The 85,751-nt window shown below is 68.5% G+C and carries 84 protein-coding genes and 1 pseudogene; 37 read left to right on the forward strand and 48 right to left on the reverse strand.

Annotation, left to right across the window (positions count from 1 at the left end; translation table 11 throughout):
* Positions 1-389: 389 nt before the first annotated feature.
* Positions 390-1,514, reverse strand: a complete 1,125-nt coding sequence (locus ABZV44_RS16925) for an FAD-dependent monooxygenase (RefSeq protein WP_354836904.1) — start codon at positions 1,512-1,514, stop codon at positions 390-392.
* Between the two features lie 95 nt (positions 1,515-1,609).
* On the opposite strand from ABZV44_RS16925, the gene ABZV44_RS16930 reads away from it, so the two are divergent.
* A complete protein-coding gene (locus tag ABZV44_RS16930) occupies positions 1,610-2,335 on the forward strand; it encodes a TetR/AcrR family transcriptional regulator (protein ID WP_354836906.1) in 726 nt (241 codons plus the stop codon).
* Positions 2,336-2,658: 323 nt separating this feature from the next.
* Here ABZV44_RS16930 and ABZV44_RS16935 read toward each other — a convergent pair whose 3' ends face one another.
* Positions 2,659-3,201, reverse strand: coding sequence for a helix-turn-helix domain-containing protein (locus tag ABZV44_RS16935; protein WP_354836908.1), 543 nt, complete (start codon positions 3,199-3,201; stop codon positions 2,659-2,661).
* Positions 3,202-3,264: 63 nt separating this feature from the next.
* On the opposite strand from ABZV44_RS16935, the gene ABZV44_RS16940 reads away from it, so the two are divergent.
* Positions 3,265-4,113, forward strand: a complete 849-nt coding sequence (locus ABZV44_RS16940; protein WP_354836910.1) for an alpha/beta hydrolase — start codon at positions 3,265-3,267, stop codon at positions 4,111-4,113.
* A gap of 151 nt (positions 4,114-4,264) precedes the next feature.
* On the opposite strand, the gene ABZV44_RS16945 is transcribed toward ABZV44_RS16940, so the two are convergent.
* The 6 genes from ABZV44_RS16945 to ABZV44_RS16970 all read right to left on the reverse strand — a co-directional run bounded on the left by ABZV44_RS16945 (position 4,265) and on the right by ABZV44_RS16970 (position 9,487).
* Positions 4,265-5,236, reverse strand: coding sequence for a glycine betaine ABC transporter substrate-binding protein (locus tag ABZV44_RS16945; RefSeq protein ID WP_354836912.1), 972 nt, complete (start codon positions 5,234-5,236; stop codon positions 4,265-4,267).
* Positions 5,233-5,985, reverse strand: a complete 753-nt coding sequence (locus ABZV44_RS16950) for an ABC transporter permease subunit (protein ID WP_354836914.1) — start codon at positions 5,983-5,985, stop codon at positions 5,233-5,235. The genes ABZV44_RS16945 and ABZV44_RS16950 overlap by 4 nt, the downstream gene beginning before the upstream one ends.
* A complete protein-coding gene (locus tag ABZV44_RS16955) occupies positions 5,982-7,217 on the reverse strand; it encodes an ATP-binding cassette domain-containing protein (RefSeq protein WP_354836916.1) in 1,236 nt (411 codons plus the stop codon). The genes ABZV44_RS16950 and ABZV44_RS16955 overlap by 4 nt, the downstream gene beginning before the upstream one ends.
* Complete coding sequence (locus tag ABZV44_RS16960; protein WP_354837086.1) at positions 7,210-7,860, reverse strand: ABC transporter permease; 651 nt, start codon at positions 7,858-7,860, stop codon at positions 7,210-7,212. Before ABZV44_RS16960 ends, ABZV44_RS16955 begins: the two co-directional genes overlap by 8 nt.
* A 121-nt stretch (positions 7,861-7,981) precedes the next feature.
* On the reverse strand, positions 7,982-8,533 hold the full coding sequence (locus ABZV44_RS16965) for a dihydrofolate reductase family protein (protein ID WP_354836918.1): 552 nt from the start codon (positions 8,531-8,533) through the stop codon (positions 7,982-7,984).
* Between the two features lie 300 nt (positions 8,534-8,833).
* Complete coding sequence (locus tag ABZV44_RS16970) at positions 8,834-9,487, reverse strand: hypothetical protein (RefSeq protein ID WP_354836921.1); 654 nt, start codon at positions 9,485-9,487, stop codon at positions 8,834-8,836.
* A 422-nt stretch (positions 9,488-9,909) separates the two neighbouring features.
* On the opposite strand from ABZV44_RS16970, the gene ABZV44_RS16975 reads away from it, so the two are divergent.
* A complete protein-coding gene (locus tag ABZV44_RS16975) occupies positions 9,910-10,458 on the forward strand; it encodes a chorismate mutase (RefSeq protein WP_354836923.1) in 549 nt (182 codons plus the stop codon).
* Positions 10,459-10,550: 92 nt separating this feature from the next.
* On the opposite strand, the gene ABZV44_RS16980 is transcribed toward ABZV44_RS16975, so the two are convergent.
* The 3 genes from ABZV44_RS16980 to ABZV44_RS16990 form a co-directional block, all read right to left on the reverse strand.
* The gene (locus tag ABZV44_RS16980) at positions 10,551-10,985 is read right to left on the reverse strand and encodes a VOC family protein (protein WP_354836925.1); all 435 of its coding nucleotides are present in this window, start codon (positions 10,983-10,985) and stop codon (positions 10,551-10,553) included.
* A 94-nt stretch (positions 10,986-11,079) separates the two neighbouring features.
* Positions 11,080-11,280 carry a hypothetical protein gene (locus ABZV44_RS16985; RefSeq protein ID WP_354836927.1) on the reverse strand — a complete coding sequence of 67 codons (201 nt, stop codon included), beginning with the start codon at positions 11,278-11,280 and terminating at the stop codon, positions 11,080-11,082.
* On the reverse strand, positions 11,277-11,630 hold the full coding sequence (locus ABZV44_RS16990; RefSeq protein ID WP_354836929.1) for a VOC family protein: 354 nt from the start codon (positions 11,628-11,630) through the stop codon (positions 11,277-11,279). The genes ABZV44_RS16985 and ABZV44_RS16990 overlap by 4 nt, the downstream gene beginning before the upstream one ends.
* Positions 11,631-11,836: 206 nt before the next feature.
* Here ABZV44_RS16990 and ABZV44_RS16995 point away from each other — a divergent pair, with 206 nt between their 5' ends.
* The 4 genes from ABZV44_RS16995 (at position 11,837) to ABZV44_RS17010 (ending at position 16,611) form a co-directional block, all read left to right on the forward strand.
* The gene (locus ABZV44_RS16995) at positions 11,837-12,322 is read left to right on the forward strand and encodes a MarR family transcriptional regulator (protein WP_354836932.1); all 486 of its coding nucleotides are present in this window, start codon (positions 11,837-11,839) and stop codon (positions 12,320-12,322) included.
* A 22-nt stretch (positions 12,323-12,344) separates the two neighbouring features.
* Positions 12,345-13,643, forward strand: a complete 1,299-nt coding sequence (locus tag ABZV44_RS17000; RefSeq protein WP_354836935.1) for an FAD-dependent monooxygenase — start codon at positions 12,345-12,347, stop codon at positions 13,641-13,643.
* A 250-nt stretch (positions 13,644-13,893) separates the two neighbouring features.
* On the forward strand, positions 13,894-14,904 hold the full coding sequence (locus ABZV44_RS17005) for an MHYT domain-containing protein (RefSeq protein WP_354836937.1): 1,011 nt from the start codon (positions 13,894-13,896) through the stop codon (positions 14,902-14,904).
* A 126-nt stretch (positions 14,905-15,030) separates the two neighbouring features.
* The gene (locus ABZV44_RS17010; protein WP_354836939.1) at positions 15,031-16,611 is read left to right on the forward strand and encodes a Na+/H+ antiporter; all 1,581 of its coding nucleotides are present in this window, start codon (positions 15,031-15,033) and stop codon (positions 16,609-16,611) included.
* Here ABZV44_RS17010 and ABZV44_RS17015 read toward each other — a convergent pair.
* The 3 genes from ABZV44_RS17015 to ABZV44_RS17025 form a co-directional block, all read right to left on the reverse strand.
* The gene (locus ABZV44_RS17015) at positions 16,583-17,215 is read right to left on the reverse strand and encodes a YdcF family protein (protein WP_354836941.1); all 633 of its coding nucleotides are present in this window, start codon (positions 17,213-17,215) and stop codon (positions 16,583-16,585) included. The two genes, ABZV44_RS17010 and ABZV44_RS17015, sit on opposite strands and share 29 nt — an antisense overlap.
* A 149-nt stretch (positions 17,216-17,364) precedes the next feature.
* On the reverse strand, positions 17,365-18,216 hold the full coding sequence (gene eutC, locus ABZV44_RS17020) for an ethanolamine ammonia-lyase subunit EutC (protein WP_354836943.1): 852 nt from the start codon (positions 18,214-18,216) through the stop codon (positions 17,365-17,367).
* Positions 18,217-18,355: 139 nt separating this feature from the next.
* Positions 18,356-19,771 carry an ethanolamine ammonia-lyase subunit EutB gene (locus ABZV44_RS17025; RefSeq protein WP_354836945.1) on the reverse strand — a complete coding sequence of 472 codons (1,416 nt, stop codon included), beginning with the start codon at positions 19,769-19,771 and terminating at the stop codon, positions 18,356-18,358.
* Between the two features lie 148 nt (positions 19,772-19,919).
* Between ABZV44_RS17025 and ABZV44_RS17030 the strand changes: the two genes are divergently transcribed.
* Positions 19,920-20,798, forward strand: a complete 879-nt coding sequence (locus tag ABZV44_RS17030) for a rhomboid-like protein (RefSeq protein WP_354836947.1) — start codon at positions 19,920-19,922, stop codon at positions 20,796-20,798.
* On the opposite strand, the gene ABZV44_RS17035 is transcribed toward ABZV44_RS17030, so the two are convergent.
* From ABZV44_RS17035 to ABZV44_RS17045, 3 genes are all read right to left on the reverse strand, one after another.
* The gene (locus ABZV44_RS17035; RefSeq protein WP_354836950.1) at positions 20,697-21,884 is read right to left on the reverse strand and encodes a cation:proton antiporter; all 1,188 of its coding nucleotides are present in this window, start codon (positions 21,882-21,884) and stop codon (positions 20,697-20,699) included. The genes ABZV44_RS17030 and ABZV44_RS17035 overlap by 102 nt on opposite strands.
* 4 nt (positions 21,885-21,888) lie before the next feature.
* Entirely contained in the window at positions 21,889-22,371 is a 483-nt protein-coding gene (locus ABZV44_RS17040) for a cation:proton antiporter regulatory subunit (RefSeq protein WP_354836952.1), read from the reverse strand.
* A gap of 92 nt (positions 22,372-22,463) precedes the next feature.
* Positions 22,464-22,838 (reverse strand): DUF952 domain-containing protein, encoded by a 375-nt coding sequence (locus ABZV44_RS17045; RefSeq protein ID WP_354836954.1) that lies wholly within the window; start codon positions 22,836-22,838, stop codon positions 22,464-22,466.
* Positions 22,839-22,957: 119 nt separating this feature from the next.
* On the opposite strand from ABZV44_RS17045, the gene ABZV44_RS17050 reads away from it, so the two are divergent.
* From ABZV44_RS17050 to ABZV44_RS17065, 4 genes are all read left to right on the forward strand, one after another.
* Positions 22,958-24,784: an acyl-CoA dehydrogenase gene (locus ABZV44_RS17050; RefSeq protein ID WP_354836956.1), complete on the forward strand. Its 1,827-nt coding sequence runs from the start codon at positions 22,958-22,960 to the stop codon at positions 24,782-24,784.
* Between the two features lie 464 nt (positions 24,785-25,248).
* Complete coding sequence (locus ABZV44_RS17055) at positions 25,249-25,443, forward strand: hypothetical protein (protein WP_033087939.1); 195 nt, start codon at positions 25,249-25,251, stop codon at positions 25,441-25,443.
* Between the two features lie 301 nt (positions 25,444-25,744).
* Entirely contained in the window at positions 25,745-27,478 is a 1,734-nt protein-coding gene (locus tag ABZV44_RS17060) for a DEAD/DEAH box helicase (RefSeq protein WP_354837088.1), read from the forward strand.
* A 1-nt stretch (position 27,479) separates the two neighbouring features.
* The gene (locus ABZV44_RS17065; protein WP_354836959.1) at positions 27,480-28,028 is read left to right on the forward strand and encodes a hypothetical protein; all 549 of its coding nucleotides are present in this window, start codon (positions 27,480-27,482) and stop codon (positions 28,026-28,028) included.
* Positions 28,029-28,182: 154 nt separating this feature from the next.
* Here ABZV44_RS17065 and ABZV44_RS17070 read toward each other — a convergent pair whose 3' ends face one another.
* Positions 28,183-28,752 carry a class I SAM-dependent methyltransferase gene (locus tag ABZV44_RS17070; protein ID WP_354836961.1) on the reverse strand — a complete coding sequence of 190 codons (570 nt, stop codon included), beginning with the start codon at positions 28,750-28,752 and terminating at the stop codon, positions 28,183-28,185.
* 55 nt (positions 28,753-28,807) lie between these two features.
* On the opposite strand from ABZV44_RS17070, the gene ABZV44_RS17075 reads away from it, so the two are divergent.
* Positions 28,808-29,575, forward strand: coding sequence for a helix-turn-helix transcriptional regulator (locus ABZV44_RS17075; protein WP_354836963.1), 768 nt, complete (start codon positions 28,808-28,810; stop codon positions 29,573-29,575).
* 37 nt (positions 29,576-29,612) lie between these two features.
* Complete coding sequence (locus ABZV44_RS17080) at positions 29,613-29,912, forward strand: DUF1905 domain-containing protein (protein WP_354836966.1); 300 nt, start codon at positions 29,613-29,615, stop codon at positions 29,910-29,912.
* An 11-nt stretch (positions 29,913-29,923) separates the two neighbouring features.
* Here ABZV44_RS17080 and ABZV44_RS17085 read toward each other — a convergent pair whose 3' ends face one another.
* Positions 29,924-31,636: a DEAD/DEAH box helicase gene (locus ABZV44_RS17085; protein WP_354836968.1), complete on the reverse strand. Its 1,713-nt coding sequence runs from the start codon at positions 31,634-31,636 to the stop codon at positions 29,924-29,926.
* Positions 31,637-31,758: 122 nt separating this feature from the next.
* On the opposite strand from ABZV44_RS17085, the gene ABZV44_RS17090 reads away from it, so the two are divergent.
* A complete protein-coding gene (locus tag ABZV44_RS17090) occupies positions 31,759-32,814 on the forward strand; it encodes a YihY/virulence factor BrkB family protein (RefSeq protein WP_354836971.1) in 1,056 nt (351 codons plus the stop codon).
* 16 nt (positions 32,815-32,830) lie between these two features.
* Here ABZV44_RS17090 and ABZV44_RS17095 read toward each other — a convergent pair whose 3' ends face one another.
* Positions 32,831-32,965, reverse strand: a complete 135-nt coding sequence (locus ABZV44_RS17095) for a hypothetical protein (protein WP_354836973.1) — start codon at positions 32,963-32,965, stop codon at positions 32,831-32,833.
* Between the two features lie 34 nt (positions 32,966-32,999).
* On the opposite strand from ABZV44_RS17095, the gene ABZV44_RS17100 reads away from it, so the two are divergent.
* The 4 genes from ABZV44_RS17100 (at position 33,000) to ABZV44_RS17115 (ending at position 36,205) form a co-directional block, all read left to right on the forward strand.
* Entirely contained in the window at positions 33,000-33,134 is a 135-nt protein-coding gene (locus ABZV44_RS17100) for a hypothetical protein (protein WP_354836976.1), read from the forward strand.
* A gap of 239 nt (positions 33,135-33,373) precedes the next feature.
* On the forward strand, positions 33,374-33,805 hold the full coding sequence (locus ABZV44_RS17105) for an SRPBCC family protein (RefSeq protein WP_354836979.1): 432 nt from the start codon (positions 33,374-33,376) through the stop codon (positions 33,803-33,805).
* Positions 33,806-34,062: 257 nt separating this feature from the next.
* Positions 34,063-35,253, forward strand: coding sequence for an FAD-dependent oxidoreductase (locus ABZV44_RS17110; RefSeq protein ID WP_354836981.1), 1,191 nt, complete (start codon positions 34,063-34,065; stop codon positions 35,251-35,253).
* Positions 35,254-35,263: 10 nt separating this feature from the next.
* Entirely contained in the window at positions 35,264-36,205 is a 942-nt protein-coding gene (locus ABZV44_RS17115) for a sigma-70 family RNA polymerase sigma factor (RefSeq protein ID WP_354836983.1), read from the forward strand.
* Between the two features lie 222 nt (positions 36,206-36,427).
* Here ABZV44_RS17115 and ABZV44_RS17120 read toward each other — a convergent pair whose 3' ends face one another.
* Both ABZV44_RS17120 and ABZV44_RS17125 read right to left on the reverse strand, forming a co-directional pair.
* Positions 36,428-37,822 carry an FAD-dependent oxidoreductase gene (locus ABZV44_RS17120; protein ID WP_354836986.1) on the reverse strand — a complete coding sequence of 465 codons (1,395 nt, stop codon included), beginning with the start codon at positions 37,820-37,822 and terminating at the stop codon, positions 36,428-36,430.
* A 144-nt stretch (positions 37,823-37,966) separates the two neighbouring features.
* Positions 37,967-38,578, reverse strand: a complete 612-nt coding sequence (locus ABZV44_RS17125) for a helix-turn-helix domain-containing protein (protein WP_354836989.1) — start codon at positions 38,576-38,578, stop codon at positions 37,967-37,969.
* Between the two features lie 109 nt (positions 38,579-38,687).
* On the opposite strand from ABZV44_RS17125, the gene ABZV44_RS17130 reads away from it, so the two are divergent.
* Together ABZV44_RS17130 and ABZV44_RS17135 are read left to right on the forward strand one after the other, a co-directional pair.
* The gene (locus tag ABZV44_RS17130; RefSeq protein ID WP_354836991.1) at positions 38,688-40,391 is read left to right on the forward strand and encodes an FAD-dependent monooxygenase; all 1,704 of its coding nucleotides are present in this window, start codon (positions 38,688-38,690) and stop codon (positions 40,389-40,391) included.
* 31 nt (positions 40,392-40,422) lie between these two features.
* Positions 40,423-40,911, forward strand: a complete 489-nt coding sequence (locus ABZV44_RS17135) for an EthD domain-containing protein (RefSeq protein WP_354836993.1) — start codon at positions 40,423-40,425, stop codon at positions 40,909-40,911.
* Between the two features lie 11 nt (positions 40,912-40,922).
* Here ABZV44_RS17135 and ABZV44_RS17140 read toward each other — a convergent pair whose 3' ends face one another.
* The 6 genes from ABZV44_RS17140 to ABZV44_RS17165 all read right to left on the reverse strand — a co-directional run bounded on the left by ABZV44_RS17140 (position 40,923) and on the right by ABZV44_RS17165 (position 49,106).
* On the reverse strand, positions 40,923-43,136 hold the full coding sequence (locus ABZV44_RS17140; RefSeq protein ID WP_354836995.1) for an MMPL family transporter: 2,214 nt from the start codon (positions 43,134-43,136) through the stop codon (positions 40,923-40,925).
* Between the two features lie 118 nt (positions 43,137-43,254).
* Positions 43,255-44,775 carry a bifunctional 3-(3-hydroxy-phenyl)propionate/3-hydroxycinnamic acid hydroxylase gene (locus tag ABZV44_RS17145; RefSeq protein WP_354836997.1) on the reverse strand — a complete coding sequence of 507 codons (1,521 nt, stop codon included), beginning with the start codon at positions 44,773-44,775 and terminating at the stop codon, positions 43,255-43,257.
* Positions 44,772-45,128: a DoxX family protein gene (locus ABZV44_RS17150; protein ID WP_354836999.1), complete on the reverse strand. Its 357-nt coding sequence runs from the start codon at positions 45,126-45,128 to the stop codon at positions 44,772-44,774. Before ABZV44_RS17150 ends, ABZV44_RS17145 begins: the two co-directional genes overlap by 4 nt.
* A complete protein-coding gene (locus ABZV44_RS17155; RefSeq protein ID WP_354837001.1) occupies positions 45,125-47,041 on the reverse strand; it encodes an acyl-CoA synthetase in 1,917 nt (638 codons plus the stop codon). Before ABZV44_RS17155 ends, ABZV44_RS17150 begins: the two co-directional genes overlap by 4 nt.
* Entirely contained in the window at positions 47,038-47,976 is a 939-nt protein-coding gene (locus tag ABZV44_RS17160; protein ID WP_354837003.1) for a fumarylacetoacetate hydrolase family protein, read from the reverse strand. The genes ABZV44_RS17155 and ABZV44_RS17160 overlap by 4 nt, the downstream gene beginning before the upstream one ends.
* Positions 47,973-49,106: a VOC family protein gene (locus ABZV44_RS17165; protein ID WP_354837005.1), complete on the reverse strand. Its 1,134-nt coding sequence runs from the start codon at positions 49,104-49,106 to the stop codon at positions 47,973-47,975. Before ABZV44_RS17165 ends, ABZV44_RS17160 begins: the two co-directional genes overlap by 4 nt.
* A gap of 137 nt (positions 49,107-49,243) precedes the next feature.
* Between ABZV44_RS17165 and ABZV44_RS17170 the strand changes: the two genes are divergently transcribed.
* Positions 49,244-49,903 carry a TetR/AcrR family transcriptional regulator gene (locus ABZV44_RS17170; protein ID WP_354837007.1) on the forward strand — a complete coding sequence of 220 codons (660 nt, stop codon included), beginning with the start codon at positions 49,244-49,246 and terminating at the stop codon, positions 49,901-49,903.
* A gap of 73 nt (positions 49,904-49,976) precedes the next feature.
* On the opposite strand, the gene ABZV44_RS17175 is transcribed toward ABZV44_RS17170, so the two are convergent.
* The gene (locus ABZV44_RS17175) at positions 49,977-50,357 is read right to left on the reverse strand and encodes a hypothetical protein (protein ID WP_354837009.1); all 381 of its coding nucleotides are present in this window, start codon (positions 50,355-50,357) and stop codon (positions 49,977-49,979) included.
* A 40-nt stretch (positions 50,358-50,397) separates the two neighbouring features.
* Positions 50,398-50,631: a DUF3039 domain-containing protein gene (locus ABZV44_RS17180; protein ID WP_354837011.1), complete on the reverse strand. Its 234-nt coding sequence runs from the start codon at positions 50,629-50,631 to the stop codon at positions 50,398-50,400.
* Positions 50,632-50,709: 78 nt separating this feature from the next.
* On the opposite strand from ABZV44_RS17180, the gene ABZV44_RS17185 reads away from it, so the two are divergent.
* Complete coding sequence (locus ABZV44_RS17185) at positions 50,710-51,150, forward strand: DUF3099 domain-containing protein (protein WP_354837012.1); 441 nt, start codon at positions 50,710-50,712, stop codon at positions 51,148-51,150.
* A gap of 29 nt (positions 51,151-51,179) precedes the next feature.
* Here the strand turns inward: ABZV44_RS17185 and ABZV44_RS17190 are convergent, their stop codons facing one another.
* Positions 51,180-52,433 carry an MFS transporter gene (locus ABZV44_RS17190; protein WP_354837090.1) on the reverse strand — a complete coding sequence of 418 codons (1,254 nt, stop codon included), beginning with the start codon at positions 52,431-52,433 and terminating at the stop codon, positions 51,180-51,182.
* A 286-nt stretch (positions 52,434-52,719) separates the two neighbouring features.
* Here ABZV44_RS17190 and ABZV44_RS17195 point away from each other — a divergent pair, with 286 nt between their 5' ends.
* Together ABZV44_RS17195 and ABZV44_RS17200 are read left to right on the forward strand one after the other, a co-directional pair.
* The gene (locus ABZV44_RS17195) at positions 52,720-53,703 is read left to right on the forward strand and encodes a helix-turn-helix domain-containing protein (protein WP_354837014.1); all 984 of its coding nucleotides are present in this window, start codon (positions 52,720-52,722) and stop codon (positions 53,701-53,703) included.
* Positions 53,700-54,443 (forward strand): VOC family protein, encoded by a 744-nt coding sequence (locus ABZV44_RS17200; RefSeq protein WP_354837016.1) that lies wholly within the window; start codon positions 53,700-53,702, stop codon positions 54,441-54,443. Before ABZV44_RS17195 ends, ABZV44_RS17200 begins: the two co-directional genes overlap by 4 nt.
* Positions 54,444-54,527: 84 nt before the next feature.
* On the opposite strand, the gene ABZV44_RS17205 is transcribed toward ABZV44_RS17200, so the two are convergent.
* From ABZV44_RS17205 to ABZV44_RS17235, 7 genes are all read right to left on the reverse strand, one after another.
* The gene (locus ABZV44_RS17205; protein ID WP_354837018.1) at positions 54,528-55,103 is read right to left on the reverse strand and encodes a hypothetical protein; all 576 of its coding nucleotides are present in this window, start codon (positions 55,101-55,103) and stop codon (positions 54,528-54,530) included.
* Positions 55,100-55,606, reverse strand: coding sequence for a F0F1 ATP synthase subunit B (locus ABZV44_RS17210; protein ID WP_354837020.1), 507 nt, complete (start codon positions 55,604-55,606; stop codon positions 55,100-55,102). The genes ABZV44_RS17205 and ABZV44_RS17210 overlap by 4 nt, the downstream gene beginning before the upstream one ends.
* Before the next feature lie 8 nt (positions 55,607-55,614).
* Positions 55,615-55,872, reverse strand: coding sequence for a F0F1 ATP synthase subunit C (locus tag ABZV44_RS17215; RefSeq protein ID WP_040810042.1), 258 nt, complete (start codon positions 55,870-55,872; stop codon positions 55,615-55,617).
* Positions 55,873-55,921: 49 nt separating this feature from the next.
* The gene (gene atpB / locus ABZV44_RS17220; RefSeq protein WP_354837092.1) at positions 55,922-56,596 is read right to left on the reverse strand and encodes a F0F1 ATP synthase subunit A; all 675 of its coding nucleotides are present in this window, start codon (positions 56,594-56,596) and stop codon (positions 55,922-55,924) included.
* Between the two features lie 116 nt (positions 56,597-56,712).
* On the reverse strand, positions 56,713-56,982 hold the full coding sequence (locus ABZV44_RS17225; protein ID WP_354837022.1) for a hypothetical protein: 270 nt from the start codon (positions 56,980-56,982) through the stop codon (positions 56,713-56,715).
* Between the two features lie 274 nt (positions 56,983-57,256).
* Positions 57,257-58,870: a cation acetate symporter gene (locus ABZV44_RS17230; protein WP_354837024.1), complete on the reverse strand. Its 1,614-nt coding sequence runs from the start codon at positions 58,868-58,870 to the stop codon at positions 57,257-57,259.
* Positions 58,867-59,217 carry a DUF485 domain-containing protein gene (locus ABZV44_RS17235; protein ID WP_354837026.1) on the reverse strand — a complete coding sequence of 117 codons (351 nt, stop codon included), beginning with the start codon at positions 59,215-59,217 and terminating at the stop codon, positions 58,867-58,869. Before ABZV44_RS17235 ends, ABZV44_RS17230 begins: the two co-directional genes overlap by 4 nt.
* A gap of 213 nt (positions 59,218-59,430) precedes the next feature.
* Between ABZV44_RS17235 and ABZV44_RS17240 the strand changes: the two genes are divergently transcribed.
* Complete coding sequence (locus ABZV44_RS17240) at positions 59,431-60,948, forward strand: methyltransferase (RefSeq protein ID WP_354837028.1); 1,518 nt, start codon at positions 59,431-59,433, stop codon at positions 60,946-60,948.
* 437 nt (positions 60,949-61,385) lie between these two features.
* Positions 61,386-62,354, forward strand: a complete 969-nt coding sequence (locus ABZV44_RS17245; RefSeq protein WP_354837030.1) for a sigma-70 family RNA polymerase sigma factor — start codon at positions 61,386-61,388, stop codon at positions 62,352-62,354.
* Positions 62,355-62,564: 210 nt separating this feature from the next.
* Here ABZV44_RS17245 and ABZV44_RS17250 read toward each other — a convergent pair whose 3' ends face one another.
* Complete coding sequence (locus tag ABZV44_RS17250) at positions 62,565-63,377, reverse strand: helix-turn-helix domain-containing protein (protein WP_354837032.1); 813 nt, start codon at positions 63,375-63,377, stop codon at positions 62,565-62,567.
* A gap of 86 nt (positions 63,378-63,463) precedes the next feature.
* Between ABZV44_RS17250 and ABZV44_RS17255 the strand changes: the two genes are divergently transcribed.
* Positions 63,464-64,315, forward strand: a complete 852-nt coding sequence (locus ABZV44_RS17255) for an SDR family NAD(P)-dependent oxidoreductase (RefSeq protein ID WP_354837034.1) — start codon at positions 63,464-63,466, stop codon at positions 64,313-64,315.
* A 26-nt stretch (positions 64,316-64,341) separates the two neighbouring features.
* Here ABZV44_RS17255 and ABZV44_RS17260 read toward each other — a convergent pair whose 3' ends face one another.
* The 6 genes from ABZV44_RS17260 to ABZV44_RS17285 all read right to left on the reverse strand — a co-directional run bounded on the left by ABZV44_RS17260 (position 64,342) and on the right by ABZV44_RS17285 (position 72,710).
* The gene (locus ABZV44_RS17260; protein WP_354837036.1) at positions 64,342-64,809 is read right to left on the reverse strand and encodes an SRPBCC domain-containing protein; all 468 of its coding nucleotides are present in this window, start codon (positions 64,807-64,809) and stop codon (positions 64,342-64,344) included.
* Entirely contained in the window at positions 64,809-65,165 is a 357-nt protein-coding gene (locus ABZV44_RS17265) for a metalloregulator ArsR/SmtB family transcription factor (RefSeq protein WP_354837038.1), read from the reverse strand. Before ABZV44_RS17265 ends, ABZV44_RS17260 begins: the two co-directional genes overlap by 1 nt.
* A gap of 117 nt (positions 65,166-65,282) precedes the next feature.
* Complete coding sequence (locus tag ABZV44_RS17270; RefSeq protein ID WP_354837040.1) at positions 65,283-65,747, reverse strand: hypothetical protein; 465 nt, start codon at positions 65,745-65,747, stop codon at positions 65,283-65,285.
* Between the two features lie 151 nt (positions 65,748-65,898).
* Positions 65,899-68,661: a phosphoenolpyruvate carboxylase gene (gene ppc / locus ABZV44_RS17275; protein ID WP_354837042.1), complete on the reverse strand. Its 2,763-nt coding sequence runs from the start codon at positions 68,659-68,661 to the stop codon at positions 65,899-65,901.
* 79 nt (positions 68,662-68,740) lie between these two features.
* On the reverse strand, positions 68,741-71,392 hold the full coding sequence (locus tag ABZV44_RS17280) for a GNAT family N-acetyltransferase (protein WP_354837094.1): 2,652 nt from the start codon (positions 71,390-71,392) through the stop codon (positions 68,741-68,743).
* 43 nt (positions 71,393-71,435) lie between these two features.
* Positions 71,436-72,710 (reverse strand): acetoin utilization protein AcuC, encoded by a 1,275-nt coding sequence (locus tag ABZV44_RS17285; RefSeq protein WP_354837044.1) that lies wholly within the window; start codon positions 72,708-72,710, stop codon positions 71,436-71,438.
* A 219-nt stretch (positions 72,711-72,929) separates the two neighbouring features.
* Here ABZV44_RS17285 and ABZV44_RS17290 point away from each other — a divergent pair, with 219 nt between their 5' ends.
* Both ABZV44_RS17290 and galE read left to right on the forward strand, forming a co-directional pair.
* Positions 72,930-73,616 (forward strand): iron dependent repressor, metal binding and dimerization domain protein, encoded by a 687-nt coding sequence (locus tag ABZV44_RS17290; protein ID WP_354837046.1) that lies wholly within the window; start codon positions 72,930-72,932, stop codon positions 73,614-73,616.
* A 3-nt stretch (positions 73,617-73,619) separates the two neighbouring features.
* Positions 73,620-74,600, forward strand: a complete 981-nt coding sequence (gene galE, locus ABZV44_RS17295) for a UDP-glucose 4-epimerase GalE (RefSeq protein ID WP_354837048.1) — start codon at positions 73,620-73,622, stop codon at positions 74,598-74,600.
* Between the two features lie 40 nt (positions 74,601-74,640).
* Here the strand turns inward: galE and ABZV44_RS17300 are convergent, their stop codons facing one another.
* Together ABZV44_RS17300 and ABZV44_RS17305 are read right to left on the reverse strand one after the other, a co-directional pair.
* Positions 74,641-75,804: a DUF4192 domain-containing protein gene (locus ABZV44_RS17300; RefSeq protein ID WP_354837050.1), complete on the reverse strand. Its 1,164-nt coding sequence runs from the start codon at positions 75,802-75,804 to the stop codon at positions 74,641-74,643.
* 311 nt (positions 75,805-76,115) lie between these two features.
* Positions 76,116-76,520 (reverse strand): VOC family protein, encoded by a 405-nt coding sequence (locus ABZV44_RS17305; RefSeq protein ID WP_354837052.1) that lies wholly within the window; start codon positions 76,518-76,520, stop codon positions 76,116-76,118.
* 97 nt (positions 76,521-76,617) lie between these two features.
* Here ABZV44_RS17305 and ABZV44_RS17310 point away from each other — a divergent pair, with 97 nt between their 5' ends.
* Both ABZV44_RS17310 and ABZV44_RS17315 read left to right on the forward strand, forming a co-directional pair.
* Positions 76,618-77,565 (forward strand): YafY family protein, encoded by a 948-nt coding sequence (locus tag ABZV44_RS17310; protein WP_354837054.1) that lies wholly within the window; start codon positions 76,618-76,620, stop codon positions 77,563-77,565.
* Between the two features lie 124 nt (positions 77,566-77,689).
* Positions 77,690-78,262, forward strand: coding sequence for a hypothetical protein (locus ABZV44_RS17315; RefSeq protein ID WP_354837056.1), 573 nt, complete (start codon positions 77,690-77,692; stop codon positions 78,260-78,262).
* Positions 78,263-78,307: 45 nt separating this feature from the next.
* Here the strand turns inward: ABZV44_RS17315 and ABZV44_RS17320 are convergent, their stop codons facing one another.
* Entirely contained in the window at positions 78,308-79,015 is a 708-nt protein-coding gene (locus ABZV44_RS17320) for a sensor domain-containing protein (RefSeq protein WP_354837058.1), read from the reverse strand.
* 182 nt (positions 79,016-79,197) lie between these two features.
* Here ABZV44_RS17320 and ABZV44_RS17325 point away from each other — a divergent pair, with 182 nt between their 5' ends.
* The 5 genes and pseudogenes from ABZV44_RS17325 to ABZV44_RS17345 all read left to right on the forward strand — a co-directional run.
* Positions 79,198-80,151: a PAC2 family protein gene (locus ABZV44_RS17325; protein ID WP_354837060.1), complete on the forward strand. Its 954-nt coding sequence runs from the start codon at positions 79,198-79,200 to the stop codon at positions 80,149-80,151.
* A gap of 46 nt (positions 80,152-80,197) precedes the next feature.
* Entirely contained in the window at positions 80,198-82,708 is a 2,511-nt protein-coding gene (locus ABZV44_RS17330) for a DUF3516 domain-containing protein (protein WP_354837062.1), read from the forward strand.
* Between the two features lie 249 nt (positions 82,709-82,957).
* A complete protein-coding gene (locus ABZV44_RS17335; RefSeq protein ID WP_354837096.1) occupies positions 82,958-84,058 on the forward strand; it encodes a type III PLP-dependent enzyme in 1,101 nt (366 codons plus the stop codon).
* Between the two features lie 12 nt (positions 84,059-84,070).
* On the forward strand, positions 84,071-85,285 hold the full coding sequence (gene speD / locus ABZV44_RS17340) for an adenosylmethionine decarboxylase (protein ID WP_354837098.1): 1,215 nt from the start codon (positions 84,071-84,073) through the stop codon (positions 85,283-85,285).
* Between the two features lie 106 nt (positions 85,286-85,391).
* A pseudogene (locus ABZV44_RS17345) lies at positions 85,392-85,593 on the forward strand (IS30 family transposase); the annotation flags it as partial.
* Positions 85,594-85,751 lie beyond the last annotated feature (158 nt).

Genomic DNA, 85,751 nt, shown 5'->3' on the forward strand with positions numbered 1-85,751 from the left:
GCCCCCCGCCCCCGCCCTAATTTTTGTTTCCCCCCCCCCGCTTGTGGGGCGCGTTGCCCCCCCCCCCCCCCCCCCAAACTCGTATCCGAACCCGAGCGCAGCGCTCTCAGTCCCAGACATCAGCAACAGAATTACCTTCGACAGCCCTGCGGCGTCCACAGCCCGAGCCCGTCGGGTATCGAAACAAGTTGTGTTGCAAGAATTGCGCCGCATTGCGCAGATGGCCGGGTCGGCAGACCGTTTCCGGTCCGACTCGAGGTCAGGACGAGCTTTGGCATTCGCGCCGAACGAATTGTTGTCTCGCCTGGTCGGGTGTCGAGTGTTCCAAACCACGGAATGAACTGCGCGGCAACTGATCCCGTGCCAGATGAGCTTTCCGCGCACCGGCCTCAGGACAGTTTCGCTTCGGGGGCGAAGGCGGGCAGTTTCTCGAGGCTGCTGCGGACGGCCTCAGAGCCGTACTCGAACATCTGCCGCTCGTAGTCGTCGACCGCGTTACGCAGATCGCGGTGGCCTTCGTCGGCCTCGATCAGGCAGCGGCGCAGCAGGTCCGCATCGCGCAGCGCGGTGTTCGCGCCGTTGCCGCCGGTCGGGGAGGTGGCGTGGATCGCGTCGCCGAGCAGCGTGACCGGGCCGGACGCCCAGCGGTCACCGGGCTTGACCACTCGGATCGAAAGCAGTGTGCTGTTGTCCGGGTCGGCCTGCTCGATCAGCGCGCGCAGCGCCGGGTGCCAGCCCTCCATCCTGGACAGCACGACGTCCTGCGCGGTCAGGTCCTCCAGCGGACTGTTCGGCGGCAGGATCATCGCCCAGCGCACGTAGTCGCCGATGTCGGGCAGCGTGACTTCGGGGGCCAATTGCTCGGCGGCCTGCTTCGGCGGGGTACGGAAGCGCATCGCGCCGAGCAGCAGGCTGACGCCGTCACCGGCGATCTTCGAGCCGAAAGCCTCGGACAGGCCGGCGAATTCGTCGGTCAGCGGGGTGCGGCCGATGACGAACCGGACGCCGGTGTCGGTCGGGGCGGTCTGCGGCGACAACACCCCGCGGACCGCGGAGGTGACGCCGTCCGCGCCGACGAGCAGGTCGGCGGTGGCCGGGTCGCGGCCGGCGAACCGGGCTCGGACCTTGCCGTCGGCCAGCACGTCGTAGCCGGTCAGCGCGGCATCGGTGTGCACGGTGAGACCGGTCAGAAACAGGTGTCGCAGCACCTGCCGGTCGACGACGATGCCGGTCCGGCCCGCGCCGAGCCTGCCGATCTCGTTCAGCCACGGGTCCAGAATCAGTTGTTCGGCGGAGGCGTCCATGACGATCTCGTCGAGCAGCGGATGCCAGCGCGTCGGCAGGCAGTTTCGCACCGCCTGGAAACCGATCGGATTCAGCACGAGCCGGTAGCCCTGGAACCGCGCGACGATCCCCGGGTCGCGCTCGAACACGTCGGCCTCGATCCCGGCATCACGCAGACCCTGCGCGAGAGCCAGACCTCCCAGACCGGCTCCGACAACGGAAACTCGCATCACGCACCTCCTGGACATCTACACGAACTTAGTTCGCTTTGACGATCTAAGTTCTACGCAACGAACTAAGTTCGTGTCAAGCTATAGTGGCCGGTATGCCCGCCGATCCCCGCCAACGCCGCGCAGCCCGCCACGCCCAACCCGCAGCGGAGACTGCCGCGCCGGCACCACGCAAGAAGCCCATCACCGTCGAACGGATCACCGACGCCGCCCTGGAGGTCGTCGCCACCGAGGGCTACGACGCGTTGACCATCCGCCGCGTCGCCACCGCGCTGGGCACCGGTCCGTCGTCGCTGTACGCGCACATCGTCAACAAGGACGACATCGATGATCTGCTGATCGGCAGGCTCTACGCCGAAGTCGCACTCCCCGAACCGAATTCGGACGCCTGGCGCGAACAGCTGCTCGAGGTGTACACGCAGATCCGCGACCTGTACCTGAAATACCCCGGAATCTCGCGGGCCGCGCTGGCCATGGTGTCGACCAACCTGGAAACGCTGCGGGTCGGCGAAGGAATCCTGGCGATCCTGCTCGCGGGTGGCATCGAACCGAGGACGGCCGGATGGGCCCGCGACGCGCTGTCGCTCTACGTCAGCGCCTACGCACTGGAACAGTCGCTGGTCCAGCAACGGCGCCGGCACCAGGATCAGGAATGGGTACTCAGCCACGAGGAGTTGCTGGACCGCTTCACCGCACTGCCCGCCGAGAAATTCCCACACACTCGACGCCACGCCGCCGAGCTGATCTCCGGCACCGGGCACGACCGCTTCGAGTTCACCCTCGGCCTGCTCATGAACAATCTGCGGCCCGCATCCAGTTGACCTGCGGCGTGCGGTGGCCATAGGACTCGACCGCCGGGGCGACAGCCCGATCCGGCCGACCGTGCACGAGCGCGCAATCAACACGCACGGGTCCGTCTTCAGTTGTCAGTCAAGGATATTGGGTACGGATACGCTCATGGGTCACCTCGATGACCTCGGACCAGCACACCGCCCAGCTGGTACTGGTGCGCGAGCCTTTGGACTGACGTCACCCGAGTCCACCGCTCTCGATCCTGGATAGTAGCAACAGAATTGAGCTGCATCGATCGGAGGTCCGTTTCCCTGCTGACCATTCCGGGTGCGGCGAACGTGGGGCAGCGCTGTCAGCTCGACGACGCTGGTTGCTCGCCCGGGAAAAGGATCGGGCCGATCAAGTACGGTCTGCGGCCCGGGCCGGGCTGGTTTGCCGCGAGCGGTGCGACGAGGTCGCGAAAGCCGGTGAGCATGCGGCCGAGTTCCTCGGGGCTGAGCCACAGCGTGGCTTGGCGGTAGCCGACCGAGTCGGCGACGGGGTCGGCATCGGGGTGATCGAGGTAGGCGTTGAACTCCGCGATCAGGACGGCCATGGCGGCCGCGAACCCTTGGCGGTGATCGTCCGCGGTCATCGCGCTGCTCGCCTCCGGGGAGACGGTCGGGCGATCGGATCGCAGTCGGTAGGAGCGTTCCACCGCGCCGCGCACGCGTCGCTCATCGCCGATCTCGAGCATTCCCCCCTCGGTGAGCAGGCCGATCTGCCGGTAGACGCTGGTCCGGGGCACATCGGGCATGCGGTCGCACAACTCTCCGGCGGTGCGCAATCGGCCGCCGGACAGTGCGTGGATGATGCGCAATCGCACCGGGTGGAGCAGCAACTCGGTCGGGTCCATTCCTCAACTATCCCATATCTGGTACCGTTCCCAAAGTTGGTACCGGCAGGAAGGGTGACCCTGATGCGGGATGTTCTTGGGCGTCGAATGACATTGAACGGCAACGAGATCTACTTCGAAGAGTCCGGCACCGGGAGCACCTGGGTGGTGTTCGAATCCGGTTCGGGCGCCGGGCGAACGCTCTGGGATCCGGTGGTGCCGCTCCTGGGCGACACCGCGCGCACCGTCGCCTACGACCGAGCCGGTCGTGGCCGTAGTGGCCGTCCCGCGGAACCGCAGACCATCGACGACATGGCGGCGACCCTGGTGGCGTTGGTCCAGGCGCTCGCGCCGGAGCGGGTGATCCTGGTGGGCCACAGCATGGGTGGGCTGATCGTGCGCCGCGCCGCGGAAACGCTGGCGCCGGCCGGGCTCGTCCTCATCGACCCGACACCGGAAAACGCTCCGAACTACGACAATTGGGCGCCGACTGTCCGAAAGACCGACCGTATCCTCGCTGTGCAGCAGGCATTGAGCCACTTCCCGCCGCTCATGCGGCTTTTGACCAGTTCCTACGGCCGCAAGTTCCCCGCCGACAGCTACGCGACCATGCTGGCCGAGGACTTCACGTCCGCCGGGCTCACCACAACCCGCCATGAGATAACAGCCGTCGCGGCGGCGATCGACGAATTCCGCCGCCGCCCACCAGAACCGCCGAAATCCGGCGTCATCGTGATCTCCGCGATCCACGCCGCCCGCTACCAGGCTCGCAATCTCGACCTCATGCGCGAATACCAGCGCCGATATGCCGCACAGGTCGGCGCGCAATACGAGGACGCCGTCTCCGAGCACATCATCCCCGCCGAGCGACCCGAGCAAGTCGCTGCCGCGGTTCGCCGACTGATAGACGCTGAAGCATCGCAGGAACAGTGATGGACAAAACGAAACTCCCCGCCGAGCTACATGGCCGGTCCCTACGCGCCGGTTGCTGACGAGATCAATTCGATCGCACTGGAAGTGAGCGGCGCTTTACCCACCGAGCTGGATGGACGGTACTTCCGCAACCCGAGGTGGCTCGGCGGGCTTATCGAGCCGTGACGAACCCCTGGGAGACCAGCCAGTCGCGGGCGACGGTGGCGGGTTCGGCGCCTTCGAGGTCGACCTTGCGGTTGAGTTCGGTGATCGTCTCATTGGTCAGCAAGCGTGAGATCGGCTCCATTACCGTGGCCACCTGGGGGTGTGCGTCGGCGAAGGATTTTCGCATCACCAGGGCCGCATTGTATTTGGGGAAGAAGCCGAGATCGTCGTCCAGAATGCGGAGGTCGAGGGCTTTGATGCGGCCGTCGGTGGTGGCGACCGAGCCGAACTGGCAGCCGCCGTTCGCGGTGGAGGTGTAGACCAGTGCGTCCTGCATGATCTGTTTGTGCACCTTGGCGGTGTCGATGCCGTACTTGCGGGCCATGCCGGGGAATCCGTCCTGGCGGACACTGAATTCGGTGCCCAGACAGGTGGGTCCGGTGCCGGGGTCGGTGTTCACGGCCCGCGCGTAGTCGGAGAGCGTCTTCGTCCCGGTCCGCTGTGCGCTTGCCGCGTTGGTGACCAGCGCGTAGGTGTTGTTCATCGGGGCGACGTCCGCCCACAGCATGCCGTGCGCGGCCAAGTCGGCGTCGCGTACCGCCTCGAACTGCTGCTGCGAGTCCGGAATCGGCGTCTCGTTGCCCAGATAGTTGATCCAGCCGGTGCCGGTGTAGTCGTAGGCGATGTCGACCTGCCCGTGCAGCTGGGCATCGCGCAAACTGTTGGACCCGGTGATGTTGGTGAGGTCACGCACTCGAGCACCTGCCGCGGTGAGCGCGAATTCGATGACATAGCCGAGAATGTTCTGCTCGGTGAAATCCTTGGACCCCACCGTGATCGCCACGCCCTGCAACCCCGGATCCGGCCGGATGCTGCCCGCTCCGACCTGCAATGGCACCGCCCCGCCGGATTCGAGCCCGCATCCCGCCACCAGCATCAGCCCGAGCGCGGCCAGCACCGCCGTCCATCGCCTCCTCATCGCAGGCCCCGTGGGCCGAGGAACTGTTCGGCGAGCGCTCCCAGCCAATCCACCAGCAGCGCGAGCGCCACCGCCAGCATCGCCCCCACCCACAGCGTCACGTTGTCCCGCAACTTGTATCCGGTATCGATGAGAATTCCCAGCCCACCCGCGCTGACCAGGAACGACAGCGTCGCCGTCCCCACCGCCAGCACCAGCGAGGTCCGCAGACCCGCGAGGATGTACGGCACGGCAAGCGGAAACTCGATGCGCCGCAACACCATAGCCGCGGACATCCCCTGTCCCCGCCCGGCATCCACCAGCGTGGGATCAACCTGCTGATACCCGAGAATGGTGTTCCGCAATACCGGCAGCAACCCGTAGAACGCGATCGGCGCCACCCCGACCCAGAACCCCGTCCGCTGGGTCAGCAGGTAGTACAGCACGATGAGCCCGATGGCCGGTGCGGCCGCACCGATATTGGCCATCCCCACGAAAAGCGGTGCCAGCCTGCGAAATCCGGGCCGGGTGAGCAAGGTCCCCAATGGAACCGCGACAGCGACGACGATGGCCACCACCGTCGCCGTGATCACGACATGCTGTCGGGTGACGGTCACGATATTCGCCGCATTCATACTCGCCTGCTGTGTGGCCGTCAGATCCCGATCGAACGCCCACACCAGCACCGCCACCCCGAGTCCCACCGCCAACGCCGGCTGCGCCACCAGCCGAATCAGCTCCGACCGCCGCTCGGTACTCGGCCCCCTCATGCCCGCTCGCCCGATTCCGCCACGCTGGAATCCTGTACCGCATCAGCGGGTTTCGCGGTGGCCCGGCCGCTCTCGGCGCGGGTGATGGAGAGGTGGGTGACGAGGGTGTCGATCGCGATCAAGCCTGCGTATTCGCCGTGATCGCCAGTGACCACGGCGTGGGCGGTGCTCTCGGTGAGCAGCATTTCCAGCGCCTCCTGCAGGGACGAGCGCAGGGCGACCGTGCCGGTGACCGGGTGTCCGGCTTCGCGCAGTGAGGGGGCGTGGGCCAGCTCCTCGGCCGAAACCCAGCGCAGGGGGCGGTGTTCCGCGTCCAGCACCAGGCCCCAGTGCCATTCCCGCTCGGCGAGGGCGTTGCGCAGGGGTTGCATCTCATCGGTCTCGGTGGCCGTCGGGCACTGCCCGAGTTCGACGTCCTCGACGCGGGTGAGCGTGAGCTGTTTGAGCCCGGCGTCCGCTCCGACGAATCCGGCGACGGTGTCGTCGGCGGGTGCGGCCAGGACGGCGGCCGGGGTGTCGTATTGCAACAGTCGGGAGCCGTTGCCCAGCACCGCGATTCGATCGCCGAGTTTGACGGCTTCGTTGAAATCGTGGGTGACGAAGACGATCGTCTTGTGCAGTTCGGCCTGCAGGCGCAGCAGTTCGTCCTGGAGGAGCCCGCGGGTGATCGGGTCGACCGCGCCGAACGGCTCGTCCATCAACAGGACGGGCGGGTCCGCGGCGAGTGCGCGTGCGACGCCGACGCGCTGCTGCTGACCGCCCGACAGCTGGCGCGGGTAGCGGCGGCGGAAGGTGCCCGGATCCAGGCCGACCAGGTCGAGCATCTCGTCCACGCGGGCGTTGATCTTCGCGCGCTTCCAGCCGAGCAGCGCGGGCACCGTAGCCACGTTGCGCGCCACCGTCTGATGCGGGAACAGCCCGGCCTGCTGGATCGAGTACCCGATCTGTCTGCGCAGCTGGTCCGGATCCTGACGACCGATATCACGCCCGTCGATGGTAATGGTGCCCGAGCTCGGTTCGATGAGCCGGTTGATCATGCGCATGATGGTGGTCTTGCCGCACCCCGACGGGCCGACGAACACCACGATCTCCCCGGCCGGAATGGTGATCGAGAATTCGTCGACCGCCGGATCCCGTTGCCCCGGATAGCGTTTGGTGACCGCGTCGACCACGATCCGCGCGCCATGTGGCACGTGTGCGGAATCTTTTGCCGCAGTGACGGTTTCAGTCACGAATTCCCCTCGGGGTAGTGAACCGGCCGACGCCGGCCAGCAGGGCGTCGAGCAGCAACGCCAGCACGATGATCAGCACCGTGCCGGTGAGGGCCTGCGGCACCGCGGTCGGGCTGCCCAGCCGGGCCAGCCCGGAGAAGATCAGGTTCCCCAGTCCGGGCCCCTTCGCGTAGGCGGCCATGGCCAGAATCCCCATGATCATCTGGGTGCTGACCCGCATCCCGGTGAGGATCGACGGCCACGCCAGCGGCAGTTCGATGCCGACCAGTACCCGCAGCCGGTTCATTCCGACCCCGCGCGCCGCGTCCGACACCGCCGGATCCACCCCGCCCAGCCCGATGATCGTATTGCGCAGGATCGGCAGCAGCGCGTACAGCACCAGCGCGACCACAGTCGGCCGCACGCCCAGCCCCAGTACCGGAATCAGCAAGCCCAGCAACGCGAACGACGGCACGGTGAGAATGATGCTGGCCAGCGCGGTCGCCAGCGCCGACCCCCACGGGCTGCGATGCACCGCGATCCCGATCAGCACCGCCAACGCGGTCGCGATCAGCATCGATTGCACCACCGCGGATACATGCAGATACGAGTCGGTGAGCAGCTGCCTGCGATGATCGACGACGAAATTCCAGAGCGTGCCCAGAAGCCCCCTCCTGCCTAGGAGTTCATCCCACAGTGTATTGATGCGAACCCCGCCTCGAGCCTTTTCGGCGGTCGACGAGACGATCAGTAGCAGTACGAAGGCCGCTGCGGTTGAACGGACTTCACTCGACGCGGTAGCGCAGCATCATCACTGTGTTGAAGTGCCGCGTCTCGGCCAATCGAAGCTGAATGCGCTTGTCCAGTGACGGGAAGAGCGGTGTGCCGCCGCCGAGCACGACGGGCGAGACGAACAGCTGGTACTCGTCGATGAGCCCGTGCGGCATCAGCGCGGCCGCGAGGCTCGCACCACCGACCTCCATGACGCCGTCTCCCGCGGCCTTGAGCCTGCGCACCTCCTCGACCGCGTTGGCACTGACCAGGGTGCTGTTCCAATGGACTTCGGTGAGCGTCCGGGAGAAGACGACCTTGGGCTTCTCCCGCCACAGCCCGCCGAATTCGCGCTCGATGCGTGGCGCGTCCTCTGGCAGGTGCGGCCAGTACGCGGCCATCACCTCGTACAGCCGACGACCGTGCAGCGAGACCTCGATCTCTCGGTACCTGTCGTTGTGGAACTGGTGCAACTCCTCGTCCGGGTCGGTCCAGTCGATGCTGCCGTCGCGGTCGTTGACGTAGCCGTCCACGGACACGCCGAACCCATAGATCAGTTTCCTCATGAAGGGTTAGACCTCCTGCGCGCTCGAAACTCATCGGTAGTCATCGCATCTCACCAAGAACCAAGGACAAGACGATCAGGGACTCTTCAGCCCGCCGCATGCCATTCCTCAGCGACACAGCCGTCCTCGTAATGCCACCACGACAGCCGCGAGCGCCGACGAGGCAATGCTGAGTCCAGCAAACACCCAGGAGATGATCTGTGCCGCCCGCACCGATCCGGGCATCGTCGTCGGATACGGCGGAACCTGACCGTAAGGCTGGTAGTCCTGATCGTTGGCGCCGATCGAACCTGCAGGAAATCAGGGGCGGAGCAGGGGACGTCCTTCGAGCGCGGCCTTCCAGAGGTTTTCCGAGGCATTTTCGGCGTCGCCGTCCAGGAACTCGGGCAATAGGGTGTCAGCCGCATCATCCGCGTCGGAGTGTTCGAGGTAGTCGCCCCCGGACAAGCGCAGCCGACGGGCCTTCAGATCATCGACGAAGATGACTTCGCCCCTGTCCCATGTTTCGAGCCACGCGCGCGCAGAGGCAGCACCGTTTACGACGACCACTCCCATGTCGGAGAGTTCCGTCATCAGCAGGCCCCCGACGGTGAGCGAGCCGCCGATGAACAGATTGCTGTCCATGAGGCACATCAGGTGCTGCGCGGTCACCGAGCCGGTGACAAACAGCGGCGTGTACACATCTGCGTTCAAGAAGCGCATCGGCCCGTCGACCGTCAGGTCGCCATCGATGACGTAAACGGTGTCCGGCGCCAGACCAGGGTCGTTCCCTATCGACAAAGGCCCGTCGATGGTGAGGTCACCCTGGTGAACGAAGAAGCACCCTGGTTCGTCCTCGAAGAGTTCTTCCAGGTCCTCCACGTGGTTGTCGCTGGCTTTGCAGATGTCGTAACGCTCTGCCGCCTCGGACAGCGGTACTGATTCCCAACGTGTGCACCACTGTTCGAAGGACACCTGACTCCTCGCGTTCTGTCCGATCCCGGTTGCTGTGCGGCACAGCAAAACCCATCCAGCGAGTCTTGCACACGACGTCACTCGACCGCATAGCTTCGGTACGTCAGCGGGCCGGCATCACCCAACTCCCGAATTGGGTTCTGAGCTTCAAACCCTGTTTCTGTCCCCAGCGCACAACACTGTCAGTCCGAGACAGCAGCTCACGCATCCTTCGCTACGGCCGGCCCGCCGCTTTCGCATTCAGAGGGAAGCGTTGTGGCATGAATGCTCGAGCATAGGCCATCGACGCCAATCCCTGTATCGCGCAACACGTTTCATACTCGCTGCGCGTCGGGGATGGTCGTTGCCCGAGGGGCGGTAGGGTTCGGGCGGTGGAAGGGATGACATCGATGAGACGACTGGCGGTTGCGGTGGGGGCGGCGATGGTGGTGGCCGCGGGGCAGTTCGGGGTGAGTGCGGCGCAGGACGATTCCGGAGCCTTGGATCGGCTGGTGGAGTTGATGAGCGAGCGGCTCGGTACCGCGGATACCGTCGCGGCGGTCAAATGGGCGGGGGCGGTGCGGGATGGGGGCGAGCCGATGATCGACGATCCGGGTCGTGAACAGGCGATCTATGATGCGATGACTCAGCTGGGGGCGGAGCGGAAGCTGCCTGCGGGGCTGGTCCGGCAGGTGTTCGAAGGTCAGATCGAGGCTAGCAAGATCGTCCAGCGTGGGCTGGTGACCGAGTGGCGGTATGGGCTGGCGACGGCGCCGGCGCCCGCGACGGATCTGGCCGGGGTACGGCCGGTGATCGATGGCCTCAATGTCGCGATCATCGACGAATTGGATAGAGAGCGGACCGAATTGACGCGCTCCGACTGTCCGGCGCGAGTCGCCGCCGGGATGCTCGCTGTCGCCGGGCACGACAATCTCGACGCTCTCCACGCGGCGGCGCTCGTGCGCGCGTCGACTCCACTGTGTGGGAGCTGACATATGCCCCCCAGCACAGAGACGTCACCCCGATAGGGACTGCCCCAACCAGCATCCGAATTCGGCTGCCGAGCAACAGCGTTCGTGGCAACTCAGTCGAGACAGAATTCGTTGCCCTCGATGTCCTGCATCACGAGGCACGACTCGTTGACGCCATCGGCGCGCAGTAGTCGCAGGCGTACCGCGCCGAGCGTGACCAGCCGTGCGCACTCGGCCTCGAGTGCGGCCAAGCGCTCTTCACCCACGAGCCCAGTGCCGACTCGCACGTCGAGATGCACCCGATTCTTGGTGATCTTCCCTTCGGGCACACGCTGAAAGAACAGTCGCGGGCCCACACCTGAGGGATCAACACATGCGAACGCTGAACCCTGATGCTCGGGCGGCAGGGAGGAATTGAAATCGGCCCAACTGGCAAACCCCTCCGGTGGCGGCGGAATGACATACCCCAGCACATCGCACCAGAAACGAGCGACACGCTCAGGCTCTGCGCAGTCGAAGGTGACCTGGATCTGTTTGACCGACGCCATCGGTTCACCATAGCGGCAGGGGCCTTGGCCGCCTCGGCAGCAGCCCTACCCGACGCGGCCCTACCTTCGCCATGCCATCCAACGTGCGTGGCGTTCAACGGATTCCGCGCCGCGACCGCTGCCTACCGCCGCCTCGCCCGTAGCGCACTCCTCGCAGTGGTACCCGCGCCCGAAGGTCGGCGAGAACGTCTGGGGCGACTATGAATTGGGATTCGGCCGAGTCGGTGCCGTCGTCGACCAGGACTCGGTACTCGTGGTCGACGACGGGTTCGACGGTGATTCGGGGGTTGGTCATCGGGACAGGGGGCTATAGAAAACCAAGCCGTTGCCCTTGTTGTCGTAGACGACGGCGCGGCGTTCGTGGGCATCGTCGTAGGGCCCCTTGACGATGCCGCCGCCGCTGGCCTCGATGGCCTTGGCGGCCGCGTCCACGTCCGCGGTTTTGATGCCGACGACTACCTGGCCGTGGATAGGGTGGTCGACCGCGCTGGCGAGGGCGAGGGTGACGGGGCCGCCGTTGAGGGCGGCGAAGTGGGCGCCGTCGCGGAACTTCAGCGGCATGCCGAGGGTTTCGGTGTAGAAATCGATGGATTCATCGAGGTTGTCGGTGGACAGGATGATCATCTTGACTTCGTGATCGCTCATGGCTGCCTCCTGTGGGCGAGGTGGTGGCGCGCCCGGAATGCCCGGGTTCGGTCGCCCACCATGATGGCTGCTCCGCGCCGCCGGAGATCGCCAATACACGCCGCCGCCCACTGAGTGGGCCTCGTACCTCGCTGCCACAGACGTGGCAAATGTCCAATTTCCGCCATGCTCTTTTGTTTCACGAAATCAACTTTTATAGTTGATTCATGGAAGCAAACAAAGATCAGGTTTCGCGATTGGCCCGCAGCACCGCACGATTCGCGGAAGCCATGCGGCAGGGCACTTCTCGCGCCTACGACCCGGTCCGGGTCGGCGTGCTGCAGTGCGCGGCCGAGTCCGGGCCGCTGCGGGCCGGGGAGATCGCCGAATGCCTGGACGCGTTGCCGTCTTCCATCACCCGGCATGTCCAGGCGCTGACCGACTCCGGGCTGGTCAGCACCTCCCCCGATCCGGCGGATCGGCGGGCGGTGCTGGTCGAGGCCACCGAGGCGGGGCGGGCCGAGCTCGCGCAGTTCCTGGAGATCGGCGACCAGGTCTTCGGCGAGGTGATCGCCGACTGGTCCGCCGAGGATGTCGACACGCTCACCCGGCTGCTCGATCGCATGATCGAGGCCTGGGCCGCGGCGGGTGCACACCAGCAGCAGCGGGCGAGCCGCAAACGCCCGGGCCGATTCGGCTGGAGCCGGATCTGACCTCAGGAGAGGACCCATTGCCATGGCCACCAACACACCCCTGCACGTGATCATCGCCGGCGGCGGCATCGGCGGGCTGGCGCTCGCCAACGGCCTGCGCCGCGCCGGCGTGAGCGTCAGCGTGCACGAACGCGAAACCCAGCGCACCGACCGGCTGCAGGGCTTCCGTATCCACATCAACCCGCACGGCAGCAATGCCCTGGCGGAACTGCTGTCGCCGGAGCTGTATTCGACCTTCACCGCATGTGCGGGCAAGGGCGGCAACGGGTTCGGTTTCGTCACGGAACAATTGCGGGAACTGCTCCAGATCGATCCGGAGGAGGGTGCGCACACCGCCGGCGGGCACTACGGCATCAGCCGGATCACCCTGCGGCAGCTGCTGCTCGCCGAGCTGGGCGACGTCGTCCACTACGGCAGCATGTTCGACCGCTATGAGCGGCTGCCCGACGGCCGGATCCGCGCCCATTTCGGCCACGGCGACTCCGAGATCGGTGATGTCCTGGTCGGCGCGGACGGCGGCACCTCCCGGGTACGGGCGCAATACCTCCCACAGGCCGAGCGCGTGGACACCGGAATCGTCACCATCGCAGGCAAATACGGCCTGACACCGGAATCGCGGGCCCGCCTGGACGCCCGGCTGCTGCGCAATCCGCTCAGCGTCATCCCGCCCAGCGGCTGCGGAATGTTCCTCGCCCCACACGAATTCGACATCCCCGCCGGTGCCGAATTCATCGCCGGGAACCAGCCCGGCCTCGAGCCCGGGCTGCTCCTCGACAACACCCAGCCGTACGTGTTCTGGGCCTTCGCCGCCAAACGCGAACGCTACGGCGCCGACGTGGAGGCGCTCTCGCCTGTCGGCCTGCACGATCTAGCCGTGCGCATGACCACGGGGTGGGCACCCGAATTGCGGTCGCTGGTAGCCGATTCCGATCCGGAGACCGCCACCCTGCTGCCGATCAAGACCTCGGTCCCGATCCCGGCCTGGCAGACCACGAATGTCACGCTGCTCGGCGATGCGGTGCACAGCATGACCCCGTTCGCCGGTATCGGCGCGAATACCGCACTGCGCGACGCCCGGGGGCTGTGCCGCGCACTGGTGGCCGCCGAACGTCGTGAGCTCGGACTGCTCGAGGGCATCCACCGCTACGAATCAGACATGATCGACTACGGCTTCGCGGCGGTGCGGACCTCGCTGACCGCGGCCACCCAGTCGGTGTCCGACAGCCGGTTCGCGCGCGGCGCAGGCAAACTCGTCTTCCGCACCGCCAACGCGGTGCCCGCCATGAAGCGAAAGATGTTCGCCGACTTGGGTGCCGAGTGATAGCTGCCGTGCATGTGCCGCCCGCCTGCCGAGCGGGTGGCACATGCGGATCACCACCCTCTAATGTCCAAAGTCCAACGCGCACATGACATTCAGAAGGCTCGCAGATTGCTGAACCAGCGGAGACGTCCCAGCCGGAAGTAATTTGAATGAAACATTCCCTTTCAATTTCCCAATCCGAACCTTGCCCGGTAGTGTGCCGTCGTCGCCTCCGCGATCGCGAAACCCCTGTTCTGGCAATGGAGTTCGAGTGCTGGAAATTCACCACTTCAGCTACGGTTGGATCACCCCCGTACTGGCGTACATCATGTCCGTGACCGGATCCCTGCTCGGTCTGCGGTGTACGGCACGGGCCCGGTCCGGGGACGGACGCAGCGGCTGGCTCATCTCGGCGGCCGTGGCCATCGGCGGCACCGGCATCTGGGTGATGCACTTTGTCGCCATGCTGGGCTTCACCATCCGCGGTGCGGTGGTCAAGTACAACGTGCCGCTCACCCTGCTCAGCGCCGTCATCTCGGTCACCGTGGTGTGGATGGGCCTGTTCATCGTGGCCCGCGAGCCATTCGGCCGCTTGTCGCTGTTCGCGGGCGGCGCGGTCACCGGGCTCGGCGTCGGCGCCATGCACTACTCGGGCATGTACGCCATGCGGTCCGACGCCATGATCGACTACAACGCGGGCATCGTCACGCTGTCCATGGTGATCGCGGTGGTCGCGGCCACCGTGGCGCTGTGGTTCACGCTGGTCATCACCGGCATCTGGGCCACCATCGGCGCGGCCCTGATCATGGGTGTCGCGGTCTGCGGCATGCACTACACGGGCATGGCCTCGATGAGCGCGCACCACATGGACAATCCGGCCACCCCGCGGGGCGCGGGCCCGATGGAATTGCTGGCCCCGCTGATGATCAGCGTCAGCATGGTGACGCTCGTCCTGCTCATTCACGTCGGCCTCACCGAGGTGGACGAACGCTCCATGATGCCCGAACCGGAACGGCCCGAGCCGGCGCGCGCGGGCTGGTCGCTGCGAGCGGTCTCGGCGGTGGCCGACACCCGCGGCTCCGGCCAGGATGAGCCCGGTCCCCGCGACTACCGGACCGCGGGCCTGTACGCACCGGCCACCGACTATCAGGCGCCCGGCCGCCACGAGATGCCCCCGCCCGGCGACTGGCGTTCGGACCAGTTCTACCCGGCGGCCGGCGGCCCGGCGGCGCGCCCCGATCGGAATCCGGTTCCGCCGCAGCGCAGTACCCGCTACTCATAGCCGAACCCGCCCGACTGTGGGCAATCTCCATTCTCAGCCGGGCAGGCTGAGAATTGCCGACCCGGTTCGCTGAGAATCCGGTTCCGGTGTTCGACTTTGGGGCACATCGGCAGCAAACTGACTGCCGTGGAGCACCACCAGCTGGAGTTGATCTTCGCGGTCCTGTTCGCGACCATCCTGGCCCAGCCGCTCGGACGGCGGCTGGGCCAGGCCCCGGCGGTCCTCATGACCGCCTTCGGCGTGGTGCTGGCCCTGATTCCGCAGGTGCCGAATATCGAGATCGATCCCGAACTCATCCTGCCGCTGGTGCTGCCTCCCCTGCTGTATGCGGCCGCGCGGCGCACCTCCTGGCGGCAGTTCGCCGAGAACTGGGTGGCCATCAGCCTGCGCGCGGTGGTGCTGGTCATCGTGACCACGGCGGCCGTGGCCTGGGCCTTTCACCTCTGGTATCCGGCCGTGCCGATCGGTGCCGCGGTGGCGCTCGGCGCCCTGGTCGCGCCACCGGATCCGGTGGCGGTCTCGGCGCTGGCCGGCAAGCTGGGCTTGCCCCGGCGTCTGGTCGCGGTGCTCGAGGGCGAGGGGCTGTTCAACGACGTGACCGCGATCGTCCTCTACACGGCGGCGATTCAGGCCGTGGTGACCGGTTCCTTCTCGGCCTGGGGCGCATTCCGCGATTTCCTGGTGTCGGCGCTGGTCGGGGCGTTGGTCGGGCTGCTGTTCGGCTGGGCCGGAAGCAAACTCATGCAGCGGCTGGACGAGGCCCCGTGGCGGGTGGCGCTGGGGCTGCTGCTGCCGTTCGCCGCCTACGGGCTCTCGGAGTCACGGGGCGGGTCGGCGGTGCTGGCGGTGCTGGTCTGCTCGATGTATCTCACCCATGCCGCAACCGATTTCAGTGACAGCGACTACCGGCTGGTCGGCGACTCCTTCTGGGAGATCACCGAGATGCTGGTCACCGGTTTCGCTTTCGGCCTGATCGGACTCGAGCTGAGCACGGTACTGCGCGACGCCGGACCCGACTGGCCGCGCTTCATCGGCGGGGCGGTGGTGATCATCGCGGTGGTGGTGGGGTTGCGGCTGATCTGGCTGCTGACCACGACCGTGATCTTCCGATCCTGGTGGCGCACCCGCGACAAGGACGAGCCCCACACCTGGCGCGAGACCGTGGTGACCTGGTGGGCGGGCATGCGCGGGGTCGCCACGGTGGCGCTGGCCCTGGCCGTACCGTTCACCACCGACAGCGGACAACCGTTCCCGGGCCGCACCGAAATCCTGTTCACCGCCATCGCGGTCGTGCTGTTCACGCTGCTGCTACAGGGCCCGACCCTGCCCGCCGTGGTGCGGGCGACCGGCGTGCACGCCGACACCGGCACCGAGCGTGCCTTCGAACGCCAGCTCTGGACCCGGGTGCTGGAGGCCGAACTGGCCCGGCTCGAGGAGATCTCGGAGACCGAGCACCTCCCCGCGGAGGTCTACGACCGGCTGCGCACGGGATTCGAACGCCGTCTGGCCCAGGCGGATCCGGAGGCCGCCGGGGACAATCCCCGGACCCACACCGATCGCACGCTGGCCTTCACCACGAAGATGCGCTCCATCACCAATGAGGTGCTGGAGGCGGGCCGGGCCGAGGCGCTGGCAGCGCGCCGCGAACCGGGGATACCGCCCGATGTGGTGGACCGCGTCATGCGCCGGCTCGATCTGCGCCGGTAACCGACCGCTGCCCGGTCCGGCCCAGCTTCACCAGGACGGCGACGAATTCCCGCAGGAAGGATTTCCGGGTCAGCAGCCGGGAGGTACGCGCCCCGGTGACCTGAGCGCGCAGCCCCAGCCGCCGGGCCAGCCCGGCCGTCCGCAACACGTGAAAGTCACTGGTGACCACGGTTATTCGCACCTGCTCCGGATCCATGCCGCGCCCGCGTAGCTCCCGGACGGTGAACCGCAGATTCTCCTCGGTATTGCGGGACCGGTTCTCGCGCATGATGCGGTCGTCCGGAATGCCCTGCGCCACAAGATAATCAGCCATCGCCTCGGCCTCGGCCACGGTTTCGGGCCCGCTCTGCCCGCCCGACACCACCAGCAGCGGTGTACGCCCCCGGCGGCGTTCCTCTCCCACCACCTCGAGCGTCCGGTTCAGCCGTCTGGCAAGCATCGGTGCAACCCGATCGTGGCGCAGCCGGCAACCGAGCACGACCACCACGTCCGCGCCAGGCCGCGGGGAAAGCCGCGCACGACCGACCGTATAGCCGGTGAACCCGAGAAACGGCACCAGCACCACGGTTCCCGCCAGCGCCAGCACCACTCGCCATCGTCGCATCCCGCCTGTACCTCCTGCTCCGCGCCGAGTCGGCACTGTTCGAGCGGCCTGCCACAAGCCCGGGTGAACAGTACTTCCCGCGCCGGCGGCGAGGCCGGGCGGCAGCGGATTCGGCCAGAAAGCGAAGACGTAGGCAGGTCGCGCACCGCTCAGTGTTTCGCGTGGTCACGCTCCGTTCCCGCGACGAGCCGTGGGGCTTCCACCGAGATCGCACCCGCATCGGCGAGCGCGCGGTCGGCCGATGTGTCCTTGAGCTCGACCCCCGACCGGCCGAGCCGACGAGCACCATCGACCAACCCCGCGACGACCTGAGCCGCACGCGCGTACGAGAGCCCTTCGGGGGGATGAATATTCGAGATGCAGTTACGCTCGGAATCGAATCGTCCGGGTCGCGGGCAATGGGTGAGATAGATCCCGAGACTGTCGGCGACCGACAGCCCGGGCCGCTCCCCGATCAACACCAGCACCGTCCGCACATCGAGCGCCGCACCGATGTGATCTCCCAGCGCCACCCGGGCCTGCGTGGCGATCACCGGCGGAGCGAGCGTGTATCGCCCCTCGAACGCCGCGAGCAACGCCGCGAGCATCGGAACCCCGTGATCGGCGAGCGCCTTCGACGAAAGTCCGTCCGCCAGAACGAAACCCACGTCCGCCCCGCTGTGCGGCACCGCCGGGTCATCGGTTTCGGGCAGCCGCCCGAGATCCGGACGCCGCAGGTATTCCGAGCGATCACTCGCCCTGCTGCGCACGTGCACCGGCTCGCCGATCCCGAGACCCCTCACCTCGGCGGCCAGGGCCGCGATATCGAGCGGACTGTGCACGGCATCGCGGGCCGCGGCATGGGCCGCCCGGAACTCGAGCACCTCCGCGGTGGACAGCGCGTCCCCGGTACGCCCGAGCCCGATCCGCGCCTGTGTGCTGCGCCGCAGTCCGTCCCAGAACGCTTGCGCGGCAATATCCTCGGTGCGGCGGATCGGGCGCACGGGTTCGATCGGGCTCACTGGTCTCCCTCCGGGTACGGGCCGGCGTTGTCGGCGACTCCGATCGGCGCCACCGGACGAGCCTCGGCGATCCGAGTTCCAATCCTGTTCGCGCAGAATCGCTTTCTCGTAGGGGTAACCCGCGAGGTGGCGCCGAGGCTCACGCCGCCCCCTTGGCAGCCAGCGCCCGCAGCGGGGAGGACAGGGGCTCGGCGGGCAGAATGCGGCCGGTCGAGTCCATCATGCCGAGACCGTCGAGCCAGGCGGCGAATTCGGGGGCGGGGCGGAGATCGAGGATCTGCCGGGCATAGAGGGCGTCGTGGTAGGCGAGGCTCTGGTAGCCGAGCATGACGTCGTCGGCGCCGGGGACCGCGATGACGAAGGGGCAGCCCGCGGCGGCCAGCAGGGTGAGCAGGGTGTCCATGTCGTCCTGGTCGGCTTCGGCGTGATTGGTGTAGCAGACGTCGACGCCCATGGGGAGGCCGAGAAGCTTGCCGCAGAAGTGGTCCTCGAGGCCGGCGCGGATGATCTGCTTGCCGTCGTAGAGGTATTCGGGGCCGATGAAACCGACCACCGTATTGATCAGGAATGGGTCCAGGTCGCGGGCGATGGCGTAGGCGCGGACCTCGAGGGTCTGCTGGTCGACCGGCTTGCCGCCGGCGCCCAGGTGCGCGCCCGCCGAAAGCGCCGAGCCCTGACCGGTTTCCAGGTACATGACGTTGTCGCCCACGGTCCCGCGACGCAGCGACCGGCCCGACTCGTTGGCCTCGCGCAGCAGCGAGATGGTCACGCCGAAGCCCGAATTCGCGCCCTGGGTGCCCGCGATGGACTGGAACACCAGATCCACCGGCGCTCCCGCCTCGATGAGCCCGAGCGTGGTGGTGACGTGCGACAGCACACACGACTGCGTCGGAATCTCGAAGCGCTGCCGCACCTCCTCGAGCAGGTACAGCAGATCCGCCGTGGCCTGCGGCGAATCGGTGGCCGGATTGATGCCGATCACCGCGTCCCCGCACCCCAGCAGCAGCCCGTCCAGCACCGCCGCGGCGATCCCGCGTGGATCATCGGTCGGATGGTTGGGCTGCAATCGCGTGGCGAGCGTGCCCGGCACCCCGATGCTGGTCCGGAATCCGGAGCGCACCTCGGCCGCCCGCGCGACCGCGATCAGGTCCTGATTGCGCATGAGTTTGCTGACGGCCGCGACCATCTCGGGCGTGAGCCCGGGTGCGACGGCCCGCAGGGTGACCGCGGCATCGGGCCGGGCGGCCACCGCGAGCAGCCAGTCCCGCAGCCCGCCTACCGTCAGATGCGAAATCGCCTGGAACGCACCGCGATCGTGCCCGTCGATGATCAACCGCGTGACCTCGTCGGTCTCGTACGGCACCACCGGCTCCTCCAGGAAGACGCCCAGCGACACCTCGGCCAGCGCCCACTGCGCTGCCGCCCGCTCGGCGTCGGAGTGCGCCGCGCAGCCCGCCAGTTCGTCCCCGCTGCGCCGCGGTGTGGCCTTGGCCAGCAGTTCGACCAGCCCGTCGAAGGTGTAGGTGCTGCCGCCCAGGCGCTGATGGAAGATCACCCTGCCGATGGTCCGGGCCCATATTGCCGGTCGGTAACCACCGCTTTCCCCCGGCATTACTGCGCGTTACGCGTGGCGGACTGCCGCGGGACCGGCCTCCTCCCCGCGGCACGGAGGTCGGCCGGTGGCCCCGGGATACCATGGCGCCATGGCAGGCACCTATCAGTCGCCCTGGCTGCGCACCGTCGATCTCGGCGAGCGGTTCCGCACCCTCGGTGTCTGGTGGCGGCAGCCGCACCGGTTGCGGCGCGCGGTCCGGGCCTATCGGAATCTGCTGGCGGTCACCCCGGCATGCATCGCCTACGCCTTCACCCTGTTCATCACCTGGTGGACGCTGCGCGGAGCCAGTGACATCGTGGGCCGGCGGCTGATCTTCTCCGCCTCCACGAATCTGCGCAATATGCAGAAGGATCCGATCCAGGTGCTGGTGGCCTCGGCCTTCTGGACCGACGGCGGCTTCCCGTGGGGCGACATTCTCATCCTCATCACCCTGATGGCGCTGGCCGAGCGCTGGCTGGGGTCGCTGCGCTGGATCCTGGTGGTGGCCACCGGTCACGTCGGCGCCACCCTGATCACGGTGCTCGGCATCGCCCACAAGCTCGACAAGCAGCTGATCCCGACCCGGGTGGCCTTCGCCTCGGATGTCGGCCCCAGCTACGGCATCTCGGCCATGATGGCCGCGCTGACCTTCCGGCTGCGCGGCCCGGCCCGCTGGCTGTGGGCGCTGGCCATGGTGGTCTGGTACGCCTACGGCGTCTGGCACGGCCGCACCTTCACCGACTACGGCCATTTCTTCGCGCTGCTCATCGGTTTCACGGTGGGCGCGATCGCGGTGGCGCTCTCCCACCGCCTGGTCGCGGTGCAAGCGCGCAGGGCCGCGGCGAAGCCGGTCCGGGCGGCCGCGAATCCGGCCGCGACCGGGGATTCAGCCGGGGACGGGATCGACGCGGCCGCGCCCGCGCTGGGCGAACCGGACGACCGGCTCGACGAGGCGCGCCGCGATCGGGCCGAGCACGGCCATCATTAGCACGTAGGCCGAGGCCAGCGCGGCCAGCCGGCCGCTCACGCCACCCAGCGAAACCGCCAGACCGGCAATGACGATGGAGAATTCGCCGTGCGCCACCAGCGCCGCGCCCGCGCGCGCCCGGCCCATCCGGCGGATGCCCTGCCGCGACGCCGCCCACCAGCCGGTGCCGAGCTTGGTCAGCGTGGTCACGAAGGCCAGCAGGATCGCCCAGCCCAGCACCGGCGGGATCGCATGGGGATCGGTGCTGAGCCCGAAGGCCACGAAGAAGAGGGCCGCGAACAGATCCCGCAGCGGTTCGAGGAGTTTCGCCGCCTCCTGCGCGGTGGACCCGGAGATGGCGATGCCGAGCAGGAACGCGCCCACCGCCGCCGACACGTTCAGCTCCGAGGCCGCGCCCGACACCAGCAGCGCCGCGCCGAGCAGCTTGAGCAGGAACACCTCCCGATCGTTGCTGTCCACGATGGCCGACACGTAGCGGCCGTAGCGCAGCGCCACGATGAGCACCACCGTGATCGCCACCAGCGCGATGGCCAGCGAACGCAGCCCGCTGGCGAAGCTCAGGCCGGCCAGCATCATGGTGAGGATCGGCAGATACACCGCCATGGCCAGATCCTCGAACACCAGGATGGACAGCACCACCGGCGTCTCGCGGTTACCGAGGCGGCCCAGGTCGTTGAGCACCTTGGCGACGATGCCGGAGGACGAGATATAGGTGACGCCGCCCATGGTGACCGCGCCGATCGGGCCCCAGTCCAGGATCAGCGCCACCACCACGCCCGGCGTGGCATTGACGACGATGTCGACCAGGCCGGCCATCCAGGAGCGGCGCAGTCCGGTCACCAATTCGGCTGCGGTGTACTCCAATCCGAGCAGCAGGAGCAGCAGCACCACGCCGATCTCGCCGGCCGTGTGCCCGAATTCGGTGGCGGCGCGCATCTTCACGATGCCGCCCTCGCCGAAGGCCAGGCCGCCGAGCAGGTAGAGGGGAATCGGCGACATGCCGAAGCGGGCGGCCAGTCGCCCCAGCATGCCGAGCGCGAACAAGATCGCGCCGAGTTCGAACAGGGCTAGACCGGTCGAATCCACAGGGTCAGCCGTCGGCCAGAATGCGAGCGGCCGCGTCCAGCCCGTGCGGCGTGCCGACGACGACGAGCACGTCCCCGGAGTCGAGCACCTGATCAGGTCCCGGTGACGGGTGCAGTTGCCCCGCCCGCATGATGGCCACGATGGAGGCCTTGGTCCGGGTCCGCATGGCGGTCTCGCCGAGCATGCGTCCCCGGTAGGGCGAATTGCCGCCGATGGTGAGCTGTCTGGTGGTGATCCCGGGTAGGTCCGAGTGTTCTTCCTTGAGCTGCTGCACCAGCTGGGGCGCGCCCAGCAGATTGGCCAGGACCGCCGCCTCGTCGGTCGTCAGGGGCACCTGGGCCAGGCACGCGTCCGGGTCGTCCCGCTGCGACACGATCAGATCGATGCCGCCGTCCCGGTGCGCCACCACCCCGATCCGCCGTCCCGATCTGACCTCGAAATCCTTCCGCACACCGATACCGGGCAGCGCTGTCACATCGACGTTCACGCAGTCCAGATTAGGACAACCCGTGCGAATCCCGGGGAGCTACGTTGCGGCGCACCCCGCCTGCACGAGTCACACGGTGCGGGCGCGCCGGGTCACTCCGCGGTGAGCGGCGCGAACGATCCGTCGGGGCCCGGCAGGAAATCGGTGACCTCGACGACCGCGGTCAGCGGCAGCGGGCCGTACAGGTGCGGGAAGGTCATGGAGTCCGGGTCGGCGGGCACGCCCGGCTCCCACTTCACCGGGGAACCGAGCCGGGCCGGATCCAGGTGCAGCAGCACGAGATCGGTGCGGCCGGCGAAGAGCCGATTGGCCGGCAGGTGGGCCTGGTAGGGCGCGGAGAGGTGGATGAATCCGGCCTCGGCCAGCGAGGGGGCGCGGTATTCGCCTGCGGCGCGGGCGTTTTCCCATTCCACCCGGGAGCAGATGTGCAGCAGCGTCGGCGGCGTCGTGTCCTGTTCGGTTCCCACCCGTCCAATCTAGGTGAGTGCCCCGGGGTTCAGAACGGCTCGGGCCGGGCCACGGACGGTCCCGCGCCATCTGGTAGACCGGCAGGTACGACTCCCCGTACCCGACCGCTCGAGGAACCATGAATCCGTCCAGCATCATGTCCGCCCGCGACCTCGAGTTCCTGCTCTACGACTGGCTGCGGGTGGAGTCGCTGACGGCGCGCGACCGCTTCGCCGACCACTCCCGCGACACCTTCGACCAGGTGCTGCGGCTGTGCCAGGATCTGGCCACCAGCTACTTCGCGCCGCACAATCGCGAGAACGATCTGCACGAGCCCACCTTCGACGGCGAGCGCGTGCACATCATCCCCGCGGTCGGCAAGGCGCTGCAGGCCTTCGCCGACGCCGGAATGATCGGCGCGGCAATGGATTACGAGATCGGCGGCATGCAGCTGCCGCACTCGGTCTACACCGCGTGCATGTCGTGGTTCCACGCCGCCAATGTCGGCACCGCCGCCTACGTACTGCTCACCACCGGCAATGCGAATCTGCTTGCCGCGCACGGCAGCCCGGAGCAGATCGACGCCTACGTGCGCCCGATGCTGGAGGGCCGCAGCTTCGGCACCATGGCCCTGTCGGAGCCGCAGGCCGGATCCAGCCTGGCCGACATCACCACCCGCGCCGTGCCCGCCGCCGACGGCTCCTACCGTCTGTTCGGGCACAAGATGTGGATCTCCGGCGGCGACCACGACCTCTCGGAGAACATCGTGCACCTGGTGCTGGCCCGCATTCCGGGCGCACCGGAGGGCACCCGCGGCATCTCGCTGTTCGTGGTCCCCAAGTTCCTGCCCGACGCCGAGGGCAACCCGACCGTCCACAACGATGTCGTGCTCTCGGGCATCAACCACAAGATGGGCTGGCGCGGCACCGTCAACACCGCCCCCGTCTTCGGCGACGGCAACTTCACCCCCGGCGGGGAGCCGGGCGCGATCGGCTATCTGGTGGGCACGCCGAATCACGGTCTGGCCCAGATGTTCACGATGATGAACGAGGCCCGCATCGGCGTCGGCCTGGCCTCCACCGCGCTGGGCTACACCGGCTACCTCAAGTCCCTCGACTATGCCCGCACCCGCCCGCAGGGCCGCCCGGTCAGCGCCCGCGGCGGCGCGCAGGTGCCGATCATCGACCACCCGGATGTGCGGCGCATGCTGCTGGCCCAGAAGTCCTATGCCGAAGGCGCACTCGCGCTGCAGCTGTACTGCGGCAAACTGATCGACGAACACCGCACCGCGACAGGCGAATCCGACCGGGCGCGCGCCGCCACCCTGCTGCGCATCCTCACCCCCATCGCCAAGTCCTGGCCCAGCCAGTGGTGCCTGGCCGCCAACGATCTGGCCATCCAGATCCACGGCGGCGCCGGCTACACCCGCGACTACGACGTCGAACAGCACTACCGCGACAACCGCCTCAACCCGATTCACGAAGGCACCCACGGCATTCAGAGCATGGACCTGCTCGGCCGCCAGGTCACCCTGGACGATGGCGCGGCCCTGGCCGCGCTGCTGGAGACCATGGCCGCCACCAGCGCCGCCGCCCGCGCGACCGGTGACGCCGAGCTCGCCGAGTACGCCGCCGCCCTGGAGGCCGCCACCGGCCGCCTGGCCGCCACCACGGCGGGCCTGTGGCGCGCGGGCAATCCTGAGGCGGCCCTGGCCAATTCGGCGGTCTATCTGGAGGCGTTCGGCCACGTGGTGCTGGCCTGGATCTGGCTCGAGCAGGCGATCACCGCCACCGCGCTGTCCGCCCAGGACCGTCCGCACGTGGCCGAGTGGGAGACCTTCCGGCAGGGGAAGCGGCTGGCCGCCCGGTACTTCTTCCGCTGGGAACTTCCGTGCACCACACCGCAATTCGACCTGCTCGACTCCGGCGACCGCACCACCCTGGAACTCGACGAGTCCTGGTTCTGAGCCCCGGGGCGCGAATCCGCCGTTCGCGCTGTGCGAACGGCTCCGTGACCCGAGGCGCCACCGCGCAGCCATGGGCCGAGGTCAGGCCGGTCGCGGACCGGTCTCCAATCCAGCCGCCTTGATTACGGTTTGCTGGCGTCCCAGCCACAGAGACCAATCGGAGTGTGAGTGTCGGTGTGCCCGGGTAGTCTCCGGGTAGACAACTCGATCAGCGTGTTCGAACGGGAGGTTGCGACGTCCCCACGGGCAGTCCTCAGGACCTGTTCGCTTTCAGCGAAATCGCAGGTCGTGTTACAGAAAACACACGGGAAACTGCACGGGAACAAAGTGCTCGCGCCGAACGTCTGACAGAGTAGTCAACAACCACTGCTGGGAAGTAGCGGTAGCGAGGTTCGCGGATTGGACCGCGGGCCCCACACCAGGCGAACGGTGCGTGAGGCACCCAGAGCCAGGACGGAGGAGTCATGCCAGGAACCCTGACAAGCACCCCACTGACCGCGGTCGATCGTTGCGACCGCTGCGGGGCGGCTGCGCGCGTGCGCGCAACCCTTCCTGCCGGTGGAGAGTTGCTCTTCTGCCAGCATCACGCCAACGAGCACATGGATCGCCTTCGTGAGCTCGAGGCCGTGATCGACACGGAGTCGGCACCGGCGCTGTAACAGCTCCTCCACCTCGGAGAGACTCGATCGGGAGTCACCGTTCTCCGAGAGCCCGCTCGACAATTGAATCTTCCCAACAGAAAACCCGGCAGCGGGCGACCAGCAGGTCGCCCGCTGCTGCTGTGTACGGGACCGGTCGGCGCGGAATGTGACCAGCGACACACCAATTGAGCTGTGGCCGGGGACACATGAATTCCGTTGCGCGCAACGCGAGATTCGTCATGTGCGCACGGCGAGAGCGGGCGGGTACAACGGATGGGTGCCGCAGACCTCACAAGCCACCTACCTGCAGGATCGACATATGGTCGCGCTCTGGACGTGGAACGGCCACACCACCGGAAGCGCGCCGCGAGACCTGGGCGAGGTGGAGAACCTCGCCCTCGCCGTTCCGGGCCGGGACGGCATCGGTGTCACGGACGTGGAATGCGCTCTGGTGGAACCGGAACGGTTATGCACTCTTGCTATTGAAAACCCCGGGGAATCGATATGCCTGCTGCGCGAGGCCGTCGAGACGGAGGTCGAGGCGCGGTGGCTGCCCGCGGCCGCGCACGCCGTCCCGAATGCCACCGGGACCGCCGTCGTCTCGGCGGGGCGGACCCTGCGGGCGCTGCGGGACACCGTGGCACTCGGCGCCGAACTGCGGTCCGGGCTGAAGGCCGAGCTGCGGCCCTATCAGGCGCGCGGCATCACCTGGCTGCGCGAGACCACCGCCGCGCACGGCGGCGCGGTGCTGGCCGACGAGATGGGCCTGGGCAAGACGGTGCAGGCCATCGGGTACCTGCTCGGGAAGGCCGGGGAGGGGCCGCAACTCGTAGTGTGTCCAACATCACTCGTGGGCAACTGGGCGCACGAGATCGAGCGATTCGCGCCCGGACTGCGCGCGGTGGCCTGGCGGGGCGGGCCGGCGCCGGAGGCCGAGCCGGAAACGATTGTGGTGACCGGGTATCCGACCCTGCGCGGACACGGTGCCGCGCTGGCCGGGCAGCGGTGGGCCACCGTGATTTTCGACGAGGCGCAGGTGCTGAAGAATCCGCACACGCAGGTGGCGAAGGCGGCGCGGGCGATTCCGGCCGAGGCGCGGATCGCGCTGACCGGTACGCCGGTGGAGAATCACCTCGACGAACTGTGGGCGCTGCTGAATCTGATCGCGCCACAGGAGTTCACGCACCGAGCGCAGTTCCGGCGGCGGTTCGTGCGGCCGATCAGCGAGGGATCGGCGAGCGCGGTGCTGCGGCTGCGGGACGCCGTCGAACCGATCGTGCTGGGCCGCCGCAAATCCCAGGTTGCCGCCGCGTTGCCGGCCAAGATCCACTGCGATCTGGTGTGCGATCTGAGCGCGGAGCAGGAGCAGCTCTACGACCGGCTGCTCGATCGGGCCGAGGCGGCCGGGTTCGGGACCGGGGCGAAGCGGCACACGCGGGTGCTGGCGGTGCTGACCGAGCTCAAACAGGTGTGCAACCACCCGGGGCTGATCACCGGGGAGCTGGACGAATTGGCCGGGCGCTCCGGGAAATTCGACGTCTGCTCCGACATTCTGGCCAACAACCTCGACGTGGACGCGCCCACCCTGGTGTTCACCCAGTACCGCAAGACCGGTGAGCTGCTGGTCCGGCACTGCGCCGAGGAGTTCGGGGTGCGGGCGCCGTTCTTCCACGGCGGGCTGAACCAGCAGCAGCGCGGGGAGATCGTCGCGGACTTCCAATCACCGGACGGCCCACCCGTATTGGTGCTCAGCCTGCGGGCAGCGGGTACCGGGCTGACGCTCACGCGGGCCGCCGATGTCATCCATTTCGACCGCTGGTGGAATCCGGCGGTGGAGGCGCAGGCGTCGGATCGCGCGCATCGCATCGGGCAGACCCGCACCGTCACCGTCACCACGCTGACCTCGGGTACCACCATCGAGGAGCACATCGCGGGCATGCACGACCGCAAGTCGGCGCTCACCGACCTCAGCGATGCGGCCGGAGTCGCGGAGCTGGCGCGACTGGACGACGAACGACTGCTGGAGCTGCTGCGCCGGAAGCGGGGGAACTGAGATGGCGGACAACGAATTCGGGTACACGGCGTGGGGCAAGGACTGGGTGCGGCTGGCGGAACCGCTCAGCCTCACCAAACCCGAGCCGCTGCTCCCCCGCGCGCGCAGCATCGCCCGGAACAACGGCGTCCGGACCGAGGTCGAGGGCACCGTGGTGCGGGCGCACATTCATCGCGGGTCGGAGGCATCGGTGACGCACCTGGAGCTGACGTCGTTCCCGCGCGCCACCATCGACGCCATCGCCGCCGTGGTGCCCGCCGACACGCTCACGCTCGGCGACGAGCTGCACGCCGCGGTCATCGCCGCCGGGATCTCGGTGACGCCCATCCTCGCGAGCACCGACTGCTCCTGCCGCGCCCGCAGCGCCCGCTGCCTCCACATGCTCGCCACCTGCTACGCGGTGGTCCGCCTGATCGACGAAAACCCCTGGCTCGCCTTGGATCTCCAGGGCTATCGGAGCGCTCCGCCCGCCACGGACACCGACGCCCCGGTGTCGGTCCCCCGCTGGACGCCTATCGACGCACTCGATCCGGCGGTCTACTTCGGCTGACAGCCGCTGCGACCGATGCGGATACGGTTGCGTTGGTTCCGAGCGCGTCGGCGCGAGCTACCTCGACGCGCTCGCGCGGGCGGACCCGGTCCGGTTGAAGGTTGTGGATGTCGAGACGTGCTTGCCCGGGTTCGATCGGGCCCGCACGCCCACCTCAGCTCGGGCGCCGGGCTCGGAAGCGGAACATGGTTGCGCCGGTGTCGATCTCGATGTCGGCGAAACCGACGCGGGTGAGGCGGTCCGTCAAGGTGCCGGGCGGGACGGGGACGCAGGTGTCGCCGAGGTGCATGAGGCGGAAGGCGAGGCGGTCCAGGCCGTCGCTGCCGGCGAAGACGCCGCCGGGGCGCAGGACGCGGAACGCCTCGGCGAACAGGTCGTCCTGCTGGGCGGGCGACGGGACGTGATGCAGCATGGTGAAACAGACAACCGAGCTGAACTCGTTGCCGGGCAAGGGCATCGCGGTGCCGTCCCCCTCGATGACGCGCAGTCGACCGGATTGGCGGTCGCGCAGGCGAGCGGCGAGCGCAGCATCGATCTCCAGGCCGGTGAGCGCCGGGACGCGGGCGCGCAGGGTGCGGACGTTCGCGCCGTAGCCGGGGCCGACCTCCAGCGCCTGATCGCCGAGGTCGAGTCCGTGCAGTGCCCACGGGACGATGCGGGTGGCGCTGGTGCGCTCCCACATGCTCGAGCGGCAGAGCAGCTGGTGAAAGTAGTTCATCCCCATGCCTGGAACGCTAGGCCGCCACGGTAGTGACCGCGAGAGACTACAGTGACAGATTGTGTCGCCAGACGGTCAATCTCCGGTACTTACCGCGCCATCCGGTCCGACGGCCATGGTGTTCGGCGCGGGCACGCTGCCGGCCGGGCACTGGTTCGACGAGCACGAGCATCCGCAGCATCAAATCGCCTGGGCGGCACGAGGAGTCCTCACCGTCGAGACCGTGGGCGGCCACTGGGTGCTGCCGCCGACCCGCGCGCTGTGGATTCCGGGCGGGACGACGCATCGCACCGGCACCCTCGACGGCGCGCTCATGCACGGCATCTACCTGGCTCCGGAGCGGACACCGGTCACGTATCCGGCTCCGACCATGCTGCGGGTGGACCGGCTCATGCACGAACTGTTCCTGCACCTGACCGCCGACACCACCACCGGCGCACAACGGGAGCGGGCGGAGGCGGTCGTCTTCGACCTGCTCGACCCGGTCGACGTCATCCCCATCGGCGCGCCGGCCCCCGGCGAGCCACGCACCCGCCGCGTCGCGGACATACTGCGGGCCGACCCGTCCGACCAGCGCACTCTCGCCGAGCTGGCCGCCGCGGTCGCCATCAGTCCGCGCACCCTGGCCCGCGGATTCCTCGCCGAGACGGGAATCACCTTCGGCCAGTGGCGAACCCAGGTCCGCCTGGCCGCCTCGCTCCCACTGCTCGCTTCCGGCCTGCCGGTCGCCCGCATCGCCACCCGCGTCGGCTATGCCACCCCGAGCGCCTATATCGCCGCCTTCCACCGCGAGGTGGGTGTCTCCCCCGCCCGCTATTTCACCCGCTGACCCCGGCCTTGTCGGACCCGGCGGCTACCGTCGGCCCATGGCGATCTCCACGTACGCGTTCACCGCCGAACTCTGGGAATGGGAAGCACAGGCCTCCTGGCATTTCGTGAGTCTGCCCGAGTCGGTCGCCGACGAGATCGAGGAGCGCTTCGGGCACACCGCCTCCGGATTCGGCTCGGTGAAGGTGAAAGTCGCGGTCGGCGGCAGCCGGTGGTCGACCTCGATCTTTCCCGACGGCAAACGCGGAACCTATGTGCTGCCGGTGAAGAAGGCCGTCCGCGTCGCCGAGGGGTTGAACGCCGGCGACCCGGTCGAGGTCGAGCTGCAGGTGGTGTAAGTCCGCGCCGGTCAGATCCGGCGCAGGGCCGCGATGCGCTGGGAGAGCTGGTCGGCGGTGGCGAGAGCGGTTGGGGGGCCGCCGCATTCGCGGCGCAGGTCGCCGTGGATGACGCCGTGCGGTTTACCGGTGCGGTGGTGGTGCATGGCGACCAGGCTGTTCAGTTCGCGGCGCAGCTCGGACAGGCGGTCCGAGGTGGCGGCGCGTTCGACGGCGGCCTCCACGCCGGAGCCCGAGGGGCGAGCCTCGGCGGCGGCGCTGCGTTCCTGGAGCTGACGGGACTGGCGTTCGCGCAGCAGGGCGCGCATCTGGTCGGCGTCGAGCAGGCCGGGGATGCCGAGGTAGTCGGCCTCCTCGTCGCTGCCGGAGAAGGTCGCGGTGCCGAAGGAGTCACCGTCGTAGATGACCTGGTCGAGCTCGGCGTCGGCGGCCAGGGCGACGAACTTCTTCTCCTCCTCGCCCGGCTCGTCCTTCTGCCGGTTGGCGTCGATGAGCAGTTCGTCCTCGAGCGCGTTCGCCTCGCGGTGCGGCTTGCCGATGACATGGTCGCGCTGCAGTTCCAGCTGGGCGGCCAGATCCAGCAGCACCGGTACCGAGGGCAGGAAGACGCTGGCGGTCTCACCGGTCTTGCGGGCACGCACGAAGCGGCCGATGGCCTGCGCGAAGTACAGCGGGGTCGAGGCGCTGGTGGCATACACGCCGACCGCGAGGCGCGGCACGTCGACGCCCTCGGACACCATGCGCACCGCGACCATCCACGGGTCGGTGTTCTCGCTGAACTCGCCGATGCGATCGGAGGAGTCCGGATCGTCGGACAGCACGATGGTCGGCTTGGTGCCCGAAATGTGTTCCAGCAGTTCGGCGTAGTCGCGCGCCTTCTCCTGGTCGGTGGCGATCACCAGGCCGCCCGCGTCGGGCATGCCGGTGGCACGCAGCTGGCGCAGGCGGGTGTCGGCGGCGGTGAGCACCTTCGACATCCAGTCGCCGGCCGGATCGAGGGCGGTGCGCCAGGCGCGGGCGGTCTGCTCGGCATTGAGGGGCTCGCCCAGGCGGGCCGAGTACTCCTCGCCCGCGCTGTCCCGCCAGTGCGCCTCACCGGAGTAGGCGAGAAAGACCACGGGTCTGACCACGCCGTCGGCGAGCGCCTCGGAATAGCCGTAGGTGTGGTCGGCGCGCGACTTCTCGAAACCGGACTCGTCGGCTTCGTAGGTGATGAACGGGATCTTGGAGTCGTCGCTGCGGAACGGGGTACCGGTCAGCGCCAGCCGGCGGGTGGCGTCCCCGAACGCCTCCTCGACCGCATCGCCCCAGCTCTTGGCGTCGCCGGCGTGATGGATCTCGTCCATGATCACCAGCGTGCGGCGGTTCTCGGTGCGCACCCGGTGCTTGAACGGATGCGACGCGATCTGCGCGTAGGTGACCACTACGCCGTGGTAGTCGGAGGAGGTGGAACCGGTCGAGTTGGAGAAGTTCGAATCCAGCTGAATCCCGTTGCGCGCGGCCGACGCAGCCCACTGATGCTTGAGGTGCTCGGTGGGTGCGACCACCGTCACCTGGTCGACCGTGCGGTCGTTGAGCAGCTCGGCCGCCACGCGCAGCGCGAACGTGGTCTTACCCGCGCCGGGGGTGGCGACGGCAAGGAAGTCGCGTGGCTTGGTCGTCAGATACTTCGTGAGTGCCCTGCGCTGCCATGCACGTAACGAACCGCCACCACCCGAAGTCACTCGGTAGAGATTAGCGATCGAACCCGACAGCTTTCCAATCCGACACAGCCCCGCGGAGTGCCGCACGCCACATCGCGGGTCCAGTCCCATTCGAAGCGCTGGTAGGCGATGCTTAGGCCACGATGAACGCGCACGACGAATCTCCGCAACACGCCGACGCGTCGGCGCCGACGGGTTCCGTTGTGCTCGCCGCCACCCGCTGGGGCCGTATCCGGCAACTCGTCGTGCACGTCGCGACGAAGGCGTGGAACGACGCGATCTTCGCCAAATCCGCGGCGGCCGCCTTCTGGCAGACACTCTCGCTGGCCCCGCTGCTACTGGGACTGCTCGGCAGCCTCGGCTATGTCGGGCACTGGTTCGGCCCGAACACGCTGAACATCGTGCAGTCCAAGATCGTCAGCTTCGCGCGGAAGGCGTTCAGCCCCAGCGTGGTCGACAGTCTGGTGCAGCCGACCGTCAACGACGTGCTGCAGCGCGGCCACGGCGGGGTGGTGTCCGTCGGCTTCGTGCTGTCGCTGTGGGCCGGCTCCTCGGCCATGGCCACCTTCGTCGATGCCATCACCGCCGCGCACGGCCAGGCCACCGCGCGCCATCCGGTCTGGCAGCGAATCTTCGCGCTGCTGCTCTACGTCGGCTTCCTCGTGATCGCGGTGCTCATCCTGCCGCTGATCGCCCTGGGGCCCACCCTCATCGGACGGGTCCTCCCGCACAGCTGGCGCGAGCCGGGCCTGCGGCTCATCGACGCCTTCTATTACCCGGGCACCGGCCTGCTGCTGATCGTCGGCCTCACCTTCCTCTACAAGACCGCCCTCCACCGCACCCTCCCCTGGCATCGGCTCTTCGGCGGCGCGCTGGTCGCCGGTGTGTTCTTCATGGCCGCCAGCGAGGGCCTGCGCCGCTACCTGGCATGGGTGACCCGGACCGGCATCTCCTACGGCGCGCTGGCCACTCCCATCGCCTTCCTGCTGTTCACGTTCTTCCTGGGTTTCGCCATCATCCTCGGCGCCGAATTCAATGCCAGCGTCGAGGAATTCTGGCCCGCCCGCGCCACCCGGCTGGCGCAGTTCCGCCACTGGTGGAACGTCCGCAAGCAGCCCCGGCTCACGGACCCGGCGCCCACCGCACCGAAACCGCAGGACCCGCCGCCCGAGTCGCGGTCACTGCGATCCAGCCCGTAGGCCCGGTTCGGCCGACTCACCCCCCGGTGCGACGCGCCGAGCAGTACGCGGCAGCCGTGATCGCGATCGCGACCAGGACGGGCGCGAAGGCGATAGCGGGATTGTCGGGCCGGTCGGCCAGCACCAGCGAGCAAGGACGCCGACTCGACATTGCCTCCGGGGCAGGCACGGGTGACGATCGCTGTATGAAGAACGACCGGTTGGACGAGATCCTGGGGCTGCTCGACAACAACACCTGCATGCTCGAGGCGATCCAGGACGAGCTGCTGGGCGGCGAAGAGCCCGGCGGGTCCGGCGAGAACGAGGCGGCCGGGGGCTAGTTCTTCGTCATCGGCGACATCACCGTGTGCCGACATGCGCCTCGATCGCTGTGACCGCTGCGCCCGCACCGTCTTCTCCACCGGGCTGGTCCCCGTCGGCCGGCGGTGCCACTGGCAGGGGTAGCGACACGGGCAACGCCTGGCAGCTTCCACGCCCGCCCGACCTCGCCCGTCCAATCCACAGGCTTCACAGCGCGCCACCGTTAGAGCTACATCATGTAACAGATACCATCTGCTTCGTGGCTAAGCTGAAGGTCTCCGTAGACGTCCCGATCCCGCCCGAGAAGGCCTGGTCGCACGCCTCCGACCTGCCCGAACTCGACAAGTGGCTCACCCTCCACGAGGGCTGGCGCGGCCCTGTCCCCGACGCGCTCACCCCCGGGACCCGCCTGATCGGCGTAGCCACCGTCAAAGGCTTCCGCAATCGCGTCACCTGGACCGTCGAAACCGCCGAACCCCCGAACCGCCTGGTCCTCAACGGTTCCGGCATCGGCGGCACCACATTCGGCATCGAACTCCGCGTCTCCGCCAGCCCTACCGGCTCCAAGGTCACCGTTGACTTCACCCTCGGCGGCGCACCCCTCTTCGGTCCCATCGGCTCGGTCGTGGCCCGCGCCCTCCGCGGCGATGTCGAACGCTCCCTCGACCGCTTCGTCCAGCTCTACGGCTGACCCGCCTGCGCGGCGAGTCCGATTACGAGAAGTTCGACACCACAGCGAAACTCGTCGCCGCCGACAGCGCCCGAGCCCGCACAGCAGTCTCAGCGAGCAACGGGAACTCGGCGGCCGGCAATTGCGCCATGGCGGCGGTGCCCGCGCCCGAGAGTGGCTGACGCGGCCGGCGAGGTGATCCACGTCACCGATCGATGCTGTCAGGAATTCGAGAGCTGTCTCGTTCAGGGGGCACGCGAACCAGACAGGAGCGAACCATGCAGCACCGAATCGTCGTCCTCGGGGCCGGATACGCCGGGGCTTTCTCCGCCGGATATCTCGCCCGCCAACTCCATTCCGACGACTTCGACATCACCGTCGTCAATGCCGAACCCGATTTCGTCGAGCGGCTGCGCCTGCATCAGCTCGCCGCCGGGCACGATCTCCGCCACCGGCCGCTGGCGGAAGTGTTCGCGGGCACCGGCATCCGGCTGCGAGTGGCACGGGTGACCGACGTCGACGCGGCGCACCGGACCGTCACGGTCGCCGACGGCGAGCGCATCGATCGGCTCGAATACGACACCCTGCTCTACACGCTCGGCAGCACGGCCGCCGACCACGGCGTTCCCGGCGTCGATCAGTACGCCTTCCACGTGGCCGCGCGGCCATCCGCACTGCGCCTGCGGGTACGGCTGGATGAGCTGGGCGAGGACGGAAGGGTGCTGGTCGTCGGCGGCAACTTGACCGCGATCGAGGCCGCCACCGAGATCGCGGAAGCCCGTCCGGGACTTCGGGTCGGCCTCGCAACCAGCAGCGAACTGGGCGGCCGGCTGGGCCCGAAGGCCCGTCGCCATCTGCTGCGCGCCTTCGACCGGTTCGGCATCACGATCCATGAGCACACCACTATCGAGCGCGTCGAGCAGACCGCGGTGGTCGCCGCGGACGGCACCGTTCTCGCCTCCGACGCGACCGTGTGGGCCGCCGGCTTCGCCGTCCACCCGATCGCCGCCGACAGCGGACTCACGGTGGAAGCCAATGGCCAGATCACGGTCGACCGTCAGATGCGGTCGGTCTCGCACCCGGATGTCTACGCCGCCGGCGACAGCGCCTTCGCCATCGGCGAGAACGGTCATCCCCTGCCGATGTCCTGTGCCTCCGCGGGATACACGGCCATACAGGCGACGGCCGCGATCATCGGGGACCGGACAGGGCGCAAGATCAAGGCGACCGCGCTGACCTACTACGGCAACCACATCAGCCTCGGACGCAAAGACGCGATCTACCAACTGGTCGACGGTGAGGCCCGCTCCAAGCCCGGAGCCCTGCGCGGCCGGCCGGCGGCGCGGGTCAAGTCGGCGATCGTTGCGGCCAGCGGCTGGGCCATCAGCCACCCGGCCCTCGGAAAGCCGAGTCACACCTACCGTTCGGCCGCCGCCCGGGAGCTCTTGCCCGAGCTGGTCGCTCGATAAAGTCGCGCCCATGGACACCGCCACCGTGGCGCGATTCGAGGCCAGCCGGAATCGACTGGCCTCGATCGCCTACCGTCTGCTCGGCTCGGCCGCCGACGCCGAGGACACGGTGCAGGACGCGTTCCTGCGGTGGCAGGCCGCCGACCGGGAGTACGTCGAGGTGCCCGAGGCCTGGCTGACCAAGATCGTCACCAACCTCGCCCTCGACCGGCTCCGTTCGGCGCAGGTGCGGCGCGAACGCGCGGTCGGCGCCTGGATGCCCGAACCGCTCCTGGACAGCGACCCGATGCTGGGCCCCGCCGACACCGTCGAGCAGCGCGAATCGGTGACGCTGGCGGTGCTTACGCTCATGGAGCGGCTGTCGCCGGTCGAACGCGCCGTGTACGTTCTGCGCGAGGCGTTTTCATACAGCCACGCCGAGATCGCCGAGATCCTCGGCATCACCGAGTCCGGGAGTCAGCAACACGCCCGCCGAGCCCGGCGGCGAATCACCGCCGCCGGCAATGGAACTCACCTCGACCATGCCACCGCGCGTCGAGTCGTCGAGGCGTTCGTCGATGCCGCCGCCTCGGGCCGGACCGAACAGCTGGTCGCGCTGCTGACCGATGACGCGACCGGCATCTCCGACGGCGCCGGGCTCGGGTTGGCCCGGAAGCTGATCCGGTACGCGAACCCGGAGCGGATCGCCGGCGCGGTGCGGACCGGCTTCACACCGTCTGCGGCCAAGCGCAGGCTCGCCGGCGGCTCACCCTCGATCCACGCCGCCGTGGTCAACCACTGCCCGGCCATGCTCGTCACGCTCGACAACCGGGTCGTGGGCGTCGCGATCCTGGAGATCCGTGACGACAAGATCGCCACTGTGCGTGGCATCGCCGCCCCGGACCGACTCGCTCGCCTCACCGGGGAATGGCATCGGCAGGAGCATGACGCCCCGCTCATCGAATCCTGGTGACCGGAAGAAAGAGCTGGTCCCGCCTGGCCTTCAGCGCACCCATCCGCCGCGGACATCGGAACCTCGACCGTCGGCTCCGCGCTTGCGTATCACCAGGATTCGGTGCGGCGGGCCGCCACAGCCGCTCTGCTGCGAACACCCGACCAGGACATCGACGCCCGCGCAGCGCCCCGGCGCAAGTCACGGTGCGCAAGATCGGGCTGTTTCGATCCGGAGGTCGGTTCACTTCGTGCGATTGCTCTCCATGGCGTCGCGGCGGACCGCCGTGACGGCTTTGCGGGCGGCGACCTGGATGGGGTCCCAGACCGGGGAGAAAGGTGGGGCGTAGCCGAGGTCGAGGGCGACGATCTGGTCGACGGTGAGGCGGGCGGTGAGGGCCACGGCGGCGATGTCGATGCGCTTGCCCGCCCCTTCGCGGCCGACGATCTGGACACCGAGCAGGCGGCCGGTGCGGCGTTCGGCGAGCATTTTCACCGTCATGGGTGCGGTGCCGGGGAAATAGCCGGAGCGGCTGGTGGATTCGATGGTGACGGTGACGAATTGCAGGCCGACCGCGCGGGCGTCGCGTTCACGCAGGCCGGTGCGGGCGACCTCCAGGTCGCACACCTTGCTGACCGCGGTGCCCACCACGCCGGGGAAGGTGGCGTAGTCGCCACCGACGCCGGAACCGATGACCTGGCCGTGCTTGTTGGCGTGCGTACCGAGGGGGATGTGGCGTTCGGAGCCGGAGACGAGGTCGAGCACCTCGACGCAATCGCCTCCGGCCCAGATGTTCTCGTGTCCGCGCACCCGCATGGCGAGATCGGTCAGCAGACCACCGGACTCCCCCAGCGGGAGACCGGCCGCACGGGCGAGGTCGGTGGCGGGTCGGACGCCGATACCGAGAACCACCACATCGGCGGGGTATCGGGCATCAGCCGTGGCGACGCCGGTGACCCGGCCCTGCGCATCGGTGTGGACGGCCGTCAGCTCCGCGTTGTCGATGACCTGAATCCCCATGCCCTGCATGGCCTTCCGGATCAGCACACCCATATCCGGATCGAGGGTGGACATGGGCTCGGCGCTGCGATTGAGCATGGTGACCTGGAATCCCCGCTGGAGTAACGCCTCCGCCATCTCCACACCGATGTACCCCGCACCCACCACCACCGCCCGCCGGCCCGCGATCGACTCGAGGGTGGCGATGAGGGCTTGTCCATCGTCGAGTGTCTGCACCCCGTGCACCCCGGCCGCGTCGATGCCGGGCAGCGCGGGCCGGATCGGCGTCGCACCGGTGGCGATCACGAGTTTGTCGTAGCCGGTCCAGCTCTCCCGGCCGGTGCCGAGCTCGCGAGACCTCACCCGCCGCCCGGCGACATCGATCTCCACGACCTCGGTTCCCAGCCGCAGATCGATGTCCCGCGCCCGATGCTCGGCGGGCGTCCGCGCGATGAGATCGTCCGGGCCGCCGACGTCCCCGCCCACCCAGTACGGGATCCCGCACGCCGAGTACGAGGTGAAGTGCCCCCGCTCGAAAACGACGATCTCGAGCTCCCCCACGCCCTTCAACCTGCGAGCCTGTGACGCCGCCGCCATTCCCGCAGCATCCCCGCCGATGATCACCACGCATTCACCCATGCCTCACACGTTACGAGCGTTACGGCACTGCCGGCCGGTGCCCTGGCATCATGCACGGCGAACTGATAGTCTCATCACATTTGAATGAATAGATCAGGAGATGAGGTGGCATGCCTGTCCGCCACAAGCCATCGAGGGACCCGATCAGACTTCGAAGGCGGTGGCCGGCAACGGACTCGCGGCGATCCGGCGCGCCTCGTCGTGCGGAACCCCCAGGGCGCACAGCATGAGTTCGGCGGCCCCCGCCGCCGCGTCGCGCCATGACTGGTGACCCTCCAGCACCATCCACATGGCGCTGACCACGGTACCCATCAGCATGGAGGCGATACTCAGCTCCATTCCGGGTGCGACGACATAACGGCCGGAGGCGATTCCAGCGGCCACGTCCCGCATCGGCGGGCCGGTCAGCATCTCGCGCAACGACTCGTCGGTCAGCGCGAACCGCACGACGAAGCGGCCCGCCGCGGGGTTCTCGTGCGCCATCCGCACGATCATGCGGGTACCGGTGGACAGCCGCAGCGGCGGGTCGAGGTCACCGTGAGCATCCATCGCCTGCGCGTTGGCACTGTGCAGTTCGAAGGCGAGCTGGGCGCGGACCTGCTCGAAGAGCTGCTCGATGGACTCGACATTGCGGTAGAGCGTGCCCCGGGCGACGCCGGCTTCGGTCGCCAGCTCGCTCATGGTCAGATCCACGCTGCCACGCTCGGCGAACAGCCGCAGTGCCGCCGCGTTGATCCGCCGCCGAGTCGCACTCATCACCCCTCCTTCGCCAGCTCGACAGTACAGAACCGTCCCAGGCGGGCCAAACCCGAAACTCTTGAGACGCTCTTGACTCAAATTGAACACTACTGTTCAATCTACGGCTATGACCGAAACCACATCGGTGCTCGTGGTCGGCGCGGGGCCGGTAGGCCTGACACTGGCCCTGGAGCTCGACTTCCATGGCGTGGAAACCCTTCTGGTAGAGCGCAATTCGACCACCACGCGGCATCCGAAGATGGACATCACCAACAGCCGCAGTATGGAGTTGTACCGGCGGCTCGGCATTGCCGACGACCTGCGCAAGGTGGCGACGCCGCCCGATCATCGGACCACCGTGGTCTGGGCGAGCAATGCGGTCGGATGGGAACTGGCGAAGTTCGAGTACCCGAGTGTCGAGGAGTCCTTCGAGGCGATCGGCCGACGCGTCGACGGCGCTCTCCCACTGGAACCGGCCATGCGCGTGTCCCAGATCATCCTCGAGCCCGCGCTTCGGGACCAGCTGCGGGCCAGGTCCCGGCACGTCGAGGTGCAATACGGTTGGGCGCTGGACAGTTTCACCGAGGACACGGAGGGCGTCACGGCCCAGCTGGTGTCCGGGACCGGCGAACGCCGCACGGTGCGCGCCCGCTACCTGGTGGGATGCGACGGCGCGGGCAGCCGGGTCCGGCGGCACCTCGGGATCGGTCTCGACGAGGTCGATCTGCGCCGGCTGCTGGCGCGGGAGCTCGGAATTCCCCGGCTCGCAAGGACTTTCACGCGGACGTTCCTGGCCGGCGGGCAGCGGCCCCCGGACGGCCGGTTCTACCTGGTGCATTTCACGACTCCCGATCGCGAGATCGCCGCCCGCTTCGGCACCGTGTGGCATCTGCAGTCACCCGAGGGCTGGACCGTCATCTCCCAGAACGACGGCGACACCTGGACCCTGCACGCTCCCCTGAGCATGGGCGCCGACGCGGACAGCATCGACCCGCGTGAATTCGTATTCCGCTGTCTCGGATACCGGTTCGAGATGACCGTCCTGGTCGCCAATGCCTGGACGCCCCGGCTCACCGTCGCCGAGTCGTATGGCCGCGGCCGGGTCTGGCTGGCCGGTGATGCCGCCCACCAGGTGACGCCCGCGGGCGGCTACGGCATGAACACCGGCGTCGGCGATGCCGTCGGGCTGGGCTGGGCGCTGGCCGCCCGGTTGCAGGGATGGGGCGGACCGCGCCTGCTCGAGGCGTACGAGCGGGAACGCCGCCCCGTCGCCCTCCCTAACCGCGAGGCGTCCGCCCGGCACACCGTCGTCCGCGGCGCCATCATGGCCGCGTCCCGCGCCACCATGCACAGCGAACGCTGGTTCGGCGCGCGTACCCGCCGGCGGATCGGCCGCGAGATCAGCGATCTGGGCAATCTCGAAAACGAAGCGCTGGGAATCGAACTCGGCTACCGCTACGACCACTCCCCCATCGTGTGCCGAGACACCGAGGACCGGGCCCCGCGGCAGCGGATGGACGAATACCTGCCCGGCACCTGGCCCGGAGCGCGGCCGCCCAGCCTGCGGCTCGCCGACGGCACCGCGATCTTCGACCTGTTCGGCCGCGGCTTCACCCTGCTGCGCTTCGCGGATCACGACGTCGACGGCTTTCGGATCGCGGCCGCTGAACGAAAGGTGCCGCTCGACATCGTGGATATCCGCGACCCGCACGCCCGCGCCCTCTACCAGCGCGACCTCGTACTCATTCGTCCCGACCAGCACGTGGCCTGGCGCGGCAACGCCGCACCGGCCGGGCCACTGGCGGTCATCGACCGCGTACGCGGCGCGTGAAAGATCCCCGACGACAACGGAGAAGATGACAGTGAACACCCCTGAAAACGCCGGTTCGAGAAGGGCTTTCATGGTCGGCGCGGCGGCGGCGGGCCTCGCGGCCGCCCTGGCCTCCGGCCTCCCCACGGCAGCCGCGGACACCTCGACCGATGCGATCAAGATGACGTGCGCCCTCCGCCGCCGGGCCGACCTGACGCCCGAACAGTTCCACGACTATTGGCTGAATCACCACGGCCCCTTCGCCGCGGAGCAGATCAAGATCCTCGGCGGCTACCGCTACGTGCAGAGCCACATCCTGGATTCTCCGCAGAACGCCCTGCTCGCCAGCACCCGCGGTACCGGCGAGCCCTACGACGGCATCGTGGAAGTGTGGTTCCCCTCGGAACAGGCCATGCTCGCGGGCATCGCGACCCCGGACGGAATCCAGGCCAACCAGCGACTCGCCGATGACGAGAAGAACTTCATCGATCTCGCTCGCTCCTCATACTTCTTGACCACGGAGCACGTCATGCTCGGCTAGCCGCGTCGCGATCAGTTGGTGACTGCCCGCGGCGCTTCGGTTTCGGTGTCGTGCGCGAGGCGGCGTTCGAGTTCGGCGCCTTCGATGTCGAAGTCGGGCACGTAGCGGGCGAACCAGCGCGGGTGGTACCACATGCGATCACCGATCAGGGCCATGACCGCGGGCACCAGGGTCAGCCGGACGATGAAGGCGTCCAGCAGCACACCGACCGCGAGCGTGAACGCCAACGGTTTGACGATCGGGTTGTCGACGGTGGCGAAGGCGACGAAGACGCCGAACATGATCAGCGCCGCGGCCGTGACGACGCGCGCCGAGTGCGCGATGCCGTTGCGCACCGCGGCGGTCGCGTCCGCGGTACGGGTGTGCTCCTCTTTGATGCGGGACACCACGAAGATCTGGTAATCGCTCGACAGCCCGAAGATGATGGCCAGGGTGATGATCGGCAGGAAGCTCAGCGTTTCCGCCTTGGTCACATGCAAAAGGCTTGCGCCCCATCCCCATTGGAAGACCGCGACCTGCGCGCCGAGCGCAGCGAACACCGAGAGGATGAACCCGACGATCGAGGACAGCGGTACCAGGACGGTCCGGAAGGCGATGGTCAGCAGCACCAGCGCCAGACCCACGACGACGACGAGGAAGACCGGCAGCGCCTCGCCCAAGCGGCGTGAGGTATCGATGTTCGCCGCAGTGGCGCCGCCGACCAGATACGTTGCCCCGGAGCCGCTCTCGATGGTCGCGCGGTCATCGCGCAGGCGGGTGACCAGATCGGCGGTCGCGCTGTCGTCGGGACCGGTCTTGGGTACCACCTGGATCAGGACCAGGTTGTCGCCCGTGCCCGCGGGCTGCACCACCGCGACGTCGGGCTCCTGCTGCAACCGGCCCATCACGGTCCGCGCCGCGTCCGGGCCGGTGGCGTGCGAGAGGTCGGTCACCACCAGCAGCGCCCCGTTGAACCCGGGACCGAACGACCGGCTCACCAGGTCATACGCCCTGCGGGCCGTGCTGGACTCCGATTGCGTTGCGCCACTCGGTAATCCGAGATCCATACGGGTGGCGGGAAGCGCGATCACCACCAGCACCGCGATGCCCAGCACCAGCAATGGAATCCGGAAGCGAGTGACGAACCGTCCCCAGGCGTGGCCCGCGGTGCGCTCGGGCTCGTAGGCGGCGATGCGCGCCACCTCCTCCGGCTTTCCCGGGTGCAGCGGCGGCGAGATGAACTTGGCGACCGTGCCACCGGCGAGGCTGAGCAGCGCGGGCAGCAGGGTCAGCGCGACGAGCATGGCCACCACGACCGCACCGGCGGCGGTCAGGCCCATGACGGTGAGGAACGGGATGTTCGCGACCGCCAGCCCGCACAGCGCGATGATCACGGTCACCGCCGCGAATACCACCGAACTGCCCGCGGTCCCGACCGCCAGCGGAATCGACTCCGCCACAGCCATTCCCAGCACCACCTGGTGGCGATGCCGGGAAAGGACGAACAGCGCGTAGTCGATCCCGCAGGACAGGCCCAGCATCAGTGCCAGCGAGGTCGCCGCCGACGGCACGTCGGTGTAGGCCGCGATGCCCAGGATGCCGGTGAGACCGATACCCACGCCGACGGCCGCCGTGATGATCGGCAGTCCCGCCGCCACCACCGCGCCGAAGGTGATGAGCAGAATGACGAAGGCCGCGATGACACCGAGCATTTCGGGCGTGTGCGGGATCTCCGCGGTGAAGCCCGGATAGACCGCACCGGAGAACTCGACCTGCAGACCGGTGTCACGCGCCCGGTCGGCGACCCGGGTCACCTGGTCGAGGGTGGACTGCTCGACCTCGCCGGCCGAGGCGGAGAACTGCACGCTGCCCAGGGCGACGTGTTGATCCGGTGAGACCGCTTCGGCCTGGAACGGGTCGACCACCGCGGCGACCTGCGGCAGCCCCTTCAACTGGGCCATCATCTGCTCGATCTCGCCGGCCACCGGTTGATCGGTCACCTTGGCCAGGTTCGACGTCGCGAACACGACCTGCATCTGCGCACCCGAGAAAGCGGGCATCCGCTGCTGCAGCAAGGAGACCGCGTCCTGCGATTCGGTGCCCGGAACCGTGAAATTGTCGTTGGTCTTTCCGCCCGTCGCGGCGGCGAATCCGATGGCGGCGGCCAGCAGCACGATCCATATCGCCAGCACCCACCAGCGGCGGCGGACGGCGATCTGGCCGAGTGCGTACAGATAGCGGGACATGCGGGTCCTCTCATGGAGACACCATCCGACCAGCAATCACAGACCTATCGGTACGGTAACACGTCAGATGATGATTTCCTCATAAACGTTGCAATGGTCAGCAACCGGCTCGTCACCTTCACGCCGGTGCGCCCGGATGGAAAGCAGGCGACGCCGCGCACAATGACGGCACATCTCCGCAGGACTGGACGGTGCCGTCCGGGCGGACCAGAGCCGCGACGGCACGACCCTGCCTCACCCAACGATGCAGTTCGGTGCCCGGCTCCGCGACGACGATGAACCCGCCGCGCTGCTCGACGACCAGTCGGCACTCCGGCGCGGGCTCGCGCACGGTGATGACGGTGTAGCGCCCGTTCATGGCCTCGTCGAGACGGCGGCCGTCGGCGAGCCGGGCGTTGGGAACCAGCCGGCCCGTCAACCGCCGGCGCAGGCGCGGCCCGCGCCCAGGACCCGAGAGGTGCAGGGGCGGAGATTCGCCGCTGGTGATGATGTGGGTGAGGCCGGGAATCCGGTGCAGACGCGGTGCCAGCAGACCGCGCAGGCGGTTGCCCAGTTCACCACCGTCCGTCATGGTGACGCCGATGAGCTTGGCCAGCCGGATCATGGCCCGTGCGTGTGGTTTCCGCTCCGCCTCGTAGGTATCGAGCACGTCTTCGGGGAGTTCCCCGCGCAGCACGCCCGCCAGTTTCCACGCGAGGTTGGCCGCGTCGCGCAGGCCCGCGCCCATGCCCTGGCCGATGAACGGCGGGGTCAGGTGCGCGGCATCGCCGAGCAGGAACACCCGGCCCCGGCGCCAGCGGTCGGCCAACTGGGCACGGAAGGTGTATTCCGCGACGCGGATCAGTTCGAGATCCGCCGCCGGAACACCGCCGAGCCACGGGTCGAGCAATGGGCGCAGCCGAACGGGGTCGTCGAAGTCGGCGACGGTCTCGCCGAGCCGGAGCCGGAATTCCCAGCGGTAGCGGGTTTTTCCGATCCGCATGAACGTGGCGGCGCGCGCCGGATCGCACACCTGGTGCACGCCTTCCCACTGCCCCAGATCCCGCGGCGTGGCGACGTCCACCACCAGCCAGCGCTGGTCGAATCGCAGATCCCGCATGCGTGTGCCGATCGCGCCGCGGACAACGCCGTTGGCACCGTCGCAGCCCAATACATAACGCGCACACACAGATTCGGCATCGCCGGTCACGCGATCGGTGAAATCAACTCGGACACCGCCTGATTCCTGGGCGACGGCGGTGACTTCGACGTCACCACGCAAGGTCACCCGCGGATACCGCTTCAGATTGACCCGCAGGATCGCCTCCAGTTCCGGCTGGTCGAACAGGTTCGCCTCCGGATACCCGCTGTGCCCACCGGCCAGGTCGCGATCGAACTGGGCCAGCACCCGCCCGCTCGGGTCGATGAGCCGCAGCCCCAGGGCGGGCCGGGAGATCCCGTCGAATTCCCGGCCGACTCCCAGACGTTCCAGGATCCGGCGGATCTCGCCGTCGAGGTGCACTGCCCGCGGTTGCGGATAGACGTCGGTCCACCGCTCCAGCACGAGGGTGTCGATCCCCTGGTGCGCGAGCAATGTGGCCGCGGTGATACCGGCCGGGCCCGCGCCGACGACCACCACCGGGATCATCGCGGTGCTCACGGCGAAACCCCCGCCAGCGCAGCCAGATAGCCGAGCGTGACCAGTCCGGTGACCACCGCGGGCGCGTACTCCGCCATGGCGTCGCCGTTGCGGACATGTGCGACCACGGCACCGGTCATCAACAGTGCCAGGCCGATTCCCGCGGCGATCCCGATCGGCGGCCGGGCCAGACCGATCAGCAGCCCACTCGCGCCGGCGATTTCGAGCGCTCCGATGCCCCGGTAGGCGGCGGTGGAGTAGCCCAGACGCGCGGCGCGTTCCCGCATCGGCCCGAGGGCGAGCGTCTTGGCCGCACCGAAGGACAGGAACTCCATGGTGAGCATCGCGGCCAGCACGGTCGACACGATCGTCATTGGTGCACCTCGACCTTCCAGGTGATCGCGTAGCGACCGAGAATCGCCTCGACGGACCCCTCGGCGGCCCCGGGGCCGAGCTCGACGACGGTCACGATCGCGCCGTCCTCGGCCTGCGCGGTGACATCGAGTACCGCCTCGACTCCGGCCAGCGCATCCAGTACCTCGCGACGAGTGGCGTCGGCGCGCAGGCCGAGCTTGTACGGCTTGCCGACGTCGGTCACCGGCAGGACATCCAGCACCGTCACGGTTTTCGGCGCGGCCGCGCGTTCGGGCACCCGCTCCCCCGCCCAGGCGACGAGCTCCGCCTCGCTCACCTCCGCGCCGGGCACCAGGGTCACATACGCCACGGGTACCTCACCGGCGTGCACGTCCGGGCGGCCGACCGCGCCCGCCGAGGTCACCTGCGGGTGGGACAGGAGCGCGTCCTCGATGACCGCCGGATCGAGATTGTGCCCGCCGCGAATGATGAGATCCTTTGCGCGACCGTGTAGATGAACGAATCCGTCGGCGTCGACATGCGCGAGATCGCCGGTGCTCAGCCACCCGTCGACCACGGCACCGAGCCCGTCCAGCAGGTGCCCGTGCTCGCTGCGGCCGGTCACGTAACCGGCGAAGACCGTGGGCCCGCCGATCACCAATATGCCGATCTCACCGGCGGGAAGTTCGGTCCAGACGCCGTCCTCGGGCGTGCGAACGACCTTGACCTGCTGATAGGGCATGCGCTGTCCGACCGAGCCGGGACGCGGCAGATCCGGGAAGCTGCGGGCGGTCGCGCACGTCGCCTCGGTGAGGCCATAGCCTTCGACCAGTGTGACCCCGGTGTGCGCCTGGAAATTCTCGCGCACGGCGGCCGGCAGCGGGGACGCGCCGACCATCGCGTAGCGCAGGCTCGAGATGTCCGCGCCGATCGGGCACTGCGCCAGCACCGCGTACACCGTCGGCACCGCGCTCATGGCCGCGATCCGGTAGTGCGCCACGATATTCCAGAATTCGCCGTAGAGAGCGAAGTCCCGGTATCCGAGCGGCCCGGCCCAGATCACCGACTGGCCGCGGAACAAGGGCGCGAGCAGCGTCACGACGAGCGCGTTGACATGGAACAGCGGCAGCGCGGCGAAGATCACCGCGTCCTCGTCGAGCAGGGAGTTGGCCGCGATCATCCACGCATTGGCAACCTCACCGGACTGCCGGTGCGCGGCCAGTTTCGGCACACCGGTGGTGCCGCCGGTGTGGAACAGGGCCGCCAGATCCGTTGCGGCGGGCGGCTCCCCGGCGAAAGCGTCCCAATCCTGTTCGGCTGCAAGGGCATCGAGATAGCCGATGCGCACACCGTCGATGACAGGCAGCGGTACGGTCTCCGCCGTGACAGCGGTCGGCCGCAACATCAGCACCGCATCCAGCAGACCCCGGGACGCGAGTTCGTGTGCCGACTCCCAGATGTCGGCGGCGAGTTCGGGGCCGGCGGCGATCAGTACCCGAGCGCCGGAACGGTGCAGGAGCTCCGCGATGTGCGCCTGCGACAGGCCGCCATTGATCGGTGCGGCGATGCCCGCCAGCTGCGCGGCCAGCGTGGCGGGGATCAATTCGGCGCAGTTGGGCGCGATCAGGGCGACCGCGTCGGCGCGGCGCACGCCGAGTGTGTGCAGCAGATTGGCATAGCGGTGCACATCGGCGAGCAACTGGGAGTAGGTGCGCCGCACCGGTTCCCGCCACCTCGAGGCATCGGACAGCACGGTGACGGCCGTACGGTCCGGCCACCGCCTCGCGGCGCGCACCAGCAGTGCGTAGGTCGACTCGGGCAGCCCGCGCTCGGCCAGGGCCACCGATTCGATGACGCTCAGGTCCTCCGGACCGGTGTAGCGCGGCCACAGCAGGGCTTCGGCGTCGGTCTCGAGGGTCGGGTTTCCGGTCACCGCGCGTACCTCACGACCGTGCGCTGGCGGCCCAGATCGAGGACACCATCGTCGGTCCCGATGGTCGCCTCGACCACATCGCCGTCCTGGAGGTACTTCGGATTCTTGGCCTGGCCCTCGAAGAACAGCTTCCACTTCAGCTTCGGCGGCAGCAGCGACGCGATGATCTCGACCGGCTTCGGCGGAGCGCTGAGCGCGGTGCCGATCGGAGTTCCGGTCAGCAGCAGGTCTCCGGCGTCCATGCGCTGGAACCGGCTCAAGGCCCGCAGCGTCTCGACCGGCCGGTAGATCATGTCGGCGACCGTCATGTCCTGGCGCACACCTCCGTTCACCCACAGCCGGAGGCGCAGATCGGTGAATCGCTTGATTTCATCGGCGTCCAGCAGCACCAGCGCGGGGCCGGCGGGCGTGAAGGTCGGATACGACTTCGCCTCGTAGAACTGAGTTTTCGGCAACTGCACGTCCCGGGCCGACACGTCGTTCGTCACGACCAGTCCCGCGATGTAGTCGCCGAGGGACTCATCGTCGATCTGAGCGCCGACCGGCATCTCGCGGCCGAACACCAGGCCGATCTCCACCTCGTAGTCCAGCAGCTTCACGTGCGCGGGCCGGATCACGTCGTCGTAGGGGCCGCTGATCGATCCGGAGCTCTTGCGGAAGAAGGTCAGCGGCACGGTCTCGGGGTTCATCCCCGAGTCCTTCACGTGGGATGCGAAGTTCGTCATCTGCGCGACGACCCGACACGGTGCGGTCACCGGAGAGATCAGCGAAAGACCTTCGACCGGAACAAGATCCGGGCTCGCGGCGGCCGCGGCGATCGCTGCCCGATCCGCCAGCAGTTCGCGCGTGGTGGTCGCGACGGTATCGACGCGCGCCGCACCGGCGAGTGTCCGGACCCACCAGGCGTCCGCGGTACGGAGAACGGAAATGCTCATGAGCTGGCTACTTTCAGCAGGCCGCGCAGGCGGCGGAGATCGAATTCGTTGTCCTCGCGCAGCGCGACGAGGATCGAGCGCACTTCCCTGAGCGATTCCCGCCCAGGGGAGAGACCCAGGAAATCCTTGGTGGCGGGCGGCCCCCACTGCGCCAGACCCGACGCGCTCATCGGCGCCCAGCCCGGTTCGAGGGTGCAGTCGAACATGTCGCCGTCACTGAAATGCTCGACCATGAAACCGTCGGGATCCCGCCAGTAGTCGAAGATCTGGCTGCCCTGAATGTGGCGACCGATTCCCCACGACCGCTGATAACCGTGGTCGAGGAGATACTCGCCGCCGGCGGCGAGCGCATCCAGATCGGCGACCTGATAGGCGGAGTGCACATATCGGTTGGACGGCCCGAGGGTGAGCGCCAGCGTGTGATGGTCGGCCGGAGTCGCGCCGCGATCGCAGCGAATGAAGCTCATCACCGGCCCGCGTTCCCGCTGTCCCGGATAGAAGAGGAAGTCGCTGACGATCAGGCCCAGAGAGCGCAGGTACCAGTCGAGAGTCTCCCGGTACCTGGTGGTCTGCACGACGACATGGCCGAGGCGCTGCACCTGCGCCGGAACCCGGGGCGGCCGCCGGGTGGCATTGACACGCAGTATCTCGTGCCCGCTGTTGAACACCTGCGTCTGCTGCGCGGGCAGCCCGGGCAGTTCGTGGGTGTCGGCGACGACTCGGACCCGCAGCCCGCTCGGATCCACCAGATCGAGACCCAGCCCGCCGATAGACTCCGGCAGCGGCTGCGGCCGCCGACCGGTTTCCTCGCCCAGGCGCAGCAGATCGCCGGTCTCGGCGGCCCGGAAAGCCGGGCCGACGAAGCGGGAACGATTACCGCGCCGCACCAGCACACAGGGCGACCCGGCGTCGGTTCCGCGCAGGTGCAATTCCTCGGCTGTCCGCGCCGCGATGGTGAAACCGAAAGCGCGAGAAAAGATCTCGGCATGTTCCAGGTCGGGCTTCTGGAATTCCAGCCAGGCCAGATCGAGCACCTTCACCACCGGATTGCGGGCGCGGCCGGGGTGCTCACCCCGCACTGCGCCCTGCTCACTGTGCAGGCCGTTGTGCACGTCGTGCTGTCCGCTCATCGACCGCTCCCTTCAGGTTCTGACGATATCGTCACTCGCGAACCGATAGTCAGTCAAGACCTTCTGAAAATTTCGTCAGAACTGACCCCGAGCGCTATGCTGGGCGGCCTACGGTGTCAGGGAAGAGGTGGACAGTGATGGTCACGCAATCCGGGCAACCCAATCGCCTGGAGCGCCGGAAGGCGCGTACCCGCGCGGCGCTCGTGAGGGCGGCGCAATCGTTCCTCGCGGCCGGCAAGCTCAGCGTGCCGATCTTGGAGATCACCCAGGCCGCCGACGTCGGGATGGGGTCGTTCTACAACCATTTCCAAACCCGCGAAGAACTGTTCGAGGCCGCGGTCGAGGAAGCGCTCGATCTGTACGGCGTCGTGCTCGACACGCTCTGCGAAAACCTCGACGATCCGGCGCAGGTCTTCGCCCAGAGCTTCCGGCTCACCGGGCGCCTGCACCGCCGCAACCCGATGCTCAGCAAGGTCCTGATCAACAACGGCCTGCAGCTGGCGCGCTCCGAGAAGGGCCTGGCCCCCCGCGCCCGGCGCGATATCGAGGCCGGTGTCCGCGCCGGACGATTCGACGCCCGCGATACCGAGCTGGCCATGACCATCGTCACCGGCGCCGCCATCTGCCTCGGCCAGCTCCTGCACGAGCGGCCCGAACGCGACGACGCCGAGGCGACCGATCAGGTCGCCGAAGACCTGCTGCGCATGTTCGGACTCTCCGCGGATGACGCGCACGAGATCTGCGGGCGTCCCCTGCCATCCCTCGACGCACTGCCACACACCGACACCGCGGCCTGAACCGCGCGTCGGAATCGCACACCGCGCACGCGACGAAGTGGTGTGTGGATGCCTTACGTGCCGCCCCGGGGGCTCACTGCGGCTTGCGAACCAGGGGCACTCGCCGGCGCCGACGACGGGCCTGCACCGGTTTCGGCCGGCGAGGGCGGCCGTAGCGCAGCAACTCCATCAACAAATCCTCCGCCGCGCGATACCGCGGGATGTCGACCCAGAGCCGCCACACGACCTCCGGATCACCGCGCTCCAGCACTGCCGTGCGCACAGGCAGGACGTAGGCTGCGATTCCCGCGTCGATCAGCGCGAAGAGCACTCGGTACAGCTGTGCCTCGGCCAAGTCGGCGAGGACGGCCCACGAATGTGAGTTCAGCCCATTGGCCAATCCGCGGGCGGGAACCCAGTGCGGAGTGCTGCGCGAGCCTGACCACGGATCGGGAACCTCACGTGCCGTGGTCATCGCGCCCAGCCGTTCACGGGATGCCTGTAGACCGAACCGGTCAGTCCCGCTTCATCATTTCGTAGATTCGCTTGCAGTCCGGGCAGACCGGGGAGCCGGGCTTGGCGGAACGGGTGACCGGGAAGACCTCGCCGCAGAGGGCGACCACGTGGGTGCCCATGACCGCGGATTCGGCGATCTTTTCCTTCTTGACGTAGTGGAAGACCTTGGGAGTGTCGTTGTCGGTCGACTCGTCGGTAGTCTCGTCCGGACGGACCAGGGTGTCTGCGCTCACGGTTCAATCATGCCAGGTCGGCCTGTCGCGGGGCGGGCGGCGTGTGCATCCGACGCGCGGTAGTGGAAGACTCGGGGTATGCAGCGTGACGGCGAATCCCAGGCCGACGGCATGAGCGGTGAGGATCGCCCGGACGTCGAGTTCCATCCCGCCGGTTCCATCCCGAAGCCACCGCGCCAGTCGCAGGGCTACTTCCCGGGCGAGGAGCGACAGCACCCGGCGCTGATCACCGAGGCCGCGCCCTCGCTGGAGCAGCAGCATCGCGACCGGGTGCGGCGGTACATCACCATCATGTCGTTGCGCATCCCATGCCTGATCGGCGCGGCCGTCGCCTACAGCGTGTGGCACAGCTGGTGGCTGTCGCTCCTCATCATCGGCGTTTCCATCCCACTGCCCTGGATCGCGGTCCTCATCGCCAACGACCGCCCGCCCCGCACCAAGGACGAGCCGAGCCGCTGGGACGGACGACGCGATCAGATCGCGCTGGAGTCGAACCCGCACAAGGCAATCGACGGCTGATCCGCCCGTTTCACCACCGGCTCGCGGAATCAGCGGGCCGAGGGGCGAATTCCCGCGGAGAGTAGAGCCGCCAGCCCGCACAGCCCGCCCGCGATGAACCAGGCCATGGTGTAGCTGCCCTGCACGTCGCGGATGACGCCCGCACCGAAAGCGGCCAGGGCGGCGCCGATCTGGTGGGAGGCGAAGACCCAGCCGAAGGCGACGGGTCCGTCCGCGCCGAAGTGGGCGCGGCACAGGGCGACCGTGGGCGGGACGGTGGCGATCCAGTCGAGGCCGTAGAAGATGATGAAGGCCCACATGCTGGGGTGTACGTCGGGTCCGAAGAGGATCGGCAGGAACAGCAGTGAGATGCCGCGCAGCGAGTAGTAGGCGACCAGCAGGTAGCGGGAGTCCACGCGGTCGGTGAGCCAGCCGGAGGCGATGGTGCCGGCGACATCGAAGATGCCCACCGTCGCCAGCAATCCGGCCGCGGTGGTGGCGGGCATGCCGTGATCGTGGGCGGCACTCACGAAGTGGGTGCCGATCAGGCCGTTGGTAGATGCCCCGCAGATGGCGAAACCGCCTGCCAGCAGCCAGAACACGGGCTTGCGAACAATGGTCGCCAGCACCGTCACCGCGCGGGCCGCGCCACCCGGCGCCGAGGTGCGCACTCCGACCCCGCTGCCCGGCTCGGCGCCGTAGGCCCGCACCCCGGTGTCGCTGGGGAAATCGCGGATGAACAGCAGCACCAGCGGCACCACCGCCAGCGCCGTCGCCGACACCACGAGAGATGGTGTGCGCCAACCGTGATCGCGGGCCAGGCTCGCGATCAGCGGCAGGAAGACCAGCTGCCCGGTCGCGCCCGCGGCGGTGAGCACGCCGGTCACCAGGCCGCGATGCTTCACGAACCAGCGCCCGGTGATGGTGGCCACGAACGGCATGGACATCGAGCCCACGCCGACGCCCACCAGCAGGCCCCAGGTCGCCATGAGCTGCCACGGCCGGGTCATGAACACCGTCAGTCCGCTGCCCGCGGCGATCAGCACCAGCGCGCACGCCACCACCCGGCGAATACCGAAGCGATCCATGAGCGCCGCCGCGAACGGCGAGATCAAGCCGTACAGCAGCACATTCACCGACACCGCCGCGCCGATGGTGCCGTGCGACCAGCCGAACTCCTCGTGCAGCGGGTCCATGAGCACACCGGGCACCGAGCGGAAGCCGGCCGCGCCCAGCAGCGCGATGAAGCCCACCACCGCCACGATCCACGCCGGATGCAGTCCCGCCCGCGCCGGCGACTGCACCGCGACGGTGCCGCGCTGCGCAGGACTGCCCGCGTCCGGGCCGGGCTGTGCCGAACCGATCACGCCGGAACCGAGCGATGCCGAATCGCCCCCGTCCTGGCCTGATCCCGGACCACCCGCGGACAGGGCCGCGCCGGCGGCCAATGGGCTTGCGTCGTGGGGTGATTCCCGGCCGAGATCGTCCTTCAGTTCGCTCACCCGATCGAGGGTGACCGAAAAGCCCTTCCGCCACGAGTGGCCAGAATGCCACAATGCGTCAAGATCCAGCCATCACGAGAGGAGCATCGTGCCGACACCCCATCTGGTCGCCGTCCTCGTCCTGGAACCGACCGTCGGCTTCGACATGTCGATCCCGCCCGTGGTGCTCGGCGCCGCCGCCGACGAGGACGGGAACCCGCTCTACGAGGTGCACACCTGCGGCGTCAAGGCCGGCGGTGTGGCCGCCACCGGCGGATACACCGTCATCCCGGAATTCGGCCCCGAGCTGCTGGCCCGGGCCGACACCGTGATCGTGCCCGGCACCCGCATCACCCAGCCGCGGCAGGAGGGCACGCTGCCGCCCCGGGTGGCCGAGGCGCTGGCCACCATCCGGCCGGACGCCCGCATCGTCTCCATCTGCACCGGCGCGTTCGTGCTCGGCGCGGCGGGCCTGCTGGACGGCCGCCGCGCCACCACCCACTGGCAGTTCGCCGACCGGTTCCGCGCCCTCTACCCGAAGGTTCTCCTCGACGAGAACCTGCTGTTCGTGCAGGACGGAAACATCTGGTCCTCAGCGGGATTGGCGGCCGGCATCGACCTGTGCCTGGATCTGATCCGCACCGATCACGGCAGCGCCGCCGCCAATGGCGCGGCCCGCTACTGCGTGGTGCCGCCCTGGCGTGACGGCGGGCAGTCGCAGTTCATCGAGCGGCAGGTCCCGGAGTCGGGCAGCGAGGGCACCGCGCCCACCCGCCGCTGGGCGCTGGACCGCCTGGACCGGGAGCTGGACCTGAACTCCCTTGCCGCGCATGCTCATATGAGCGTGCGCACCTTCACCCGGCGGTTCAAGGCCGAGACCGGCATGGCGCCGGGCGCGTGGATCCTGCAGCAGCGAGTCCGGCACGCCCGGCACCTGCTGGAGACCACCGACCTGACCGTGGACGAGGTGGCGCGCAGCGCGGGCATGGGAACCTCCGCCTCGCTGCGCCACCACATGCGCCTGGAGCTGGGCGTGCCGCCGCTGACCTACCGCAAGACCTTCCGCAAGCGCGAAACCCTGGAGACAGCATGACGATTCGCTGGATGTGGGCCTTCCTGGACCGTCCCGCCGCAGAATTCGACGACAGCGCCCGGTTCTGGACCACGGTCACCGGCACCGAGCTCTCGGCGCCACGGGGCGAACGCGACGAATTCGTCACGCTGCTACCGGATTCCGGGGCCGCGACGGTCAAGATGCAGGCTATCGCGGGCCCCGCGCGCGTGCATCTGGACCTCGACGTCGACGATGTCGGCGCGGCCACCGAGCGCGCCCAGCAGCTGGGCGCCACCCTCGCCGCGGATTACATCCTCACCTCGCGCATCGGGTACGCCGTCCTGCACTCCCCCGCCGGAATGCCCTTCTGCTTCACGCCTTTCCGCGACTCCGCGGGCCCGCTCACCCCGACCGTGACCGGCCCCGCCGGCGACCGCAGCCGGCTCGACCAGATCTGCCTCGACATCGGCGCGAGCGACTACGAGACCGAGGCCCGCTTCTGGACCGACCTGACCGAATGGTCCTGGCGGCCCAGCACCCTGCCGGAATTCGCCCGCCTCTCCGCGCGTCCCGGCCTCCCGATCGACCTGCTGCTGCAACGTCTCGGCGATGACCGCCCCACGTCGGCGCACCCGGATATCGCCTGCACCGACATCGAGGCGACGGCGACCTGGCACGAGCGGCTGGGCGCACACCGCGCCGAACTCGGCAAGCACTGGATCGTCATGACGGACCCCGCCGGCCAGCCCTATTGCCTGACCGGCCGCCGGCCGGCCTGAGGCGCGGGATCGCCGAAACCCCCGCGTGCTTCGAGGCTCCTCGGAGCCGGGAAGCACGCAGGGGCTTCGACGTAGCCGGTCGGGCTACTTGCGCTCGGTCTGCGGCTGGCGGCGGGCCGCTTCGCCGGAGTTGGCCAGCGCCTCGAGATCCTCGAGGAACTTCTCGATGCTGTCGGCCCGAGCCTGGGGCGAACCGATCTGCTCGCGCACCTTCTCCTCGGTGAGGGCGAGCATGGCGGCGGCCAGATCCTGCTCCAGGTCGCGGATCATCTGCCTGCGGTACTGCAGGATCTGATCGCGGCCCTGCTTGCGCACCCGCTCGACCTCGGCCGCGGCGGCCTCGCGCATCTGCAGGATGATGCGGTCGGCGTCGGCCCGGGCCTCTTCGCGCATGCGGTCGAGTTCGGCCTGCGCCTCGGCGACGGCATTGTCGTAGGCAGCCTTGGCGGCGGCCAGTCGCTGCGCCGCCGCCTCGCTCTCCTCGAGTTGCCGCCGGATCTGGTCCTGAGCGTTGTTCATGATCCTCTTCACCGGTGGCACAACGTATTTCACGAAGAACCACACGATGACAGCGAAGCCGAACAGCTGGCTGAAGAAGACGGGCCAATCGAAGGTGATGTTGTAAATACCCTCGGCGAGATGGGTATCGGTGAGGATCATGCGGACCCCCGTCCTCTCTGCTGGCCCGCGCTGGTCCGGGCACGATCGTTCCCGCCCAGGACCCGGCCGGCCAGGTCCTGAGCGAGTGGTTCGACGGCTTCGCGTAGTTCGGCGGCGACCTGGTCGGCCTCGGCGCGGAGGTGCGCCGTGGACTCGGCCACGATCTGGTCGGCCTCTTTCTGTGCCTCGCCGCGCATTTCCTCGAGGATCGCGCGCCCTTGGGCCCGGGCCTGGTTGCGGATGTCGGCCGCTTCCGTACGGGCTTTCTCGAGCGCGGACTCGTAGCGCGCCTCGGCTTCGGCGAAGGTTTCGCTGGCTTCCTTGGCGGTCGCCGTCGTGACCTCGACACGTGCCTCCCGCTCCGCCAGCACCTTTCGTATGGGCGGAACCACGAAGAACCAGATGACTCCGAGCACGATCAGGAAGATCAATAACTCAGCGAAGAAGGTGCCGTTGGGAACCAGGAAGTTCCCCGCGGCCTCCACATCCGTTCTGGGAGACATGATGACGTCTACTTACCGGGAGTAGCGAATACGAACAATGCCATGAACGCTAGATTGATGAAGTATGCCGCTTCGACCAGACCCACGGTCAGGAAGAAGTTCACGCGCAGGCGGCCCTCCGCCTCCGGCTGCCGGGTGACGCCGTTGATCAGAGCGGCACCGGCCAGACCGTCACCGATACCCGCGCCGATGGCACCGCCCGCCAGAATGATGCCGCCGCCGATGAGAGCGCCCTGGACGATACTCGCGGTTGCTGGGTCTGCCATTTTTCACTTCCTTTGACAAAGGGTTATAGCGCTGAACAGCTGAAGCCGCTCAGTGGTTTTCACTCTCCAGCGACATCGACTGGCTGAAGTAGAGGATGGTCAGCAGGGCGAAGATGAATGCCTGAATGGCTCCGACGAACAGGTCGAAGAGCTTCCAGATGGCATTCGGGCCCCAGCTGATCCAGAAGGGGAACAACGTGATCACCGAAACCATGACGCCGCCCGCGAACATGTTGCCGAAAAGTCGCAACGAGAGCGACAGCGGTTTGGCGATTTCCTCGACCACATTGATGAAAACCATCGGGCCCCAGCCGGTGTGGCCCTTCAGCAACTGTTTCACGTGCCCACCCGGGCCGCGCCGCCACGCGCCCGCGGCGTGATAGAGCAGGAACACGAACAACGCGAGTGACAGCGTGAAATTGAAATCGGACGCCGGCGGCGCGATCAATTCCCCCGAACCGTACTGAACGGGCAAGACGGACAACCAGTTCGAGAGCAGGATGAAGGTGAACAGCGTGACCGCCAGCGGCAGCACGAACGGCGCGACCTTCATGCCGATGGCCGTCTCCACCTGGCTGCGCATCTGGACCGTGATGGTCTCGAAGAACAGCTGCACCCCGTTGGGCACCCCGGAGGTGATCTTCACCCGCAGGTAGAAGGCCAGGCCCAGCACGATCAGCGCAGCCACCCCCGTGGACACGATGGTGTCCACATTGAAGGTCATGCCCAGCAGATGCGCCTGGGCGTGGTCGCCGACATGGATCTTGGACTCCCCCGAGGAATCCTCGGCGGCCAACAGCGCCGGCGCCGACGAATGGGCGAGGGAAGCGACGGGAATGCTCATGACTGCTGTCGAAGCCCTTTCACCTCGGGCAGAGCGGTATGGAGTACCAGAATCAGCTGAAAGACCGCCAGCCCGAAGAAGATTCCGACGCCGTAGGGCCGGGTCAGGAATGCCACCACAATCGACAAAGCGGTCAAAATGAGCAGCCGCGACGCCGAGGACAGCGCCAATTTCTGTTTGCTGGGTGTTTCCGCATCCGTGATGCGCACGATGGACATCCAGGTAAGCCGGGCGTTCACCCAGCCGAGTGTCAGACCGGTGGCCATGAAAACACCCAGCAACAATCGATCGAACGCCCCTGTGACCATCAATGCCAGTACGCCGAAAGCGATTGCGATAGCACTCGCTCTACGCATCCGTAGCCTGTTGAGGTCCAATACGACACCGCCTCGCCGTCATCCCACCTCGTAGTGGGGCCGTGCATGATCAATAGCATACACAGCCCAACCTCGTTGCGGGGCAGTATTTTTGATCTTCAAATTGTTGATCTTGAAATTCTGAAACGCTTTTCAGCGAACTTTCCGCCACTTTATTCGGACATCAGTGTTGCACAGCCTTTTCCGCTCCGGTGCCGGTCAGCGACCGCACCTGCATCTCGGCGTACTTGGCGTCGTCACGTTCCTTCGACAGCACGGTCCCCAGCCAGCCCAGAGCGAACGAAACCGGGATGGACACCAGCCCCGGGTTGGCGAGCGGGAACCAGTGGAAGTCATGGGATTTGATCATCGCGGTGGGCGCTCCGGAGACCGCCGGAGAGAACACGATCAAGACGATCGTGACGGCCAATCCGCCATAGATGCTCCACAGTGCGCCGGCGGTGTTGAAGCGCCGCCAGAACAACGAATACAGAATGGTCGGTAGGTTTGCCGAGGCCGCCACCGCGAAGGCCAGCGCCACCAGGAACGCCACATTCTGATTCTTTGCCAGAATGCCGCCGACGATGGCCAGCGCCCCGATCACCACCGCGGTGATCCGCGCGACCCGCACCTCGCCGTCCCGGCTGTCGCCGTTCCCGCGCTTGATGACATTGGCGTACACGTCATGGGCGAAGGACGCCGACGCGGTGATGGTCAGGCCCGCGACCACCGCCAGAATCGTCGCGAACGCCACGGCCGCAACGAATCCCAGCAACACCGGCCCGCCCAGTTCCAGGGCCAGCAGCGGCGCGGCCGCGTTCTCCTTGCCCGGCGCCTTGGCGATCTTCTCCGGCCCCACCAGCGCGCCCGCGCCGTACCCGAGCACCAGCGTGAACAGATAGAAGACCCCGATCAGGCCGATCGCCCACACCACCGACCGGCGCGCCTCCCTGGCCGTCGGCACCGTGTAGAACCGCATCAGCACGTGCGGCAGCCCGGCCGTCCCCAGCACCAGCGCCAGTGCCAGGGAAAGGAAGTCGAGCTTGCTGGTGCCGTTCTTGCCGTACTTGAATCCCGGTTCGAGCAGCTTCGCGCCGGTCTTGCCGCCATGGGTCACCGCGTCGTGCAGCAGGCTCGAGAAGTTGAAGTCGTAGCGCCCCAGCACCCACACCGTCATGGCCGCGGCCGCGCCGATCAGCAGCACCGCCTTGACGATCTGCACCCAGGTGGTGCCCTTCATACCGCCGACGAGCACGTAGACGATCATGATCGCGCCGACGACGGCGATCACCAGATTCTGCCCCGCCGAACCGGATACGCCCAGCAGCAGCGAGATCAGCACACCCGCTCCGGCCATCTGCGCGAGTAGATAGAACAGGCTCACCGCCAGCGTGGAGGTGGCCGCCGCCGCCCGCACCGGCCGCTGCCGCATGCGGAAGGCCAGCACGTCACCGAGGGTGAATTTGCCGGTATTGCGGAGTAATTCGGCCACCAGCAGCAACGCCAGCAGCCAGGCCACCAGGAAACCGATGGAATAGAGGAAGCCGTCGTAGCCGTACACCGCGATGGCCCCGGCGATACCCAGGAAGCTGGCGGCCGACAGATAGTCGCCGGAGATGGCGATGCCGTTCTGTGGCCCGGAGAAGGCGCGCCCGGCGGCGTAATAGTCTGCGGCCGTGCGGTTGTCGCGGCTGGCCCACACCACGATGCCCAGCGTGATGACCACGAAGATCGCGAAGATGGTGATGTTGAGCCCGGGCCTGCTGCCCTCCACGGCCGCTGCCAGATACACGGTCATCGGGTCGGTCCTTCCAGTTCGGCGCGGATCTGCTCGGCCATCGGGTCGAGGGTGCGGTCGGCGTAGCGCACGTAGAGGCCGGTGATGACGAAGGTGGAAAGGAACTGCAGCAGGCCGAAGATCAGCCCGACGGTGATGTTCCCGCCCACCTTGTGCGACATGAAGTCGTGCGCGTAGTCGGCGAGCAGCGCATACAGCGCGTACCAGGTCAGGAACAGAACGGTCATGGGGAAGACGAAGCGCCGGAAGCGATGCCGCAGGCGCTGGAACTCGGGGCTGTCGTAGACCTCGGTCCAGTCAGGATCCGGACTGCCGGTCTGGGATTCGGTCTGGGATTCAGTTGTCAACTGCGATACCTCCTGGTGATCCCGGTCACAGTAGCAACGAAGAGGCTTGCGAGCGGGTCGAATAACCGCAGGTGAGATCGCAAATTCATCGATAAGTGAGCCGAAGTTCATGGCGTCCGGCGGCCAGTTACCAACCGGTTTCCCCGCAATCCGATCGGGTGAACCGGGCCCGCTGCCGGATGCCCATCAGTAGCGGTGGCAGAGTTCGATGTCATGCCGACGAATCAGACGACCACCTCGTCCCTGCTCGCCGACCTCGCGCCCGATCTACGCGCGGCGCTGACCCGCGTCCGCTACGACGCGGACACCCTGCTCGAGGCGCTGGGCGACGCCGCCCACGCCGCCCTCGGCCGCGGCGAACCGGTCCCCGTCCGCCGCGCCGCCGCCGATCTCGGCGAGCTCGGCACCCTGGTGCGCCTGCTGCTGCTCGGCGATCCGGTCCCCGAACGTGAAGCGGCAGCGGCCCTTTCGCCGGTGAGCATCGACCGCGCCACCGCGGCGGGGCTGCTGGAGCGCGACGGCGACGAGGTCCGCGCCGCCCTGGATCTGCGTCCCCTCGATCTCGGCGAGGGCACCCGCTGGGTGCTGTCCGACCTCGACGACTCCATGCGCCGCCGCAGCCTCGACGCCGACCACGTGCTCGGCGTCGGCCACGCCTCGCTGTCGCTGCTGCGCGCCACCCCGACCCGACCGGTCGGCACCGTCCTGGATCTGGGCACCGGCTGCGGCGTGCAGGCCGTGCACGCCGCCGCCTATGGCCGCACCGTCACCGGCACCGACGTGAACAAGCGCGCCCTCTGGCTGGCCGAGGCCACCGCCGCGCTCAACGACCTCGATATCGAACTGCTGGAAGGCTCCTGGTTCGAACCGGTGGCCGGCCGCCGGTTCGACCAGGTGGTGGCCAATCCCCCGTTCGTGGTGGGCCCGGCCCGCGTCGAGCACACCTACCGCGACTCCGGCCTCGCTCTCGACGGCGCGAGCGAACTCGTCATCTCCGGCCTCCCGGACCTGCTGACCCCGGGCGGCACCGCGGCACTGCTCGCCTCCTGGGTGCACCTCGACGGCCAGGACTGGCGCAGCCGCGTCGCGAGCTGGCTGCCCGACCACGGTATCGACGCCTGGATCGTGCAGCGCGACATCGCCGATCCGGCCCTTTATGTCGGTACCTGGCTGCGCGATGCCGGGTTGGATCCGCGGGAGGCCGCCGCCCAGGCCCGCGCCGAACGCTGGCTCGACGCCTTCCGTGAGGCCGACGTCGAGGGCATCGGCTTCGGTTTCGTCTACCTGCGCGCCACCGACGGCCCGACCGAACTGCTCGCCGAGGACCTGACCCACCGCTTCGACGACCCGCTCGGCCCCGAGGCCATCGCCTATTTCGAGCGCTCGGCCTGGCTGCGCGCCGCGGCCGCCGATCCCGACCTCATCCTCGACTCGCGCTACCAGGTCGATCCGGCCACCGCGCTCGAACGCGTCTATCTCCCCGGCGACGCGGGCTGGGCGCAGGCGGTGGCGCGGCTGCACCGCGGCGACGGCCCGCGCTGGCAGCACGAGGTCGACGACACCACCGCCGCACTGCTGGCCGGGATGCGCCCCGACGGTCTCCCCCTGCGCGAACTCCTCGAACTGCTGGCCTTCAGCGAAACCGGCGACGCCGCGACCCCCGACTTCGAGAGCGCGGCGATGACCGTGGTGGCCGGACTGATCCGGCACGGTCTCGTACACCCGCGCTGAGCGTGGGCTCTCCCCCGCGACGGCCGTCGGGCCCGCCCCGGCGGCCGTCGGTATTTCCGCAGGAAACCGGCGCTGACGGGCGGTGAGGTCCGTCACGATCACGTGTCGCCCAGATACCGATCCGGGCGGCCGCGGGAATGCGCCCGAGCCGCGATTCGTTCAACTACGTGCTCGAATCACGACGTGCGGGCAAGGCCCGTACACACGTATTCGCTTGTCGCGTCAGGAAGTTCGGGCGCGGCGGTGGGCAACCACCCGGTCACCGAGGGTCGTCCGCCGGTGGCGCGTGTTCCCGGCGATGCGCGCTTCTCAGGAACTTCTCAGCCGTGCGCCGTAAAAACCGCAGATCAGGCGCGGTTTACCGGTGGTCTGGCGGGGAACTTTCCTGAAGTCGGGTCCGTTGAACGGAGCGAGACACCACCGACAGGAGGCAAGTCATGACAAGCCCCGCCACCACTGACGTGCGCACCAGCGAACAAGACCTCGACGCCCAGAGCCCCGCCGCCGACCTGGTACGTGTGTACCTGAACGGGATCGGTAAGACGGCGCTGCTGACGGCGGCCGACGAGGTCGAGCTGGCCAAGCGCATCGAGGCGGGCCTCTACGCTCAGCACCTGCTGGAGACGAGCAAGCGTCTGTCCGCCGCGAAGAAGAAGGATCTGGCGATCCTGGTTCGCGAGGGTCAGGCCGCCCGCCAGCACCTGCTGGAAGCGAACCTCCGCCTCGTGGTCTCCCTCGCCAAGCGCTACACCGGTCGTGGCATGCCGCTGCTGGACCTGATCCAGGAGGGCAACCTGGGTCTTATCCGCGCCATGGAGAAGTTCGATTACACCAAGGGCTTCAAGTTCTCGACCTACGCCACCTGGTGGATCCGTCAGGCCATCACCCGCGGTATGGCCGACCAGTCCCGCACCATCCGCCTCCCCGTCCACCTGGTCGAGCAGGTGAACAAGCTGGCCCGCATCAAGCGGGAACTGCACCAGCAGCTCGGGCGGGAGGCCACCGACGCGGAACTGGCCAACGAGTCGGGCATCCCGGTCGACAAGATCGCCGACCTGCTCGACCACAGCCGCGACCCGGTATCCCTGGACATGCCGGTCGGCAACGACGAAGAGGCCCCGCTGGGCGACTTCATCGAGGACTCCGAGGCCACCTCCGCCGAGAGCGCCGTCATCGCCGGTCTGCTGCACCGCGACGTGCGCAGCGTGCTGGCCACCCTCGACGAGCGCGAACAGCAGGTCATCCGCCTGCGCTACGGCCTCGACGACGGCCAGCCGCGCACCCTCGACCAGATCGGCAAGCTCTTCGGCCTGTCCCGCGAGCGCGTCCGCCAGATCGAGCGCGAGGTCATGTCCAAGCTCCGCAAGGGCGAGCGCGCCGACCGCCTGCGCGCTTACGCCAGCTAGTTCACACCCGTGGAGCCGGTCCCCCTGCCCGGCTCCGCACCCTCTGATCGTCGGGCCACTTTCGAGGCGCTGGCCCGATTCCGCCGGCCGATTCCGCTGCCCGAACGTCCCCTCCGGGCGGGCAGAGTCGGCCGGCGTTTCCATGTGCCGGGTCCTCCGATGCGAATGCGGTTGCCGGGCCGCGGCTTCCGCATCCCCTGCGGCTCAGGGTCAGAGCCGGGTCAGGGATTGGCAGGGGCTGGGGGCCGGAAGGTCGCCGCGGAAGTAGGCGGTGGGCGGAACGCCCATGAGGGAGCGGAAGTCGGCGGTCATATGGGATTGGTCGTAGTAGCCGGAGGCCGTGGCCACGTGTGACCACGGCGTATTGCCCGCGGCGGCCAGGACCTGACGAACCCGGGCGATGCGGGCATAGTGCTTGGGCGACACGCCGATTCCGGCGGCGAACAGATTGCGCAGCTGGCGTTCGGAGACGGCCAGGTTCGCGGCCAGTGCGGTGACCGGGCCGGCGGTGTCCATGGCGGCGACCGCCGAATCCAGCAACCGGCGGTGGTCGCGGCGAACCGAATCCTCCGAGAGGCGGTGCGGGAGTACGGCTTCCAGGAAGGGGGCGACCTCGTCTGGATCGAGCTCGAGCAGCCGGTCGGCCAGATCGGCGACCGGGCCGGGCAGGTCCGACAGCACGGCGATCCGGTCGGTCAGCTCGGCGGCCGCGATACCCAGCAGGGACCGGGACGCACCGGGAGCCAGCCGGATTCGGGTGCAGCCCGCGGCCGTGTCCGGGCTGGAGTAGGTGGCGCGGGTGCGCGGGCCCAGCACCCACGCGTCCCGGCGACCGGATTCCTCGGTGCGCAGCACAATCGAGGTGACCGCCTGGGGAATGTGGGTGAAGGCGGCGGACCCGGGGTGGACGGTCGGAATGTGGGCGATCTCGGTGATCCACGGACGCAGCGCTGCAGGCGGGGTCAGGCGGCGTTCGAGATCCTCGGCGGTCACGACGGGAGCCAGGGTTTGCGCAGTGGTCACCCGATCAACTCTAGGCAGCTTCGGCGCTCACGGGTGTGCCGGTTTTTCCTATAGCCGGACGGGGGTGGGTCGGCAGGGTGATTCCCATGATCGTTATCACCGGTGCCACGGGCACCATCGGAAGTGAAGTCGTCCGGCAGCTGGCGGCGCGCGGGGTGAAAGTGCGCGCGGTGACCCGGAATCCGGAGAACGCCCAGGTCCCCGACGGCGTCGAGGTGGTGCGCGGCGACTACGCCGACACCGCGTCGATGGCCGCGGCCTTCAGCGGGGCCGAAGCCGCATTCCTGGTCGGGCTGCTCGGACCCGACTATGTCGAACTGGATCGCGCGCTGATCGAGGCGGCCCGCGACGCGGGCGTCCAGCGCCTGGTGAAGCTGTCCGCCATCGGCACCGGCGACCCCGATCTGGGCCGGGTCGGCACCTGGCACGCGCCCGGCGAGCGGGCGGTCCGGGACAGCGGCGTGGCGTGGACCATCCTGCGGCCCAGCAGTTTCGCGTCGAACACCCTGAGCTGGAGCGCAGCGATCAAGGCGGGGCAGCCGGTGCCGAATATGACCGGCACCGGCGCGCAGGGCGTGGTCGATCCGCGTGACGTCGCGGCGGTGGCGGTGGAAGCGCTGCTCTCCGACGCGCATTCGGGCCGGGTGCTCACGCTCACCGGCCCGGCCTGGCTGACCACGCGCGAGCAGGCCGACGTCCTCGCCGCCGCGCTCGGCAGCCCGATCGAGGTCACCGATATTCCGCACGACGCGGCACGCGAGTTCATGCTGGGGGCGGGCATGTCCGAGGAATTCGCGGCCGGCGCGCTGGCCGGTCAGGCCTACGTGGCCGCCGGCGCGAACGCCATCATCACCGGCGATGTCGAGCGGGTGCTCGGCCGCGCGCCGCGCGGCTACGCCGACTGGGTGCGCGACCACACCGACGCCTTCACGGCCTGACGTCCCCGCCCCGGCCGTTCCCGGGCCTACTCCGGGGTCTGCTGGACCGGCTCGGCGTCCTCGAGGACGGACTCCAGCCGGTCCAGCATGCCATTCCAGCCGCCGCCCATGATGCTGCGCGCCCGCTGCACGACCGGATCCTCCGGATCGAAACCACGGTGGCTGAACAGGATTCGAGTGCCGTGCCCCTCCGGCCGCAGAGTCCAGCTGATCACCCAGCCACTGTCCCGATCGGACTTCGCGTCGTTCCAGCTGACGCTGAGCAGCTGTGGCGCAACGACTTCCAGCACCTCGCCGCGAATCTCGCCGGAGAAGTTCTGACCGGGCATCGGCTGGGTCCGCATCTCGAAGACCGTGCCCACCACCGGTTCGAAACCGATGGGCCGCATCATCCACTGCCCCATGAGTTCCGGCGTGGTGAGCGCGCGCCACACCTTCTCCGGCGGATGCGGGTAGTAGTGATCGAGTTCGATCGTGGTGATGTCGTCGGTCATCATCGGTCCTTCTCCTCGGGATCGTCGGGCATGGCGTCCAGCACCGCGCCCAGGTCGCGCAGCCGCGCCCGCCAGAACCGTTCGAACGGATCGAGCCAGGACTGCAAGTCGTGCAACGGTTCGGGTTCCACCCGGTAGAACCGCTGCCTGCCGCGCTTGTCCTCGGCCACCAGCCCGGCATCCCGCAGCACCTTCAAATGCTCCGACACACTGGGCCGCGCCATATCGAAGCGCTCCGCGATCACCTGCACCGACTGCTCCCCCTCGAGCAGCAGCTCGAGAATGTCGCGCCGGGTGGGATTGGCCAGCGCGCCGAACACCCGATCGGCGGTCCCGGACTTCAAGCGGTACGGCATGACCACACAATAGGTAGGAAACTACCTACCCGTCAACCGTAGGATTTCTCCTACCCAATTGACCGAAAGATGGCCACGGAGTCGGGCACCGCGGCCATCGAAACGAAAGGACGGAACTCAGAACCCGAGACTGCCGGTGCCGATGCTGCCGCCGCCACCGCCGCAACCCGTGGTCGAGGGACTCGGGACCGGGGTACCGGCGGGCGCCGGAGCGACCACCACGGTCTGCGTCACCGAATCCGAACCCTGCGAGAGCGTGACCGTGTGAGTGCCCGCGGTCGTCGGCGTCCACTCGGCGCCGAACCCGGCCTCGTCCATCCCGGGGTAGAAGGCATAGAAGCAAACCCCGTTGTCGCGGAAGATCACCCGCGAGCTCGCGGTCGGGAACAGCGAACCACCGGCCATCGCCTGGATACCCGCGGTCGCGCCGACCACGAAGCCACCGGAGGGCGGGATGATCTTCATCTGCAGCAGGCCGTCCGCCGAAGCAGTCGCCGCGGTCATTCCGACCACAGCGGCCCCGGCCATCAAACTCGTTGCGCCCCAGCCGATTCGGCGACGGAGCATGCCACTCGTACTCATTTGAAACTCCTGTTCGTCGACCCCGCCGATGGGGTCGACGAACACTAACGTTCGTAGAGTGTGAAATATCTAGATTCCACTTATCTCGGCTGCCCCAGCTTTCCGGGGCAGCCGAGTCCCTTCGGGGCAGCCGAGCCGGGGCAGAGTGCGGCTAGCCGGAGTTGCGGAGTGCGGTGGCCAGGCCGTTCATGGTGAGCAGGATGCCGCGTTCGACGAGTTCGGAGGTGTCGCCGGCCCGGCGGCGACGCAGCAGTTCGACCTGGAGCTGGTTGAGGGGCTCGAGGTACGGGAAACGGTTGTGGATGGACTCGGCCAGTGCCGGGTTGTCGGCGAGGAGTTCGTCGGTGCCGGTGATGGCGGCGTGCATGCGGGCCGTACGGGTGAACTCGTCGCAGATCATGTGGAAGACGGTGTCGCGCAGGGCTTTATCGGGGACCAGGCCGGCGTAGGAGGCGGCGATGTCCATGTCCGCCTTGGCCATCACCTGGGCCAGGTTGGACAGGACGGTGCGGAAGAAGGGCCAGCGGCGGTAGAGGTCGGAGAGGGCGGCCAGGCGGGCCGGGTCGTCGCCGATCCACTGTTCGAACGCGGTGCCGGTGCCGTACCAGCCGGGGAGCATGACGCGGGACTGGCTCCACGCCATGACCCACGGGATGGCGCGCAGGTCGTAGACGGAGCTGGTGGGCTTGCGGGAGGCGGGGCGGCTGCCCAGGTTCAGGTCGGCGACCTCCGCGATCGGGGTGGAGTCCCGGAAGTAGTCGACGAAGCCGGGGGTCTCGTGGACCAGCTTCGAGTACGCCGCGCGAGCCGATTCGGCCAGCTCGTCCAGCATTTCGTAGGCGGGTTCGGCATCCGCGCCCAGGCCCTCTACATCGAGCAGCGTGGACTCCAGGGTGCCCGCGACGAGCGCCTCCAGATTGCGGTAGGCGGTGCCGGGATCGGCGTACTTGGTGGAGATGACCTCGCCCTGCTCGGTCAGGCGCAGCGCACCGCGCACCGCACCGGCGGGCTGGGCCAGGATGGCGTCGTAGCTGCGGCCACCGCCGCGGCCGACGGTGCCGCCGCGACCGTGGAAGAGCCGCAGGCGGATTCCGGTCTTGCGGGCCACCTCCACCAGGTTCAGCTCGGCGCGATACAGCGCCCAGTTGGCGGCCAGATACCCGCCGTCCTTGTTGGAGTCGGAGTAGCCGAGCATGACCTCCTGCTGCATGCCGCGCGCGGCCACCAGCCGCTGATAGGCGGGCACCTCCAGTGCGGCGCCGAGGATTTCGGCGCCGTCGCGCAGGTCGTCGATGGTCTCGAACAGCGGCACCACCCCGACCGGACTGGACGGCGGAGTGGCCGTGTCACCCGGATCGAGAATGCCCGCCTCCTTCAGGAGCAGGGCGGCTTCGAGCATGTCGCTCACCGAGGTGCACATGCTGATGATGTAGTTGGGCACGGTGTCCGGGCCCAGATCGTCGAGCGCGGCCTTGGCGGCGCGCACCACTGCGAGTTCCTTGGCGGCGAGCTCGCTCAGTCTCGCATTCGGTCCGACCAGCGGCCGACGCGTGGTCAATTCGGCGGCCAGCAGCTCGACCCGCCGCGCCTCGTCGAGGGAGGCGTAGTCGGAATGCACTCCGGCCCAGGCGAACAGCTCGGCCACGACCTGCTCGTGGGTTTCGGAATTCTGGCGCATGTCCAGGCCCTGCAGATGAAACCCGAAGGTCTGCACCGCGGCCCGCAACGTGGCCAGCTGGTCATCGGCCAGCAGCCCGTCACCGGATGCGCGCATGGACGCGTCGACCACGCCCAGATCGGCCAGCAGCTCCGCGGGCCCGGCGTACGGTTGCGCGCCGACATCGATACCGTCCGTGGGGATCTCCCCCAGCGCCCGGCACGCGGTGGCGCTCAGCCGCGCGCGGATACCGCGAACGGCACGGCGGTACGGCTCGTCGGCGCGCTGCGGTGAATCGTCGAATCCGGCATCGGCGAGAGCCGACAGCTCCGGGGTCACCGGCACCAGTCGGGCCGACTGCGACAGCGTCTTCTCCAGTTCCAGCAGCGATTTCAGGTACCGGTCGAACGCGACCGCACCCGCGCGGTGGGTGGCCCGGTGCACCACGTCGGCGGTGACGAAGGGATTGCCGTCCCGGTCGCCGCCGATCCACGAGCCGGGCCGCAGGATCGGGCGCGCCAGCAGTTCGTGTCCGGGCCACCGCGATCGCAGCGCGGCCCGCACCTGATCGTTGATGCGCGGGATGACATCGAACAGCGTCAGGTCGTAGTAGCGCAGCCCGACCTCGATCTCGTCCTGGATCCGCAGGCGCGCCAGCCGGATCAGCGCCGCCCGCCACAGCTGCAGCACCTGCCGGCGGATGTCGACCTCTAGCTCCGCGAACTCCGGCTCGTATTTGTTGTAGCGCTGCCGCTGCCGCATGAGTTCGGTGATCCGGGCCTGCACATCGAAGATGGTGCGGCGCCGGGTCTCGGTCGGATGCGCCGTGATGACCGGCGACACCAGGGCGTCGGCGAGCAGGTCGGCCACCACGTCCCCGTCCGGTCCGGTGGCGTCGAGCTTGCGGTAGGTGGCGGCCAGGCTGGAATCCTGGGGTGGCTCCCCCGCCGCCTCGTGCACCGCACGCCGCCGATCCCGCTGCAGGTCCTCGGCCAGATTGGCCAGCAGCAGGAAGTGGCTGAAGGCGCGGATCACCGGAATGGCGGTGCGGATGTCGACATCGCGCAGCATGTCGGCCACCGCGCTGCGCTCCACCTCGGAGCGGCGAATCCGGAAGGCCTCCACCCGGACCCGCTCGATCAGGTCGAAGATCTCCGCACCCTCGTGGTCACGAATGGTGTCACCGAGGATCCCGCCGAGGAACCGGATGTCGTCGCGCAGTGGCGCGGTCGCTGTCTCGATCTGGTTTGCCTGCACTACGTTCACCTCTCCGAAGCACTGCTTCTGGTGTCCCTGGCCGCTCGTCCTTGTCGTAGCCGGGGGTCGGGGCGGCTGCTCAACCCATCCGGCGCGGACCGATGTCGAACCTGTTGGGTTCCGGCCCGATCCGCACCCGTCCGTACAGCACGGCCGCGCCCTCCGGCGAGGCCAGTACCGGTTCGCACTGCAGCTCCCGCACCTCCGGCAGGTCGTCGCACAGCGCCGAGATCCGTTGCGCCAGTTCGGCCAGCGCGCCCTTGTCCACCGGTTTGCCGATATCGCGGCCGCCCACGGTGCCCGACAGCAGCGGGGCGGCGCGGGGCGCGTCGATGAGTTCGGCCGACTCCGCCTCGGTCAGCGGCAGCGCCCGGTAGACGCGGTCGCCGAGCAGATCGATGATGGTGCCCGAAAGCCCGAAACTGATGACCGAACCGAACGACGGGTCGTCCTGCACCCGGAAGGTGCAGCCCACGCCCTTGGTCGCCATGCGCTGAATGTGCACCGGATTGCCCGAGATCTCGCTCAGGTCCGTGAACGCGCGCCGCACCGCGTCCGGGCGCCACAGATCCAGCCGCACCCCGGTGAGATCCGGCCGATTGCGCCACATTTCGCCGGTCGCCTTGGCCGCCACCGGAAAGCCCAGCTCCTCGGCCGCGTCCACCGCGGCGTCGGCGTCGAGCACCTCGCGGAACTCCACCACGCGAATTCCGTAGCAGCCCAGCAGTTCCGCGGCCTGCAGGTCGGTGAGCCAGTGCGCCGAGTCCGCGTTCATCCACTCCGCCACCAGTTCCCGTGCCCGCGCAGTGTCGACGCCGCCCGGACGGACCACCGGCGACAGCGGTCGGGTACGCCAGTCGGCATAGCGGCGCGCCCGGGCCAGCGCCCGCGCGGCCCGTTCCGGATCCCCGTAGGAGGGAATGGAACCGCGCTCGAGAATTCCGCCCACCCCGCGCGTGGCGAGCAGGTTGGGCATGCCCTGATCGGCGACGAAGGTGGTGAGAACCGGTGTGGCCGGATCGGATTGGGCGCCGGAGCGAATGGCCTCGGCGAAGGAGGCGACCGCCGCCGGCACCGGCGGCGAATAGATGACGATGACCGCGTCCACGGCACGGTCGGTGACCGCCGCGGCGACGGCGGTCAGGTAGTCCGCCGGACTCGCCTGCGGCCCGAGGTCGGTGGGCTCATCGACCTCGAGTCCCTCGCCGCGCGCCGCGTCGACCGCCAGCCAGCTCAGCGCGGCACTGTTGCCGATCACCGCCAGGCGCGGCCCGGCGGGCAGCGGCTGATAGGCCAGCAGCATGGCGCAGTCGAAAAGCTCGGTGATGGAATCGACCTGGATGATCCCGGCCTGCGCGAACAGATTGCGCACCAGCGACCGGTCCAGGTCCCGGTCCCCCTCCACCCGCGCGGCATTGCGGCCGCTGTTCACGGCCACAATGGGTTTGGTGTGCGCGACCCGCCGCGCGATGCGGGAGAACTTGCGCGGATTGCCGAAGGTCTCCAGGTACAGCAGCACCACATCGGTGTCCGGATCGCTGTCCCAGTACTGGAGCAGGTCGTTGCCGGAGACGTCGGCGCGGTTGCCGGCGGACACGAAGGTGGACAGTCCCAGCTGCCGCGCCGCCGCCTCACCGAGAATGGCCGCGCCCAACGGTCCGGACTGACAGAAGAATCCGATGCGCCCGCGCCCGGGCAGCACCGGTGCGAGGGTGGCGTTCAGCGCGATCCGTGGATCGGTATTGGCGATACCGAGCGCGCTCGGCCCCACCACCCGCATACCGTGCGCCCGCGCGGCGTCGACCAGCTCCCGCTCGGCCTGATAGCCGTACGGACCGGTCTCGGAGAATCCGGCGGTCAGCACCACCAGACCCTTGACGCCCTTGGCCATGCAATCGTCGAGCACCGACCCGATCTCGGTGGCGGGCACCGCGATCACCGCCAGATCGACCTCGTCGGGAATGTCGCGCACCGTCGGATACGCCCGCACCCCGCGCACCGCCGTGCGATTGCGGTTCACCGGGAACACCGGCCCCTGGTAGGCCCCCGACAGCAGGTTGGCCAGCACCGCGCCACCCACCCGGCTGGTCGACGGCGTCGCCCCGATCACCGCGATGGACTTGGGCGACAACAGGTTCCCGACACTGCGCGCCTCCGAGGCCCGTTCCCGCGAATCCCGCACCGACAGCAGCGCCTCGGTGGGGTCGATGGCGAACTCCAGATGCAGCACCGACCCGTCGCGGCTGCGCTGCACCTGATATCCGGCATCCCGGAACACCTGCACCATGGCATTGTTCTCGGCCAGCACCTCGGCCACGAAGATCTCGAAATCGTTCTCGGCCGCCGCGCCCGCCAGATGCTCGAGCAGAATCGAACCCAGCCCACGCCCCTGATGGCCGTCGGCGACCACGAAGGCCACCTCGGCCGCACGGGGTCCCGGCCGATCGGCCAGGTACTCGTAGCGGCCCACCGCGATGATCTCGTCGCCGAGCTCGGTCACCAGCCCGACCCGGTCCCGATAGTCGACGTGCGTGGTCCGGTACAGGTCCTTCGGCGTCATGCGCGGGTACGGACCGAAGTACCGCAGATACCGGGTGCGGTCCGACAACCCCTCGTGGAAACGCTCCAGCGCCTCCGCGTCGTCGGGGGTGATCGGCCGCAATCCCACCACGCCACCGTCGGAGGCCAGCACGTCGGCGAACCAATGCTCCGGCGGCGGAGGCGGATTCACGGGTGTGCCGGGCGTGTCCGAGGGCAGGGGCGGGGCGGCGGAATCAGTCACGGGGATCCTCCGGATCCAGGCCGAGCAGGCCGAAACTCGCCCGGCGCGTAGCCAATACGGATATGTCGAGAGCCCGGCGGGCGCGGTCGGCGCGCTCGTCGCCGGTCTCGCGGCCGCCCCCGGGGCCGTCCCAGCGCGCGAAGCCGATATCCCCGCCGTCGCCCATGCTCTCGGGCACGGCGACCATGGGCGCGTAGGCGCCCACCTGCTCACGCCACTGCGGCGGCGTCGGGGTGGCGGGATCGATGGTGCGGTCCAGAGCCGTTGCCAGCAGATGGGTCCAGGCCCGGGGCACCACCCGGATCAGCCCGTACCCGCCGCCGCCGACCGCCAGCCAGCGGCCCTCGGCATACCGGTCGGCCAGATCGCGCATGGCGATGAAGGCCGCCCGCTGACCGTCCACCGTGAGTTCCAGATCCGCCAGCGGATCCTCGCGATGGGTGTCGACCCCGCACTGGCTGATCACGATCTGCGGCCGGAACGCCGCCAGCGCGCCCGGCACCACGGCATGGAAACCGCGCAGCCACAACGGGTCCCGGGTGCCGGGCATGATGGGCAGATTGATGGCTGTCCCCTCGGCCGGACCCGAGCCCGTCTCCTCCGGCCATCCGGTGTTGGGCCACAGCGTCGCCGGGTGTTGATGCACCGAAATGGTCAGCACGCGCGGGTCACCGTAGAACACCCGCTGCACACCGTCACCGTGGTGCACATCCACATCGACATAGGCGATGCGGTCGAACCCGTTGTCCAGCAACCACGAAATCGCCACCGCTACATCGTTGTACACACAGAACCCCGCTGCCGAGGCCGGCATGGCGTGATGCATACCACCACCGATGCTCACCGCCCGCCGGGTGCGCCCGGCCGCGATCTCCTGCGCCGCGGCCAGGGTGCCGCCCACGATCACCGAGGCCGCCTCGTGCATGTGCGGGAAGACCGGATTGTCGGCCGAGCCGAGTCCGTAGGGCGGTGCGGTCGGAGCGGGTCCGGGAGGTTGCTGAGCGTGCTTGACCGCCTCGATGTAGTCGTGGGTGTGCACCCGCAGCAGTTCCGATTCCGCGGCCGCCCCGGGTGTGATCCGCTCCACTCCGTCGAGCAATCCGAGCCCCTCGGCGAGCGCCATGGTGAACTGCAGCCGCACCGGCCGCATGGGATGCTCCGGGGTCCAGGTGTAATCGAGGAACCGATCGGACCAGACGACGGTTCCCTTGCCGGCAACGGTTCCATCGCCAATGGGGGTTCCGTCACCACGAACTCGGCCAGGCATACCTGCCACGCTAATGCGTCGCACGAGTTCGTAGGCTTTGGACACCGCAATGCTGTCGTACCGGGATGGCAGGGTATCGCCGACGCTGTGTGCGCACGGCGAACCCGCAGGGAACACGCTGCCCGTCCTGGGTGTTGACAGTGAGTTCGCGAAATAAGCTGTCGCCCGGTGCAGCCGCCGTGCATGGGTAGAATTCGTGCCGACGAAGGGGTTTAACAGGTGAAGGATCTGGTCGACACCACGGAGATGTATCTCCGTACCATCTACGACCTCGAGGAGGAGGGCGTCACGCCGCTGCGCGCGCGCATCGCCGAACGTCTCGAGCAGAGCGGCCCGACGGTGAGCCAGACGGTCGCGCGGATGGAGCGCGACGGCCTGCTGACCGTCGCCGGTGATCGCCACCTCGAACTGACCGAGAAGGGCCGCGCCATGGCGGTCGCCGTGATGCGCAAGCACCGTCTCGCCGAGCGATTGCTGGTCGACATCATCGGGCTGGAGTGGGAGAACGTGCACGCCGAGGCGTGCCGCTGGGAGCACGTGATGAGCGAGGAGGTCGAGCGCCGCTTGGTCGAGGTGCTCAACCACCCCACCACCTCCCCCTACGGCAATCCGATTCCGGGCCTGGACGAACTGGGCCTGCAGGCCAATGCCTCCGCCGACGAGAAGCTGGTCCGGCTCAGCGATCTGCCGACCGGGCAGGCGCAGGCCGTGGTGGTGCGCCGGCTCTCGGAGCACATCCAGACCGATCCGGAGACCATCAATCAGCTCCGGGAGGCGGGCGTGGTGCCCGATGCCCGCGTGACCGTGGAGACCAAACCGGGTGCGGTGATCATCTCGGTGCCCGGCCATGAGGGATTCGAACTGTCCGACGAGATGGCGCACGCCGTCCAAGTGAAGTTGGTCTGATACGTGAAGCTTCTGGTTACCGGAGGCGCCGGCTACGTCGGTGGCGTCTGCGCGCAGGTTCTGCTCGAGGACGGCCATGAGGTCGTGGTCGTCGACGATCTGTCCACCGGCAATGCCGACGGCGTCCCGGCCGGGGCCAAGTTCGTCGAGGGCGATATCGCCACCGCGGGCGCCGAGCTCATCGCGGCCGAATCCTTCGACGGCGTGCTGCATTTCGCGGCCCAGTCGCTGGTCGGCGAATCGGTGGTGGCGCCGGAGAAGTACTGGCACGGCAATGTGGTGAAGACCCTCGCGCTGCTCGAGGCCATGCGCGACGCGGGCACCCCGCGGCTGGTGTTCTCCTCCACCGCGGCCGTGTACGGCGAGCCGGAGCAGGTGCCTATCGTCGAGGACGCATCCAAGCAGCCGACCAACCCCTACGGCGCGTCGAAGCTGTCCATCGACTACGCCATCACCTCGTACGCGGCGGCGCACGGTCTGGCCGCGACCAGCCTGCGCTACTTCAATGTGGCCGGCGCGTACGCCGGGCTCGGCGAGAACCGTGTGGTGGAAACCCATCTCATCCCCCTGGTGTTGCAGACCGCACTGGGTCATCGTGAGTCGATCTCGGTGTTCGGCACCGACTACCCGACGCCGGACGGCACCGCGGTACGCGACTACATCCACATTCGCGATCTGGCGCAGGCGCACCTGCGGGCGCTGGCGCAGTCGCAGCCGGGCGTGCACCGCATCTTCAATCTGGGCAGCGGCACCGGTTTCTCGGTGCGCGAGGTCATTTCGGCGTGCGCGCGGGTGACGGGCCTGCCGATCAATTCGGTGGACGCGCCGCGCCGCGCCGGTGACCCCGCCGTGCTGATCGCCTCCAGCGCCAAGGCCATCGCCGAACTCGGCTGGCGGCCCGAGCACACCGATCTCGACGAGATCGTCTCCGACGCCTGGGATTTCCTGCGCTCGCTGGGTGACCGCGCGCACAGCGCACGCTGAGTCCGCGGCGCCGGCCGCGGTTTCGTCGTCGACCGCATTGTCATCGCGGCTCCGGCCCGAGGTGGATGCCGAGTTCGGCCGCCGCCTCCCGGCCGGAGTCCGCGAGGCGGCCCAGCCGCTCCGGTCGCAGACCCGTCTGTAAGCCGAGGTCCAGCAGCATCGCCATGCGGTGCTTCGGATCGGCGGCCAGCGCGGCGTCCAGCGCCACGCCCGCGAGCGGGCCGTCCCCGCGCGTATAGGCGCAATAGCCCAGCAGTGCCGCCGCTTCGGCGCGATCCGGATCCGGCAGCGCCCGCGCCAGCTGCAGCCACAACGCCTCCGCACCGGGGGCGCGCGGGCCCGGGGCGAGCCCGAACATGATGTCGCGCAGCGCCGAATCCCGCAGGGCCACGGCAACATCCGCCACCTCGGCCGGCGTGAGCCGGGCACCGGCCTCGACGCGTTCCAGGTAGCGCAGCACCCGGCACACCTCGAGCCGCAGCCGCACGCGCGGATCGCCGTGCTGCACAACCCGGGCCAGCCGCCGTGCCGCGGCGGCCACCGCCACCTCCAGAGCGGCGGCGGTGGCGTCGCGTGCCACCGGGTCGACGGCGAGGATATCGGTCAGCTCCCGCCGGGAACCGCGCAGCGGCCGGCCCTCCAGCACATGCCGCAGCGTCACCATCGAGGCCGCCGGATCCGGTTGCAGTCCCCGCGACCACGGTCCGGACAGCGTCCACCACGGCAGTTCCGCACCGATGGCCTGCACCGCCCAGGCCCCCGCCAGCGGCACGGCGTCGACATCGAGCCGATGTTCCAGCGCCGCAACGAGATCGTGGTGCTTGCGCGCCCGCACGCCCCGATGCTTGCGGGTCGGCACCGTAGCCCGGTCGTCGACGACGAGGGCCAGCGCCGCGACGGCCCGGTGCCGCACGCAGATGCCCGCGACCCGCTCGACCAGCATCCCCATCGCACTCCGCCCGGGATTGTCCAGATCCATCCGGGTCACCACCTCGACCGCCGCGATATCCGGCGACGCCTGATCAGCTCGCAGCACCGTCACCACCAGCGACCGTGCGGGCATGAACCCGAGCATGGCCGGGACGGCCGCGATCAGATCGCCGGGCGCCCGCAGCCGCGCCCCGGGCTCGCCGGGATCTTCGAAGGGATTATCGGCGGCAGGCTCGGGGCGATCGGGTGGCGTGGATTCATCGGGTGCGTTCATGCCGTCGAGAGTGCGCCGCGCCGCAGACCGACCCGGGCGGCCGACCTCGGGTTTCGCTGTGGTTGTGGATGTTTCGGCGCGCCGTGGACTACTCGGCGAGCCCCGGGCGGGTACGGCCGCGAGCTGTCGGTGCCCGCTGCTACCGTGCGCCCGGACCGCCGTACCCGAACGTGAAATGTATTCGTTTCATTTTGACCGAGTGGGCGCGGTCACGCTGCTACAGTCCGCCTCGGCACTGGTCCCGCACAGTGCTGGAAGGAGTGTCCTGCGCAGTGCCGGAAGGAGTATCGCGTCATGCCGAGCATGATTCATCACGGCCGGGACTCACCCAGGATCTCCAGGTAGTGCGGATTGGACATGATGCCCAGGACATTGCCGAACGGGTCCACCACCGAGGCCGTCACGAACCCGGTCCCCTCGCCGCGTTCGATGATCGGCTCGTAGACGGTGGCTCCCATGTCGAGCAGCCGCCCGAAGGTGGCCGCCACATCGTCGACGTGCCAGTTCACGATCTGACCGCCCGGAACATCCGGGTGGGACGGTGCGAACTTCCTGTTGATGATCCCGAGCTCGGCCTGGTAGTCACCGATGCGGAATTCGTAGTACCCGCCCGGCACGGTGAAATACGGTGCGACACCGAGCAGTTCGCTGTACCAGTCCCTGGCCGCCTCCAGATCGTCGGCGAAGTAGTTGACGGTGGCCATTCCACGCAGCATGGTCGTTCTCCTGGGTCGAAGGTGGTTCTCGGTCTGAATCCATCATCGCGCTCAAAGTGCTCACCGAATGAGCACTTTACCGGGCAGAATTCCGGATATGCGCGCGGATCGACTGGTGGCCACCCTGCTGTTCCTGCAGACCCGGGGCCGGGTGACCGCGGCGGAGGTAGCGGCCGAGCTCGAGGTGTCGGTGGCCACCGCGCGCCGGGACCTGGAGGCCCTGTCCACGGCCGGGATTCCGATCTACCCGCAGCCAGGACGCGGCGGCGGCTGGGCCCTGGTGGGCGGCGCGCGCACGGATCTCAGTGGCCTCACCGCCGCCGAGGCCCAGGCCCTGTTCCTGCTGCTGGGCCCGGTGGCGGCGGCCACTCCCGCCACCAAGTCGGCCCTGCGGAAACTGTTGCGCGCCTTGCCGCAACCCTTCCGCACCGAGGCCGAGGCGGCTGCGGGCGCGATCGTGGTGGACCCGGCCCGCTGGGGCGAATCGGACCAGCGGCCGCCCGCGCTGGTGGACGAGTTGCAGCGAGCGGTGGTGCGCCGCCGCCGGATCCGGTTCGCCTACGACCGGGCCGGGCGGCGGACCGAGCGGGTGGTCGATCCGTGGGGCCTGGTGGACAAGGACGGCAACTGGTACCTGGTGGCCGGAACCGAGCACGGGCAGCGGACCTTCCGCGTGGACCGGATCGCCACCCTGGCGATCACCGACGAGATCGCCCGCCGGCCGGAGGATTTCGACCTGCCGACGGCCTGGTCGGAGGTGGTCGAGGAGGTCGAACGGCAGCGCTCCGCCCTCTCGGCCACCGTGCTGATCCAGGCTGCGCTCGCGCCGGTGCTGCGCAAACAGCAAGGGCGGCACTGCGTTCTGGACGGCACGACCGCCGACGGGCGGGTCCGGGCCCGGCTCACCGCGCCGACGCCGCTCATGATCGCCCAGCAGCTGGCGGGCTGGGGCGCGGCCCTGGAGGTGGTCGAGCCGGAGTCGGTGCGCGCCGAACTCGCCCGGCTGGGCGCCGAGCTGGTGCAGCGCTACCGAACCGGCGAGTAACCGCTTCTCTGTTATGCGATAATCGAATCATGTTGCAGCAGTGGCGATTTCGCTCTACTGAGCGGCCCGCCACTGTTACAGTCCGCCCGGCGCGACCCCTTCAACGCGCCGAAAGGATTCACCCATGAGTAATCAGCTCTCCCCGGATCTGCGACGGTCCGCCGCCGGCGCCTGCGCGACCGCGGCGCTCGCGGTCGTGGCCGGGTCGGTACTGGCCGCCCCCGCCGGGGCGGCGGTCGACAACATCAATGTCGCCGGGCTCACCAGCGACAAGACGTGCTCTGTCGCCGACGGCTGCTCCATCCAGGCCTCGCTGTCCGGCTCCGACCAGCTCGGCCCGGTCGACTTCCTGGTGAACGGCGCGGTCATCGGCACCCTCACCCCGACCTCGTACGGCGCCGGCGCCGCCGCGAACATGCCCTGGCACCCGACCTCCGACGGCACCTACACCGTCGGCGTCCGGCAGGGCCTGGGCCAGGCGACCATCGTCTACGTCGTCGGCAAGGGCGGCTCCTGCCCGCCGGTTTCCTCGCTGTTCCCGGGCTCGTCGAGCAGCGGGTCCGCGGGCAGCGGCTCGGCCAGCGGCTCGGGCGGAAGCGGTTCCGCGGGCAGTGGCTCGGCCAGCGGCTCGGGCGGAAGCGGTTCGGCGGGTAGCGGTTCCGCGTCGGGGTCGGCCACTCCGCTTCCCGTCTGCTGATCGGGCCCGGGAGCCGGAATGGGCAGAGGTCGGCTCCCTCGGGTCTCAGCCCTTGCGCACCTTGCGCACCGCGGTGGTGAACAGGGCGTCGAGGGCCTCGGTGTCGGAGGTGGACCCGGAGGTCATGTACGTCACCGCGATTCGCACATCGCCGATCTGACCCACCAACGTCTGCATGGTCCTGGTGAGACCGGTCGCACTCTTGTCCGTGCCGACCGTGCGGCGCAGCGCGAGTGAGTCGTCGGCATCGACCGGCGGCGGCGGATCCAGCCGCGTGGTCACCACCGAGGTGACGCCGGAGTGCCCGACACGCACGGTTCCGCAGCGCTGCAACTGATCTCGCAGTGCCGACAGCGGTCGACCCGACCGGGTGAGCGCCACGGTGAGGGTGGCGCGGGTGGTGTCGTCGGTGCCGACCGCCACGGCCGGGCCCGCGGTGGGCGCGACCGGTGCGCAGGTGTTCGGATCCACGTGCGCCCCCGGCAGGTAACCCTCGAGATCATTGGCGGCCTGGCTCGCAGCCTCGGCGGGCAGCACGATCGCGGGGTACCGCGACGGGAATTGCGAGGGATCCGGTAGCAGTTTGGTGAGACCGGCGTCGGAGCCGGCCGCCGGCACCGGAGTGCGGGCGGCGATCGGATGACCGGAAACCGTGCTCCCGCACGCGGCGAGCAACCCGCTCAGCGCCATGATCCCCACGGTGCGCGCGGTCCTGAGGCTGCTGCGTGCGGGGGTGCGGGAGGGCGCGATCACTCCGCCCACTATGCCGAAAATCGGCTGTTCACACCGAATGCCACGCCGCGCGGCACACTGCCGGGAATGCGTGTCCGGGCCCGGCGTGTTGCATACCCAATGCGGGTGGTGCACACCTGTCATGCGCATGAGGGACAATGTGGGTTGGTCGCGAAAGTAGGCCACGCAGGAAGGAGTACGCGATGGACTACGAGTCGCGAATGTACGAGCTGGAGTTCCCGGCTCCGCAGCTGTCGTCCGCCGACGGCTCGGGTCCGGTGCTGGTGCACGGTCTCGAGGGCTTCACCGATGCCGGGCACGCGGTACGCCTCGCCACCACGCACCTGAAGGAAAGCCTCGAGCACGAACTGGTCGCCTCGTTCGACATGGACGAGCTGCTCGACTACCGCTCGCGGCGGCCGCTGATGACCTTCAAGACCGACCACTTCTCCGACTACACCGAGCCGGAGCTGAGCCTGTGGGCGCTCAAGGACACCGCCGGCACGCCGTTCCTGCTGCTGGCCGGGCTGGAACCGGATCTGCGCTGGGAGCGGTTCGTCACCGCGGTGCGCCTGCTCGCAGAGCAGCTGGGCGTGCGCCGGACCATCGGTCTGAGCGCGATTCCCATGGCGATTCCGCACACCCGTCCCCTCGGCGTCACCGCGCACGCCTCCGACTCCGATCTGATCGGCGATCACCAGCGCTGGCCGGGTGAGCTGCAGGTGCCGGGCAGCGCGTCCTCGCTGCTGGAGTTCCGGATGGCCCAGCACGGGCACGAGTCGGTCGGTTTCTCGGTCCATGTGCCGCACTACCTGACCCAGACCGCCTACCCGGAGGCCGCGCAGACGTTGCTGGAGAACGTCGCCGAGAACGCGGGCCTCGAACTACCGCTGGCCGCGCTGACCGATGCCGCCGCACGGGTGCGCGAACAGGTCAACGAGCAGATCGCCGGCAACTCCGAGGTGGAGACCGTGGTGGCGGCGCTGGAACGCCAGTACGACAGCTTCGTCACCGCCCAGGAACGCCAGTCCAGCCTGCTGGCCAGCGAGAACGACCTGCCCACCGGTGACGAGCTGGGCGCGGAGTTCGAGCGCTTCCTGGCCGAGCAGGCCGGCTACGCCGACGGCGACGGACCGGAGAACCCGCCGCTGCGGTAGTGGTCGCTACCGGCGGCCGCGGCGGCGACCGGTAACGTTGGGCGGCGTGCAGCTGTCCGAATTGGTTCCCGACCGTGCCGTATCCGACGTGGACCCGGACTGGTTGTACGAGACCTTCGCCGACTGGGCGAGCTCGGCCGGCCTGAATCTGTATCCGGCGCAGGAAGAAGCGCTGCTGGAGCTGGTCACCGGGTCGAACGTCATCCTGAACACCCCAACCGGGTCCGGGAAGTCGCTGGTCGCGCTGGGCGCGCACTTCGCCGCGCTCAACCGGGGCCAGCGCAGCTACTACACCGCGCCGATCAAGGCGCTGGTGAGCGAGAAGTTCTTCGCGCTGTGCGACGTCTTCGGGGCCGACCGGGTGGGCATGGTGACCGGCGACGCCGCGGTGAACCCGGAGGCGCCGATCATCTGCGCCACCGCGGAGATCCTGGCGAATCTGGCGCTGCGCGAGGGCGCATCCGCCGATATCGGCCAGGTGATCATGGACGAGTTCCACTACTACGCCGACCCCGATCGCGGCTGGGCGTGGCAGGTGCCGCTGATCGAACTGCCCGGCGCGCAATTCCTGCTCATGTCGGCCACGCTCGGCGAGGTCGACTTCTTCGCCGAGGATCTGACCCGGCGCACCGGCCGTGAGACCGCCGTGGTGTCCGGTTCGGAACGGCCGGTGCCGCTGAGCTTTTCGTATGTGCGCACACCCATCACCGAGACGCTCGAGGATCTGGTGACCACCAGCCTCGCGCCGGTGTATGTCGTGCACTTCACCCAGGCCGCGGCCATGGAGCGGGCGCAGGCGCTGATGAGCGTCAATGTCTCGTCCAAGGCGGAGAAGGAGGCCATCGCCGCGGCCATCGGCGAGTTCCGCTTCGCCACCGGCTTCGGCAAGACGCTGTCGCGGTTCATCCGCCACGGCATCGGCGTGCACCACGCGGGCATGCTGCCCAAGTACCGGCGACTGGTCGAGAAGCTCGCCCAGGACGGGCTGCTGAAAGTGGTGTGCGGCACCGACACCCTCGGTGTCGGAATCAACGTGCCGATCCGCACCGTGATGCTGACCGGACTCACCAAGTTCGACGGCGTGCGCACGCGCCGGCTCAATGCCCGCGAGTTCCATCAGATCGCGGGCCGGGCGGGGCGCGCGGGCTACGACACCCTGGGCACGGTCGTCGTGCAGGCTCCCGAGCACGAGGTCGAGAACGCGCGACTCATCGCCAAGGCGGGCGACGACCCCAAGAAGCTGAAGAAGGTCCAGAAGAAGAAGCCGCCCGAGGGTTTCGTGTCCTGGTCGGAGGACACCTTCGACCGGCTGGTGGCGGCCTCGCCCGAGCCCATGGTGTCGCGGTTCAACGTGACCAACTCCATGCTGCTGAATGTGATTGCGCGCAAAGGCAATTGCTTCTACGCCATGCGGCACCTGCTGGAGGAGAACCATGAGCCGCGGGCCGCGCAGCGCAAGCACATTCTCAAGGCGATCCGGCTGTACCGGGCGCTGCGGGACGCGGGCGTGGTCCAGCAGCTCGACGAACCCGACCGGTACGGACGACATGCCCGGCTCATGGTTGACCTGCAGCGCGATTTCGCGCTCGACCAACCGCTCTCGCCGTTCGCGTTGGCGGCACTGGAACTGCTCGACAAGGAGTCGCCGACCTACACCCTCGATGTGATCTCACTGATCGAGTCCACCCTCGAGGATCCGCGCCAGCTGCTCATGGCCCAGCAGCACCGGGCGCGCGGCGAGGCGGTCGCGGAGATGAAGGCCGACGGGATCGAATACGAGGAGCGCATGGAACTCCTCGAAGAAGTCACCTGGCCCAAGCCCCTGGCCGCCGAACTCATCGAGCCCGCGTTCGAGACCTACAAGGCCGGGCACCCCTGGGTGTCGGAGTTCGAGCCCTCCCCCAAATCCGTGGTGCGGGAGATGGTCGAGCGGTCCATGACCTTCGCCGAACTGGTGTCGGGCTACGAACTGGCCCGCTCCGAGGGCGTGGTGCTGCGGTACCTGGCCGACGCCTATCGCGCGCTGCGGCGGACCGTGCCCGAGCAGGCGCGCACCGAGGAACTCGACGACATCACCGAATGGCTCGGCGAACTCATCCGGCAGGTCGACTCCAGCCTGCTCGACGAGTGGGAGCAGCTCACCAATCCCGGTGCGGAGTCCGACGATCAGCAGGTGGCGTTCGGGGCCGAGACCGTACGGCCGATCACCGCCAATGAGCGCGCGTTCCGGGTACTGGTGCGCAATGCCATGTTCCGGCGCGTGGACCTGGCCGCGCTGCGGCGCTGGGACGCCCTGGCCGAGCTGGGCGACGAACTGGACTGGGCGGCCGAACTCGGCCCCTATTTCGACGAATACGAGACCATTGGGACCGGTCCGAACGCCCGTGGACCACAGCTGTTCCGGGTCGAGCAGCGGCCGGGATTCTGGGATGTCCGGCAGGTACTCGACGACCCCAACGGCGACCACGGCTGGTCCATCGACGCCATCGTGGATCTGGCCGAGTCCGATGCCGCGGGTGAAGTGGTGTTCGACGACCTTTCGGTCACCGCGGGCTGACTTTCGGTGGCCGCGGGCCGGCTTTCGGTGACCGCGGGATGAGCGGCGCGCCGCTACCGGCGGTCCGAGGTCACACTCCCGTAAGACGTCGCGCGGGGCAGCCGAACGAATCCCGGCGTTAGAGTGACGTAATCGATCATCCACCGGTTCGTTTTTCGAGGCCCAACGCGTGTATCGTCTCGCAGGTTGCCTGAGTCCCTGCCGTTGCGGCCGACAGAAAAGAGTTCCCTTAGATTGCCCGGTCGAAACCTGCCCGAGTCACCCTGTCTGGTCATCGACCTCGACAGGGTCCGCGCGAACTACCGCGCACTGCACGCCGCACTTCCCGCGGCACGAATTCGCTTCGCCGTCAAGGCGAGTCCCGTGCCGGAGATCATCCGGCTGCTGAACGACGAGGGCGCGGAGTTCGACGTCGCCAGCGTCGGTGAGATCGAGCTCTGCCTGGCGCAAGGTGTCGATCCGGCCGTCATGTGCTACGGCAACCCGATCAAGAAGGCTTCCCAGATCGCCACCGCCTACGCGGCGGGCGTGCGGCGCTACGCCTTCGACACCGAGGACGACCTGGAACGCATCGCCGAGCACGCGCCGGGTTCCGAGGTCGAGTGCCGGTTCCTGTCGTCGGCTCCGCAGTCGCAGACGCCGTTCGGGACCAAGTTCGGCTGCGCACCGGGTGAGGCCAAGCGGCTGCTGGTGCGGGCACACGATCTCGGCCTGACCGTGGTCGGCCCCTACTTCCACGTCGGCTCGCAGCAGCTGGACCCGAAGGCCTGGGGCATCGGGATCGAGCAGGCAGGCGCCATCGCGGAAGCGTTGGCGGTCAAGGACATTCCAGTCACGGCGGTGAATATCGGTGGGGGACTTCCGATTTCGTACGCCGATCCGGCTCCCGGACTCGCGGAGCTGGGCGCGGCCATCGCCGAGGCGGCGAGCCGCTTTCTCCCGGAACACACCGAACTCGTCGTGGAACCCGGTCGCGCCCTGGTGGGCAACACCGGTGTGATTCACGCCGAAGTGGTGAATGTTCGCGTAGCGCCGGACGGGCGGCGCTGGGTATACCTCGACATCGGCCGCTACAACGGCATGGCCGAGACCGAGAACGAGTACATCGCCTACCGATTCCAAACCGATCGGGACGCGGATCCGAAGGACGAAGCTGTGGTGGCCGGTCCTACGTGTGATGGCGACGATGTACTCTATCAACGCACGCGAGTCCTCCTTCCGACCACGTTGCGAGCCGGTGATCCCGTTCGGATCCTCGAGACCGGCGCCTATACGGCGAGCTATTCGTCGGTGTCCTTCAACGGTTTTCCGCCTTTGACTGTCCATGTCACTGGCGCTGAGCGAGAGTGAGTTTTAGCCATGATCACGGCAGAATTCACCGGCTGGCACGTGCTGGCCGAGTTCGGTGGTGTCGACGCCAGCCTCTGCGACGACCTCGAACGACTCGAAACCGCGCTTCGAAAATCGTTGGTCGCCGCGGGGGTGACCATCTGCGATGTCGTGAGCAAGAAGTTCGAGCCGCAGGGTGTCACCATCCTGGCCCTCCTGGCCGAGTCGCATGCCTCGATCCACACCTACCCTGAGTCCGGCGACATCTTCGTCGACGTGTTCACTTGCGGCAGCATCGGTTCCGGCGCCACCAAGGCGGTCGAACTGCTGCAGCAGGAGCTGTCCCCGGGTTCGGTGAACATCGAGGTCATCCAGCGCGGCCACACCGCCCGCCGGATCCACGAGCCGGTCGGCGAGGGCCTGACCCGGGTGTGGAACACCACGGAAACCATCGTGGACACCAACACCCCGTTCCAGCACATGGTGATCGCACGCACCGAGCAGGGCATCTCCCTGTTCTCCGACGACGACCGCCAGTCCACCGAGTTCTCGCAGCTCACCTATCACGAGGCCATGCTGGTCCCGGGTTACGCGCTGGCCGAGAAGCTGGACAAGGTGCTGATCATCGGTTCCGGTGAGGGTGTCGCCTCGCAGATGTCGGTGGCCGCGGGCGCCTCGCTCGTCGACCACGTCGACATCGACCAGCTGGAGGTGGAGCTGTGCGCCGAGCACCTCCCCTACGGCTACAGCCAGGCCGATCTGGCCGAGGCGGTCGCACAGACCGGCCCGATCAAGATGCACTACGCCGACGGCTGGGACTTCCTGGCCAAGGCCGAGGCCGCGGGCGTGCGCTACGACATGATCTGCATCGACCTGCCGGACGAGCGGGTCGAGGACGCGCAGCACAACCGCCTCTACGAGGACGACTTCCTCAACCGCTGTAAGGCGCTGCTGGCCGAGGGCGGCGTGCTCGCCGCGCAGGCCGGCTGTCAGACCATGTGGCGCAACGAGACCCTGAAGCGCTCGTGGACCCGGTTCCACAACCTGTTCGAGACCGTCGTGCCCTACGTCAGCGACGAGCACGAGTGGACCTTCATCTTCGGCACCCCGAAGGCGATCGCGGATCCGGTGGCCAAGATGACCGCCACCCTGGCGACCCTGCCCTACCGGGCCGAGACCATCGACGCGCAGGCCCTGGTCCGCGGCGCGATCGAGCCGCACGCGCTGCGTGTGGGCGTGAGCGTCTAGTCGATCAGTTCCACCCCGAAGCGCCCCCGCACGGGAGTCGCGGGTTCACACGGTCGTCGCAACAGTCTCGATTCGAGAGGTTGCGGCGGCCGTGTCGTTTTCGGAGCCCGCTCACCTGCGCGGCGCGCTGACCTGGGACCAGGGCTGCGAGAACGGCCTTCTGCGCCAGTACTTTCCGAAGGGCACAGATCTCTCGTCGTCCACAGCCACGAAGACTCGAATGCGTCGCCCAGCAACTCAGCGACCGACCACGCAAATCGCTCGGCTGGGATACCCCAGCCGAGCGCCTCGCTATGCTCTTGTCCACCACCAACCAGCAGCGGTGCTGCGACGACCCCTGTAATCCGCGATCGCCGATCAGGGGGCCGCTGGCGGGGTCTGCCCGTTTACGCCTTGCCGGCGCGGATGGACTCGAACACGTTGGGGTCCACCAGGGTTGAGGTGTCGCCCAGTTCGCGGCCCTCGG

It is taken from the genome of Nocardia sp. NPDC004860, from assembly GCF_040609015.1.
Classification (GTDB): Bacteria; Actinomycetota; Actinomycetes; order Mycobacteriales; family Mycobacteriaceae; genus Nocardia.

Excerpts from the sequence above, each read along its gene's own strand:
- ABZV44_RS16925 (WP_354836904.1), bottom strand. The coding sequence starts at position 1,514 with ATGCGAGTTTCCGTTGTCGGAGCCGGTCTGGGAGGTCTGGCTCTCGCG.
- ABZV44_RS16930 (WP_354836906.1), top strand. The coding sequence starts at position 1,610 with ATGCCCGCCGATCCCCGCCAACGCCGCGCAGCCCGCCACGCCCAACCC.
- ABZV44_RS16935 (WP_354836908.1), bottom strand. The coding sequence starts at position 3,201 with ATGGACCCGACCGAGTTGCTGCTCCACCCGGTGCGATTGCGCATCATC.
- ABZV44_RS16940 (WP_354836910.1), top strand. The coding sequence starts at position 3,265 with ATGCGGGATGTTCTTGGGCGTCGAATGACATTGAACGGCAACGAGATC.
- ABZV44_RS16945 (WP_354836912.1), bottom strand. The coding sequence starts at position 5,236 with ATGAGGAGGCGATGGACGGCGGTGCTGGCCGCGCTCGGGCTGATGCTG.
- ABZV44_RS16950 (WP_354836914.1), bottom strand. The coding sequence starts at position 5,985 with ATGAGGGGGCCGAGTACCGAGCGGCGGTCGGAGCTGATTCGGCTGGTG.
- ABZV44_RS16965 (WP_354836918.1), bottom strand. The coding sequence starts at position 8,533 with ATGAGGAAACTGATCTATGGGTTCGGCGTGTCCGTGGACGGCTACGTC.
- ABZV44_RS16975 (WP_354836923.1), top strand. The coding sequence starts at position 9,910 with ATGGTGGTGGCCGCGGGGCAGTTCGGGGTGAGTGCGGCGCAGGACGAT.
- ABZV44_RS16980 (WP_354836925.1), bottom strand. The coding sequence starts at position 10,985 with ATGGCGTCGGTCAAACAGATCCAGGTCACCTTCGACTGCGCAGAGCCT.
- ABZV44_RS16985 (WP_354836927.1), bottom strand. The coding sequence starts at position 11,280 with ATGACCAACCCCCGAATCACCGTCGAACCCGTCGTCGACCACGAGTAC.
- ABZV44_RS16990 (WP_354836929.1), bottom strand. The coding sequence starts at position 11,630 with ATGAGCGATCACGAAGTCAAGATGATCATCCTGTCCACCGACAACCTC.
- ABZV44_RS16995 (WP_354836932.1), top strand. The coding sequence starts at position 11,837 with ATGGAAGCAAACAAAGATCAGGTTTCGCGATTGGCCCGCAGCACCGCA.
- ABZV44_RS17000 (WP_354836935.1), top strand. The coding sequence starts at position 12,345 with ATGGCCACCAACACACCCCTGCACGTGATCATCGCCGGCGGCGGCATC.
- ABZV44_RS17015 (WP_354836941.1), bottom strand. The coding sequence starts at position 17,215 with ATGCGACGATGGCGAGTGGTGCTGGCGCTGGCGGGAACCGTGGTGCTG.
- ABZV44_RS17030 (WP_354836947.1), top strand. The coding sequence starts at position 19,920 with ATGGCAGGCACCTATCAGTCGCCCTGGCTGCGCACCGTCGATCTCGGC.
- ABZV44_RS17050 (WP_354836956.1), top strand. The coding sequence starts at position 22,958 with ATGAATCCGTCCAGCATCATGTCCGCCCGCGACCTCGAGTTCCTGCTC.
- ABZV44_RS17055 (WP_033087939.1), top strand. The coding sequence starts at position 25,249 with ATGCCAGGAACCCTGACAAGCACCCCACTGACCGCGGTCGATCGTTGC.
- ABZV44_RS17060 (WP_354837088.1), top strand. The coding sequence starts at position 25,745 with ATGGTCGCGCTCTGGACGTGGAACGGCCACACCACCGGAAGCGCGCCG.
- ABZV44_RS17065 (WP_354836959.1), top strand. The coding sequence starts at position 27,480 with ATGGCGGACAACGAATTCGGGTACACGGCGTGGGGCAAGGACTGGGTG.
- ABZV44_RS17070 (WP_354836961.1), bottom strand. The coding sequence starts at position 28,752 with ATGGGGATGAACTACTTTCACCAGCTGCTCTGCCGCTCGAGCATGTGG.
- ABZV44_RS17080 (WP_354836966.1), top strand. The coding sequence starts at position 29,613 with ATGGCGATCTCCACGTACGCGTTCACCGCCGAACTCTGGGAATGGGAA.
- ABZV44_RS17090 (WP_354836971.1), top strand. The coding sequence starts at position 31,759 with ATGAACGCGCACGACGAATCTCCGCAACACGCCGACGCGTCGGCGCCG.
- ABZV44_RS17095 (WP_354836973.1), bottom strand. The coding sequence starts at position 32,965 with ATGTCGAGTCGGCGTCCTTGCTCGCTGGTGCTGGCCGACCGGCCCGAC.
- ABZV44_RS17100 (WP_354836976.1), top strand. The coding sequence starts at position 33,000 with ATGAAGAACGACCGGTTGGACGAGATCCTGGGGCTGCTCGACAACAAC.
- ABZV44_RS17110 (WP_354836981.1), top strand. The coding sequence starts at position 34,063 with ATGCAGCACCGAATCGTCGTCCTCGGGGCCGGATACGCCGGGGCTTTC.
- ABZV44_RS17115 (WP_354836983.1), top strand. The coding sequence starts at position 35,264 with ATGGACACCGCCACCGTGGCGCGATTCGAGGCCAGCCGGAATCGACTG.
- ABZV44_RS17120 (WP_354836986.1), bottom strand. The coding sequence starts at position 37,822 with ATGGGTGAATGCGTGGTGATCATCGGCGGGGATGCTGCGGGAATGGCG.
- ABZV44_RS17125 (WP_354836989.1), bottom strand. The coding sequence starts at position 38,578 with ATGAGTGCGACTCGGCGGCGGATCAACGCGGCGGCACTGCGGCTGTTC.
- ABZV44_RS17130 (WP_354836991.1), top strand. The coding sequence starts at position 38,688 with ATGACCGAAACCACATCGGTGCTCGTGGTCGGCGCGGGGCCGGTAGGC.
- ABZV44_RS17140 (WP_354836995.1), bottom strand. The coding sequence starts at position 43,136 with ATGTCCCGCTATCTGTACGCACTCGGCCAGATCGCCGTCCGCCGCCGC.
- ABZV44_RS17150 (WP_354836999.1), bottom strand. The coding sequence starts at position 45,128 with ATGACGATCGTGTCGACCGTGCTGGCCGCGATGCTCACCATGGAGTTC.
- ABZV44_RS17160 (WP_354837003.1), bottom strand. The coding sequence starts at position 47,976 with ATGAGCATTTCCGTTCTCCGTACCGCGGACGCCTGGTGGGTCCGGACA.
- ABZV44_RS17165 (WP_354837005.1), bottom strand. The coding sequence starts at position 49,106 with ATGAGCGGACAGCACGACGTGCACAACGGCCTGCACAGTGAGCAGGGC.
- ABZV44_RS17170 (WP_354837007.1), top strand. The coding sequence starts at position 49,244 with ATGGTCACGCAATCCGGGCAACCCAATCGCCTGGAGCGCCGGAAGGCG.
- ABZV44_RS17175 (WP_354837009.1), bottom strand. The coding sequence starts at position 50,357 with ATGACCACGGCACGTGAGGTTCCCGATCCGTGGTCAGGCTCGCGCAGC.
- ABZV44_RS17185 (WP_354837012.1), top strand. The coding sequence starts at position 50,710 with ATGCAGCGTGACGGCGAATCCCAGGCCGACGGCATGAGCGGTGAGGAT.
- ABZV44_RS17200 (WP_354837016.1), top strand. The coding sequence starts at position 53,700 with ATGACGATTCGCTGGATGTGGGCCTTCCTGGACCGTCCCGCCGCAGAA.
- ABZV44_RS17205 (WP_354837018.1), bottom strand. The coding sequence starts at position 55,103 with ATGATCCTCACCGATACCCATCTCGCCGAGGGTATTTACAACATCACC.
- ABZV44_RS17210 (WP_354837020.1), bottom strand. The coding sequence starts at position 55,606 with ATGTCTCCCAGAACGGATGTGGAGGCCGCGGGGAACTTCCTGGTTCCC.
- ABZV44_RS17215 (WP_040810042.1), bottom strand. The coding sequence starts at position 55,872 with ATGGCAGACCCAGCAACCGCGAGTATCGTCCAGGGCGCTCTCATCGGC.
- atpB (WP_354837092.1), bottom strand. The coding sequence starts at position 56,596 with ATGACCTTCAATGTGGACACCATCGTGTCCACGGGGGTGGCTGCGCTG.
- ABZV44_RS17225 (WP_354837022.1), bottom strand. The coding sequence starts at position 56,982 with ATGGCCACCGGTCTGACACTCGGCTGGGTGAACGCCCGGCTTACCTGG.
- ABZV44_RS17230 (WP_354837024.1), bottom strand. The coding sequence starts at position 58,870 with ATGACCGTGTATCTGGCAGCGGCCGTGGAGGGCAGCAGGCCCGGGCTC.
- ABZV44_RS17240 (WP_354837028.1), top strand. The coding sequence starts at position 59,431 with ATGCCGACGAATCAGACGACCACCTCGTCCCTGCTCGCCGACCTCGCG.
- ABZV44_RS17245 (WP_354837030.1), top strand. The coding sequence starts at position 61,386 with ATGACAAGCCCCGCCACCACTGACGTGCGCACCAGCGAACAAGACCTC.
- ABZV44_RS17255 (WP_354837034.1), top strand. The coding sequence starts at position 63,464 with ATGATCGTTATCACCGGTGCCACGGGCACCATCGGAAGTGAAGTCGTC.
- ABZV44_RS17260 (WP_354837036.1), bottom strand. The coding sequence starts at position 64,809 with ATGACCGACGACATCACCACGATCGAACTCGATCACTACTACCCGCAT.
- ABZV44_RS17265 (WP_354837038.1), bottom strand. The coding sequence starts at position 65,165 with ATGCCGTACCGCTTGAAGTCCGGGACCGCCGATCGGGTGTTCGGCGCG.
- ABZV44_RS17270 (WP_354837040.1), bottom strand. The coding sequence starts at position 65,747 with ATGAGTACGAGTGGCATGCTCCGTCGCCGAATCGGCTGGGGCGCAACG.
- ABZV44_RS17285 (WP_354837044.1), bottom strand. The coding sequence starts at position 72,710 with ATGCCTGGCCGAGTTCGTGGTGACGGAACCCCCATTGGCGATGGAACC.
- ABZV44_RS17300 (WP_354837050.1), bottom strand. The coding sequence starts at position 75,804 with ATGAACGCACCCGATGAATCCACGCCACCCGATCGCCCCGAGCCTGCC.
- ABZV44_RS17305 (WP_354837052.1), bottom strand. The coding sequence starts at position 76,520 with ATGCTGCGTGGAATGGCCACCGTCAACTACTTCGCCGACGATCTGGAG.
- ABZV44_RS17310 (WP_354837054.1), top strand. The coding sequence starts at position 76,618 with ATGCGCGCGGATCGACTGGTGGCCACCCTGCTGTTCCTGCAGACCCGG.
- ABZV44_RS17315 (WP_354837056.1), top strand. The coding sequence starts at position 77,690 with ATGAGTAATCAGCTCTCCCCGGATCTGCGACGGTCCGCCGCCGGCGCC.
- ABZV44_RS17325 (WP_354837060.1), top strand. The coding sequence starts at position 79,198 with ATGGACTACGAGTCGCGAATGTACGAGCTGGAGTTCCCGGCTCCGCAG.